Source organism: Bacillus cereus group sp. BfR-BA-01316 (assembly GCF_022664195.1).
In the GTDB taxonomy this organism is placed as follows: Bacteria; Bacillota; Bacilli; order Bacillales; family Bacillaceae_G; genus Bacillus_A.
Genome location: NZ_JAKUGX010000004.1, coordinates 115344 through 230686, shown reverse-complemented (window position 1 = coordinate 230686; position 115343 = coordinate 115344). Strand labels below are relative to the sequence as shown.

The window sequence follows — 115343 nt, the reverse complement described above, 5'->3', positions numbered from 1 at the left end:
ATACGCTGATTCTTTATGGCTTCACAATAGAAACTCATTATATAACAACCTCTTTCGCATACTCACAAACAAAAAAGACGTCCAAAAATCGAGCGTCCTTTCCATTCACTACTATTTGCTTTCATATATTCTATAAAATTAAAAATATAACAATTCCTTATGAAGTATCGTCTACAAAGATAACCACCATTATTTGAAAATTATATTGAACTTACCTTTTTTAAATTGTGCAGATAATTTGCAGATATATATAAGCATAAGTACTCTCCATTTGAACATATGATGAAGTGAATGATAGGACAGGGAGGTATCATGATGTTTGCTTATACATTAACTGCCTTAACACTTTGTTGTATCTCGATTATTATTACATCGCATATTTCTAAACGTAAGGGTACCCTAATGGAGTATATGGTATTTATTATGTCTTTTAGTATGAGTATCGGTTTAAGTATCGGTTTTTATTTAGGTATTCTCTTTAAAGGAGAGTTACTATATTCTACTTTACTTGCTATTTTGATTAGTGGTTTTATCGGTTTTTTAGTCGGTCTACGTTTTCACCTGTATACTGCCTTAGAAGGAATGTTCTCTGGATTAATGGCAAGTATGATGGGAGCTATGATTACAGAGATGTTAAACGCTCAACAAGCCCATAGTATACTGTTCATTAGCCTCTTGCTTACCATAACGATAACTATGTCATGTATGATTCAGCTTTTATCAGAAACCTTTTCTACTTATATACATCGTCGGTTTCTATTATTACTTTCCATTAGCGTAGTAATTGTTCTTGCTGTATTCGTGACATTCCCAGATCATACTCTCCCATCTTCATCCGGGCACGATCAACATATGCATTAACACTTGCAACCAAAATTAATAAAGCAGCTATCCAATAAGATAACTGCTTTATATCATAATAAACTACATGAATTTTATATTATTCTGGCTTATTTGGAATATTAGGGTTTGGAACATAATCAGATTTATAATCTGTATATTTCACTTCTGTTACCATCCCCGCTGAAGCATGGTGTAAATCATGACAGTGGAACATCCAGCAATTAAAGATATTACGGAGACTGTAACTGCTGTTAATACAAATCTCTTCATCGAAAATTCCTCCTTTTTCTTTTTCAAGCTTATTATAGAAGACAATTTCCAAGAAAATATGGAGATTTAAAATGAGCAAAATAAAAAGGCGCCCAAAATTTGAGCGCCTCTTCTAATTATTATTTCGTAACAACTTCATCTTCTTTTACATTTACATTATTGTTACTCATAAACTCTTCAATCTCTTCAACTGTTCTAATGATATCTTTTGACAAGTTTTCATACCCGTCCTTTGTGATAAGAATATCATCTTCAATACGAATCCCAATTGATTCTTCTTCAATATATAGACCTGGTTCAATCGTAATAACCATACCTTCTTCTAATACTCTCTCTTTGTATGTTCCTACATCGTGAGTATCTAAACCGAGAAAGTGACTGACACCATGATAATAATATTTAGATAGTTCCTCGTCTTCTTGAATTAAACCAATTGCTTTACACTCTTCTGCTAGTACTTTTTTTGTATGCTCATTTAATGCAGCAAACTTTAATCCTGGCTTAATAAGTTCGGTTGTTTCTTTTAATGCTTTTAACACGATATTATACATTTGTTTTTGGCGACTAGAGAATGTTCCACTAGCTGGGAATGTGTAACTAATATCAGCATTGTAGTAATCTTTTTGAGCACCTAAATCGAGCAGTACTAAATCACCTTGATCCACTTTTGCATCATTATCTTCATAATGCAACACAGTAGCATTTTTACCGCTCGCTAAAATTGTATTGAATGCATGATGTTTAATTCCAGAAGATTTCAGCGTAAAATCAAAATGAGCTTCTAATTCATATTCCATCATATCTGCTTTTGCATGCTTCAACACATTATAAATACCCTCTTTAGTAACCGCGATAGCTTCTTTAATGATTTCAATTTCTTCTTCTGTTTTAAACACTCGTAATTCACAAATGTTTGGGTATACATTCCCAATTGTTATGTGCGGGTACTGTTCTCTTACATGTTTAGCAAACGCTAATGTTTTCGTCTCAGTACCGTTCCACTCACGAAGTTCCAAGTCTAAATTCACATGTTTCACATTTTCCACAAAAAGCGTATTCGTCATCGTCTTTTCAAAGCTATCTAAATACACAACTTTCTTTATACCTGATAATTTCTCTGCTTCTTCTTTAGAAACTGTTTTTCCAACCCACTTTTCAAGAACTGGATCTGATTTTTCAATGAAAAGAGTCTCTTCTACACTATTCCCAAACTTTTTTAACATGAAAATAACATTCGGCTCATCGATTCCCGTTAAGTAGTAAAAATTACGATTCGGTACAAATTTATAATGTGCATCGGCTGACATATGCGGTGCTTGTCCAGCAAATAAAATAGTAATAGACTCATCTGGTAATGTTTTCGTTAGTCGCTCTCTATTTTGAGCAAAAACTGTTGATTTCATAATAATCCCCCTAGCGTTCTATGTATGCATTTAAAGCTAATTGTCCTCTGTTATTCATTTTATTATTGTTATAATTTTTCGTCAATTATTAGCCTTTTTTAGATGGTGTTGACATAATAAAAATTACGCGTTAAAATAACTATAAATTAGTAAGTAACTAATTTAATTAAATCTAACTAGAGGTGAAAACAAATGCAAAACATTTTATTCCGTATTAACGAATTAGCAAAAAAAGAAAGAACATCTGGATTAACAGTTGATGAAAAACAAGAACAACAAATGTTGCGTCAAAACTATACAAAAACATTTCGCGGAAGCCTAGATTCTATTTTATTAAACACAAAAATTGTTGATCCAACTGGTGTTAATGTTACACCAGTTGCATTACAAGATGCTAAAGAGCGTTTGAAATTTAGTAAATGAGTTCCGCGCATAAGACCACATTTCAAAAAACATAAAAAGAGCTGGATTTCCTATATAGAAATTCCAGCTCTTTTTATTGTCTTTTCTAATTTAACATACGAGCGATACATCGCAATTCTCCACGATACAATCATCGCAAATGCGAGTAAGAAAAACATTCCACTTAACTGCGCTAAATCAATCGATTGACTTAAATATGATTTTAATGCTACTCGTACAGCTAATAACCCAACTAAAATAAATATAAACGCTTTAGACGGTTTCATATATATCTGCTCATTTCTTATTTCAAACTTCGTTGTTTTAATAAGAAATATAGAGAAAATAAGTCCTATGGTAATTGCTTCTACTATCTCTAAAGATGTTAACCGAAACTCTGGTAAGAAGTACATCACAGCACCAGTACTCATAAAAAATGGTGGTAATATAATTTTCTTTTTCGTTACCGGTTTTTTCGCTGCTTTAAAGCGTAGAAACATTACTCCAACAGCCATACAAACTGCTACGATACTTGATAAAAGTGCTACATTCATATTCATATTCCCCACTCCTATCTATTTAAAAGACTTTTTAAGCAAAATCATAAACCAAACGAGCCCGATACTTATAATGACATGAGCTAATCCAGTCATATGGCTTAAACCGTTAAAGTCAGTTCCGTTTACTTGTAGAAGACCTCTAAATACCATTGTAGCAATAGTAAAAATTAGTCCTATATTATAAACAACAAACCATGCACGAAAACTTTTTGTTTCTTGCATTTGAAATACTTTAAATAAAGCGAAAGCGACCAAAAAGAATATGAATCCTAATACTAATACGTGCGTATGCACTAATTGCAACATAGTAGAGCCTTTAATTCCTTGTGCTTTCGTATACTCTCTTGCAAATACTCCTGATAATAAACCAATTATTAAGTAAATGTATGCTGCATTATATAATTTCTTCATTATATTCCTCCTGCTGTAAACTTTCCATATTCGATGCAATAATTTTACGCAAAGATTATGAACGGAGTATGAACAAAATATTACATTCTATTTTTGAAAATAAAAAAGCCATTCCACAATTATTAATTGCGAAATGACTTTTCATCTTATTTTAAATCTTCAATTGAGAAAGCACCCGGCAACAATTGTTCAACCGTCACTTCTTTTTCATCGCCTTTTACATTCGTTAGTAAAACTGGCATTTTCGGATCACAAAATTCAGCAATAACTTGTCTACATGCACCACATGGTGAAATTGGTCCATCAGTTTCGCCTGTAATGACTAGGTAACTAAAGTCACGCTCACCTTCTGATACTGCTTTAAAGATTGCTGTTCTTTCTGCACAGTTACATAAACCGTAAGAAGCATTTTCTATATTACAACCAGTATAGATTTTACCTTCTTTCGTAACTAATGCAGCACCAACGGGAAATTTCGAATACGGAATATATGCTTTTGATAACATCTTATTTGCTTCTTCAATATATTTTTTCTTATCCATATTATTTCCTCCTCAAAGTAAATGTAATGATGATTAGTCAGTAATAACTGTATGAACTAATTTAGGAGCCACTGCTGTTTCAGCGATAGAAATGTTCTCATAAATTTTTGCTTTTACATCTTCTACATTTTCGCGATTTGCATAAATCGTTACGAATGGCTCGCCTTCTTTTACTGCATCGCCAACTTTTTTACGTAACATTAAACCTACAGCTAAATCGATTTCATCTTCTTTCGTTGCACGGCCTGCACCAAGTAACATAGCTGCGATACCGATTTCATCTGCAACAATGTTTGAAATAACACCTGAAGTTTTTGCAGGTACATCAATTACATACTTCGCTTGTGGCATTTTTTCTGGATTGTCTACAATCGAGCTGTCTCCGCCTTGATTGCTTAAGAACTCTTTAAATTTCTCAGTTGCTTTTCCGTTTTTCATAACTTCAATTAGCATTTCACGAGCTTCTTCTAATGTATTTGCTTTTTTCGCAAGTACAACCATTTGGCTACCTAATACAAGTACTAATTCTGTTAAATCTTCTGGACCTTCGCCTTTTAAAGTATCAATTGCTTCCTTCACTTCTAAAGCGTTACCAATCGCAAAGCCAAGAGGTTGTGACATATCTGAAATTACTGCCATCGTTTGACGTCCAACATTATTTCCGATACGTACCATTGCATGAGCTAATTCTTTTGCGTCTTCTTCTGTTTTCATAAATGCACCAGCACCTGTTTTTACATCAAGTACGATCGCATCAGCACCCGCTGCAATTTTTTTACTCATAATTGAACTTGCAATTAGAGGAATCGAGTTTACTGTTCCTGTTACATCACGAAGTGCATAGATTTTTTTATCAGCAGGTGTTAAGTTTCCTGTTTGTCCGATAACAGCCACTTTATCACGGTTTACAATATCAATGAATTGCTCTTTCGTAATCTCAACGTGGAACCCTTCCACTGCTTCTAATTTATCAATTGTCCCGCCCGTATGTCCTAAACCACGGCCAGACATTTTTGCTACTGGTACATCTAAAGCGGCGACTAATGGTCCTAATACTAATGTTGTTGTATCACCAACACCACCAGTTGAATGTTTATCTACTTTAATGCCCTCAATTGCTGATAAGTCGATTGTTTCTCCAGATTCAACCATTGCCATTGTTAAGTCTGCACGTTCACGATCCGTCATATCTTGGAAGAAGATTGCCATTGCAAGTGCACTCGCTTGATAATCAGGAATACTTCCATCTGTATACCCTTTAATAAAGAAGTTAATTTCTTCAGTCGTTAATTCTTTTCCATCACGTTTTTTCGCAATAATATCTACCATTCTCATTGTAATCACCGTTCCTTTTTATATTATATGAATCTGTTAAAATAATAAGCCAACGATTGTTGCTGATAAGAAACTTACTAATGTTGCACCGAAAAGTAATTTCAAACCAAATCTTGCGACTACATTTCCTTGTTTTTCATTTAAGCTTTTCACTGCTCCTGCAATAATTCCAATTGAAGAGAAGTTTGCAAATGAAACTAAGAATACAGATATAATCGCTGTCGTTCTAGCTGAGAAATTAAAGTTTCCTTGCGCTAAATCTGTCATCGCTACAAATTCATTTGATACGAGTTTTGTCGCCATAATATTGCCGGCATTAACTGCTTCATGCCAAGGTACACCCATAATAAATGCAAATGGTGCAAATACATAACCTAGAATTTCTTGGAATGAGATACCGATTACACCTTTAAATACTGCATTAATGAATGCGATAAGAGCAACGAAACCAATTAACATAGCTGCTACTGTAATCGCAACTTTAAATCCATCTATAATATATTCCCCTAATACTTCAAAGAAGGTCTTTTTCTCTTCCTCTTGTACTTCTAACATATCTTCTTCTTCAGTAACTTCATAAGGGTTAATGATAGAAGCAATAATGAAGCCACCGAATAAGTTAAGCACTAAAGCGGTTACAACATATTGCGGTTTTAATAACACCATATATGATCCAACGATAGACATAGATACTGTAGACATTGCAGATGCACATAATGTATACATTCTTTTCTCTGGCAATAATCCCAGTTGTTTCTTAACTGAAATAAACACTTCAGATTGTCCTAAAATCGCAGAAGCTACCGCGTTATATGATTCGAGTTTACCCATCCCATTTACTTTACTTAATGCTAGACCGATAGATTTCACAATAATAGGTAATACTTTAATATGCTGTAAAATACCTATTAAAGCTGATATAAATACGATTGGCATTAATACACTTAAAAAGAATGAAAACTCTTTTTGATTTACTAATCCACCAAATACGAAATTCACACCATCAGCGGCATATTTTAATAACTCTCCAAAACCATCTGCTATTCCGCTAATTAATATATTCCCAATGCTCGTATTTAATAATAAGAATCCCAGTATAAATTGAAGTATAATCATCGTTATAATCGGACGATATTTTACTTTACTTCTATTATTACTAGCAAGCCAAGCGATACCTAAAATTAATACGAGGCCAAAAACACCGATTAAGTATTTCATAAGCCGTCTCCTCCCATTCGTATCCGCTTACATCTTTTTCAATTGTTAGAGCAATAGATACACTTTATTTTAAACGTGTATCTATTGCTTTTCACACTTTATTAATTAGTAGTTATCTGTAGCACCTTTTGCATCGTTTAATACGATTGCAACACTAGCACTTGCTCCAACGCGTGAAGCTCCAGCAGCTACCATTTTATCTGCATCTTCACGTGTACGAACGCCACCAGATGCTTTTACACCAACGTTTGGTCCAACTGTTTTACGCATTAACGCGATATCTTCAGCAGTTGCTCCGCCAGTTGAGAATCCAGTTGAAGTTTTTACGAAATCAGCGCCAGCTTTTACTGATAATTCACAAGCACGAACTTTTTCTTCGTCTGTTAGAAGGCAAGTTTCAATGATTACTTTTACAAGAGCTTTTCCTTTTGCTGCTTGTACTACTTCATAAATATCTTTTTCAACGAACTCATTGTCGCCATCTTTTAAAGCACCTACGTTGATTACCATATCAACTTCAGTTGCACCTTTTGCGATAGCATCTTTTGTTTCGAATGCTTTTGTTTCAGTAGTGCTTGCTCCTAATGGGAAACCGATTACAGTACAAACGTCTACATCATGTCCAGCTAATTCTTCAGCAGCTAGCTTTACCCATGTAGGATTAATACAAACTGAAGCAAATTTGTATTGCTTTGCCTCATCGATTACTTTCATAACATCTTCTTTAGTAGAATTTGGTTTTAAAATTGTATGGTCAATTAACTTTGCAATGTTCATTATCTTCACTCCTCATATCTTTTAACAACTTCATTCTAACCCTTAGTTGAACAAATGTAAATATACTTTTGAAATTTTGTTCATTCTTTTTTAGAAGGGAATTTCTTGTAATACATTGAAAGTAGTATAAGCTTGTAAATAAAGGATGTGAACCACTTGTTTAAGTCAAAATTCTTTATATTCACATTGCTAGTATGCACCTCACTATCCATATTTATTTTTTATAAAAAAGATGTTATTTTCCAAGAAGGAAACCCCATTCCATTTGCTTTAGCTATGTCTAAGATGGTTATTCAAGATAAAGAAATGGTGGAAGTAGAACCGATAGATAATCAATACCCCTACTTAGTAAAGCGCGGAAAAATGGAACCTTTTATCGATATGATGGAGCAAGATGAATGGACTTTTGTAGATAGAGATATTATGGCTAACTCACTAATTTTTGAAAAAGGAGATCAATCAAAGAGCGTTCCTTACAAATGCTTTACAAGGTACTACACCTTGATTTATTCATACTAAAATAGAAGGCCCTCTCAAAATAATACCGTTGAGAGAGCCTTCTATTTCTAACCTTTTTGATAATGTAACAATTCCTTCGCCGTATGCTGATCGATAATTAATACATTTGCATACCCGCCACGTAACGCACCATCAATTGCTTTTACTTTTCTATTACCACCTGCAACTAAAATAGAACGTTTCTTTAATTTAAGTTCCTCTAACTCAATTCCAATTGTACGCTTATTAATTTCTTCGCTACTAATATTTCCGTCTCCATCAAAGAAACGTGAACAAATGTCACCGACAGCTTGTTTTTTCAGAATGTTCGTTTCATCCTTATCTAAATATCCTAATCGGAATAATAACGCTTCATCACGCACTGTACCAACAGTAAAGATTGCAATATTTGCTTGTTTCCCCATTTCAATTATGTGATGAATATGTCTATCTTGCTCCACTAATTCTTTTGTCACCGCATTATCAAATATAACTGGAAGTGGTAGATTTCTTGGCGTCGTTTGAAAAGCATCTGCAAATAAAGCGATGGTTTCATTCGCATATGTATTTACACTTGAGTGACTAATGCCACCTTTTAATTGGACAACCTCTACTCCTTTTACATGTTGCGGCACGATTTTCCTAGCGATTTCATACATCGTCATTCCCCAGCTTACACCAACGATATCACCAGTTTTCACTGTCTTTTCCATATACTCAGCAGCATATTTACTAATGTACTCCGTAATCGTTGCATATTCCGGAACTGGAGAAAATACAACATGTGCTTCTAACAAATTATACTTTTCTTTAAGTAAATTCCCGACATTATCTAAATCAGCAAATGGATCAGCTATACTAATTTGAACAAACCCTTTTTCTTTCGCGTACTTTAATAATCTAGAAATCGTCGGTCTTGAAATATTTAATTTGTTAGCAATTTCTTGCTGACTATAATCTGATTGATAATATAATCTTGCAACTTCAACGCTTAATTGTTGTTTATCTTTTTCCATAGTAACTCATTACAAATCCTTTCCTGTATTTCCCTTTCGTTACAAGCATTATACAGCTTTATGCAAGAAATTTCGACTCCCTAAATTTCTCTGCCTAAACTTCTACTCCAATTAGTATATACAGTGAAGCTTTATTGTGTAGCTCCATAAACTCAATACAGATGATCTTGAATCAGATAAATCTCATATGCATTTCATTCTTTTTGTTCTTTCTGTAGTAACGATAACAAAGCCCTTCAATAACAAACATTAAATATCGTTTATGGAACTTCCTTAACGTACGGTAAAACCAAGTTTTTTAACATAGAAATTCCTTAGCGTACGCTAAGATTCTTTCAACATAAAGATTGTTGATAACTTGTACGTGTCAGAACAGCTGCAACATGAATACATTCCATATATAGGTCGTCAGCATTTGTATCTTTCACGCTAACTTTTATACTTGTATACTCAAAATCCCTTTGATTTGTTTTTGGATGGTAAAACATGTTTCTCTACTCTTTCATATAGAGTAAGCAATTGCTTGATAAAAGAAAATTTCGGTACTAACCAATACGAAAATAACGCTGAAACACATCCTATTAAAGCCCCTGTTGCAACATCAAAAGGATAATGAACCCCTACCCAAATACGAGAGATCGCTACACAAAATGCAAGTATAAGCCATAACCATCCAGTCTTTTTACGAACAAGCCAAAACGAAAAACAAATCGAAAAAAAGAGAATCGTATGGTCACTAGGAAATGAATTATCTACAGCATGGTCGACAAGTTTATTAACATCAGGCAATACTGCAAACGGTTGATAATTCAAATGAAATTTCCCTGCTATTTTTCCAATCACCTCAGCAATCACAAAAGCAACCATCGCTTGAATAACCATCATCCTACTTTTTCTGGACCCGGTAAACCAATAAGCTATAATAATTAAACCAAAAATATATACCATATATTCTGCCAAAAATACCATGGCTGAGTTTAGGAATGAATATTGTTTACCTAAATCATTAATTGCTCGAAAAATATCAATATTGAATTGAGAAAAAGACATTTTCAAATCCCTCCTTTATAGTAAGGTGTTTAACTGATTGCCATATACCTTCATTACATGAATAGTTTTGATTATTGTACTCATCTAAAAATACCAACCTTCTTGTACGCTTATAATTTTATTATGGGAAAAAAGGTTTAAATGGGACTTAACTACTTCTTAACTATGTGAATGTACTGTTTCTTCCTCTAACATGACGTTTTCACTTAAAAAACAAGCGGCATACGTACGTATATTTCGACTAACGTTTTTAAACGTGAGCTGAGAAAACGTCATCTTCCTTCCCCTCCCACGCTTTTTTTACTTTCATAAAAATAGGTATCACCATGAGTATGACATCTCCTTCTTCTTTCTTCTTTTTCACTATAATAAAAAAAGAAAAAGGAAAACATCGAACTTTCTTACAAACATTCGTGCATTCTTACAGTCTTGTCATTTTTCTCGCCATTTTGTAAATGTGTTCATCGCCTTGCCTTTCGCTATTTTCAAAAACTCTTGTAACTCTGGGTTTATATTCGTCTTTCGGTATGCAACGGCTAGTTCCGCAACAATTTTAGAATCACATATTTCTTTGTAGACAACTTCTGATTGATATAATTTATTTGCAGACACTTATCCGCTGTTAATTAAATAAGAAAAATTATATGTTTCTAATACATGTTTTTGATCGAGCTTTAATTTAAACCTACAAAGAATTAAGGAAAGTACCCAAAACTACCGTTTATGGGACTTTACTTATTTCTACCTAAATAGAGAAAAATACTATTCAAATTCAGTTTCAAAACTCATTACCAAAAATAAAAGCTCCTAACATATTAGTCATATATAATATGACTAATATGTTAGGAGCTTGATATTTTAAGTTTTTTTGTGGATTTAGGTCTTGATAACGTACGAAATTCGCGTTTTGATGGCGAGACCCCATCGCCATCAAGCTAAGATTTTGAAGTAACCCCTAATATAGGATTTTTTCTTATTAAGCAAACGGGATAGATTGTTAAGGACCTCATTTTTAAAGCCCATGTTAGATAGGTATATAAAATTAGTATGAAGGTGTGAAATCAATTGTAAAATGATAGTTTTAGAATAAGTGAATAAGAGAAATAACCACCATTGATTATTTCTCTTTTCATATACATATTTATTTTTGGAAAAATAGCCTGACTCCAAATACTAACAATACTGTGCCAGTAATACCCTCTATTGTACGGTTCACTTTTTCTTTTCTTAAAAAAGTTCTTAATTGACGTATTAGTGAGATATAAAGTAAATACCATATTGCTGTCAAAGTCGTAAATGTGAGTCCTAACAAAAGAAATTGGAAGAGATGACTTTGATTGCTCACAATAAATTGGGGTAGAAAACTAAGGAAAAATACAGCAGTTTTTGGATTTAAGATTGCCGTGGTAAATCCTTGTCTAAAACTTTTAATCGTTCCAATATCCTTAGAGTTCATTCCCACTAAACCTGACATATCTTCTTTTTTAGAAAAGGCACTTTTAATTGACTTTACAGCTAAGTAAATTAAATAAAAAGCCCCAGCATATTTTATTAATGTAAATAGCATAGCAAATTTCATTAGGATAGCAGAAAGTCCTAGTGTAGCCATTATTGTATGAATCATCATTCCAGATACCGTTCCTAAGACGGTCTTTATCCCACCATTTTTACCATGAGAGATAGTGTTTTTTGTAACTAAGGCAAAACCGGGACCAGGCATTATTATGATTAGGATTGCTGTAAGGATAAATAACAAATAATTTTCCATGTTCTAGTATTTCCTTTCCAAATTTTAGTTTTGCCTATAGTATAGCTTTTTTACTTAAAACATTAAATATAAAAAGCGTGATCAGGAGTTTATCGAGGTTATTAGTATCAATTTGACCAAACATTATCCCAAAGCTACATTGATAAAACACACGGCAAACTTATGGGTAAAATTACAAGCTCGGCTCTCACAAAAAACGGGATAAAAAAATAAACAGCGGAACTAGTCCACTGTTTATTTCGTCACACCCTCATGTAATTTTTCTGTATAATCCTTTACATCTTTCCAGCTATCTTTCGCTGTATTTAAATCTTCTTTTATAAACGTAAATTCTTCTGGACTGATTCCTTTTACGTTTTGTAGTAAATTATTATATTTTGCACCTACCGTATACCACTGATTTGATATGTTTTGCAGTGCTGTAATTGCTGCATCAATTGTTTCTGTCATGTTTGTTGTTTTATTTTTCACATCTGTCAAAATTGCCACTTCTGCCTGCGCTCCAGAAATTCTATCTTTTAAATTGGCTATTTCTCTTTCTGCATTTGCGATATCTTTTTTCGCAATCGCAATCATCGGGCCGCCAGCAAGACAAGTTATTAGTGCTACGCAAAGTACGCCACCAGCAATGACCATATCATTACTCTTTTTGATCGAATCGTTATATGTATTGATTTGTTGCTCTAGAGCTGGAATGCCAGCGTTCGTACTTGCCAAAATCGCTGTTAATTGATTTGTATCCTCTTTAAAACTATTTGTGTCTTTCGCCATTCTATCGCGAAAAGCTTTTAAATTCCCTAATAATACATCTACTTCATTTTGATTCTTTAAAATATCCGCATACAACTTTTCTAAATCCGCTTTTAATTTACCGCTATCTTTTTGATCAATCGCTACTAGCATGTCACTATAGTACGCTTGAAAAGTATTGTTGTACTCGATAATATTTTGATCCGTTTTCATAATTTGAGGCTTCATATTATTTAACCAATACGCCGCGTTAATTTTTGCATCTCTTTGGTGCTGAACCATATTTCCTTTAAACTCACCATTAATTGAACTTATTTTACTCAAATCAGTCTCTTGTTGATTTTGAATTAATTTTGCATATGAATCCATTGCGAATATGCTCGACGTCGTTTGCGCCATTACATCTTGGAATCCTGCTGGTCCTAGAGAATAATTTTTCGCATTTTCTTGTAACATTTTTACGTTTTGTTCTGCTGCGAAAGGATGTAAAGGAAACGCATTACTCGTTGCCACCCCAGCAATCATTATCGTTAAAAGACATTTTTTATAGAAATTATTACGCATACTTATCACCTATTCTCTTATGAGGATGTGAAACGTTAGAGGTAAAAAAGCTCCTGCTCATTACTGAACAGGAGCTCTCTGTTTTAAAATATTAATCATCTGTACATAATGTTGTAACAGTTTAATCGCTATTATGCTTTCTTCGTATCTACTACTTTAATATCTTCAGCATAAATTTTTTCTGCATAGTCTTTAATGTTTTTCCAGCTATCTTTCGCAATGTTTAAATCTTCTTTAATGAAAACAAGGTCGTTTGGACTAATTGAATCTACATTTTGAAGTAAAGAATTGTATTTTGATCCCATTGTATACCATTGGTTTGAAATGTTTTGCAACGCTGTAATTGCAGTATCAATTGTGTTTGTTAAATACTCAGTTTGCGTTTTAATGTTCGTTAGTCCTGCCACTTCTAATTGGGCAGTTGTAACTTGTCCTGTTATCTTTTGAATTTCTGCCTGTGCATTATCAAGCTCTTTCTTCGCTAATACGATTCCTGCTGTACCACCACCTACTGCTGCTGCACCACCTGCAATTAATGCGATTCCTAGCGGAGTTCCTGCTCCCGTAGCAATAACAACCGCACCACCTATAATTGCAATTGGTCCTAATGCTGTCGCAACGGATGAACCGATAATAATTGCATTATATTTACTAATTGCTTCATTATACGTCGTGATTTGATTTTGCAAGAGCGGAATTCCAGCATCTTGACTAGCTAAGATAGATGTAATTTGATTTGCATCTCCCTTGAAATTTTGAGTATCCGACGTCATTTTATTTCGGAATTTCTTCAAGTCTTCTACTAACTGATCTACTTGCGCTTTATTTTCATTAATACTACTTGATAATCTAGTTAAACCTTTCGTAAGTGTTGCTTTATCCTTTGCATCAACCGCAGCAACTAAAGTATCATAATAGTTTTGGAATTTCGTATTGTAATTAATGATATTTTGATTTGTTGAAATAAGCTGTGGCTTCAATACATCTAGCCATTGTTTTGCATTCCCTCTAGCTGTATCTTGATGCTGAATCACTTTTCCTTTTAAAGCGGCATCAACTGACGATACATTTCCAAAATTAACATTGCCTTGTTTAATAATTGTTAAAGCGTACAGATCCATTACTAAAGCGTTAGAACCTGTTCTTTCCATTGCATCTTTAAGGCCTTCTGGTCCTAATGAATATTCTTCATACTCATTATAAGCTTTTGCTACCGCATGAACTGGAGCTTGTTTCACTGTACTTTCAGCTGCATACGTATGAGCCGGTATAATATTCCCTGCTGCAAATACTGCCATAAGTGCTGATAGAGCCATTACTTTATAAGGTTTTTTTGTCATTTTTCTTCTCTCCCTATATCGCTAATTATTTTTCTGTTTAATGTACTTCAACGTTTGTAACGTAATCTTCAAATTGATTTGTTTGCTTATTCATTTCATCACTTACTTTTTTAAGTTGATTGAAATGTTTTTGAAGTAAACTACTATCTGTATACGTGCCTTCTTCAATATTTTTTTGAATTTGGATCATATTATTGTTTAAAACTTTCCAATCCGTTAATAACGTCTCTAAAGTTGTAATTTGACGATCAATTAGTTCTGTAAAGCTACTTACTTGATCTTCAACGAATGTAATTTGAGTCGCCTCTGATTCAGTTTGTGATAACTTTTGAATAAGTGGTAACAGCTCTTTTTGCTTTTGTTGAATACGAAGAGCTGCTTCCCTCGTTTGACTATCTGCAGCATTTACAATTTCATTACTTAAAGTACCGATAGATACAAAATCGATTGTTTTCGTTTGTGCAGTTTGATTTGTAATTGTAAATACTTGTTTACCGATATTAATAGAACCTTTAATAATTTCTTGAGGTCTATTCAAAATAGTAGTTAGTTCAGCTTGAATTTCCCCTTGAATTCTTTTAATATCTTCTCTTAATTTCACAATATCCCCATTTGATCCTTGCAATGTTTTTATTGCTTCATCAGCTTTAATCGATAAATTGTTACTATCTTTATCTAATACCGTTTTAAATCGATTTAGTTCTAATAAATCTTGCTCCATACTTTCCTGAATCGTTTGTACTTGCAATTGTAATTTTCCATATGCATTTGTAAAATCTGCTTTTGCCTGTTCATCTTCATTTACTTTTCCTGCTAGTTCATAGAGCTTACTATAATAGCTATTAAATCTAGTGCTGTATCTCATCATCTCTTGATTTAAGTCGATTAGCTTCGGATTATATTCATCAATCCACTCTCGTACATTCGCCTTTGCAAATTTTTGATGATTCGTCAAACTACTCATCGCATTTACCTTAATGTCTGGCTGTTGCAAAATAACTAATCCGTATGCTTGTATAAGCGGTGACTGTGATCCTAACATTCTAATTGAATTGGATAATGTATTTGGAGCAATTACATTTTGCACATATACTGTTTTCACTTCTGTTTGCCCCTCCTTAGCGTAAGCGCTTACAGGAATGAAGCAACTCGTAGATACTGCTGTAACCAATAACCCTGTAATTAAAGTCTTTTTCACTTTAACTCCTCCTATGTATTAGCAACTATTACTATCGCATTTTAGTATTCTATTTTCTTGCAAATAATTTGAGATGGTTCAAATAGAGAACATTCTCACCGTGATTCATGTACGAACCACCTCTCTCAAATTTTATTGCTACAGTACTTACTTATTGTTATAAAACGTTCCATAACTTTTCATATGTGCTTAGTATGAATAAGATTGTATAAATTTTCTATTTTATCGCAATTTCCACATTCACACAGCGAATATATTACATAAAAATATTATTCATTTTAAACTAATTAGCGTATGAAAGTATGAAATTTCGTTTTGTTTTCATGTAAGTTTTGTACTGTAAAGTCATTTAAACACAGCTATTTATCTAACGTAAAGAAGTATTTTCATTCCCTTTATTTTCAAGCTCTCATGTCCTTATTCCAAAATAAAATCCGATTCACTTCCCCGATTAAAATATCCATATATCACAACAGAAAACACTAATTACTCACAACGAACAAAATTATATCAATATACCTTTTCGCTGAATATGCAATTATGCATAGAGTATACACAAAAAGGATAGCTTCACTTTCGTGAAACTATCCTTAAAAAATCTTCTTACTTTTTCAAATGATACGGTACTGTCGTAATAACAACATTTCTTCGATACAGTAAATACGCACGAATTAATAAACTAGACTGATTATGAAGAATGTTATGCCAACCTTTTTTCGGAATAAACTGCGGTATAACGACCGTAACTCGGTAATTTGATTCACTCGCTTTATATTGCACTGTATCAATAAACTTTGTTAACGGTTGAATAATACTTCTATAATGAGAATGTAATGTAACAAGCCTTACTTCAGGTTGCCACTTCTTCCACTTCTCTTCAAATTTCTTTTCCTCTTCTCTGTCAAAAGAAACATATACAGCGATAACTTGATCTGGAGAAAGAGCTTTAGCATAGTTCAATGAATTTTCTACTACATGAGTCATACCAGCTACAGGAACAACAATTACATTCCCCTCAATCGGAATAAGCGGTTCACAAGTTTTTAAACTTAGTTGATCGCCCACTGCATCATAGTGCTTCTTAATTCGGTGGAACAAGAAGATAATAGCAGGTAAGAAAATAAGGATCGACCAAACTTGTGCGAATTTAGTTAAAAAGAACATGCTCATTACGATAAAACTAATGACTGCACCAATTAAATTAACCGTTAATCTCAAAGCCCATCCTTCAGGTTTTTCACGAAGCCATTTTAGTACCATTCCAGTTTGAGAAAGTGTAAATGGTATAAATACTCCTACCGCATATAGCGGAATTAAATGTTCTGTTTGTCCTTGGAAAGCTACAATTAAAATAATTGAAGAAATCCCAAGTATAATAATACCGTTTGAATAACCTAGTCGGTCTCCTCTAATCGTAAACATTCTTGGTATAAACTTATCTTTCGCAAGATTAACCGCTAATAAAGGAAATGCAGAATAACCTGTGTTAGCAGCAAGAATTAATATTAAAGCTGTTGTACCTTGTATGAAATAGTACATGAAATTACGTCCAAATGTTTGTTCAGCTATTTGTGAAACGACTGTTACTTCCTTACTCGGTGTAATTCCGTAATAATATGCTAAAAAGACAATTCCTGAAAATAAAACAGCAAGTAACGCCCCCATTGCAAGCAATGTTTTTGCTGCATTGTTTGGGGCAGGATCTTTAAAGTTCGGAATTGCGTTAGAAATTGCTTCAACACCTGTTAATGCAGAACTACCTGATGCAAATGCTCTTAACAGTAGAAATAAACTAATTCCCGCGACTGGTGTTCCAATTGGCGAATGCAGCGTGGGTGAAACTTGACCAGTTAAAATATTGTATACCCCTACACCAATTAATATAAATAAAGCTAGAACAAATAAATAAACCGGATATGCTAAAACGGAAGCTGATTCCGTTACGCCTCTTAAATTTAAGATGGTAATCAATATGACAAATATAATCGCAATGATTACATTATGTGCATGTAAGCTGGGAAAAGCAGATGTGAGCGCATCTGTACCCGCCGATACACTTACTGCAACGGTTAAAATGTAATCTACTAATAAAGATCCTCCTGCTATTAAGCCGGGATTCGTCCCTAAATTCTCTTTTGATACAACATATGCCCCGCCGCCATGAGGATAGGCAAAAATAATTTGTCGATAAGATAAAATAAGAGCTGTCAATAATACTAATACCCCAACAGCTATTGGAATTGAATACCAATAAGCTATTGCTCCAAGGCCGGCTAAAGCGATTAAAATTTGCTCTGGTCCGTATGCAACCGATGATAAAGCGTCAGAAGATAAAATTGCTAGCGCCTTCGTTTTATTAAGCTTTTGCTCTCCTAACTCAGTTGATTTTAACGGCCTTCCAATTAAAAACCTTTTGATAGATGAAACCAATGCTGTCCACTCTCCAATAATTTTGCACGAATTTTTCTGCTAATTACAGCGGATAAACTATTTCTTCAGAAAACAAAAAATGTCTACAAGCCATAACGAAATAGACTTGTAGACATTAATTTTTTTGTCGCACAAGCTCCACCTTCCTTCTCAATATAACGCTTACGAGGTTAGCTGTCGGATTCGGACCTATGAGTAGCCCTACCTTTTTCAAGGATTCACCCCATTGAATTATGCACTAATTCATTAAAACGGGTCCCCCGCACCATGCGGTTTCAGCGATTTAGAAAATTGAAACTGTGGATTATAATACTCCTTTATTTTTAAAAAGTAAATAAAAATTTTCATGAAATAACTCAAATTTTAAAAAGCTAAAAAAATTATGATGATTATGTATGATTCCAGAATAAATAATCATAATTAATAATATTACATCCATTTAGGAGGCTCATATGTCAAAGAAAAAGAAACCAATCTTATCAGATTCTTTTTTAGATGAAGTTAGAAAAGAAATCAACCATCTATACGGTAATATGGAAAAAGAACGAGATATTACACAAGAAAATAAAAGGAATCGATAATTGATTTGAACTAAGTTACAACATTAAAAAAGTCTGTTTTTACATAATGTAACTTAAAACAGACTTTTTTATTCTTAAACACCGATAAATCTATTGCGTATAAATTACAACAAGCATCCAAATGGCTAAAGCAGAAATAACTGCAAGTACTATACGAGTAGATAGTACACGTACTTCAAAATTTGTCTTTTTTGATGGTTCAGGATATGCAATAATATAGATCCCTTTTAAAAGTGATAACCACCCTATAAGTGTTACAAAGCCTTGCCAATTGAACTCCCATACATTATGCAAAATAACTGTGCTTACGCCTAAGAAAATTGATAAAAATCCATACATAATTCCAGAACCTCTATCTTCCACAACTAGCCTTTTCAATTCGCGTAACACGGATGGCCGTATAAAAAGAATTCCGGATACAATTAATATAATCCAGCCCCAAAACAAACCTAAAAAAGTAATTATAGTCATGCTCTCCTCTCCTTTCCATCATATTTATATTTCAATAAACACCATTTTTAGAACTCACTTCTTTATCTATGTATTAAGAGCAAACATCCAATTTCATCAAATGCTGTTTTTATCATTTTCCGATAGAAAACTCCCACCTCAAGGAATGGATAGGACATTGTCCAATGAGTAGGTAGGAGATGAATGGAGGTTAGGCAAAAGCCTAAAGGTTTTGCTTGCTGAAGAATCAGTATAAGGTATCAGTATTAGTTCGTTCCTATAGAAAGAAAATGCTGCATATCCGAAGCATCCTTACATCTACGGAATTGTTTCCATTGTAAAAGTTTCTTTCATTTGTATATTTTTTTTGAATGGGACAGAGGATTTTCGACAAAAAAAAGAAACAATACGTGAGAAGTATTGTTTTTGCTATATTCTGATATCGTTTCCATAAATATCATGAAAACGATTGTAAACAAGTAAAAATAGAAAGAAGTATAGAAGAAGCAATAATGCTTTCTCTATACTTCTTTCATTTCACTAATACAAATAAACTATACCAATTCTTTATTTAAAAACATTTCTTGATATAATTTTAAGTTTTGATATACTACTTCCAATAATGGAGTATCTATATGAAGTTGCTTTGCTAGTTCCAACAAGTATCCTTGCAAATGTTTCCCTTCAATGAACGAACCTTTTTCCATATCACGTTGCATAGATGACTTCATATCATAAGAAATTTTATCAATTGTTTTCATATGCTCTTCAACAATGTTCTCCTTAACTGGAGCCCCCAATGCCCTCATAATTTGCACAGATTCTTCAAATAAGTTTCGGATAAAATCACGTCCACCTTCACTTTCACGAATCGGACCTATTGGTGCACGCATTAATGTTGTCACACCTGACATTACAGTAATAAATAAATATTTATGCCACATATCTTGCATAATATTTTCACTTAAAACAAAACTAGCTTTCGTACCCGCAAATATTTTAGAAATACGTTGCATCCTCTCAGAATCTTGAGGCTTAGTTTCCCCGAATATAAGTCGGTTGGCAACACTAGTTTGCACAACATCACCTTCACTATTTAATGTCGTTTCGATAAAGCATAAACCGCCAATTACTTTTTCTTCACCGAATTCATTTTGTAATAGTGATAAATGAGCGATACCATTTAACAATGGAATTATGACTGTATTCTCACCTACAAATGGTTTCAAATCTGTTATTGCCTTGTTTAGGTGATACGCTTTTGTTGAGAATAATATTACATCAAACGGAGCAGTTATATCTTCTTTCGTTATTAATTTCGGTTGAAATGAAAAATCTCCATTAATACTTCGGATAACTAAACCTTTTTCCTCTATTTGTTGTTTCCGTCCACTACGAACGAGAAACGTAACATCTTCTCCCTTTTCGGCAAGTCGTCCACCAAAAAATCCTCCAACGCCTCCAGCTCCTAATACTAAAATACGCATAATACATCCCCCTTTTCAAAATACAATTATACTACTTTTAGTATACATAATATTATACATGTCCCCTAATAAATAAGCTGAATTTTTCATTCTTAATCATATGAAAATCCAGCGGTTATTTTTTAGTAGATTAGGGCATGTTGTTTCTATAGCTTACATTGAAAGGAAACAATATAAATGGAGGCAATACAAACGATCGAAGAAAAATATGTAACAACAGCTATTTTTCAATTTATTTTCCCATTTTCGTTCAAGAGCGGATATGAACAAAATATGTTCCCTTTCTTACAAAAAAATGATTTTCGGCCTTTTCGACTCGATCATCTCGAAGATGAAAATACATATTATGGGGAGTTTAAAGTTTTACATCAAAATATGGAAGCATACTATCTTTCATTTACGAATAAAATTCTCTTTCCTCCTTCAGAGCATCAAAAAGGATTACAACGCTATTCTAAAGATCTTAATTTAAACGGACATTTAACAACAAATCTTATCTCCGTCCCGTTCACAGTACACTCAATCGATGTAACACTTTGTCCTTATGAACTTGGGTTTCTAACAATCCGAACAGAAGTTAACATCTCTCCAAATATGACATTATCAGACGCAATAGAATTCGCTGCTCACTTTCGCGTACTTGAAACGCGAAATGAAAAGGACGAGAACATTTGTATAGAATGTAACGGAAAAAGATATTCACAAGTTGAAAAGTTCATTTTTGGTTATTTATTTAACGGCTTAACGGACTTCTTTGAAAAGAAAAGAGTAAGAAGTTCATACTTTCAAACCTTCCCTTTCTTCGAAGACCAAAGAATGTACGTTCAAACTTTATTATCTCTAAAAGAAAGTATGGAACTTAATGTAGTTGATGTTTACCGTACTTCCAGTCTTTCTGGATTAACAAGTGATGGTAAACCATATGTAAGTGCAAACAATCTCCCTTATATTCATGATTATTTAAAACAACACGCCTATCAAAGGTGGGCTCCTAATCGTTATTTCATAATGGAAGAACATATTTTTACATGTATTACGAACGAAGATGACGATAAAGTAGCTAAACTTGCTAGTCAAATGTATGGGGAGTTTTATTACGCTTTATTATTAAACCTATTTCATAAAATTGTTTTATTAAAAATGGCAAACGCTTACGCTGAACTAAATATTGAACAAGATACAAATGAAATAGAGAAGTTAATCTACTCTATCAATTCGTTTACAGCTAATTATTTTTCTTTAGAATTAGTATCTCAATCACAAAGTGAAGATATTTTCTTTCGTTTAAGAAAACTTTTCAACATTGAAATACTATATACGAACGCGAAACAAAATCTTGATAGTTTGTTTAAATATCAAGAAAATGTTGCTTCTAAAAAAGATAGCCTTTTATTATTAATTTTAACGCTCTACTCTGTAGTGGGCCAAATGTTAGGGTTTACGATAATTGACCTTTTAAAAAATACCGATTCAAATCATATATCTTCACCTCTTGAATACTTTGCTCTATTAATAGCTAGTAGTGGCATAGTCATTTCACTGATTTTAGGTGTACAAGGTTTATACCAATGGGCTATACAACATAAAAATCGAAAAGCATGGGTAAAACAAACTGTATTATCTGCTGTGAAAGAGAAAGAAGATACAAAGTAAATAAAAAAACAGATGGCAGCACGATGCTACCATCTGTTTTCTATTATGCTTACTTCCCTGCTTCGATTTTTTCTAATGCAGCAGCTACTTGCTCTTCTGTTAATTCACGTTGCACTATATAACGATTACGTGGGTGTACACGACATTCATGAGAACATGCACGTAAATGTTTTGCTTCACTTTCTTCAGAACATAAAATTTTCTTGTTACATTCTGGATTTGCACAATTTACATAGCGCTCACATGGCTCTCCTGTAAAATGATCTTTACCAACGATAACATGTTCTTTTTGGTTTACTGGTACAGCGATACGCTCATCAAATACGTAACATTGACCATCCCAAAGTTCACCCTGTACCTCTGGGTCTTTTCCGTACGTTACAATTCCGCCGTGAAGCTGACTTACATCTTCATGGCCTTCTCGAACTAACCAACCAGAGAATTTCTCACAGCGAATTCCACCTGTACAGTACGTTAAAATCTTTTTACCTTCAAGTGTTTCTTTGTTTTCTCTAATCCAATCTGGTAATTCACGGAATGATTCAATATCTGGTTTGATCGCACCTTTAAAGTGTCCTAAATCAAACTCATAATCATTTCGTGCATCAATGATAACTGTATTTTCTTGCTTCATTGCCTCATAGAATTCTGTTGGTTCTAAATATTTCCCAGTTATTTCTTTTGGATTAATGTCATCCTCTAAACGAAGTGTAACTAACTCTGGGCGAGGACGTACGTGCATTTTCTTAAATGCATGTTCATCTGCCTCATCAATTTTAAAAACGATTCCAGCAAAACGTGGGTCATTGTTCATTACTTCCATGTATTTCTCTGTTTGCTCAACAGTTCCAGAACAAGTTCCGTTAATTCCTTCTGTTGCTACAAGAATTCTTCCTTTTAACTCAAGTGAATTACAAAATTCTAAATGCTCTGCAGCAAATTCTTCTGGGTTTTCAATTGTTGTGTACATGTAATATAGTAATACTCTATATGGTTTTGTAGTTGCCAATGTATTTCTACCACCTATCTAAATTTTAAAATCATGTATAAGTTAACGTTCATATCAAAACATATATAATAAGAAAATATATACAAAATTGTACTTAGCCTATTTTCTTCTATTTACAATTTTTTCTACAAGTTAACAGAAATAAAAACAAGATTACAGAACAAAACACTACGGTTAGGTTGTAATCCCAATATATTATATATCATACAATTTCATTTCCATCAATTAATATGCTGTAATATAGGCTGTATGTTCACATAAATTTCAAAAACAACCCTATATTTTATTATCTTCTCCCTTATTCAGCAACCATAAACTCCCATTTTTTTTGCATCGTCACACCATTCATTGCGCACAGTCATATAATTTGCATTAAGGAAACTTTTATGTTCAAATGAAATTGTCACATAATATATCTAAATGTATTGAAATAATGAGTAAGAATAAAATGAAACTTTAATCAGTGGGGCTTTTACGAACAGTTGATCTCCCACCTAACTTCCTCGCATTCGCCGAAATTCGAGGGGGGAGTCTTACTGCCCGCAAATAGCAGGATAAATACAATAACTTCATCAAGTTAAGATTTCAAAGGGGAAAACTACTATGAATAAAGATATAACAAAAGATGAACAAGTCCCTTCTCAAAGTACAACAGTTCAATCAGCCCATTTAGCGTTAAGCGGACAAACAAAAGGCTTTAAAAGACTGTTACCATTCTTAGGGCCTGCTTTTATCGCATCAGTTGCTTATATTGATCCTGGGAACTTCGCTACAAATATCGCTGCCGGGTCACAATATGGGTATTTACTACTTTGGGTAATACTCGCTTCTAATTTAATGGCTGTATTAATTCAAACTTTATCAGCAAAATTAGGAATTGCTACTGGGAGAAATCTTCCTGAAGTTGCTTGCGAAAACTTCCCCAAACCAGTTTCCATCGGTTTATGGATACAAGGTGAACTCGTTATTATGGCTACAGATTTAGCTGAATTTATCGGGGCAGCACTCGGCTTATACTTACTATTTGGAATTCCGATGTTACCAGCTGCTTTAATTACAGCAGTTGGATCATTTATTATTCTTGAATTTCAACGCAGAGGCTTTCGTCCATTAGAAGCTATCATAACAGGAATGATTTTTATCGTTGTTATCGCTTTTGGTATCCAAGTCTTTTACGCAAAACCGGAATTAAGCCCTCTACTCTCAGGACTTTTCACTCCAAAATTCCAAGGTGTAGATAGCATCCTTTTAGCAGCTGGAATTTTAGGTGCGACAGTAATGCCGCACGCGATATATTTACATTCGGCCTTAACGCAGCGCCGTGTAGTCGGAACAAATGATGAACAAAAGAAAAAGATTTTCCGCTTCGAATTCATCGACATTATTATTGCAATGGTTATCGCTGGAGCTATTAACGCAAGTATGCTAATTGTTGCTGCTGCACTATTCTTTAAAAATGGTCTACACGTTGAAGATCTTGATGTTGCTTTTAACCAATTTAGCAACTTAGTCGGTCCTGCATCCGCTGCTTTATTTGGAATCGGACTTTTATCAGCGGGATTATCTAGCTCTTCTGTCGGTACAATGTCAGGTGATATTATTATGCAAGGATTCATTCGAATGCATATTCCGTTATACTTACGCCGATTTATAACAATGATTCCACCGCTGGTTATTATCGCTTTAGGTGTAAATCCAACTTACGCTCTCGTAATGAGCCAAGTCGTTTTATCATTCGGTATTGCTTTTGCATTAGTACCACTCATCATGTTCACAAGTAATAAAAAGATTATGGGCGCACTCGTTAACCATCGCATTACAACATTCACCGCATGGTTAATCGCCGCTCTCGTTATCATTTTAAATATTTTCTTACTGTATCAAACGTTTGTTGGTTAATGAAAAAGGGTATTCCAATTTTAATTTGGAATACCCTTTTTCAGCGAAATAAATTTCTTCTAATTACCACTTATGTATGCCCCTCTTTCAGGCATCATCGCTCCTTTTTCAGTTCGAAAGTATAGCGGTAATCCTTCCGTAAGAAACATACTCGTATTAGATGGATCCTGCCTCTGATGATGAATATGTAAATGTGGTTCACTGGAACTTCCCGAGTTACCAACTTGAGCAAGAACCTCCCCTTCATTTACGTGTTGTCCTTCTTTAACTTTAATTGACCCTTTCTTTAAGTGGGCGAGAAATAAAAATGTTCCTGTTTCATCTAGCTGTATATAAATGTGATTTCCTGCCATTGACTGAAAATCATCGGATCCCGGAACTAAATCTTTTTCATCATTATTAATTGATACAACTGTTCCAGAAGCCGGTGCCAGTACATCTGCGCCATATATTCCATAATCCTTTAACTTATTACTTTTCACTTCAGCAGGTGGAATGAGAATATCGTATGCCCATCGTTCATTTGGTTTTATCACATGATAATTCTTCTCCAATCGATCACCACCCCAACCTACTAACGCCCGTTTGTTCAATGGAAAGCGGACTACTACTTTAGGAGTCATAGACTCTATATCTACTGGATAAGCAAGTCCACCTATGTTAGCGAACCACCCCATGGGCCAAGCTCCAATGATAGAGAAAAGAACTATTAAGAGTAGCAATCTATCTATCCGCTTTCTAAAAATGCTTTTCCAAACAAACATTACTACTGATCCTATTAAGATAAAAATTGAAACTAAACTAAAAGCTTGTATAACCCACCAAATAAAAACTGATATTACACCATTAGCTAAAAAAACAACACTCCAACTTGTAATTAAAAAAACACATAAAATTGCGAGCAAATATTTCTTCCACATGTTGTATCCCTACTCTCATATCTTTATTCTCAATGATACAAAGTAAAATTTACGACATATGAAAGAAATACTTACGACTTTCTTACACTTATTTATACTGCGGTAAAATTACGATGAAAACTGTTTCTTTATCGTTACTACGCACAGTGATATCTCCTTTATGGAGCTCTGCTATACTTTTCGCAATTGTAAGCCCCATTCCTTTCCCACCCGTATGAGAGCTACGTGATTTTTCACCACGATAAAACTTTTCAAAAACGTAAGGAAGGTTCTCTTTCGGAATGCATTGTCCAAAATTTTTAATTTCTATTTCAACATTCAGTTCTCTTTTTGAAATTCGAATTAAAATTTCCTTTCCAGCTTTCCCATACATAATGCTATTACTAACTACATTTTCCAATAGTCTCACTATAAGTGCTACATCAACTTCTACATGTAGCTCCTCTTCACTATTAATATAAAAACTCATATTCGCATCATCTAATTGTGGTACAAAATCTATCATAATTTGCTCAATTAATGCTTTCATATTTATTACATCTTTATGTAATTCAATTTCTCTATAATTTATTTGACAGTATTCTAGCAAATCATCTACCTGACTTTTTAATTCATAGCTTTTTCGCTTTAATACACTTACATATTGGTCACATTCTTCTACATTTGAATGCAGCTTATTTCCTAATAGGTCAGCATAACCTATTAGAGATGTTACAGGCGTTCGTAAGTCATGAGAGATATTACTAATCATTTCATTTTTCATTTCCTGTGATTTTTTTTCATTCTCAATAGACACTTTTAAACTTTTAGCCATTCCATTAACATTCTTCGCTAGTTCACTAATCTCATCGCTTTTCGAAATAGGTATATGTATTTCCAAATTACCATTGCTTATTTCCTTCACACTTTGGTTAATCTCATTCAATCTTTTTATAGTTGTTTTTGTCAGTAATGCAAAATATATAGTCGTTAAAAGAAGAAAAGCTATAAAATAAAGAAATGAATATCTTTCCTCTAGCACAGCAACATTATTATATATATGTCCAAATAAAATTTGAACTAATATCATACTTACTGTAGCTAATAAAATACTACATATGAATGCGAAAAAGAATTTAGCTCTAATTCCTTGTAATGATTTAATCTTCAATTTTATATCCGACTCCCCAAACATTTTGTATAAACTTCGGCTCTTTTGGATTCTCCTCTATTTTATTTCTTAATCTCGCAATATGAACCATCACCGTATTATTACTTTCATAAGCCCGTTCATTCCAAACACTTTCATATATCTCTTCAATTGTGAAAATACGATTTCTTGCTACTGCCATTAAATGCAAAATGGCGTACTCAGTTTTCGTAAGATTAATTGCTTGTCCATATAGCATTACTGTTCTCGACACTTCATCTATTTCTAAACCTCTAATGTTTATCTTTTTTTCAATTACTTGGACATTATTTTGATTGAAATATGTATATCTTCTTAATTGAGCTTTCACTCTTGCAATAAATTCAATTGTACTAAACGGCTTTACGATATAATCATCTGCCCCAGTACTAAATCCAATCACTTTATCTACATCTGATGATTTAGCGCTTAAAAACATAATTGGCAAACTATATTTCTCCCTTATCCTTCTACACAATTCAATCCCATCCATTTGAGGCATCATAACATCAAGGATAGCAAGTTGAACATTATTATTATTCAATACCTCTAACGCCTCTTCTCCGTTGTCAGCACTAAAAACAGTAAAACCTTCTTGTTTTAAATTCACAGTAATAAATCGAATAATATCTCGATCATCATCTACAATTAAAATTGAGTTTTTCTCCATATCTAAACCTCTTTTGAAATATATTCCACAGTCAATTTTAACATAAATCAAAATCATCATTACACCTTGAATAATCTTTATTTTCAGATTAAATTATATATATAATAACAAATACATTCTAATTTCATATGAACAGGAGTGAAGGCATGTTTCCTATATTAAAAACTGAGCGACTTGTTTTAAGAGAACTTACCGAAGAAGATGCACCGAGTATACTACATTGCTTTTCTAATACCGATGTCCTGCGCCATTATGGCCAAAAACCATTACAAAATTTGGATCAAGTAAAACAAATCCTAAATAATTTTAAGTTGAGTTACAACACAAGAAGCGGCATTAAATGGGGTATCGAATTAAAAGACAAAAAAGGGCTCATTGGAACAATTGGTTTTCACGATTGGTCTTCTGAACATAAACGAGCAAATATAAGTTATGCCTTTTTCCCTGAACACTGGGGAAATGGCTATGCTACTGAGGCCGTTTCTGAAATTATATGTTACGGCTTCCATACGCTTCATTTAAAACGTATCGGGGCAATTGTATTTCTTGAAAATGAGGCTTCAAATAAAGTTCTATTAAAATTAGGTTTTGAAAAAGAAGGGGTTCTAAAAAACTATATGTATCAAGATGATATCCCATATGATACGAATTTTTATTCTTTATTAAAATCGGTTTAATAGAAGTTATATTCAAAAAAGAAGCCTCACTTTTAAAAGTAAGGTTTCTTTTTTAGAATTAATATTTTTTCTTATTATCGATATAAGCATTCTTATAAGTATAAACGCCACCAAATTGATGTTTTTCAATTCCTTTTACATAATCCTTTTGTACATACGCTGAGCCAATATGATAAAGCGGTGCTATCGCAGCGTCCTCTAATAAAATACGCTCAGCCTCTTGCAGAGCTTCCCATCTTTTCTTATGCTCTAGTACAAGTTCATTTTTGGCTTTTTTAATTCGTTCATCATAATGGGGATTGGAATAATTCATTTTATTATTTGGATTATTCGTCGTAAATAGCTCTAAATAACTAATTGGGTCTTTATAGTCAGGTCCCCAATTTACCATAGCTATATCGTACTCACCTGTTTGTTCTAATTGTAATTTTTGCTTAAATGGCTGTTGTTTAATTTGTATCGTTAATCCATGCAAATTCTTTTCTAAGTCACCTTTTATATATTCTGCCATACGTTTTGCGTTATCTTGTTCAAACGTTAAAAACTCGAGTTTTACTTGTTCTACTCCAAGTTCTTTTTTCGCTTCTTCCCAAATCTTTTTCGCATTTTGTAAATCATATGGAGAAATATCTCCGTTTTCTTTTCTAAAATCTTTACCAGTCTCTTCATTTATATGACCAACTGGTACAAGTCCACTTGCAGGTTTTGCCCCGTTATTAATAAAGTGAGTAACAAAATCATCTTTATTTAACGCTAGTGATATAGACTGACGCACTTTTTTATTTGCTAGTGCGCTATTTTTTTCGTTAAAACGGAGCATCGCAATTCCAGGATCGCTCGACATATGCAATTCCTTGTTCCCTTTATACTTGTCTACAACTTGTGAATTAATAGCTACTCGATCCAGATTACCAGCTTCATATAAATTTACTGCTGTCATTGTATCTTTCACAATTTGAAAGTTTATTTCGTCTAATTTCACTTTCTTTTGATCCCAATATGTAGCATTCTTCTTTAATTGGAACTCTTGTTCATGCTTCCATTTTTCTAATACAAATGGGCCGTTATATATGAGATTACTAGGTTCCAATCCATAATTCTTTCCTTGTTCTTTTAAAAATGATTCGTGCTGTGGTAAGTAAATTGGGAGCGCTAGTAATTGTAAGAAATACGGAATTGGCTGTTCTAGTTCAACTTCTAACTTATAGTCATCTAGTACTTTTACTCCAAGTTCATTAAGAGGCATTACTCCCTTATTTATTTCTTTCGCATTTTTTATATAAAACAGCATGTATGCATATTGCGACGCTGTTTCATGGCTTAACGCTCGTCTCCACGCAAACATAAAATCATTTGCTGTTACTAGGTCTCCATTTGACCACTTTGCATCTTTACGCAAATGAAATGTATATTTTTTACCATCTTCACTTCTTTCAAACGATTTTGCTATAGCAGGAGTTGGATTATCTTGATCATCTAGCACATACAACCCTTCAAATATGTTTTGCATAACGTGTGCTGATGTACCATCCATCGTTTTCGTAGTATCAAGAGAAGGAATTTCTTCTGATACTGTTACATTTAACACTTGTTTTTTAGCTTCTGCATCACTTTTATTAGCTTTATTATTACAAGCTGTTAAAAATAAAGATGTAACAAGTGCCATTACCATTAAACGGCTCTTTTTTCGCTTCATGAATTGTGCTCCTTAATATAAAATATTATAAAACGTTATATATTATAGCAGAAATACCAATAGAAAGATGCGACATTACATTGAATATTTATTCGTTCAAGAAAAAAGCTACCCTTTTTAAAAAAGGATAGCTTTTTCAACCGACATGTAATACCTATCTTTGTAAACCTCGTTTATAACGACCTGCTTCGAATATTATACGCTCTTCATCTAATGTTTTACATTCACCATTCCAAACGACACGTTTTCCGTTAATAATTACATCGCTTATATCTTTTCCACTAGCAGCATACACAAGATGTGATAACACTTCATCTGCTGGTTGTAAATGCGGTTTATTAGATGGATCAATTGTAACAAAATCGGCACACTTTCCAACCTCAAGTGATCCCGTTTGTTTCATCCCAATTACTTCAGCTGCTCCTTTTGTTGCAAGAGAAAGAGCTGTTTCAACTGGCAATGCTGTTGCATCTTGATGAATACCCTTTTGTAATAAAGTCGCAATACGCATTTCTTCAAACATATCTAAATTATTATTAGACGCAACACTATCCGTTGCAATTCCTACTTTAATTCCTACCTCTAGCATCGCTTTTACATTCGCTATACCCGAACCTAGTTTTAAATTACTATTCGGATTATGAGCTACTCGAACATCATGTTCTGCTAAAAATGCACGCTCATTTTCATTTAGAACAACACCATGTGCAATGACTGTTGGTCGTTTAAATAATCCGCAACTTGCCGCATATTCTACTGGACGTTTTCCGTATCTTTCCTCAATATCACGTACTTCACGCTCTGTTTCAGAAAGATGGATATGAACCATAGTTTGATTTTCCACGGCAATACGTGCACACTCTTCTAACATTTCTGTAGAACATGTATATGGACTATGCGGAGCAACCATCGTAGTTAACATGCCACTTTCTTTATAGTAGCGCTTCACGTATTTCTCAGCTTCTTCTATCGCTTTCTTTTCATCTTCTTTCGTTCCAAAGCTGAATAAAGTTCTTGAAACTGCAGCTCGCATTCCGCTTTTTGATACCGTTTCCATAATTGCATCTTGGTCTACTCCAATTGGGTTAAACATATCAGAGAATGTTGTTGTACCACTTTTCACCATTTCAAGCAATCCTAATTCCGTACTAGCAACCGCAAGTTCTGGAGTAAACTGACTTTCAAGTGGCCAAATTCTCGTCTCTAACCACGGCTGTAATAACATATCATCTCCGATACCTCTCAAAAGGCTCATAACAACATGTGTATGTGTATTGACAAGCCCTGGTAAAACCCACTTCCCTTGCATATCTATCACTTCATCCACTTCATAATGAGAAGGGATTTCTCCGCTATTCACTTCTATAATTTGATCATCTTCTACAATGATATATCCGTTTTCTAACACTTCATTTTGTTCATTCAACGTTACAATCGTAGCGCTTACATAAGCTGTTTTCAAAAGTATTTCCCCTTTCAACTCTATGAAATTCCCTTTAATTAGTTACCACCATTATAGTAACTTATCGGAGATTAAGAGTCAAAAGATAATTTTAATTCTTTAACTATCTTTTCCTTCAAAATGTCATATTATTTTTCATTTGTATCTGCAAATGCTTCTTCATGGCTCGACTTCATGTCCATATAGTTTAATGTTTCATGAAATTGGGTCCAAGTAAAATCATACCTTTTCCCATCTACTGTATTGTAAAAATGCCATACTTCACCTATCTTCGTCTTTATCACAATTCTTGGACAATAAGGGCCGTTACATCACATTATTCCTTTGCTGGGCTTTCTCTCGTCCACTTAGAAATCGTTTCTATTGACCAAGATTTTCTTAATGCTTCATATAGTTGTTTAATCTTTATGCTATCCATTTACAGCATCTCCTGACATTTGCAGTTTTACACATCAAATTGTAAAAGCGGTAAAAGGCGATTTTTAAAAATTATTACTATTTGTAACACCGTTCAATATATTGAACGGTGTTACAAATGATTTAATTCACCTTTGCTCCATAACATCTCGCAACTGCAATCGCCTGCGCTATATCCAATTTCACATTTTTTAAATCGAAACTTTTAAAATCAACTCTATCAACTACAGCTCCTCTTAAATCCGCCCCACTAAGTTTTACCTTACCTAATTGAGCACCCGTTAAATCTGCTTCACGTAAGTCTGCTTTTTCTAAATTACATTCATACAAGTCAGCTTCAACTAAGCGAATTCCCTTTAATACTTGCTTACTTAAGTTCGCAAACCTAATATTTGTATATGACCAATCGCCTGATATAATTGTTATTCCGTCTAAATTTGCCTCTTCGAAGTCAGAACCAGTCATTTTACATTCTTCAAACTTAGAGACAAATAAATTTGCACCAAAAAACTTACAATTAGCAAATGTAGTTCCTTGGTGGATAGAAGCATTAAAAAGAGTACCAGTAAAATCACATTCTATGAAATTACAATTTTTAGTAAAAACTTCTGATGCATCTATCCCTCTAAAACGGCATTTTATGAAGGTACAATTTTTCAATTCCTCTTCTTTAATCAAAACATCTTGAAAATCTATTTCTACATATTCTTTATTTACAAATTCACTCATAATCAATCCTCCAATTTCTCAAAAAGCCTCACTTCAGCATGAAGTGAGGTTTCTTCTTATACAATATGCTCATCTAACCATGAAATCAAATCTTGAAATACATCTTCTCTATTCACTTCATGGAACATTTCATGTCTACCATTTTCATATAATCGAAGTGTTACATCTTTCACACCGCATTTTTTATAGTTTTCGTATACTTCTTTTACACCTTTCCCCATATCTCCAACTGGATCACGATTTCCAGAAAAAATATGTATTGGAAGTTCTTTCGGTGTCTTCTCATATTCTTCTATTTTATTTACTTCTAATACCCCATGAAATAATTCTCGGTAAAAACTAGTCGTACAAATGAATCCACATAACGGATCGGCAATATATTTATCAACCTGATTTATATCTGAAGATAGCCAATCAAATTTTGTACGATTCGGCTTAAAGTGTGAGTTGAAGTTTCCGAAAGATAAAAAGTTCAGCATCGGACTTTTCTTTTTCTTTCCGCGAAGTTTCATCTCAATTGTCGCTACTTTATGACCAACGATGCCTAAAAACCCCGGATTTCCCCCAGTTCCCGAAATGAGAAATCCATCATATAATTCACCTCTAAGTTGTACAGCCCGTCTAGATAAAAACGAGCCCATACTATGTCCAAGTAAAAACAGTGGACAGTTCTGTTCTTTTTTTATAGTTTCCGATACAAAGATTACATCAGACACAGCCTGATTCCAACCAATATCCGGCTCAAAATGCCCATAGTCTTCTTCTCTTTTCACTGTTTTCCCATGTCCTTTATGATCATGAGCATAAATACCATATCCTGCTTCTAATAAAGCATCAATGCATTCGGTGTAAGCACCTGCATGTTCTGTCATGCCATGTGCGATTTGAACAATCCCCCGCGGATTGCCTTCTGGTAACCATTTACGCAAATAAATTTCCGATTCATCCAATGCCGTAACGAAATTTTCCTGTATGTTCATTTCGACAGCCTCCAAATCTATTATGTATCTCTTTAATAAAATGAATTTATATTCATTATTCTTATTATGTATTATATGCAATTGCTCTCATTATGACAAATGATCTATTGTTTCAATTACATATTAAACTATTCTCTTGACGAACCAAAAATAAATTATATAGTTACTTACATAAAGTAATCACTATATTTTTAGGAGGTTTCAATTATGATGCCATCACTATTTTTAGCACATGGTTCACCAATGCTTGCTATTCAAGATACAGACTATACACGTTTTTTAAAAACACTTGGAGAAACATATAAACCGAAAGCAATTGTTATTTTCACCGCTCACTGGGAAAGTGAAATATTAACGATTTCCTCTTCAGATAACGAATATGAAACAATTTATGATTTCGGCGGATTCCCTCCTGAATTATATGAAATAAAATATCGATCTAAAGGTTCTTCTAACATTGCAACTATGCTGGAAACAAAATTTAAAGACAAAGGAATTCTAGTCCATAAAAATACGACGAGAGGTTTAGATCACGGTTCATGGACACTCCTGCATCGTATGTATCCAGAAGCAAATATTCCTGTCGTACAAATATCAGTAAATCCTTTCCTTCCCGCAAAAGAGCAATATGAAATTGGAAAAGCACTAAAAGGACTTGGACAAGAAGATATTTTAGTAATCGGTAGCGGGGTTACTGTTCATAATTTACGAGCATTAAAATGGAATGAAACCGCTCCGGAACAATGGGCGATTGAATTTGATGATTGGATTATAAATCATATGCATACTAGCGATAAAGATGCATTGTTTAACTGGGAAAGAAATGCTCCTCATGCACAATTAGCAGTGCCAAGAGCAGAGCATTTTGTTCCTTTATTTATCGCAATGGGTAGTGGTGAACAGACAGGGAAAGTCATTCACCGTAGCTACGAGCTTGGTACATTAAGTTATCTTTGCCTTCAATTTTAATGAAAAAGGATGAAGCAAATATTGCTTCATCCTTTTTACTGTTCATTCACCTAATTAACTAACTTCCAAATGTTGTTTCTCTGATACCTCTGCATTTTTACTATGAAAATAAACCCAAATACATGCAATAAATAATAATGATGATGTAGAGAAGAAAACATATTGGAATCCCGCATGAGCTGCAATTTGTCCACCAAGTACTGGCCCAATCATATTTCCTAAAAACTGAAACGATTGATTATATCCAAATATTCGTCCCGTTACATGGGTTGGCGTATGTTGTTTTAGCAGAGTTTGTACGGAAGGTAATAGTCCTGCTTGTGCAATACCTAATAAAAAGCGAAGAATTAATAGTTGCCAAGCTGAGGTTACAAATGCTTGCGGAATAAAAATAATTCCTGCAGCAAACAACGCTACAACTAACGTTTTTTGAGGTCCAATATGATCTGATAATCTTCCTAGCTTAGGGGCTGCTAAAATAACTGCTAATCCTGTCGCAGACATGACTGCACCTGCAATCATTTCAATATGATCTGTTCCTGGTCCTGCCAAATGCTTTACGTACAACGTAATAATAGGTTGAATCGACATATTTGCAAGCTGAATAATAAACGTTGCTACAAATAAACTCATAATTAATTGTTTTGCTGGCACCATCGTCCATACTTTCTTCGGCTGTGCTTTTTTTTCTTTAGCAGAATGCTTCTCTTCATGTAAGAAGAAAAAGACGATGAGAAAGGAAAGAAATAAAAAAGCTCCTGTAACTAGAAAGACATGACGCATTCCGATTAACTCAGACAAATACCCTCCGAGCAATGGCCCAAGTAAAGAACCGCTCACGCCTCCAGTTGAGATTGTAGAAATTGCCCAACCTGAATGTTCTCGCGGAGTTTCTGCCGCAATAAATGTCATCGATGTAGAAAGGAAACCTGATACCGCTCCCATTAAAAAACGAAGTGCGACTAGTTGATACACATCTGTCACAAACCCCATAAGCGTCATAATAATCGCCATTCCAAGGCTCGCACGAATGAGCATCAATTTCCGTCCATGTATATCACCGAGCTTTCCCCATATCGGTGATACAATCGCACCCATTAAAAATGTTACACCAAATGCAAGTCCCGACCACTGTGCAATACTAGAAGTTCCGGTCACCCCTAATTCCTCAATATAAAAAGATAAAAAAGGAATTACTAAACTCATACCGGCGGCAGTGGTAAAACAACCTAGCCAACAAATGATTAAATTTCGTTTCCAGCTGGCCATTTTCACACCTTCTTTCATTCGATACCCATTCTACACCCTTTCCTGTAAAAAGTTTAGTAATTTGATTTATACGTAATATTAATTACAAATCCCGTTATTTTCAAACAAAATACAAATATTTCCAACAAAAATCAACATCCTGATTTATAAATACTCACTACATCGACATAATGGTTTCATAATAAAACCAACTCCACTGCAAATGGAGTTGGTTAATTATCCTCTATCGGTATTAAACGTGCATTACAACACCTCTCATAAAATTCAATCGGACCTGCTTGTCCAATAATTGCATATTCAAATCCGCTTTTCTTCATGTTATATAAACAATAATGCAATAACTCCTTCCCTATACCGTTCACACGATTATTTTTTGTTGTCCCCATCGGGCCAAACAATCCTTTCTTACCTCCCACAACATCGTAACAAGCGAAACCAATGATTACTCCTTCCTGCTCAGCAATAAAAATAGGCACCTCTTCTTTATATGTCCGAAATCCATAATCTAAAGATTTTAACCAACGCTCACCAAATTCACCCTTAACAAAACGTGCCAACTTTTCAAAATCAGAAGAGACAGCTCTTCTAATATCACAGCATAAATTATTATAAATAGGATTAAATCTTTTTAATGCAACCGTCAAGTCTCTTGGCTCAGATGTAATTTGCAATACATCTTTTTGCACATTTTTACTTATAACCTTTTCAATAAATGTATCCACTTGAAAAAGCGCATATAAAACATGCCCTTCATTTATTAATACTTGCTGAAAACGTTCCATCCGTTTCTTCGCTACTTGTAAAATTTCTATCGTCTTATAAGAATATTTGTATTGCCCAGCCTCTATATACTCTTTTTCGTTTAAATAGTATCGTTGAAATAACGATATTTCCTCTAAAAAATTCTTGCCCAGCTTGTGAAATAAATACATATGTAACTCCGCGCAAACTCCAGTACCCTCCTTATAAGCACCTATCAATAGATGCACAGGATGAATAATACCTTTATTACACTCAGCCTCTCGCGTTGCAATCTCCAATATTTTATGTGCACGTTTTGTGAATTGGAAATCCTCCATCTATATTCCTTCCTCCTAAAAACTCAATATTAAACCGTAACCATACATAATTGAAACAATCATTCCAACTACCAATATACCTGGAAGTAAATTTGCCACTTTAATTTTAATAAATCCAAGTAAGTTTAATCCAATTGCAAAAATCATAATCCCACCAGTTGCTGTCATTTCAACTATAAATTGATTCATTAACTTTTCTGGTACAAAACTATTAATTTGTGTTGCAAAAATTGCAATGGCACCTTCATATAAAATAACTGGAATCGCTGAAAATACCACTCCAATCCCAAGAGTTGTCGTTAATATAATAGAAATGAATCCATCAATAATCGCTTTTGTGAATAAAACATCGTGATTCCCTCTAATACCACTGTCTAATGCGCCAAGTATCCCCATCGCTCCAATTGCAAAAATTAGAGTAGCTGTTACAAAACCTTCTGATATACTTCCTTTACCTTTCGATCCAACTTTATTTTCTAGCCATTCTCCTAACTGTTTTAATCTTTCTTCTAATTGTAGCCATTCTCCAATTACCGCACCAATAACTAAACTTAAAATCACAACGAGAAAATTTTCACTCTTCAATGCCATTTGAAGTCCAAGTGCAGCAACCGTTAAACCAATTGCATGCATAATCGTTCCTTTCATACTTTCTGGAATATTACTAAATAATTTACCAAACAAAGTTCCAATTATAATGCAGACCCCATTTACAACTGCTCCTAATATAACCATATTACATTCTCCATCCTCTGAATTCTTTATTACTATATTCTGGATTACACATTGCTTTAAAGGTTACCTATATGTTAACTTAATACTGAGAATATTAACAAATGATTTCCATTACTAAAAACCCGCTTTTTTAGCATCTATGAATCTATTTATACGTTATTTTCACTACATTCATTGTGGAAGTTCACGATTACGGTATACAGGGAACCTTTAGTCAGTGATAGATTTTTATCAGTTGAACAAAGCGGGACAAAACCAAAAGGGACGGTAGCTATGAAAACTTTATTAAAACGACTTATTTTAATAGCCTTTTTCATTACACCAATTGTTTTATTAATCAATTACACTTACATTTCAAAAGCAAAAAATAAATCAGATTTACAAAACGCATCAACCAAAGCAAATTCAACGACCGAAAAGAAAAATGAAGACCCTGAAATTACACTCACCTTCTCTGGTGATACAATGTTCGATTGGCAATTACGTCCTGTAATCGAAAAAAATGGGGCAGATTACCCATTCCAACATGTAAAAGAAGAAATAACGAAAGCTGATATCTCCTTTATTAATTTAGAGTCTGCATTTACAACGAGAGAAAAAAAAGTACCTGGGCAACAATTTTGGATTAAAAGCGATCCATCCACACTACAAGCAATTAAAAATACTGGATACGATATTATCAATATTGGCAATAACCATACGCTTGATTATGGACAAGATGGACTACTAGACACCATTTCTCACGTCGAAAAATTAAAACTACCTTACACTGGAGCCGGAAAAAATGCTGAAGATGCTTATACCGCTCGTGAACTAACTGTAAAAGGAAAAAAGTTTAAATTTCTTTCCTTTGTACGCTTTATGCCTAACTTTAATTGGGTAGCTGGTGACAATAAACCTGGCGTTGCAAACGGATATGATCTAGATCTTGTAACAAAAACGATTCAAGAGCAAAAGAAAGATGCTGATTATGTAATCGTTTATATGCATTGGGGCATCGAAAAATCTAATCGCCCAATAGATTACCAGAAACAATATGTTCCGAAAATGGTAGATGCAGGTGCTGATGCAATCGTTGGAAGTCACCCGCATTGGTTACAAGGGTTTGAGTATTACAATAAAGTTCCTATCGCATACTCGTTAGGAAACTTTTTATTCCCAAGTTATGTGAATGGAAAAAGCGCCGAAACTGGCGTATTAACTTTAACCTTTAAAGGAAAGGATGTCCAAATGTCATTCAATCCTTACATCATTCGCAACAACCAAGTTTCCCCTGTAAATGAAGAAGAAAAGAAAAAAGTACTACAATATTTACAAACGGTTTCAACTGATGTAGAAATTGATGATACTGGAAAAATAATAAACAAACGCAACTAAACAGCATGAGATCCATTTCTCTGTGATATACATTACAAAAAGGTGATGAATATGCTGAAAAACTTGTTAGAAAATATAAGTCTGTTAGAAAACATCTATGAAATATCTATAGCGATCCTGCTTTTATGTTCCGTTTTTTCTGTTAGACTTCTAAGAAAAATAAAGCGAGAGAGAAAACTTTCCCCCTTTGAATTTGCAATGTACGTAATCATTCGTATTGCAATACTTTTTTGGTTAACTAGCTTTATCCTTCTTGAATATGGAACGTATTTCGTTTAACTTTCAAAGAATAAAAAAGATAGAACAAGCAGGATTGCCCTCCGCTTGTATCTATCTTTTTTATTTCAAGTAGAATTGTATGTTAACTCTTTTCTTTTATTAAATAAGTAAATCAAACAGCACAGGATTTTTATTAAGCTCCACAAATTGAATGTTATTTTCTTGAAAACGAGTAATTAAAGCTTCATAGTCTTCCCTATGTTTTAATTCTACCCCCACTAAAGCTGGACCATTTTCTTTATTATGTTTCTTAATATACTCAAAGCGAGTAATATCATCTTCCGGTCCTAATCCTTTATCCAGAAACTCTCGTAGTGCTCCTGAACGTTGAGGAAATTCAATGATGAAGTAATGCTTTAATCCTTCATGAATAAGGGATCGTTCTTTCATTTCTTGCATTCTATCAATATCATTATTCCCACCACTTAACGTACATACAACTGTTTTCCCCTTTATTTCATCTCTGTATAGATCAAGTGCCGCAATAGAAAGTGCACCAGCCGGCTCTGCTACAATCGCATTTTTCTTATACAGTTCTAAAATCGTCGTACAAACCTTTCCCTCTGGTACTAAAACTATGTCATCAATTACATCTTTACAAGTTTCAAAAGTTAACTTTCCTACCTTCTTAACAGCTGCACCATCAACGAAACTATCAATCTTATCTAATGCAACATTTTCATTTTGAAGAAAGGCCTCTTTCATAGATGCAGCTCCCATCGGTTCTACACCGATTACCTTTGTAGTAGGACTAACCCCCTTTACATATGTACCAATACCAGATGCTAATCCACCACCGCCAATTGCTGTAAATATATAATCAACTGGTTTCTCCATATCATGCATAATTTCAACAGCGACTGTTCCTTGACCAGCAACGACATACGGATCATCAAACGGATGTACAAATGTCATCCTATTTTCCACACAATAGCGCTGCGCCTCTTGGAAAGAACTATCAAATGTATCACCAACTAATACAATTTCTGCGAAATCACCACCAAAAAATTCAACTTGTGATACTTTTTGCTTAGGTGTCGTTGTTGGCATGAAAATTTTTGACGGAATCTTCAATAAATTACACGTGTAAGCAACTCCTTGTGCATGATTACCAGCACTTGCACAAACAACACCATTTTGTAACTTTTCTTTCGGTAAACTTTGAATTAAATTATACGCACCACGAATTTTGAAAGAACGAATAACTTGTAAATCTTCTCGCTTAACGTATACGTCACATTCATATTTCTCAGATAAAACTGAATCTCGTTGTAACGGTGTTTTAATAACGATATCTTTCATGCAATTATGGGCCATTAAGATATCTTCAATTTTCACTCTCTCCTTTACATTTTGCACCATTCCATATCATCCTTATCTCTTTTTATATTGGCTCAATCAAAATTTGGGATTTTCAGAACTGCACCTGTATTCGCCGATGTTACCATTTGTGCATAACGTCCAAGCCACCCAGTTTTCACTTTTGGTTCTGGTCTTTTCCATTCTTTTTTACGCTTCTCTAATTCCTCATCGCTAACTCTCACTTCTAACAAGCGTTCCTCAACATCAATACATACAATATCTCCTTGTTCAAGAAGTGCAATCGTTCCGCCTGCAGCTGCTTCTGGTGAAACGTGCCCTACTGAAATACCACGTGAAGCACCAGAGAAGCGACCATCAGTTAAAAGTGCAACATCAGCTCCTAATCCCATACCAGCAATTGCTGATGTTGGTGCTAACATTTCCGGCATACCAGGTCCGCCTCTTGGTCCTTCATAGCGAATAACAACTACATCTCCTTTCTTAACTTTCCCAAGCATAATGCCTGCAAGCGCCTCATCTTGTGAATTAAAAATAACGCAAGGTCCTTCAAATCGTTTTACTTCTGTTGCTCCGCTTTTAATAACCGCTCCGTCTTTCGCAAGGTTTCCTTTTAATATACGTAATCCTCCTTCTTCACTATGAGGGTTTTCGAGAGAATGAATCACTTCCTTATCTTGAATCTCTGCATGAGCGATATTTTCTCGTAACGTTTGCCCAGTAGCAGTTATACGATCAAGGTGAAGCACCCCTTCTTTTCGGCTCATCTCTTTCAAAATTGCACTAATCCCGCCTGCTCGATCGATATCTTCCATATGCCAATTAGAAGCTGGACTTACTTTACATAAATGCGGTACACGCCTTGAAACTGCATCAATGCGGTTCATATCGTAATCTAACCCCGCCTCTTGTGCGAGTGCTAACGTGTGTAATACTGTATTCGTTGATCCACCCATCGCCATATCAAGTGCAAACGCATCATCAATTGCTTCTTCTGTTACAATGTCGCGTGGTTTAATATCTCTTTCAATTAAAATTTTTAATTTTTCTGCTGCCTGTTTAATTAACTCCTCACGTCTTGGATCAATCGCTAAAATACTCCCGTTACCAGGAAGAGCTAAGCCTAACACTTCACATAAACAGTTCATAGAGTTCGCTGTAAACATACCGGAACAAGAACCACAAGATGGACAGCCATGATCTTCAATATCCTTTAATTCTTCTTCTGAAATTTTCCCAGATTGGTAGGCTCCTACCCCTTCAAAAACAGAACTTAAATCGACAACTTCCCCTTTAGATGTTTTCCCAGCTGCCATCGGGCCACCTGAAACAAAAACAGTTGGAATGTTTATGCGAAGTGCAGCCATCATCATACCTGGTGTAATTTTGTCACAGTTTGGAATACAAATCATTCCGTCAAACCAGTGTGCATTTACAACCGTTTCTACTGAATCTGCAATGATTTCACGACTCGGAAGCGAATAACGCATACCGATATGGCCCATCGCAATACCGTCATCTACTCCAATTGTATTAAATTCAAATGGAACCATGCCTGCTGCACGCACTGCTTCTTTTACAAGTTTCCCAAACTCATTTAAGTGCTTATGACCTGGAATAATTTCAATAAAAGAATTACAAATTGCTATGAATGGTTTATCAAAATCTTCATCTTTTAAACCAGTTGCTTTTAATAAACTACGATGCGGAGCTTTATCAAAACCTTTTTTAATCATGTCACTTCTCATCTTGTCAAATCCCTTCTTACACATTTTTTCTCTTACTTAATCTATTTTTTAAAATAAAAACTCTCACCTCAGCAATCAACTACTACTTAATAGTAGCTTTGATTGCTGAGGCGAGAGTTTCGCGTTACCACTCAGCTTCCTTACACTTCTCACGAAATATAAGCTTTGTAGGTCCAACCAGACCCCCGTCCTTTTACCGGAGACGATGCCGCCGCCCTCTACTCGGTTTCCCTTTCGCAAGCGATGCTCCGAGGTGATCTTCAATGATTCGATTGTTACTACTCTCACAGCCTTGAAGTAGCTCTCTGAAACGATCATAATCATCTACTTTCCTCTTCTTTGCATATACATAATATAAATTCCGAAAATTCATAATTGACTTTTATTTGTTAAACGTATTATAGGACTTTGTTCTTTTCATTGTCAATATATTTTTTGAAAATTTATTTTTTAATCTCAATTCATATACTAAAAAGTTATTTATTTTTCTCAAAACAAAATTGGAGTGCACTTCTTACACGTACTCATATATTACTTAAGTATGTTTGCTTTTCTACATAAAGAAAAACAACTTAAAACATATAAAAAAATTATGAGGAGATGAGAGAAATATGTTAAAAGGTAAAATAGCATTAGTTACTGGAGCAAGCCGAGGAATTGGACGTGCTATCGCAAAGCGTTTAGCAAACGACGGTGCATTAGTTGCTGTTCATTATGGTAACAGAAAAGAAGATGCTGAAGAAACTGTTCATGAAATTCAATCAAATGGCGGATCAGCTTTTTCTATCGGTGCAAATCTTGAATCTTTACACGGTGTAGAAAACCTATATAATTCTTTAGATACTGAATTGCAAAAGCGAACTGGTGGAACGGAATTTGATATTTTAATAAACAACGCTGGAATTGGACCTGGTGCTTTTATTGAAAAAACAACTGAACAATTTTTTGATAGAATCGTTTCAGTAAATGCAAAAGCACCATTCTTCATCATCCGACAAGCTCTACCGCGTTTACGTGACAATAGCCGGATTGTTAATATCTCATCAGCCGCAACTCGCATTTCTTTACCTGATTTCGTTGCATATAGTATGACGAAAGGTGCAATTAACACAATGACTTTCACGCTAGCAAAACAGCTCGGAGCACGAGGAATAACGGTGAATGCAATACTTCCAGGCTTTATCAAAACAGATATGAACGCGGAACTCTTGAGCGATCCAATGATGAAACAATACGCTACTAACATTTCCACTTTCAATCGATTAGGTGAAGTAGAAGACATTGCCGACACTGCTGCGTTTCTAGCTTCCCCTGATAGTCGCTGGATTACTGGACAATTGATTGATGTGAGCGGTGGGTCTTGTTTATAAAAAACATATATTTTCAAATCTTTTTTATTGCGCAATAAAACAATTTATATAATACTGTATAAAACATATATATTTAGGAGGATTACAGCAATGTCAGAAAAAACATACGAACTCGCAACCTTCGCAGGTGGTTGTTTTTGGTGCATGGTAAAACCATTTGATGAGCTCCCTGGTATCCAAAACGTACTTTCCGGCTATGCAGGTGGTCATGTAGAAAACCCAACATACGAACAAGTAAAGACCGGAACATCTGGACATTTAGAAGTTGTTCAAATTACATTCGACCCTTCTATTTTCCCATATCAAAAATTACTAGATTTGTACTGGCCACAAATCGATCCAACTGATGATGACGGACAGTTTTTCGATCGCGGTCCATCTTACCGAACTGCTATTTTTTATCATAATGAAACGCAAAAAGAGCTTGCAGTAAAATCGAAGCAAACTCTAGCAGAAAGCGGTATGTTTAAAGATCCTATCGTAACTGAAATTCGTCCAGCTGCACCTTTTTATGAGGCAGAGGAATACCACCAACATTTCTATAAAAAGAATCCAGAGAAATATGCTACCGAGCAAAAAGAATCTGGTCGTGAAGATTTTATTAAAGAAAATTGGCAAAAAAAATAATAAAAATGCATCGTGCTTTCTTTTCAAAGCGCGATGCGTTTTTATCTTTGAAAAAAGTACCATACAATTATAAGAACAACCGTTGTTAATGTCCAAAGTACTATCTCGTTTTTCACCTTATTCTTTTTATTACTCATTTCATTCCCTCCTTATAGCTATTAAACATATTCAAGATTTCCTTTGTTTGATTGTCCACTTGATGAATTTGAATAAATCCGTACATATTCTTATAGCAAGACCACCAATTATTCCGATTGCAATCGCGATTAATAACACCTGTCCAAAACTAAGAGAAGTTGTGTACGTTATGTAGAGAACGATACATACAAGTAAAAAATCTGGTAAGAAAGTAAAAACTTTTTAAATATTTCTTCACCTCTCCTATGCTTTAATTGTAAATTATATCTTCTACTGTAGCTTTGAAATAAAGTTTGTTCAAAAATGCCATGTAAACTCTCATTTTATGAAAAAGAATAAGAACCCCTTTTGAAAAAGGATTCTTATTCAGCGGATTTAAGTTTGATCATTTTCTACATATCTTGTTCCATAATTACTCCTGAAATAAAATAATATTACTGGCGATTTGTTGTAAATTAAATATTGTTATTCCTCATCAACAAATATTTAGACTGACAAAATGGTTGTATCGTCCATTCACTTCTCATTGCACGTTCGTAACTTATTAATTTTTCAAATGACTCTAAACTAATGCTGCCATCCTGAAAAAATCTTGTAATTAATAGATTGATGTTCAGATAAATGGACAAAGCGATACAAGCACCACTTAATTGAATAAACTTATTTCTAAAACAATACCCATTAGCTCGTTCAGTGATTCTCTGGCTTGTTGTTATTAAAAACTAATTGCCGGGCAGTCGGATACTGCGCCAGCTACCTACATCGCATTGGCCGTATTCATTATCACCTACCGCTACCACCGTACCGTCAGATTTAAGACCGACGGTATGGGTACAACCCGCCGCTATCGCTACAATATCACGCCAATCACTTACATCACATTGACCATGTTTATTATTACCCACAGCCGTCACCATGCCGTCAGATTTAAGACCAATTGTATGATTACTCCCTGCCGCTATCGCTACAATATCACGCCAATCGCTTACATCGCATTGACCATGTTTATTATTACCCACAGCCGTCACCGTGCCATCCGATTTAAGACCAATGGTACGCCGCCAACCCGCCGCCACTGCTACAATATTATTCCAGTCGTTTACATCGCATTGGTTATGCTTATTCCAACCCACAGCTGCCACAGTACTGTCAGTTGTAAAACCGATTGTATGAGCATTACCTGTGTTCGTCGCCATATGAACATTACCCACCGCGACCGCTTCAATATCACGCCAGCCGCTTACATTGCATTCACCTTCTTTATTTCGCCCCACTGCTACCGCCGTGCCATCCGATTTAAGACCAACGGTATGACTACGACCCGCCGCTATCGTATCTTTAGGCCACCGTTTCACCTTTAACACCTCTTCTTTCGGTGAAATATAATCCATGTTTTACCTCCTTAAAAATAAGCAACTGTATCGAAATAGATATTTTTATCAAACTTTATTTGTAATCTAAATCTACAAAGGAAACCTATTACTACTTCTTCAAAAAATAAAAACCTCCAGTTTAAGTACTAGAGGTCTTCTATTTATTTATTTCTTCAATCTCTCAATAAAATCCTGTAATTTATCAAGCGATTTCATGTTATGGTTACAAGCAACACCATCTTTGCAAATATAATTCCCCTTTTTAACAAACGTTCCTGGGATCTTTCCTTTTATTTCAACTAAAAACATCCCTAATTCTTCATGCCCATGACATAATGAACAAATACTTTTTTTATTTATGCTTTGGAACGTTCCTTGTAGACCAACGAACTTATTATTATTTTTTGCAATTATAAATTTCCTGCTTGTTCCTTTATCAATCCAGCTTAAATAAGACGTTTCTTTCATATTAATTTCTTCCATATCAGGAATTTTTAATTTTTTCGCCTTAGGAAATAGTTTTTTTAACGTTTGTGCTGTAACTTCCTGAAATGGAATTACATACGGATTTAACTTCAGTAAAAATGATTCTGCATCTTCTCTATTTTCAACTGTTAATACCATATCAATTAACTCTTTTTGTTCGGTAGCCAAATTCTCAAAAACATTTAGTACTTTTTCAATAGCAAGAGATTTCAGTGCCGCAATAACCCCTCGATCATTTGCTGTCGCATGTCCATTTGCTAAAATATAAGCTTGTGACTTTATAAAATTATATTGATCACTTCTAATAAAAGCTTCCATCTTTATCACTCCATACAAATTGTTGGTCTAGTTTTATTGTATACAATGATCATGTTTTTTGATATGTAAAAGACGATTTACAAAAGAACTTTACATAACAAAACCGCCTCTAAGTTTCCCATTAGAGGCGGTTTCCTTATTTAGAATACACGATTTTTTTAATCGTTTCTCCGGACAGAAAATACTTTTCAGCAAGTTGATGAATAGCAATTCCACTTTTAAAAGCGTCTTTAATCGCTTTATTTCGTTCATCCAATTGCTTTCTTCCTCCAGATTGTGTACCCCATTTATAATGTTCCGTTTCTTGTTTTGGAATGTAAATTGTTTCACCTTGTACATACTTTTGAATTTCAATAATTAAACTTTCTGGTAAAACAGTCGCAGCTTTTACGTATTTCATTTCTGCTCGCCCCTTATTTTTTATGGTTCATTTCAATAAGGTGCAAAGCCAAATATAAAAAATAATACGAGCTCATTTGGGCGATTGTATATTACTTGTCTACCTCACGCAAAGTATCGCCATTTCCATACTTGGCTTTGCATGAGACGTTGCAGTGTCTGGCAATTGAATTATAATCGCCATATAAACACCTCCTAATATACCTTTTGCATTTTATTATATGACAAATCCTCTCACCTTGCACTTTCCATGCTTTCTCAAAGAAAAAGCACTAGCCTTTCGTTAAAACGATAGACTAGCGCTTTAGATTAAATGATTCCTAATACATTTAGGAATACGATAATAATCGCAATTGGTGCAATATAGCGAAGTAAGAATAACCATAATACGAATAATTTATAGCCTTTATTTTTACTTACACCAAGCTCTTTCATTAATACATCTTTCTTCATTTTCAACGGAACAAAGATGGAAACTAATAAAACACCAAGTGGCATTAGTATGTTACTAACCGCATAATCTGCTAAATCAAAAATTGTTTTTCCAAATGGTTTCACATCGCTTAACAAACCGAATGATAATGCTGATGGTACCCCAACAACGAAGATTAATAATCCTACGATTAAGGCCATTTTTTCACGTTTCCCTTTACCTTTTGCAGTTAAAGATGCAACGCTAATTTCTAACATCGAAATTGCTGATGTAATAGTAGCAAAGAAGAATAGTAATAAGAAAACGATGAAGAATAATTTTCCGAACGCCATTTTACTAAAAATAGCTGGCAATACGATAAATAATAGTCCCGGTCCTTGAGATGGTTCCATCCCAAATGCGAACACAACTGGGAAAATTGCAAGTCCTGCAAGTAATGTAATAACAAGCGTCAAAGCTACAATAGAAAATGCTGAACGCGGTAAACTTTCTTCTTTCGGTAAGTATGAGCTATACGTTACCATAACGGCTACACCGACAGATAGCGAGAAGAACGATTGCCCCATTGCATATAAAATAATTTCTGACGTTACGTTTGAGAAATCAGGTTGTAAGAAGAAGCGAACTCCTTCTCCAGCACCGTCTAACGTAAGTGCACGAACAATTAATACAAAGAATAAAACGAATAATGCTGGCATGAAATATTTATTTACTTTTTCAACACCATTTTGTACACCTTTACTTACGATAAAAATAGTAATAAGGATGAATAATAGCTGTGATCCAACTGCTAAATACGGATTGGAAATGATTTCACCAAACATAGCTTCGTATGCCCCATTTCCTTCCCATAGTCTACCTGTAATTGCATTCCATAAATATAATATAATCCAACCTCCTACAACGCTGTAGAAAGAAAGTAATATGAAACATGTTACAATCCCCAACTTACCTAACCACGGCCATAACGTTTTAGGTGCAATTTCTCTGTACGCATCAACGGCCTCTTTTTGTGTACTTCTTCCAATAACGAATTCGGCTAATAATAGCGGTAAACCAATTAATAATGTGAATCCGATGAAAATAAGGAAGAACGCGCCGCCTCCTCCGATGCCGGCCATATACGGGAATTTCCAAATCGCCCCAAGACCAATTGCTGAACCTGCTGCAGCTAATATGAAGCCTAATTTCGATGTCCATTGCTGTGAATTCATTTATTTATCTCCTCTCTTTATCTTTTTTCTGTTTTACAATTCGGTATTTATATTGTTCTATCAATACTCTTTTCTAATACACTCACTTCCTCCCTAATAAAGTGAAACTTTAATCAGTGGGGGGTGTCCATCCCCCACTGATTATTAGCCCTCACCAATCGGGCATTTACGGGCAGTTATCTCCCACCTAACTTCCTCGCATTCGCCAAATTTTGAGGTGTGAGTCTTACTGCCCGTTAATGCGGGATAAAAAAACGCCCCTACGTAAACACGTAGGGACGACAAAAATATCGCGGTACCACCCTAGTTATGAAGATACAACAAAAGTAAGACCTAAATAAAAAACGTCCCTACGCAAATACGTAGGGACGATAAAATATCGCGGTACCACCCTAGTTATGAAGACACAACAAAGTTAAGACCTAAATAAAAAACGTCCCTACGTAAATACGTAGGGACGATATATATCGCGGTACCACCCTAGTTGTGAAAAAAATCTTCACCACTTTATTTGATAACGGTATGCACTACCGTCTTTCATTTCCTCACAATGTAAGATTTATGAAAGATGCTCCAGGACGAACTTCATGAATAATCTATATACTGATTCACACCAACCATCAGCTCTCTGAAATAGGGAGATTTTCACTACTATACCCTTTCATTGCCCAAATATTATTTTCCGAATTGATTACTATCATTTTTATCATACATTAAAAATAGTGTCAACTCATATTTTGAATTTTTATGTATTACATTCTATTTAAAAATTCAAAATATGACTTTTGTATGAATAGTATTAGAACATTTATGGTTTATACTGTATTAACTTCTCTAGCAGGTTTATAGTAGTATACGATGAATGCAAGACAGCACGAGTAGGAGGAAAGGATTTTGTCTACTTCAAAAGTTTTAAAAGGCACTGCTTTATTAAGCGGTGCAACAATGATTTCACGAATTTTAGGTTTTATATACTTTTTCCCCTTTCAATTATTAGTTGGAACACAAGGGGTCGCTTTATATGGCTACGCATACTCTTGGTACGGTATTTTATTAAGCTTTTCAACAGCTGGTATTCCTATTGCCGTCTCCAAATTTGTTGCAAAACATAATGCACTTGGTAATTACAGTACAAGTAAAAAATTATATAACTCTAGCGTAAAATTGATGCTATTTATGGGGTTTTTAGGATTTTTAATTTTATTTATTGGAGCACCATACATATCACAATTTATTATTCGTTCTAAAACACCTGATCCAAAATTTATCGCCGACGTAACACTTACGATGCGAGCATTAAGTTTCGCTCTTATTATCGTACCAGCTATGAGTGTTACACGTGGTTATTTCCAAGGTTTTCAACATATGAAACCAAGTGCTGTTTCTCAAGTCGTAGAACAAATTGCACGTGTCGTTTTCATTTTAGTTGGTAGTTTTATCGTCTCCAAATTATTAGGTGGTTCAGTAGCTTCTTCTGTTGCCGTTGCTACGTTTGGCGCTGTTATCGGGGCACTTGCCAGCGTCTCTATTTTAATGCTGTACTGGAAAAAGTATAACGGATTAAAGCCTCCTGAAGGTGAATTAAAGTCAAGGGCATCCGATATTCCATTAAAAAATATTTATATGGAATTACTTCGATATGCAATCCCAATTGTATTTGTTGGTATTGCAATTCCCCTCTATACGTTAGTAGATCAATATACCGTAGCTGATGTCCTTAGAGCGATGGGAGAGCCGTTAGAAACCGCGAATGCAGTTTTCGCTTATATAACGAACTATGCACAAAAGTTAATTATGATTCCAGCTTCACTTGCAACCGGATTCTCATTAACGATAATTCCAGCTATAACGAAATCATTTACAAGCGGGAAGCTAGATGAATTACAAGGACAAATTTCAAAGATATTTCAAGTATTATTATTCTTCACTATCCCAGCAGCATTCGGTTTAGCTAGTATCGCTTACGATGCATTCCGCATGGTTTATGTAAATCCTGAAATTGCACTTGGTGGATCACAATATTTAATTTCATTTGCACCTTCTGCTGTATTAAGTGCGATTTTCACAGTTTCAGCTGCTATATTACAAGGAATTGATTATCAAAGAAAAACAATGATTGCATTCTCAGTCGGTATTCTCGTTAAAATTGTGGTGAACACACCGCTCTTACATTTATTCGGTGGACATGGTGCTGTACTTGGAACAATTCTTGGATATCTCGTTTCAAATATTATTATGCTGTACTGCATCGTTAAGTTTGCGAAATTCAAAATTGGTGAAACAGCAAAAACAGTATTTCTAATTACGATTTACTCCGCAGCAATGTCTGCTGTTGTAATCGCATTAAGAGCATTTATAAGCTGGATTATTCCTGGACAATCTTATATAGAATCACTGATCATTGTGTTTATATGCGCCGCAGCAGGAGGACTTGTTTATCTTTTATTCGTATTAACGAGTGGACTTGCTTCGCATATTCTCGGTGATAGGATTCAACGATTACCCATACTAGGAAAATTAGTAAAATAAAAAAGGAAGAGATGTAACTCGTTGTTACATCTCTTCCTTTTTTACTTTGCATATTGAATACGTTTTTGTTGTTCAGCAATATTTAATTCTGGAGCATATTGTTCTACTAAATGTAATACCTCTTCGATTAACACTTCTAACTCCTGTACACTATACTCCGGTTCCCCTATCAACGTATTCGCCATACGCTCATATAGATTTTCTGGTTTAATACTCATTCGTTCCACATTATATGGCATCCATTTAAATGCAGGATGATGCACGTACATTCGGTTCATTCCAAACAAGACCCCAAATATATTTCTTTGTACTTCACAAATAACATCATAAAGCATAAGCCAATCTTTTCGTTTCAAAAGAGCCTCTCGATTATGCCAACGATTGCTTAACCAAAGGTTTTCTGAAATCATCCTTTTCGCCAGTTCTTCTGGATATGCTTCAACTCTATCTTTTAGAGCATGTACTTTCACTTCTCCATACAAATTCACACCATCATGAACCGATGATACAATACATTGTTTCTCATAATTTATATCATGCTGCTCTATAACTTCTGAAATAACCTTTTCTACGGTCACTGTTAAAAAATTACTAATCTCTAGTTTAATTCCTTCTTTCGTCAAATATGTTTCCGACCATTCTTCTTCCTCGTAAGGATGATACGACAAAATCGTTCCACCAATATTGTTAATAGGTCCTTGACGATCCTCATCCTCTGGCGGTGCTGACCATAAAATATGTAATTCAATATCAGAATGTTCATCTTCTAACTTTCTTGCTACAGAGCCTGCTAAAATAATAGCTTCGACTTTCGGGTTTTTCCTATAAATTTCCGACATTTCTATCGCTTTCTCTAGTAATCCCATTTCATTTCCCCCTAAAGCTGTAACATCCCTCTCTATTTATATATTTCAATACCACATCTTATAATCCCTTTACAACTTACACCTTTTCAAATCTCACTAATTCATATTTCTACCCAATAACGATGAACAATTTCACCAGTATGAGTAGAAATCACTTCATTTTCTAACACACCTCCAACCTTTTGAACTGTTTTAGCCGAACCAACATTCGCTTTATCACAAGTTATTAACACTTTCTTCAAACCTAACTTTTTCGCCTCAGCTAATGAAAGTTGAAGTTGTTTAGTAGCATATCCTTGGCGACGTTTATTAGGATGCACACTATAACCGATATGACCGCTTTCCAGCAATAATTCTGGATTTAATCGATGTCTAATATTCACAAAACCTATAAGTTCTCCTTTTTCAAAACTTAAAAATTGACTAGATGGTACTCGATTGAGTGGTAAGCTCTCTCCTATTTCTTGTATACTCACTTTTGCAAACCATTCATCAAGAGAATCAAAATTTTGTAAAGAACTACTACCGTGTGGTTGTTCCTCAGCATGTAAAAATGCCTCCCGATACTCCATGATCTCCCCACTATATTTATGTATTGGTTTTAATAGTTTCATTGTGCTTCTCCCCTCTTAATAACCTAAAACAAACACCTTAATAGCTCTATTTCACTATTAAGGTGTTTTCATCACTTTTATTCAAATAGCCCCATACTCAAATAACGTTCCCCTGTATCAGGTGCAATACATAAAACTTTTTTACCAGCACCTAGACGCTTCGCTATCATAATTGCGGCGTAAACAGAAGCTCCTGAAGATGGCCCTACTAGTAATCCTTCTTGCCTTGCTAAGTTCCTCATTGTAGTTAATGCCTCTTCATCCGCAATTTGAATAATTTCGTTATACACTTCTGTATTTAAGTTTTTTGGAATAAAACCAGGACTTGTTCCTACTAGTTTATGAGGGCCTGGAACACCACCAGATAACACTGGTGATCCTTTCGGTTCTACTACTGCAATATATAAGTTTGGTAGTTTTTCTTTTAATGTTTCACCGGTTCCTGTAATTGTCCCACCCGTTCCTGCCGTTGCTACAAATGCATCAAGCTCTCCATCCATTTGTTCATAAATTTCAAGTGCAGTCGTATAACGATGAATATTAGGGTTTGCTGGATTTTCAAATTGCTGTGGAATGAAACTATTTGGAATTTCTTTTTGTAACTCTACCGCCTTCGCAATTGCTCCTGGCATTCTTTGTTCTGCCGGTGTTAAGACCACTTCTGCACCGTATGCTTTCAATAAATTAATACGCTCTTTTGACATATTATCTGGCATAATTAAAATAGCTTTATATCCTTTAGCAGCCGCATTCATCGCTAAACCAATTCCTGTATTTCCACTTGTCGGTTCAATAATTGTATCACCAGGTTTAATGAGACCGTGCTCCTCAGCAATATGAATTAAATTATAAGCAGCACGATCTTTCACACTGCGTGACGGATTAAACATTTCCAGTTTTACATACACATCCGCTGCGTCTTCTGGAATAAATTTAGATAATCGGACGACAGGTGTATCTCCTATTAATTCTGTAACGTTTTCACATAATTTCATAGCGCATCCCCTATTCTATCGTTTTCTTATCATTTGGCAGTAACCATGAAGTAAGCCCAATTAATGGTAAACAACTACATAATAGCATAATAAACTGAAGACTATACATATCAGCCAATTTCCCAAGGACTACAGCACCTAATGCTCCAAGTCCAAACGCAAGGCCGACAATTAAACCAGATACCATTCCAACTTTCCCTGGAACAAGTTCTTGTGCATATACAACGATTACACTAAAACTACTAGAGCTAATAAATCCAATGCATAAAAATAACGGTACAACCCACATAAGAGAAACGTGAGGTAACAATAGTGCTAGCGGCGCTGAACCGAGCATCGAAAAGACAATGATCTTTTTCTTACCGAATCGATCTGCTAACGGACCACCAAAGAAAGTACCTAATACACCAGCAATCATAAAAGCGAAGACGAAATACTGTGCATTTTTTATCGATAAACCGTAATGCTCTATTAAATAAAATTGATAGAAATTCCCAATGCCAGCACCGTACCAAGAACGCACGAATGTTAGAAAAACAAGAAGTATAATAACAAATTTAATGTGCGTACTTACAATCGCATTTTCAGCCTCAAGTGCAGCCCTCTTTTTCCTTCTTACAGCGCCAGTTGCTAATTCGTTTTTATACCAATTTGAAACGAAAATTAACAATACAATCCCTACCGCTGCGAAAGCAGTAAAACCTAGAGAACCAATTTGACCTAGTGGAACGAAAATGAGCGCTGTAAAAATAGGTGCTAGCGAATTCCCTGTATTTCCTCCCACTTGATAAATCGCTTGTGCTAAACCACGTTTGGCACCTGCCGCCATATAAGCAACTCGGGCACCTTCTGGATGAAAGACTGCGGAACCTAATCCAATAAATAAAACAGAAATAATAACAATAAGAAAATTCGGGGCAAACGCGAGCCCAATCATCCCAAGCATGCTCGAAAACATACCGAGTGGTAATAAAAATGGTGACGGCTTCTTATCTGAATACATACCAAAAACCGGTTGCATAATCGATGACGTCATATTTAACGCGAACGCTATCCACCCTACTTGCATGTAGGATAAATTCATCGTTTTTTCCAAAATAGGAAACAACGCTGGCACAACTGCTTGCATCGAATCATTCAAAAAATGTCCGAAACTAATCGCAAATAATATTCGATATATCGTCGGTGTTTCCACTGCACCTTTTTGTGAAACTGCCTGCATATACGAATCTCTCCTTCCTGTATAAAATATATATTTATTACAGTAAGTGTAATAAATTCTGAGTTTTGAAACATTTCTATTCTATACTGGTTTCGTTTCTTTTTCCAGAAATTCAACTTCTAAAAAAATATATTTTTTCTATATGCTTTGTCGGATTTATTTATATGAACTCTCTGTGTTTTCTTTTATACTGGGACAGGACGAAAGGTAGGCTTGCAACTATGAAGAAAAAGACGACCCTAAAGCATATTAGGATCGCCTTTTTTATTAAATAGAAAAACGCTTATACTTCTCGTAATCACTCGTCTTACATTCTAGTGCCATTTTCGTACCTTCGTTTTCATAACTCGTAGATAAAACGTGTGCATGATTGTTGAAATACGAAACTACCTGTCCTTGATCATATGGAATTAACATTTCACACTTCGTATACTCTTTATAAATGTGTGAGCGAACCATTTCTACAAGCTCTTCAATTCCAACATGTTTCTTCGCAGATAGATAAACGCGATCTTCTTGCACTTTCGGAATTTCAACATCTACCATATCTGATTTGTTATATGCATAAATCGTCGGGATATTTTCCACGCCAATTTTCTTTAACGTTTCATTTGTAATATCAATTAATTGCTCATAATTGGGATTTGAGTAATCTACAACGTGAATAAGTAAATCTGCTTCCGCCACTTCCTCTAGCGTTGAACGGAATGCTTTCACAAGATGATGCGGTAGTTTACTTACAAATCCAACTGTATCCGTTAATAAAAATGATTTATTATCTGGCAAATCAATATTTCGTACAGATGTCTCTAACGTCGCAAATAACATATCTTTTTCAAATACTTGTTTCTCTACAGTACCATTAAAAATTTCAAGCATCGTATTCATTATCGTTGATTTACCTGCATTCGTATATCCTACTAATGACACAACTGGAATTTCATTTTTCTTACGTTGTTTACGCTGCGTTTGGCGTTGTGCAACAAGTGCTTCTAATTCTTTATTTAGAGCTGCAATTTGTTCTTCAATTTTACGACGATCTAATTCCAACTTCTTCTCACCGACACCTTTATTTTTCGTGCCAACTCCCCCGCTTTGTCTTCCTAAAGATTCACGAAGACCGATTAAACGAGGCATCATGTACTGAAGATGGGCCACTTCTACTTGTAACTGTGCTTCTTTCGTTTTCGCACGCTGCGCAAAAATATCTAAAATTAAAATGGTACGATCAATTACTTTACAATCTAAATCCTCTTCTAAATTTCGAATTTGTGAAGGAGATAATTCATCATTAAAGATGACCATATTTGCATCTGCTTCTTTCACATACGCTGCTACTTCTTCAATCTTCCCTTTTCCAATATAATGCGACGGATTTACTCGTTGTAAATTTTGCGTCACTTGACCGATTACTTCCACATCACAAGCTTCCGTAAGATTTGCTAACTCTTCCATCGAATATGCAAAATCAGCTTCATTACCTAAATTTACTCCAACTAATATTGCTCTTTGTAATAATTCTTCCATATATTTATTCCTCCATTTCGATTACGCAAAATAAAAAACACAGGTCACTGCCTGTGTTTTCGTAAACGGATAAGGGTTCACCAAAGAAATAGAAGAAAGCAGTGCTTTCGTCCTATAACATGGTCAAAAAGTCCCAAGATAGTATACGTATCCAACAAGTGTTCACCTATACTATCCCATTCTATTTATAAAGGCAAAACAAAAAGAGGGCGTATTCGTCCCTCCCTCTTTTTCACATATAAGCTTAATAAAGGGTTCCTTTAAAATAGGCAGACCAATCCCGTTCACTCTGCACACAGACAGAGCCTTTGAGCGCTATTCAATTATCGGCACAAAGTATTGAGACGTAATCTGATTAAGATCAAAGGAAGCCCCTCCGTTCATTTTAAGTTACATAAAGTGTAGCATAAGTAATTCGCTTTCACAAGATTAAACCACCTATAGAAACAGAAAGAAAATCTTTGTATTTTTACTTTAATCGTCATTTTTTGCGAGTTCTTCTCACAATAAAAATAACAAAAGCAATTATTAATAACACACCTATAGAAATGATAGCAACTTTCCACCAACTTAAACCGTTAGCCATATCCCCTTTTAAATTCACCTTCTTCGATGGAACAGACTCTTTTGCAATATGGCTTAAAGCATTTTTCTCAATCTCTGCCCCATCTAATCTCTTCGTTCTACTGCAGATAGATGTCTCTAACTTTTCTTCTCCTCTGTAAGAAGAAAAGACTAGGTACTCTCCTCCCTTTGCAAAAGGAAATGCACAGCTACTAACACCTGTATATATAATAATTTGCGAAGAACTTGTCCCTTTCCAAATGTTCTTCACTTCAAATAATACTTCAGTTCCAACTCCCTCTTTCCTTCCAATTTCAATTACTTTCCCCTCAAACACCACATCATTTTTTTGAAATGCATCCTCTGGAGATTTTTTAATACAGTCACAAGCATAAGATTTATCTGGAAAAACAATAAGAATAAAGCTACAAATAATGATAACAGGCAACATGTGCAAAATTCTTTTCAAGGAGCTCAACTCCCTTCATTATCAATTTTAGAAGCTTCTCGTATATTATTTTTACGCCACTCGCCAAATTCCTCCATAGTAAATTAAACATTATCGTTTCCATACAATAAAAGTCTTTATCGACATTTTTTATAACCTGGTATTAGTATCAGGTTATAAAAATATGTTAGGAGGTGTTCCTATGAATTCTAAATCTCGTATTACCGAAATTGGTACTTATGTTCCAAATCAAATATTGTCTAATAACGATTTAGAAAAGAAGGAAAATTAAATAATGGAGATACACTTTTACTGTACGGATTTGGCGGTGGACTTACGCATTTAGGGCTTATTGTGGAGTGGAGTTTAAACTGAAATTTTCTTTTATACAACTAACATTACGGTAAATGAAATTATATCAACGATTTTTCGAATATATCTATCACGAATTATAATATATCAACGATTCCAGTTAAACTATTAGTTAATCACAAAAAAGCGACATTCAAAGATTGATTATCTCCCTTTGAACGCCGCTTCTTTTATCTAAATTTTATTTACCTATCCGAGACCTTATCACAACAGGAATTAGCAATAATGCTAACACTCCTCCCGCTAATGATAATGCGGCATAACTGGAATTAGCTACTACCATTCCTGACATCGCTCCACCTGAAGCTCCGGCTAACGCAATAAAAACATCTATTTTCCCTTGCGTTTTAGCACGTGTAGAAGGAGTTGTGGAATCAACAATTTGTGCTGTACCACTAATCAATCCGAGATTCCATCCTAATCCAAGTAAAGAAAGAGCAACAATTAATAATATTAAAGAATCACTCGGTGCTACCGCAGCTATTACACCCGCTGCTAGTAAAATCACCCCACCAGCTATACTCATCGTAGTTCGGCCAATTTTATCAATTAACATTCCCGTAACGAGAGATGGAAGATACATTGCACCTACATGAAAACCAATCACAAGGCCTACTGCACTTAAACCATGACCGTGGTGTCCCATATGAATTGGAGTCATCGTCATAATCGCAACCATCACTATTTGAGTAAGTATCATAACGATTGCTCCAACAGTAACACCACGCTTATTTTCTATCATTTCTTCTGTTACTGGTTGCCCTTTATATGTATGTTCTTGTTTATATGTTTCTATTATGTTAGCAATAATTAACGGATCTGGACGAAGCATAACAAAAAGGACAAGACCCGCAAGTATAAATGCTGCTGCTGATAATATGAACGGACCTGCAAGGTTAGGAACTCCAATTGAATGGGCAAAATCTCCCATTACGCCTACTAAATTCGGCCCCGCTACCGCACCAAAAGTCGTCATAACCATAGTAATACTAACAGCAGTTGCTCGCTGCTTCTTATCTGCTAAATCGGTACCAGCATAACGAGCTTGTAGATTCGTAGCTGTACCCGCACCATAAACGAGCAAAGAAATAAGTAAAATCATAATACTATTTGTTACAGCTGCTATTACTACTCCAATAGCCCCAAGTCCACCTACTATAAATCCTGTTGCAAGTCCTACTCGGCGTCCATATCGTTGCGAAAGCTTTCCTACTATGAAAGCTGCTACCGCAGATCCCAATGTAAACATAGCAGCCGGCAATCCTGCAAATGCATCTGTTCCAAGCATTTGCTGCGCAAGAAGTGCACCTACTGTAATTCCAGCAGCTAATCCCGCTCCACCAAACATTTGTGAGATGCTTACGATTACTAATGTTCGTTTATATAACTTTTGTTGGTCTTCTCGTGTATACATATGATTACTTATTGAAGCATCTGCTGTATCTATCATTTCCTCACCCTCTCTATAAAACTAATATCTCTTGTTAATGTACTATAGAACAACAAAATCCCCAAATTTAAAATGCTGCAATTTATTTATCCATGTAAAGAACCCCACGGTTTATGTTTCGCCCATTACCGAGGAGTTCCCAAAATAACTATACTAATTTTTTGACAGCCAACGTTCCATCACTAGAACACAATTCATATTTAGCCTATTTCCCTTACAATTCCTCTACCACTCTTTTCCCCTCTTCTCTTACTTAAAGCTTTCCCTTCCCAAAAGAACAAACTTACTAAAGCACAAATTAAAATAACTGGAACACTTGCTTTATATAAATCTGTAAAACTCATAGCCATCTTATTTTGGGCATACTGACTTACATCTTTTGAAAATGCGAGTACTTCTTTCTTTATACTTTCCTCTTCCTTTTCAACTTCTTTTGTTACTTGATTCGTAATTTCTTCTCTTTTTATATCTCTATATTCTACTGGAACGCCACTTAATACTTTATCCACTTTTTGGTGAATTAGTTCGGCTTTTTTCTCTTTACTTAACCCCACCAATGTTTCATTTTGTTTCTTTTCCACATGTGCTTCTATACTTTGTTTCTCTATTTTTTCTTTTGTTACTTGTAATATCTCAGCTTGCTGAGCACTATCCACATGAATATTACGCACTTTTTCTTCTGCATAACGATATACATTCTCTTTATTTACAGATAAGTTGTGTGTTAAGTTAGATACAAATATCGCTACTGCTAATACAATACCTACTTGACGTAACATCGATACGACAGTTTGAGAAGCAGTTAATAATTCCCCTTCAAACGAAGATGCACTTAAAACTGTAATTGGCCCCACTACTAAACCATATCCAACACCTAATATCATACATGGAATAATAACTTCTATATTTGTTGAATTAACGTCAATCATTTGCAACCAATAGTAGGATAGGCCCATAACAAGAAACCCTGACAAAATAATAGTTACTTTTCCAAGTTTTTTAATTAAAGTTGCTGCAACAGGTGAGATGAAAAATATCATCGCTGAAATAGGTGTCACTAGAAAAGCAGCTTCAATTTCCGTTCGGTGCTGTATTTTTGTCAAAAAAGTTGGAAGCAATACAGTAACGCCAATTAAAAATAAATTACTTAATATAACAGCGATAGACGCTCCGACAAACATTCGATCTTTAAATAAATTTAAATTCACCATTGGATTATGAATCTTTCGTTCCACTAAAACAAATAGAATAAGAGAAATAGTGCTAATTACATAACAAGACAAAGCAATATTACTTTGCCATCCCCATGTATTACCTTTTACTAGTATGAGAGTAAAAGAGAAAATCGCTGAACTACTTAATATGAGCCCAATCCAATCAATTTTTGAGATAATGCGTTCTTCATTTTTTATTTGTAGCATGATACTGCATAAAATGATCCCAATAATACAAATTGGAACATTGACGAAGAACACCCATCTCCATCCTAAATTTTGCGTAATAATCCCGCCTATTACTGGACCAATTGCAGCTGACAACCCCTGTGTTACTCCTAAAATGCCAAGTGCAACATGCCTCTTTGCTAATGGCATAGCTGATACACCTATTACCATACTCGTTGGAAATAAAATTGCAGCACCAATACTTTGTATAAAACGAGAAAAAATAAGAAAATCGCCTGTATTAGCAAAAGCACAAAGCACTGATCCACCACCAAAAATAATTAAACCGAGAATATACACCTTTGCTTTCCCAAAAATATCAGCTATCCGTCCTAGCGGGATTGCGAGTACTGCAATCGTCATTGTATAAACATTTAATACCCAAGACATCTTCTCTAATGAAGTATTTACACTCGATTGTATTGCTGGTAAAGCTATATTCATAATCGTTGTATCAATCATACAAAGAAAAATACCTAAGCACATTAAAAAGACAATCTTAATACCCTTCGACTGCTCCATGTTAATCTACCCCTTTATTTATTGTGAACGTGTTTTTCATTCTTCTGTTTTATTGTTTTCTTTCGCTTCTAATTGCTGTAACTTCCTCTTCAACATCTCTACTTGTGCACTATATGATGCAATACCTACATCGAGTGAAATTTCTTCAACGAAAGTAATACCTTCTCTCCATTTTTCATATTTCAAACGAAGATCCGCAATGTACGCTTCTTTCCTTTCAATTTCGTCTTCAATCCATTTTTTTATCGCCTTATCATCACTATAATTACCAAAATACATCCTCATTAAAAAATCTGAACGTAAAACGTCTTTCTCTACATCCGTTTGCATGTATTGATAAAACTCTTCACGCCCTTCATCTGTAATAAAGTACATTTTCTTATTCGGTTTCCCTTCTTGCATGACAATTTCTTTTTTAATTTTCCCCTCCTTTTCCAATTGTCGTAACGTTGGATAAATCATTCCAAAGCTTCCATCAAAAAAGTAAGTAAATACATCCTCAAACACAATTTTAATATCATAACCAGACAATTCTTTTTCCATTAATAAACCTAAAACAACATCTCTTCCCTTCAAAATAAGACCCCCACATAGTATATAATCAATAATCATATTAACGTTGTTAATATGATTATTGATTATATACCTTATTCTGCAAATTGTAAAATGTTTCCAAATAAAAAACCATCCTATAATTCGGTTTCCCAAAGTTACAGCATGGTTCTTCTTTATATTTCATATATAAACTTTGTACTATTTTATAACTACATCTTGATTAGTTTCAACGTCCTCTGTCTTACCTTCTTTTATTTCATAATAATACGAAGGTAATTCTATATTATGCTCTAAGAAATAGTCCTCAATTAATGTAATAATTACTTTCAATGTTTTCAAACGAGCGTACAATTTATCATTACTCGCAATAATATTCCATTTAGCATTCGGCTTATCTGTTTCTTCAAACATGTCTTCCATTGCTTCGACATACTCATCCCATTTTTCACGATTACGCCAGTCTTCATCTGTAATTTTCCATCTTTTAAGAGGATTGTTCTCTCTTTCTTTAAATCGTTTCAACTGTTCTTCTTTACTAATGTGATAGAAAAACTTTCCTATTATGTAATGATCATCTGTTAATAGCTTCTCGAAATCATTAATTTCACCATATGCCCTCGTCCACTCTTCTTTTGTGGCGAACCCTTCAACACGTTCAACTAATACACGACCATACCATGAACGGTCGAATATAGTAATTTGCCCATATTGAGGAAGTTTCCGCCAAAAACGTTGTAAATAATGATACCGTTTTTCATGAGGAGCAGGCGCTCCGATTGGATTTACTTGGAATCCACGCGGATCAAGATGTTCAGTTACTCGCTTAATCGCTCCGCCTTTACCTGCTGCATCCCAACCTTCCATAACAAGCATAACAGCTATTTTCTCTTCTTTTAAAATTTGCTGTAGTGCTAATAAACGCATTTGATATTTTTCGAGTTTCTTATTGTACTTAGATTTCGAATCAATTCTTTTCGTTAAATCTACTTTAGCAAGATGCTCTTTTTCCATAAAACAAATCCCCCTTATTATATGACAATGTTATTTCAACATATTTATTGGAATTTTTTTCATATTCACATTCCTTTTGATTAATACTCGTACCTCTCCACCTGTATCTATCCTTTGTAAGTTGGACTCTTCTTTATATTGATAAATTAATCCTCCTGATATGCTTTTTAGTATCCATTAGCAAGCACTTATTATTAATCACAAAACAAGGAAACTATGCCGAAAAATCTCTACACAGTTTCCTTGTTTTGTTTTTATATGCGTGTGGCATACTTAGGAAGATTAATAACGAAAAAATAGGGGCTCTATCGAGTTACTTATACTACAAACGAATGACAGGCGGAATACCTCCTTCTGGTAAAAAGTAAGCAAACACTGTAAATCCAATAATTAATATTGAAAATAATGTTATTCCAATTCCACCTGGTAGTGTTAGAAAAATAGTATTCGATCTTCTCTTCATAGAGAAAACAATCGAGTATATTCCTAGAAGAAGACTTATTATAGCAATAGCCACATAAACCACTACCGCATACCATGGATTGAGCTCCAATAATACACCAGAAATAAATATATACAAAAATAACAGTTGTAAAAAAATGCCAATTCCCATATTTACTAGTTCTTTCAATATACCTTCCCCCTAAACTGTATGGTATATTATCTTAAAAAGAGAAGATAATAACAAATAAATCCATTAAAGAATGGGAGCTCTCAAAAATGAAACGAAAAATAATAACTCTCTTTACGCTTATATGTTTAGCACTACCAATGCAAGCTAGTGCCTACACATTTCAATCACTACCAATTGCGTCAAAGTCTAAACAGTGGTATATCGAAATTGACAAATCTCATAACTCAAACAAGCAAGCAGTGCAGCCAAAACAAGGTGTATATGATACGTATAGTTTATTCGTAAAAAACATCGGTAATGATGTATCAAATGTATCGGTGGAAATACTTGATAACACACCTACATCTAAAGCAACTTTTAGTCCTACTACATTAAATAACAACGTTTCAAAAAGTCATACAAGCTTTGACTACATGGTATTCCCATTAGACTTTAATAGCCATAATTTTAAAGTTGTCATTACTTGGGAAGAAAAGAATTTCTCTTACAACGGTCATCCAGTAAATGAGGGTAAAAAAATGAAGCAAACATTTGTGTTTAATGAAGAGTAAGTCCTAATTTGATTAGGGCTTACTCTTTATTTACAAAACCCGATTGAATTGCTTCTGTCACTTCTTTTGCAATATCTATTTTTGTAGCGTCTACACAAATTTTTTTGTCCCAAACATGTACGGAAGGCTCTTCATTAGACAAATGCTTAATTAAGATGAATCGATTATATGTCATTTTATTTTCTATAGGAGTAGCAATATACACCGTAAAATTCTTTGCTTCAAATACCTTTTCTTCCAAAACGTATTTACATCTCAACTCTGCTACTACTAAATCGTTTAGGTTTTCTATAGTCATATACCATATCCCCCTTTTAGCCTACATAATCAATCGAACCGCCGAATACTTGGTACAGACAATGCCATTCCAATTGTTATGAGTACTAAAATAGCTAGCATTATAATTGTTATCTTTCCACCTATTACAGTAGCTAACCAGCCTACAACCACATACCCTAATGGTAATAAAGCAAATGAGCCTAACATATCAAGGCTTGCCACTCTTCCAAAAGCTTCTTCTGGTACAAGCTCTTGTAAACTTGTTTCCCAAATGAGCCCAAATATCATAATACCGAATCCTTCAATTGCCATTAATCCAATTAAGGCGGGTGCCCAAGAAACGAAAGGCATAATTAATAACGCCATTCCACTAATTAAAACACCACCATACGCAAGTAATCCTCTCTTATGCCACTGCTGCTTCCCACCAAAAATTAGTGCAGCAATTACAGCTCCACCACCAGAACAAGCCATTCCCAAGCCATACACGTAAGCTTCAAAATGATGATGAACATTAAACAACCACGGAATTAATACAACTATAATGCCAGCATAACAAATATTAACGAAAGAAAAGACTAGAATTGTAATCCATAACCATGGATGACTTTTGAGAACGAGGAAACCTTCTAGAAAATCCTTTTTATAATTCACATTATTTTTTTCTAGTTTCTGTACTTTATTAAACTTTATTTCTTTTAAAAATAATAAACAAAAAAATGATAGCAAATATGTTACTGCATCCAATCCAAATCCTATTCCAGCCGATGCAACTGAAACGATTAATCCTCCCAGGGCTGGTCCAATTAGTCGTATACCTTGATTACTCATTTGCGTTAATGCGTTAGCTGCATTTCGAATTTCTGGTACAAATACTTTCGCTCTTACAGCTGAATACGCCGGCTGAAATATACCTTCCATAAGTCCATATAATGCAACGAGTACATATAATAGCGTAATCGTTAACAAATCCATAAATATAAGTGTTGCAAGTAATAGCATTAATATGCAGCGGATTATATCTGTAAATAACATTAATTTCACCCGGTCAATCCGATCCACGACTAATCCAGCAAACGGGAACGCAAGAATATTAGGAAGCATGTACATTGCCATAGTCATTCCCATTACAACTGTTGAGCCCGTTAATGAATAAACAACGATAGGAAGAATGACCATCGTTATTGAACTGCCTAAAGTTGAAAGTAATTGTCCGATCCATAAAAACTTAAAGTGTGGTGAAACTTTAACTGGTAATAATAATTTCCCTACATAACCTAACTTTTTCTCTGTTTGTATTTCTCCTTGCATAGCTCTCTCCTCTTTTCAAATTAAGTTAATACCCGAAATTAAATACAGAAAATTCAAACTCCAATAACTTAAATTATATATGAAACAATTAAATTATTGGTAAAAATATCAAAATATAAAAGAGAAAATCATAATGAGTCTATAAATATTACGTGTTGAATATAAATAAAAAAGGTGTTTTCATTTATGAAAACACCTTTTTTATTTATAATTTTAAGTTCTTCTTCAATGTCCAATATTTTTCTGGAGCATTTTCAAGTGAGAATTCTACCCATCCATTTGGATCTTCACGATATACATTTACTTTTTTACCATTTTCTAATTTTCCAACTTCATTTTGTGTAACATTTGGTACACTCTTAATTGGATTGTTAAACGGGAATGGAACTTGATAGTAAGATCCTACCGATTGAACGGTAGCTGTTGCATCTTTTGCATAATCTTTATACGGAATTGCTTCGCCTAATGCATTTACATTTAATGTATTAGGGTTTTTCGGTAATCGTTTTACATTTTGATAATCTTTCTTATTGAAAGGCTTAATACGCTCCATAATATTAGCAATTTTCCCAGCCCATTCTTTATCGGTTGCATACTTAACATTCATATCAGGTAATGTGTAACCATTGAAATGAGCAGCACCTTCTTCTAAGTAGTTCTTTCTTACATAATCAGCATTGTACGAAATACTTTGCCCGTAAGACGGTAAATATTTTGCATTTGCAAATGGATCCCAATCAAATGCCTTTAGCCCAAATAGATTGTGTTTACGATATGCAATTTCTGATTTCCCGTACCCAGATTCTAAGATAGCATGAGCTGCTAAATATAAAGCATTCACACCATACTCATTTTGTGCTTTAATAAAATCTTGTCCAGTCCCGACAAGTGGGCTGTCTGAATGATACTTTCCAATGAAATTATCAATCTCTTGCGCTGTTATATTAGATGGTAATGTTACATCTAAATTAATATACGATGCCATAGCGTTATATAAAAATTGTGCATATTCTTCACGTGTTACAATACCAGATGGATTAAATGCACCTGCTCCGTTACCTGCCGCAATGCCGTTAGATTCTAATGCACTGATTGCATTATTCGCCCAATGCTTGCTCGGTACGTCATTAAACGTATGTTGAGCCTTTACTTTCAATTTAAAAGCATTTTGTATAATTACTGCCATTTCAGCACGAGTTAAAAATTCTTTCGGTCTAAATGTTCCTTTACCATCCCCTACAAAAATCCCCATATCTGTTAAAGCTAAAATTTCATTTGGAAACATCGTTGTCTCTGCAGAAATATCAGAATATGGATTTGTATATTCACTCTTTAACTCTGGTTTAAGTACACGATACATTAATGCAGCTACTTGCTCACGAGTTACAACATCACCAAACCCAAACTTACCGTTATCATATCCAGCAATAATTTCTTTTGACGTTAAATTAGTAATTGCTTCAAATGACCAATGATCTTTCGGAACGTCCGGAAAATCCTTTTTAGCTGCAAATGCAGCTGCTGGAGCCATCACTACTTGAAGTGCGACTGTCGCTGCTAAAACATTAGAAATAACTTTTTTCATATTTTTTTAACACGTTATGTATATGCCTGTCCCGTGTTAACTTGCCTCCCTTTATACTAAACTTTTCCCTATTAAACTAACAAACTCTTAATTAAATTAATTAGTCAACAGTAAAAGTATACGTGATAAAAATGAACTAATCTACCATTATTTTATTTATAATCAGCATAATACGATATATCTTTTTATTTCGATACAAAATTATATAAACTCATATAAAAAGCCCATCTCTATATAAACGATGTGCTTAGCAAACAATGTTTTTTATTTAGCTAAACGATACTTTGAAACATTGAAACCTTTCCACTCATAATAATCTAAAATACCAGCATAAACTGCCTCTGCAGCAATTTGTCTTCCTGATTCAGTAGCTAATTTGCCATTATCTATATTATTATCTATAAAGGCAAGCTCTGTTAAAACTGCTGGTACTGTATTTTTATCTACTACATAAAATGAAGGACTTTCTTTTATATCTCTATCTTTTGTATGTAGTGCTTCTACTACTCGTTTTTGAATTTTTTGTGCTAATACTTTGCTATCCTTTTCAAGCTGTGTCTCTTCCCCAGACTTTGATTTTTTATAATAATATGTTTCCGTTCCGTGACCATCATGATTTTTAGAAGAGTTTGCATGAATGCTTACAAATATATCTCCATTGTTCTCTTGACCAAATTTCACTCGATTCACAAGAGATTCATCCTTATTACTTCCTGGATTTCCATTCTCTTCACGTGTTAACAAAGCTTTTAAAGGTGTATTTTTTTCTAGCAATTGCTGTAATCTTAAAGATGTATCAAATACAATTTCACTTTCCTTTACACCTTGCCCTGGATTCCCTGGATCAAATCCTCCATGACCAGGATCAATAATAACTACCTTTTCCACTAATGGATTTCCAACTTGAATTGAATCAGCCTTTGCAATAAATTGAGCTGCTTCTGCTTTAGTTAGAGTTTTTTCAGGCTCCCATTTGCCACCAGTACCAACAGAAATCCCCAGTTCAACTAGGATGTTAGCTTTTGCTTTCCCCCAGCTTTTTTCTAAATCACTGAATTTAGTTGCTGGAGTACCGTTTACTTTAGAATCTAATTTGTAAGCTTCTACAAGTAGAGATGCCATTGAAACGCGGTCGATTTTTCCGTCTGGATCGAATGTGCCGTTATCTTTACCTTTAACAACGCCAGCTTTTTCTACAGCTGCGATGATTGGAGTAGCCCAGTGTTTTTGAGCATCAGCGTAAGATGGTTTAGCATTTGAATCGATTGGTAAGTTTAAAATTTTAGCAATCATTGTAGCTGCTTCTGCACGCGTGATTTCTTTTCCAGGCTCGAACATTCCTGTATCATTACCTTTAATTGCACCTTTCTCTACTAAATAGTAAATAGAATCTTCTGCCCAGTGCTTCGCTGGGACATCTGGAAATGTTTTTGTTTGTGCGAGACTGCTAGATGAATAAGATAATATACTAGCTGCTAATACTCCTGCTGCGATTATTCTATTTTTCATAGAATATATTCCCCTCTCAATTACAAATAATTTTATATAACAGAATAATTATAGTTCTGAAAATTAGTAATAGTCAATCGTGATTTGTATATTTTTGTATTATTATTGTATTTTTTGGAACAAAAAACTATAGTTAAATTATTAAATACTTATTTTATAAGAGGGAGAGTTTCGTATGAGTACGAATTGGAAAAATATCGAACACCGTATTTATACAATGTGCATGATTCAACGTAATAACGAAGTATTACTAATTCAGCGCCCTGATCATCTAGGATTCCCTGGTTACATCGCTCCTGGCGGCAAAGTAGATTTTCCAGAAAGTATCGTTCAAGCTGCTATACGAGAAGTGAAAGAAGAAACTGGATTACTTGTTTCCAATTTAATTTTTAAAGGATTAGATGAATACGTAAATCCCAGGGGAAATGTTCGTTATATGGTATTCAATTATTGGACAAATTCATTTGAAGGTAACCTTCTTCTCCAGCCTCCAGAAGGAGAATTGGTGTGGGTTCCAATTGACTCCGCGTTACATCTTCCTATGCAAAACTGGTTTAAAGAAAGGTTCCCCTTATTTTTTGAAAAAAGCACTTTCGAAATCCAACGTGTTTGGGATCAAGACTTAGATAAACAAGTTGCTATGACAATTACCCATACGTAAGAAAAGCTTGGAATCTCTCCAAGCCTTTCTTACTTCTCCTCTATTTTCTTAATCTCATAATCAATTTCTAAAAACTTGACTCCGAATATCCACATTCTATGGTTAGCTGTTAACATTTGATCCGTTCCCTCTTTAATGATAAAAGTCTCTGCTAATGGTAAGCGTATTGTAAAGAAGCGAGTATGTAAGTATATCCCTTCATCTCCCTTACCACTATTTCTTCGCTTACTAGTAATAATTAAGCGGTTAGCTTCATTGTACAATTTCAAAATACCAGTCATATTTGCATATGGTAAAGGCAATGCGATATTCATATATGTCTCGTTCTTATATGTATGCCTTGAATATAGAGCTACAAAAATTGTATCTCCTACTTCATTTTTTCGCAGCCAGGCTCTTACGTTATCCCTTCCATCTCTTTCATCTTTTATCCCAATAATAGAGCCTTGCATCGCTTCCCACTTACCGCCCATCCCTAAATGAATTTGGGCTACACACTTACTCATTTTTTCATAAAAAAATGCAAATGGACGGAACCAACGTGACCAGTTAATATTCGCTTGCAACTGATAATCGCTCGTATTCTCATAAAAATAAATAATACTTAAAGGGAGCTTCACTTCATCAAATGTGTCACTATGAAAATCATTCATTTTATCAACTAGACCACTGTATTCCTTGCCATCTACTAAATTTCTACTATGTAAAAATGCCTCACCAATCGACACATTTCCTCTTAATTGACTCATTGGTTTCCCGTAATATTTATAATTCGGAACACTCTTTTCAATCATCCAGCCAACAAATGCTGGTAACGCTACTCCAATTCCATTTACAACACCGTGAATCCAAACCATTTGTGCAATTGTAATCGTCATTACTTGTTTGAAATTTCCGTATGAATATATGAGTGAAAACATTATTGTTACCATAAGTGTGCTAGAAGAAAGAACTAAAAGTACCTTCGCACTCATAGCATTGAATTTCGTTCTCCACACGTAAACTCCATATCCGTAAATGGCACATAAATATATGAACACTGCAAAAAATTCAAATACCCTCGAGTATGTAATTCCTATTGCAACTGTCATTGGAGAAATGACGATAATAAACATTATGGAGTCATAGAGTTTACTTCTCTTTTCTCTTTTCCTTCCAAGCAAACCAGCTGATAACGGCAATAGAAATGCCGAGTAATGAAAGTGTGCCGCTGTGAGCAAAACAATGTCAGAACTAAAGTGCATAATTGAAAGTTTTGCTACAGAAGCAAAAAACCAAAAACCACCTAGGAACAAATAAATAAACGCACTATCTATAGCTGCTTCTTCTAAAGGCTTCCATCCTCTTTCTAGCAATCTACTTATACCAAATAATGCAAGAATCCCAGTATACATAAACCAAAGAAGAGCAAAGACAAAATGATTTGTTACGAAAGCTAGCACCGCACTAACTGCTGCGATTGGATATAAAAACGATACAAATTTATAAAATAATAAATACGATCCATTCCTCGTTTCTTTGTCAATAATGCAAAATGACATTGGTATAAATAACAAAATAGATAATAATATAATTGCTTCAACAGGATTTACATTAGACCACTCAAACATAAGAAAAGTCGTATAGCAAGCAAGGCCAAATATTATATTTTTCATCTCGTTTATTTCCTTTCCACAAATGTTCCCTTATATGAAAATAATGAACCAATTAACGGATTTCGTACTTGTACATGAATCCGAAAACATTGTAGTGCATCATCATAGCTTTCAACAATTTTTGCCTCTCCGTATAAAAATTTAGGTAACGGTATTTTTCTTCCAAACATATAAAACCATTGCTTCTTTGAAGAAATATGCATTCCACCTTTTTCATCAATATAAAAATTCAATGTAGAAACGAGTAAATGTGGTTCACCAAAATAATCAACAATTTCATTTTCTTCTTCATCCAGCTTCATAACAGCGTTAAAATACCTTTTCTTATTATGAAAATAAAAAGTACGATTCCACCTTACAAATTCTTTCCCATGTGCATCTCGCTCAGCGGTATTATGTATCACAAACGGAACTTTTTCCCCACGCTCAGAGAAAAACATACGGAACTTCGATGCAATTTTTAAAATCAATTTAACGAAAAAAGATCCTCCGTAAATTTCATCCATCTCCCCTTCCCCAATAAAACTATTTTCCTTTGTAATCGCATATCGCTTCTGTAATTTTGGATGAAGTTTTTTATAGGATTCACCTAATAATTTTTCATAAATATTAACCATATCCTTATCCCTTTCTCGTCCTCTTGCAATTTTTTGCACTTGGTAAATTAGTGCTATTTATATAACCGACAATCGATAACCCTATTAGAAGAAAATTTAATGTAATCGGATTAAACGGTTGCATAAAACTTGTGATATTCGTAAGTCCTGCCACTATAGTTAAGCCTATTAACATAACAATATGCACTATAAACAACTTTCGTTTTTGAAGTGGCAATAGCCACATAACACCCCATATTATTTCTAAAAATCCAACTAGTTTAAGTATAAAAATACTACTTTCATTCGATCCAATTAACTCAAAAAGCATCTTCACTTCCTCTGGATGAGTAAAAATCACTTTCGGTACAATTCCTTGATATAACCATACGAAAGCAAATAAAAAGCAAATGAGCCAATAGGTCATCGTTCTTCTAATTAACATACTAGGATGAAGTCCCTTTTCTAACCATAATTTTAAAGCATCAAAACTCCATGCTGTCGCCCAACCTAATAAAGGCCGAAAAACATATGAATCTATCACATTCCCTATACGACCAAACCTTGTATCATAATCATATTGCGTTTCAAAATGAATATGTTCTCCATTCGGTGTATACTTCCAATAACCTCGTCCTATTTGTATAAGTGATAGCTTATTGTCTGTCCAAAATTTCAAAGAAGAAATGCGTTCCCCAGTGTCTTTTCTTATTTCACCTATCGATTCCCCTTCTCCGGCTATTTCAAGTCCAAATCCGATCTTTGTTTTATATAAAAACTTCTGTGGTTCTCCTTCTTTTTTCTCCAAATACGAAATTTCAGTAAAACGAACATCCCACTCTGTATGTATATCAGGCTCTTGTGTATATGCCCATAGTTTCTCCATTGTTGTGTTCATCTCTGTTGCTACATAAATAGGCTTTTTCTTCCCCATCCTTCCACCTCCCATGCGCTATATTTTCAATGTACATGCAATGAATTGATTTTGCTACATTTTTCACAAACTAATCTAAATAAAAGATAGAATTTTAAAAATATATACAAAACACTTGATTCCCTGAAAAATTTAAATTATTATAAAACAAATGTTACCAACAACTTCATAAATTATACACTCTCGCCTAAAACGTGAGATAGAGGTTGCAACGCTTATAAGTATTCTAAAGGAGACACAGAGATGTCTATGATCTTAGAGGAAAGGAAGTGTTGCCGAAATTGATAAATTTCTCTGTATTTATCAATTGGGGCTGTTTTCGAATAGAAACAGAACTGTCATATGTACAGACGTGTACGTATGAAGAGCTATCTACAAAAAAGAGATATCATTTTTATGATATTCCTTTTTTGGCGGTTTTTTTATTAGCTCCGTTTTCTGTTTCCCTTTTCCTGTAACAGCACCATCCTCACTTATTTGAGATGGTGTTTTTTATTTTTCTCTCTGGTAACTACAGGAATATTGGGATTTGTATATGTCCTAACCTATTCTTAAAAATGGACGAAAGAAGGAATTCGTAATGGAAACGATTGTACAAAAATTTGGCGGTACTTCTGTCGGAAGCGTCGAGCGCATTCAACATGTAGCAAATTTAATTATTGAAGAATATGAACGAGGACATAGTATTGTCTCTGTCGTTTCAGCAATGGGAAAAAGTACGGATAAACTTGTAGCACTTGCTAACGCTATTACTGAAAATCCAAGTAAACGTGAAATGGATATGCTCCTATCTACAGGAGAACAAGTAACCATTTCATTATTAACAATGACACTACAATCAAAAGGTTATAACGCAATTTCATTAACAGGATGGCAAGCTGGTATTACGACAGAATCTGTACATAGTAGTGCACGGATTACTGACATTAACACCAATCGTATTCAGTCTTATCTTACTGAAGGCACAATTGTTATCGTAGCTGGATTCCAAGGCATAAGTATAGAAAGTGAAATTACAACGCTTGGCCGCGGTGGCTCTGATACGACTGCTGTCGCATTAGCTGCGGCACTAAAAGCAAAAAAATGTGATATTTATACGGATGTGACTGGCGTATATACGACTGATCCACGAGTTGTACAAGATGCTTATAAATTAGATACAATTTCTTATGACGAAATGTTAGAGCTTGCCAATCTCGGTGCTGGCGTATTACACCCACGCGCTGTTGAATTTGCTAAAAATCATAATGTAGTTTTAGAAGTACGATCAAGCATGGAACAAGAAAACGGAACAATTGTAAAAGGAGAATGTAACATGGAACAACAATCAATCGTTAAAGGTATTGCATTTGAGGATAACATTACACGCGTCACAATTAAAGGATTAGAGCAAGGTGCACTTTCAACAGTTTTCTCTACATTAGCAGCAGCACATATTAATGTAGATATTATTATTCAAAGTATTACAAATGAAGGAACTGTTCATCTTTCCTTCTCTATCCATTCTAATGACTTACGAGAAACACTAGAAGTATTGGAACAGAATCAAGAAGCACTTCACTATGAATCTGTAGAGTATGAAAATCATTTAGCAAAAGTATCAATTGTAGGATCTGGTATGGTATCTAATCCAGGTGTTGCAGCGAATATGTTCACTACTTTAAAAGAAGAAGATATTCATATTAAAATGGTAAGTACATCAGAAATTAAAGTATCTGTCGTTATTGACCGCCTTCATTTAGTAACGGGTGTTGAAGCACTTCATCAATCATTTATGGCGAAAATTGAACCTTTAGTGCAAATGGGCTAATTTTATATTTATTATTCAGCAGTAAAGCTCACAAAAAATTTTACTAATCTATTTCTTTCCTATTTAAATAGAAAAAAGCTGTTCACATAGATTTCAATACTCTATGCAGACAGCTTTTTATTATGATTTCTATTCAACATTCTAGATAGAAGAATTAATTTGCTCACTATAGGCTTTTCCTAGGAAATATAACAGACTCTTCTCACTTTTTTCATATATATCCTTTCGCTCTTTCCCTTGAATTCCTTCATAATCGATAAAAGAAACTATTAATACAACTCACTGTAAACCACTCGTTTACACAACAAAAAAGGGAGGGTAGCTCTATTCCTGAGCTACTCTCCCTCATATTTCTATTAAAACAGATGAATGTTTTCTTTCTTGCAAGCTTCACGTAAATCGTCAGGCCATACAGAGGATTGAACTTCACCGATATGCGCTTTACGTAAGAAGTACATACACATTCTTGATTGGCCGATACCACCACCAATTGTTAATGGTAGTACGTCTTCTAAAATTCCTTTATGGAAATCATATTCACGTTTGAAATCGTCACCAGTTTTCGTTAACTGTTCGTCAAGTGATTTACTGTCAACACGAATTCCCATTGATGATAATTCGAATGAAGCTTGTAGTACTGGGTGCCAGAATAAAATGTCACCGTTTAATTTCCAATCGTCATAATCAGCTGCGCGCCCATCGTGTTTTTCACCTGAACGAAGTGCATCACCAATTCCCATAATAAAGACTGCACCGTGTTCTTTTGCAATTGCATGTTCACGATCTTTCGGTGTTAACTCTGGATATTTGTCTTCTAGTTCTTGGGAAGTAATGAAAACTACATCTTCTGGTAAATACTTTCCAAGAAACGGATATTTCTCAAACAAGTGATCTTCTAAATCTTTGAATATTCCATAAATTGTTCGTACTGTTTCTTGTAGGTAATCGACAGTACGCCATTCTTTTTGAACGATTTTTTCCCAATCCCATTGGTCAACGTAAATGGAATGTGTTGCATCAAGTTCTTCGTCACGACGAATCGCGTTCATGTTTGTATATAAACCTTCACCAGCTTCATATCCGTATTCATGTAATGCGGACCTTTTCCACTTCGCTAGTGAATGAACAATTTCTAATTCTTCTCCTGAATGTAACATATCAAATTCAATTGGACGTTCCACACCGTTTAAGTGATCGTTTAGTCCTGATTTTTTCGTTACGAATAATGGTGCAGATACGCGGAATAGTTCAAGGCGTTTCGCTAATTGATCCTCGAAAAATGTTTTAACTTCCTTAATTGCGATTTGAGTCTCTCTTACTGTCATTAATGATTGATACATGGTGGTTTCCCCCTAAAATGTTTGGATGTTGTGGAAAGAAGCCAACAAAAAAAGCCCTTCTTCCCCAAAAAACTGGGACGAAAGGCTTTGGTTCCGCGGTACCACCCAAATTAGCAACAGAGGTTGCTCACTTATACAGTACGGAGATTAAAAATCTCGATACTGTTCTTCTTGTAACGGCGAAGTTCCCGGCTAAGTCTACTTTCCTATAAAGGATTTCGGTTAGCGACTCCAGGAGGTTCTTCATAATAGGCTTCGTATCAGGCTCACACCGTCCCTGACTCGCTTTAACTACATCCTACTACTACTCGTCCTTTCATAGTCGTTTGTTATCACATCTCTGAAACATTTTATTAATGATTATTCTATACAAAAAAATGAGAAAGTCAACAAAAAAAATAAAATATTTTTCAATTCTTTATTTTACGCCTTTACGGACTGTTCATAATATAACATCTTTACTTTCTTTGTCTCTTCAATCCAAAAAACATTTCACTAACTGAAACTAACATATACACAACCAGTAATGTGATCGTTCGAAAAATAGAATCCGCAGTATTTCTTATTATTTTCATTTTATTTGTAATTCCTTTCAGTTTACTCGCCATTTCATGATATACTATAGCATTCAAGCAGTTTGTTTTTACTTAAAACAAACATAGTCATTTATCGAGAGTATTTTTCTAAAACATTGGCTATTATCAAATAAGATTTTTTATATAACGGAGTGATCATATGAGTAAAACGAAAGCGAAACCGAAAAAAGGTGTAGGACAAGGTACAGGAAGTAAGGGATGGAACCGTTGGCAATCTAGTGCAAAGAAAAAGAAAGCTGCAAAACCATACAAAAGTAAAGGCACAAAGAAGTAATCTAAAAAGCATTTGATTTCTTTACTTTGTACAAAACAAAATATAATTATTACAACAAAAAAGCTATGCTCTCATAAATTTGAAAGCATAGCTTTTTCCATATTAAATCATAAGAATATCTCGAATTTCTTCCTCAGTTATAGAGGATAATTTCTCTTCTCCTGGCTCAATTACTTCAGCAATTAAATTTTTCTTAGTTTCTTGTAGTTCATGCATTTTTTCTTCAATTGTTCCGTGGGCTACTAACTTAATAACTTGCACTGTATTTTTTTGTCCCATTCGATACGCTCTATCCGCTGCTTGTCGTTCAACAGCTGGATTCCACCATAAGTCGTACAATATAACTGTATCTGCACCCGTTAAATTTAACCCTGTGCCACCAGCCTTTAAAGAAATCAGGAATAACTCCCCTTCTCCTTCGTTAAACCGATTGCATAGCTCTACACGTTCTTGCGAAGGTGTACTCCCATCTAAATAAAAGTATGGAACTGCTTGACGATTTAATTCACGTCCGATTATCGAAAGCATCTTCGTAAATTGAGAAAATATAAGAATTCTCTTCCCTGTACTTCTGCATTCCTCCAAAATTTCTAGAAGTTGTTCAAATTTAGCTGAACTTCCTTTGTAATCATCAACAAACAAAGCAGGGTGACAACAAATTTGCCTTAGCCTCGTTAAACCAGCTAAAACCCGAATTTTATTTTTACGTAACGTATCTTTATCCAAATGTTTTAATGTTTCTTCTCTTAACTTCGCTAAGTAAGCCGCATAAAGCTTCTTCTGATCTGGTAATAACTCTGATGATTGTAAGTGTTCAATTTTTTCTGGTAGCTCCTGTAATACATCTTCCTTTAACCTTCTTAACACGAAAGGTTTTACCCGCTTCGCAATATCTTCACGCCTTAAATCACCGAACTCTTTTCTTCCTGGTAATAATTCCGGGAAGACGACATGAAAAATCGACCATAGTTCTTCTAATGAATTCTCTACAGGTGTTCCCGTTAATCCAAAACGGTACTCCGCTTGAATCGTTTTTACTGCCTTCGCAGTTTGCGTTGTATGATTTTTAAATGCTTGTGCTTCATCAAGAAATAATGTATGAAAAGGCTGTGCATACAATCTTATATCTCGTCTAAGTAAAGGATATGACGTAATCACTACATCAAATTTCGTTACATCTTTTAAAAATTTCCGGCGCTCTACTTGGTTTCCATCTGCAATAACCGCTCTTATATGTGGTGCGAATTTTTTCAACTCGCTAAGCCAGTTATACACGAGGGAAGACGGAGAAACAACTAATACAGGCAGTTTCTTCTCTCTAATTTCAGGCAAAACAGAATCTATAAAAGCAATGCTTTGCAGCGTTTTCCCAAGTCCCATATCATCTGCTAAAATACCACCAAAACGGTAATAAGCGAGTGTTTTCATCCACCCGAATCCATATACTTGATACTCTCTCATAACAGCATTTACAGTATTTGGCACAGCAAACTTTAATCTTTTCGGATTTTGAATGTTTTCTACTAACTCTTGAACAGACGCATCTAAACTTAAAACATTTCCTTCGTTAAGTCCGTTCATCCATTTCACACTCCGAATAAGCGGAACATTCACTTCTTCCCCATGTAAAAATTCTTTCCGAATACCCGATTCTTTTACAAACTGATTAATTTCATTAAACTCTTTGCTCTCCAGTGATAGTAAAGAACCGTTCGCTAATCGGTAATATTTACGTTTCTCTTCAAGAGCCACTAATACACCTTTAATTTCCGCTTCCGGTATTCCTTTTATATCAAAGCGAAATGACAACCAGTCTATTCTTTCTTTTCTTCTCACTCTAATAAGAGGAGCTGTATCCCCTTTATGAATTCGTAATTTGATTGCTGTCGTCGCATAAATATCAACTAAACCTTTTAACGTTGGAACGACGTGATATAAAAAATTGTACTCAGCTTCTTCATTATGTATAAAGTAACCGCCTTCCGTTTTCGCAAAGGCACTTTCAGTCATAATGTCTAAAATCTCTTTTTCCTTTTTCTCATCACGATTAAAAACAGACGGCTGTCCATCCTCTTCTAGCGGATTAATTACGACGTTTCCATAGTGAAATTCAAGACCTGCTAACAAACGATTTTTCACTCGATCTAAATACAACTTCGCTTTTAGCGAAAGCGTTTCAACACGATCTGATATAACTTCATCAATGCGTACAGTTCCGAGTTTCATTAACCCTGGTACAACTTTCGCTACGAAATGCTCCATCTTATTTTCTGGAATATAAAACTGATTGCTATTTGAACGATTCATCATCTTTTGTAGTTCAATAAGTCGCATACAATCTTCAATAGGTAGATGATATAATTTCCCATCGTAAAGAGCGTTGTTATACATATTCATAACTTGTACACGCTTTAGACCGTCTATATGAAGTGTAAACCCGCCATTATTCCCTTTCGTAAATTCAAAATGTAATGGCAATAAACCTTTTGAAACTTCCAGACCATGAAACAGCTGTTCATTTTGTTTCAGCTGCACATACTCAATTTTAGAAAGTAAAGAAAGCATATCACTCCATGAAGCTGGCGGTATTAATATCATACTTTCATCTTGTTTTGCATGTACTTCTAGCGCATCCTCATACATTTTTTCATTATGATAAATTTTAATAAACTGCTGAATAATCGCATCAGTTTCTTGTTTAAAACTATGTACATCTGGTGTATATGTAAATTCGTTGGAACAATGAAAAGACTCCCTTTTCTCCACTTTAGAAAGAAATTCTCTAATATGATTTATGAAATATGTTTTCGCCAGTTTCAATTGAATTCCAAGAAGAGCCCCACCATTTTTCGTAGCTACTGGTGTACATATAAACTCAACATAAAGTATTTCACGTGTATCAAAACGGTGTTGCTTACTTTTAGGTCTCAGTGGTTTCTCCGTAAATAACTGAAACATACCACTTGTTAAGTGTTCATTTTCGCTCATGTTTCCGCTACTAATAGGTAACATTCCACCGGTTTGCTGATTATAATTTATTTGTATAAGTACTGCTGCAACATGTTGACAGTACGTTTGAAAAGACGCTAACGAAGGACAACTACATCTCGCAACAACATTACCTTTTTTAGCTTTTTCTACTGTAACATAAAAATCTTCATTCCCTTTTACCGTAGCCTCACAAATTTCTTTATTTTCATCATAATGATTCACGATTACTTTATTTGCTTTATAATAAGCTTCGCCTCTTTTATATGAGGTTTCTCCGCATACTTCTTTAATAATTGATTTATTTAATGTAAAACTCATTGTTTTGACACTTCCTTAATGTAAAACCATTTCTCTTACTTAACATTTTACATGCTATAGGCAAAAATATAAAATGTAGATTTAACAAAAAAAGATGATTACTTATAAGCATCTCAGACTGTAGACAAATAGGGTTTCAGCGTGGAGATGTGTGTGCCAAATTTTGAGGTGGGAGTCTTACTGCCCATAAATAGCGAGATAACGTAGGTAATTTATATATTTACGTTGGTACCTTTATACAAAACTGCTATTGCGGTTGCTATAAGGATCATTCCCATAAAAGCGGGTGCGGCATGACCAAGTGATACATAAATTTGTCCTCCAATGATAGGACCAAGCATTCTTGCTAAGGCCTGAATAGATTGGCTACCTCCTTGAATCCTTCCTTGTTCACTAGAATCGACAGACTTTGAGAGCATCCCATTGAATGAAGGTCCAAAGATTGAATCACCAAAACCAAATATAAACATTCCAGCAATAAGAAACGGATAAAATGAGAACAAAGCCGATGCTGCAATAAGACTGTAACCTATAATCTCCGAAACCATTCCGAGAATTGCTATCTGTTTATCAGTAAGTTTTGTCAAAAGTTTTGGCATTATGAAACCTTGTGAAATGATATCTTGGAAGCCCATAATTGAAAACATAAGTCCGATTAACGCAGGCTTCCAACTGAAAGTATCCATTGTAAATTGTGAAAAAATTGCCTGTAAAGATCCGTTTGGTATCCAAAGTAAAAACGCTGAGACAAGTAGCCATTTTAAATTTTTCATGGAAAGTATGTTTGCAAGCTGTGTAAATGGATTCAATCTTACAAAGGTAATCTCTTTCAGTCTATTATTTTTGTCAAGGCTCTCAGGCATATATAAGATTCCATAAACAACATTTAATAAAGTTATTATTGCTCCAAAATACATAGGTACAGAATAACCAAACTTGGCAAGGTATCCGCCTATAGTTGGTCCAATGACAGTGCCTACACCTACAACCGCGCTTACCCATCCAAAGTATTTCGTTCTCTGTTCTGGAGGAATGATGTCTGCAAAATATGCAAAAATAGTACTTATGCTTCCGCCTGTTATACCTTCTATTATGCGCCCAGCAAATAGTACCCATAGAGCTCCTCCTATGCCAAAAACTAAGTAACCGATTGCAGAACCGAAAAGGCATACTAAGAGTAATGGACGACGACCATATTTATCGCTCAAAGCTCCAAGTACGGGGGCCGCAAAAAATACGCAAACTGCATAAACAGAGGTTAGCAGCGTAACAACTATAGCTTGTTCTCCCGAATTACTTGTATAAGGCTGCACTAAGAATGGAACGACAGGTATTATAATACTGAAGCCTATTCCGCAAAGAAACACAGAGATAAGTCCGAATATTAAAGCGTGTTTATCTATGGTTTGTTCCGTACTATGTTCATCATGTGATCTAAATTTGGACATTTAAATTCTCTCCCCAAAAGTTATTATTTTGTTTCCTTATCAACAAAACAATAACTCTTTTTTGTTTTCTTGGCAACAAAATTACAACAGTAAAAAGGCAGTCCATTCTTGGACTGCCTTTAGTGTCATTTTCATTATTCAAATTTATTACGACTTAATATGTACACCTTGTTTCTTTATTTCTGCATCCAAATGCCTACTATACTTTTCCACGAAGTTAAGTATACTATCAAATTCTTCCTCATTCACCTGCTCAAACACGGCTTTATCCCGCTCTTGAAACTCGTTGTGCAGGTCCTCATGGATTTTATAAATTACTTTCCCTTGTTCAGTAAGCCTAAAATAGATTTCTTTCTTGTTATCCGACTTCTGATAGCTTTTGATAAGGCCTTTTTTTATGAGCTTCTTAGTTATTCTACTTATTGCACCGCGAGTCATATAAAAGGACTCCGCAAGTTTTGTCACGTTGGAATCTACATTTTTTTCAATGTATTCGATGCAATGTACTTCAGAAGAATTATAACCCTTAAGACTCTCTTCCATCTTATCCTTATTAAGCCAAACTATCTTGTTATATAAGTCCCTGAAACCCACTATGACTTGTTCTTCTTTGTTCATGGCCTGTCCTCCTACCCGTTGGTGCATTAACAATATTATATTTATTTTTTGTTTCTATTCCAACAATATTAAAATAATTATTTTAGTAATTGAACTATACGTGAAAAAAGAGAACCAAAGGCGTTTAAACACCGCGTAACTAAACGCCAAGCCGGGCAAGTGTATTGACACTTGAACAAGACTTTGTCTACAGTCTGAGATACTTACTTATACGCACCCTTTTTCACTCTATCTCCATCAACCGTTTCGCTTCAAAATACAACACTTGAATAAACTTTTTCGTGTTAATCCGTGTATGGCCTGAAGCCGCGACTTCTTCCTTTGTCATTTCTGTCATCCGTTTTCTAACTACAGTGAAATCAAAAAATTTCGGAGCATAGCTTTCAAATTTCGGATTTGAAAAGTCCGTTAATCCTAAGGAAGCTAAATGATTTAACGATTGATAAATTGCTCTACGTACCCTTTGCTCAGATGCTTTTTTCTCTTTATCAATATCCGTATCTAAAGCTATAGCCCCTAATTTCCTTATCGTAATATGATGGAAAATATCTTTTAGCGCAGGAAATCCAAATTCAAACGTTTGCTCTTTTTCTTGGCCATATAAATATTCCAACATACTAAGTAAGTCTTTACTTCCATTCTCTCCCGCAATACCAAGTTCTGATAATAAATAGCGTCCTGAATCCGCTATTTTTTTCCCTTCTTGCATTGGCTCATTTCGAACTTGCGGCTGTTCCCACTTGAAAACGTTATTCAATGATTTTTGAATATCATGTATAGAGCGCTCTAAACGAATACGTTCCATTACTTTTCTTACAACAGATACAACCTCAATTTTATTTAATGGTTTTGTAATATAATATTCCACTCCAAGTGTATACGCCTCACCAATAAGCTGTTTCGATTCAACTTGAGAAATCATAATAATTTTCCCTGTAAAAGAGGACGCAATATGGCGAACTGTTTCAATCCCGTCTCGCATCGGCATTAATAAATCAATAAATAATATATCTACTTTTTTAAAATTTAGTTGATCTGCTTCAATAAAAGCTCCATCTTCCGATTCTCCAATTACTTCCCCAAGATCACCATCTTCAATAATTTGCGAAAGCATAGAGCGGAAAACTTCATCATCATCTACGATATAATAAAACAACTTTATTCCCCTTCCCGCTTTAAACTGCACTCCGGTAAACAAACTACAAACTTACACCCTCTGCCAATTTCTCGGTCTTCTAATCTTACTTCTCCTCCGAGTTCTGTTACCATTTCGTTTATGTAAGAAAGTCCAATTCCTGTTGATGGTGTTCCCGTTTGATCATACTTCGAAGTAAATCCAGGTTTAAATACTAATTTCTTATATTTTTGTACAATACCAGGTCCATCATCAATTACTTCAAAGAATATATGTTTTTCAATTTTATATAGCTTAATAATAATAACACCATTATCCTCAATTGCTTCAACTGCATTTGCAACTAAGTTGTTGAAAATTGATAAGACTGTATACACATGATATTCTGCATGTTCACCTTCTATATGCTTTAAAAAACGTATATCTTTTTCCAACATGTCAGCGTACTTCTCATTTATTCTCACAATCATTTCCGCAAGCTCATGACCTTCTACATACTCAGCCACATTTTTATCTAATAACAATTTAGATAATCCTGCAAAAATTCTTTGATTATCCTTTTTTATTTCATGCACTTCTCCCGCTATTTTCAATGCTGTTTTACTATAATTTTCTATACTACTCGAATCATCGTTCGCTTGTAAATTACGATATAATTGATACGCTTCTTGTGTAATTAACTCCGCATTTTGCAGCGTTTTTTTCAAATGAACTGATTCCACATATAAATTAGAAAGGTGCATCAACATTTTTTCATTTTCTTTTCGCACTTGTGATTCTTTTAATTTCGTTTCATACAAATTCATCATATTTAAAAAACCAAGCGCAAAGAAACTACGAAAAATAGCAATAATGATCAGTTTATTCACTTCAGAAACTGTTATCGTTGTACCAAGTACTAACATATGATAAAACGCAAGTTCTGACATACTTGCGATAATTTCAATTGTAATACCGAGGCACCCTATAATAATTGGCTTCTGATGGAATTTGTTCACCCTACAAAGCGAAAAAAGACTTCCATAAATAAAATAATAAAAGAACACAGGATAGCGCAAATAAAATGATTCTGTCATATGAAATGACCCTTGCAATACCCAATCAAGACATACGCGGAATAAGACTACAGATATACCGACAAGAATACCTGCAGCTGCTGCTGGTATTTTTCTTAAAAATAATAACAAAAAGAAGAAAAGCGGTGTCCCGAAGCTAACACGAAACGTATCGTTGAAAGGATGAAAATTCAGCTCTCCAGCAATCGGAACAACAATCATTAAAATAATTAAAAGAGATATGTCTTTCTTCCATAATTGATTCCAATTCAAAGCTGCCACTTCCTATGTATTTTTTCAAAAATGTACAAGTAAAGCCCGCTTATTATAATAAACGGGCTTTTTTTTCTATATTCTAACCTTTTCTACCGCTTTTATTTGACGATACTCAGGCTTCCACATTGCTTCTTTCACTGCAATCTTAATATCGTTATCACTTAAGTTTTCTCTAGCAACACCTTCTGCAACTGCAACTTTCGCTACTTCAATTGCAACCATTTCAGAGATATTACGTAATTCTTCAACTTCTGGTAAGATAGGTGCACCCGGCTGACTTGTATCTACCATACTTGCAACCGCTTCTGCTGCTGCCGCAAACATGCCATCTGTCATTACGCTTGCACGCACAACAATTGTACCAAGACCTAGCCCTGGGAAAATAAGTGCGTTATTTGATTGCCCGATAACATACGTTACACCATTGTATGTAACTGGATCAAACGGACTTCCTGTTGCAACTAACGCTCTTCCTTCTGTCCACTCGATTAAATCTACTGGCTTCGCTTCAGCAAGTGGCGTCGGATTCGACATTGGTAATATAATTGGTCTTTCTACGTGAGAAGCCATCTCTTTAATAATCTCTTCTTTAAATGCGCCAGCAACAGTTGATGTACCGATTAAAATTGTCGGTTTTACATGTTTCACAACTTCAGCAAGTCCGATCACATCATTTTGTTTCCACTCACTTACTTCAGCTTCTTTTCTTGCATATGGCATTTGGAAATCAAGAAGATCTTCCATATTATCTGTAATTAACCCGTTACGGTCAATACACCAGAAACGCTCATGTGCTTCTTGCTCTGATAATCCCACGCGAACCAGCGCATCTCTTACTTGATCTGCGATACCGATTCCCGCCGTACCAGCACCAAACACAACTACTCGGTGTTCATTTAAAGGTACACCAGAAGCTTTCACTGCCGATAATACTGCAGCAAGTGAAACTGCACCTGTACCTTGAATGTCATCATTAAACGTACATACGTCATGACGGTATTTGTCTAAAATTTTTCGTGCATTACGAGAACTGAAATCCTCCCAATGTAAAAGTGCTTTCGGGAACTTATTGCCTACAGCTTGTACAAATGTATCAATAAATTCATCATAAGCTTCACCAGTTACACGTGGATGGCGATTTCCAATATAAAACGGATTGTTTAATAGATCCTCACGGTTTGTACCTACATCTAAAATTACAGGTAATACGCGACTAGGATCGATTCCAACTGCGGCCGTATAAACAGCTAGCTTTCCAATCGCAATGTTAATACCACCAACACCCCAGTCACCAATTCCTAATATACCTTCTCCATCTGTTACAACGACTAAGTCAATATTTTCAGCTGTTGCACCGATATTTGTGAATGCTTCTTCAATACCCGAAGGATCGTTAACTGATAAATAAACACCACGTGGTTTACGATATTCATGGCTATATCTTTGAATTGCTACACCAACAGTAGGTGTATATACGACTGGTAACATTTCACGTAAATGCTCTGTTAAAATACGATAAAATAATACTTCATTTCGATCATGTAACGCTGTTAAGTATACATTCTTCAATAAATCATCCGGCTGAGAACAAAATTGCTCATACGCTCTACGCGCTTGTTCATCTAGCGTTAAAACTGCTGGCGGTAATAACCCTTTTAAACCTAATTCTTCTCTTTCTTCTTGCGTGAAAGCTACCCCTTTATTTAAAAGTGGTGTTGATAATACTTCTACTCCTCTTAATGTTGTTTCTAATGCACCATTAGAAGCCACTGTAAACTTACTCATAACATCCCTACCTCTATTCATATATAGCATTTCTATATTGTAAACAAAAAAGAGGGGATTGTCCCCCCTCTTCTTTTAATTTTTCTTTAAAAGAGTTGCTCCTGCAATCCCTGGATGTGTCATTTCAAATGGATCTAGAATTAACTCTAAGTCTTCTTGAGATAATACACCATTTTTCACACATAGTTCTCGAACGGATTGACCTGTTGCAATTGCTTCTTTTGCAACACGAGCTGCTGCTTCATAACCGATATGAGGGTTCACGGCTGTAATAATTCCTACACTCTTCTCAACATACTCTTTTAAGCGATCTTCATTCGCTTCAATTCCTTTTAAGCAATTATCTGTAAAGGCACGGAAACCATTATTCATAATGCTAATAGATTGAAGTAAGTTGAAAACAAGTACTGGTTCCATAACATTTAATTCTAATTGTCCTGCTTCTGAAGCAAGGCAAATTGTATGGTCGTTACCAATTACTTGGAACGCAATTTGGTTAATAACTTCTGGCATAACAGGGTTTACTTTCCCCGGCATAATAGATGAACCTGGTTGACGAGCTGGTAGCATAATTTCCGCTAATCCAACGCGTGGACCTGATGCCATTAGACGAAGGTCGTTCGCAATTTTAGACATATTCATCATACATACTTTAAGTGCTGCAGATACTTCAGTGTACGCATCCGTATTTTGGGTTGCATCTACTAAATCTTCTGCACCAACAAGTGGTAGTTCACTAATTGTAGCTAAATGTTTTACAACTGCTTCAATATATTCTGGATCTGCATTTAAGCCTGTACCTACTGCAGTTGCTCCCATGTTTACTTCATATAAATGTTGACGTGATTGCTGAATTCGTTTCATATCACGCTCAAGTACGCGAGAGTACGCTTTGAATTCTTGTCCAAGACGAATTGGCACAGCATCTTGTAAATGTGTACGACCCATTTTAATAACATGATCGAACTGTTCTGCTTTTAATTCAAATACATCATGCATATAACCCATCGTTTGTAATAAACCTTCTAATGCATTTAATGTTGCAATATGAATCGCTGTTGGGAATGCATCATTAGTTGATTGTGCCATATTAACATGACTGTTTGGACTAATATAATGATAGTCTCCCTTTTCCATTCCTAATAATTCAAGAGCGCGATTGGCAATGACTTCATTTGCGTTCATATTCATTGAAGTACCTGCACCGCCCTGAATTGGATCAACGATGAAATGATCATGCCATTTCCCATCAAGGATTTCTTGTGATGCTTCTGCGATAGCACCACCCTTTTTCAATTCCAATCTTCCTACATCTGTATTAGCAAGTGCTGCTGCTTTTTTTACAATTGCGAATGCTTTAATTAAGCCTTCATGAATTTTATACCCTGTAATTGGGAAGTTTTCTACTGCACGCATTGTCTGTACGCCATAGTACGCATAATTTGGCACTTCTTTTTCACCTAAAAAATCTTTTTCAATTCGTACTCCATTTTTAACTTCAGTTAATGTTGCCATGATTCTTCACTCCTTAACGATTTCTTATGCTGCTTTTGTTTGTTTGACTGTTTCTACATATTGTTTTGCTTTCTCATCATCGAATTCGCCTTCCCACTTCGACATAACAATGGCAGCTAATGCATTCCCTAATACATTGACAGCTGAGCGAATCATATCTAAAATGCGGTCAATTCCCGCAATCAATGCGATGCCTTCTAGCGGTAATCCCATTGATCCTAACGTTGCTAATACAACAACGAATGATGCACCCGGAACTCCCGCCATACCTTTGGATGTTAACATGAGAACGAATAATAGCGTTATTTGCTCCGTCAGTGACATGTGTATACCGTACATTTGTGCAACAAACAATGCCGCTAACGCTTGATAAATAGCTGATCCAGTCAAGTTAAATGTATAACCTGTCGGAATTACGAAAGAGGCAACTGCCTTTGGACAACCGAACTCTTCCATCTTTCTCATTATATTAGGTAAAACAGCTTCTGAACTTGCTGTCGTAAATGAAAGAATAAGTTCTTCTTTTAAAATTTTTATTAATGTAAAAATGTTTACTCCGACCATTCGTGCATTAATACCTAATACAATCACAACGAATAGTATAACAGTTACATATACAGCTAGCACTAGTTTTCCTAAAGGAAGTAGTGTGCCTACACCAAATTTTGCAACCGTAACAGCAATTAATGCGAATACACCAAATGGTGCAAATTTCATAACTTGATTTGTGACCCAAAACATCGCTTCGAGCACACCTTCAAAAAAGTTGAAGACAGGCTTTCCTTTTTCTCCAATTGCCGCAACTCCTAAACCGAATAGTACTGAGAAGAATATAATCGGTAATAAGTCACCTTGTGCGATAGATTCAAATATGTTTTTCGGTACAATATGAACAATCGTTTCAGCAAAACCTTTCTTCTCTGTTGCATCTGCTGTTTGTTTATAAGAAGAAATATCACTTTGCTGCAAATTATTCATATCAACGCCAGTACCTGGCTGGAATATATTCGCCGCAAGTAATCCCATTAAAATAGCAATCGTCGTAATAATTTCGAAATAAAGAATTGTCTTACCGCCCAGTTTCCCAAGCTTTTTCATATCACCTACACCAGCTACCGCAACAATTAATGCTGAAATAACAATCGGTACTACAATCATCTTAATTAAATGAATAAATATATCCCCAACTGGTGTGATATAAGAAATCGCCGTTTTATTACCATAAAAGATTGCCCCTACTACAACCCCTAAAACAAGTGCGACAAAAATTTGTGTTGCCAATCCGAATTTTTTCATTTATGTTCATCCCCTTCATGCGAACGCTTTCATTTCGTATTTATAAAAGCTTACTCACAAATGATATAAGCAAACCTACAAAATCATACAAAAACCTACAAGTTTGTCACAAAAAATTCGAATTTTTTTCTTATAATATTCATTGACACTTTTTATAAAAAAGAAATAAAATAACCTTGATAAAACATCAGATTATTTCGTATAATCTAAAAGATATACGTATTCAAAATAAATGGGGATGAAAAGGAGTGGATGTTATGAAAAATCACGTGAAGAAGTTCATCATATCTATTTCTTTTCTATTTCATTTTCTTACGAAGGAACAAAGGCATTCGCCTTTGTTCCTTTTTTATTGCAATCTATATAGGGGGAATTGTTATGAAGCCATATAAACGTGTCTTAATTAAATTAAGCGGCGGAGCACTTGCCGACCAATCGGGCAATAGCTTTAACTCCAAACGATTAGAACATATTGCAAATGAAATTTTATCGATTGTTGATTTAGGTATCGAGGTCTCCATCGTCATTGGCGGTGGCAATATTTTCAGAGGTCATCTAGCTGAGGAATGGGGAATTGATCGTGTAGAAGCTGATAATATCGGTACGTTAGGTACGATTATTAACAGCTTAATGCTTCGCGGCGTTCTAACAAGTAAAACAAATAAAGAAGTACGCGTAATGACTTCTATCCCTTTTAATGCGGTAGCTGAACCTTATATTCGCCTACGCGCAGTACATCATTTAGATAGCGGTTATGTTGTCATATTCGGTGGTGGTAACGGGCAACCATTCGTTACGACAGATTATCCAAGTGTACAGAGAGCAATTGAAATGAATAGTGACGCCATATTAGTCGCAAAACAAGGAGTAGATGGTGTCTTTACAAGTGATCCAAAACATAATAAATCAGCAAAAATGTATAGAAAACTGAACTATAATGATGTTGTTAGGCAAAACATTCAAGTAATGGATCAAGCGGCTTTATTGCTTGCTCGGGATTACAATTTACCGGCACACGTCTTTAACTTTGATGAGCCTGGAGTGATGAAGAAAATATGTTTAGGGGAGCATGTAGGGACGTTGATTAATGATGATGTTACTATGCTTGTGCATGAACAATAACTATTTCCTCTCAAAAAGGGTGTCTTTATAGACACCCTTTTTGATATTAATCATCACAAATAAAAATCAACCATTCCCGCTACTTTCTCCTTACAACGCTCCCAAAAAGATAACTTCTCAAAAAACTCTTTTGTCATCTCTTTCGAATCATGAAAATCTTGCGCTAACGCCTCATTTACTTGCGCTACGATCGGCCCACCATGAATATAAAAATTCATTTCATCATTTATATAGAAGCTACGTGCAGTAAAGTTTGTTGTACCGATAACAGTTAATTCATTATCAATCAGCATTAACTTTCCATGAAACATCCCTTTTTTATAACCGTATACCGTAATCCCGTTATTAACAGCTTGACGGATGTAAGGGTATGCAGCCTCTTTAATGAGGGGAATATCTGGTTTATATGACCAAAGTATTTTTACTGTAACACCACGTTTTTGCGCTCCAATTAAAGCATTCATTAGTTCTTTATTTTTCACTATAAAATAAGGTGTTGTAATTACAATCGAATGCTTCGCTTGTTTTATTAACTTTATATATTTTTCAGCGACGTGATGCCCATTATAACTAGCCATAGTATGTAATGTATTCCCTTTACTAGCTTTATTCGTACTTCTTTTTATATCCTCTTTCGTGTCTCGTTTCCAATCTAAAGCGAACTGTTCTTCTAAATCTTTTGCTCCTTCTCCTCTGAGTCGTACATGATAATCACGCCAGTATCCAAATTTCTTATCTTTCCCTAAATATTCATCTCCTATATTAAAACCACCCGTATAACCAATCTCTCCATCAATTGTCGTAATACGACGATGGTTACGATGATGAAGTGAATAAAATCCGAATGGCAATTCAGGTTTTCTACTATATGTAAAATGAACACCGCTTTGCTGCAATTCATTTTTCATCTTTCTTTCGAATGACAAATCATTAATTAAATCCACTGATAAATATACAGTTATTCCTTCTTTCGCTTTCTCTTTTAATAAATTTAAAAATGTATGGCTACTTTTATCATCCGACAAAATGAAAAAATAAGTATAAATGGAACTTTTCGCTTCTCTTATATCAGTAAATAACTGTTTATAAAACGACTTCCCTTCTACATATAATTGAAAGTCACTATAATGAGATGCATACTCTGTCGGCATATTTTTCCCGGCTTCCATTTTCCTGCCGAGGGTAACATCAATATGCATCCAAATTAAAATAAAAACGAAAATAGCAATAATAATAGAAGTAACTCGCAATATTTTTTTAATCATTTTGATTTCCTTCCACTTATTTTCTTTCCACCCTTCTATTTTGTCATTCAAATTTAGATTTCATGCTTCATGCAAAAAAGGATGTGACTAAACGTCACACCCTTTTCATTTTAAACAAAGTTCCTCGCATCATTATTTCTTCCAAACTTATAAATCGCAATTAAGAAGAATGCTATCGCGAAAGCGAATAAAATTAAAATGTTTAAATACAACTCAGAAAATGGTATCCCTTGCTGTAATTTTGAAATTGTGTCTAGTAACCAACGCTGCGGAAGAAAATCAGCTACCTTTTGTACTGCTTTCGGCATAATGTCATATGGAAAATAACATCCAGCAAGCAAACATGTTGGTACGATAACTATATTTTGCATTGCATTTGAAGCAGTTGAACTTTTCGAAAAAGACACAATGACTAATGACAAACCAATTGCGATTAAAGCAAATAGCATGAGTACACCAATCATCACTATGAAAGGCATATTTATATTTGTGTGAAAAACATTCGTCATAAATAATACTGCAATTACAATTTGCACTGTTAATATAATCATATTCACCGCGACATTAGATAATATAAATTTCTTCCCATCTATCGGCGTTGATAATAATCTAAAGTACGTTCTATTCTCTTTTTCTTTTAAGATAAATCCTGATAAGTTCACTGCTGAAAATAGCATAAACATGATAAGGTAACCCATAGTTTGATTTGTCATATCCTTATTTTTCGAAGTATCTTCAAGTGTCTCAGCCTTTACTTTAAATGAACTTTTTTGATACCCTGCATACATATTATCAAACGTACTTTGATCCGTCCCTGCCACTTTACTAATTGCGGCAATATTATCAACATAGTTATATAAATATGATTTTATAAACCCCGTTACTTGATCGCCTTTAATCGATGAAATCTCAATATGACTCGGTTTCCCTTCTCGAACACTTTCCGAAAAACCGGACTCTAATGTAATAACACCATCAAGTTTTTTTGAAGTAAGTTTATCTTCTACTTCAGACTCCTTAACTTTACTTACATTTACATGATTTAATCCTTCTAAAAATTTTACTGTATCATTTGCTATTGGCTGATTTTCTTTATTTATAACCCCGATATTTAACGTTCCTTGCCCTACATTTCCGTATATCGAAAAGGAGATGAGTGTTCCTATTATCGGCAAGCTAATAATAATGAGTAACCCTTTTTTATTTTTCAGAAGTACAGATAACGTTTTTTGTATGAGCCATAAAATATCTTTCATACTATAGCCCCTCCCGTCTACGTAATGCAATAATCGCAATTAATAAAAAGAGTGCTGAAATTCCTAGGTTTAAAGATATTACCGGAAGCGCCGCCCCTATGTCATTTGCATAAATAATTTTCATAATGGCTGTGTTGGCCCACGTTAATGGCGATAAATTCGTAACGACATTTTCTTCCACTACGAAATAAGCACCGCCAAAAATAGAAGCTAATTGCACAACAACCATAATAATTGCTCTAGATGCCTCACCTGTCTTTGTAATATATCCGATCCCTAAACCGAAGCTAATTGCTAGAAAGACTTCTGTTAGTAAAATAATAAATATGATTCCAAGATGGTCGCCCCAATTCGCTTGAAAAACAAATTTACTAAATAAAACAACGAGTAATAGACAAAGTGCATTTGCTACAAGACTACCGAGCACTTTCCCAATGAAAATTTCAGCCTTACTTATAGGTGCTGCAATTAAACGATCTCCTGTTTTACGTATTCGTTCTCCTCGAATTAAAAAACTCGCCCCCATTGCAGCATACAGTGCAATCATTGTCGTCATTACAACCGCATAGTAATCCATAGAACCTGGTTTTTTCGCAGCTTGTAAAGATGTTTCTTTAATATAATCATTATGATTTCCATTTGAAATAACTGCGCTAACCTTACTTGGATCTACTTTTGCAACTTCGGCCGCTACATTGTACTTATCAACAAATGTAGTAAGCATTCCTTCAACAATACTTCCTTCAATACTACTTCTGTCACTTCCGTAAAATTTCGCACCATCTTTATTTAATTCTACATAGGCAGCATATTTATTTTGCTTCACTTCCTCTTTCCCATCTATACCTTCGGAAGCTTTTTTAAAATGAATGCCCGCTTTATCGACTTCTTTCGTAAATGCTTCAAATGATTTAGAAAATGCGCTACTTGCTTCATCTTTGTAGAGCACTTGTATATCCTTAATCGATTGACTATCGCTATTAAAAGCGTTACTTAACGCTGTTCCTAACACAAGCATAAGCACAATCGGAAATGCTAACATAAAAACTAAAGTTCTTACGTCCCTGAAATCTCTTTTAATGTGCATCACTGCAATATTAAAGATGTTCAATTGATGAACCTCCCTTTACCTTTTCTTCATTTACCTTTTATTTATCTCGTAAGTTTCTTCCAGTCAACGTAAGGAATACAGTTTCTAAGTTCGGAGCCTGCTCCTCTAACGAACGAATTTCAATGTCATGATTAATAAAGTGTTGAATAATTTTATTTAAATTATTTAATCCTGCATCAGAATTCACTTTAATTACGCTCTCTTCAATTTGAACAGCTTTCACACCGTTTATCTCTTTTAATTTTTCTACGTCTAAATTTTCTACTGACTTCACTTCAATCCAAATATCTTTCGTATCTGTAATAATCGCTTTTAACTGTTCTTTCGTTCCTTCTGCAATCACTTTACCGTGATCTACAATTGCTATTTTCGTACAAATCTCTTCTACTTCTTCCATGTAGTGACTTGTATAAATGATTGTGCTTCCCATTTCATTTAATTTCCGGACAGACTGGAGAATATAGTTTCTTGACTGCGGATCAATTCCAACTGTCGGCTCATCCATAATAATTAATTTCGGTCTATGTGCAATTGCACAAGCTATATTCAATCTTCTTTTCATCCCGCCAGAAAAGTTTTTCGGATAACTTTTATGCTTATCACTAAGCCCTACAAATTGAAGTGCTTCCTCTACTCTCGCTTTTAGTTCAGCGCCTCTTAATCCGTACAATCCGGCAAAGAATTTCACATTTTCATAGGCAGTTAACTCTTCATAAATCGCAATATCTTGCGGAACGATACCGATATTCATCTTCGCAAATCGATTATGTTTCTTTATATTTTTTCCTAGTATGCTGATTTCACCTTCATTACTTCTTAACAACCCAGCAATCATATTTATCGTTGTACTCTTACCAGCACCATTCGATCCTAAAAATCCAAATATTTCTCCTTCTTTAATAGATAAAGACATATTATCTACCGCGATGAAATCACCAAATTTTTTCGTTAAATTTTTAATTTCTAATGTGTTCATCATTTCACCCCTATTTCGGTTTCTCTGCTGTTATCCCGCTATTTGCGGTCAGTAAGACTCCCACCTCAAAATTCAGCTGGAGCGAAGAAGTTAGGTGGGAGATCAACTGCCCGTAAACGCCCGATTGGTTCAACTAATAATCAGCGGGAATGCCCCCCTACTGATTAAAGTTTCACTTTATTATAAACAAAAAGAATGAACCTGCTCAGTGCAGAAGTTCATTCTTTTCACATGAGATTATTCACTTTTTTCATATGAGATGATTCATCCTCGTCCCATTCCCTTATATCGGCAACAACATTGTTACTGAAAAACCACTTGTCCCATCTACAATAATTTTACCGTTTACAGACGCTGTTCGCTCCTCCATCCCCATAATACCAAGACCTTTCTTAACAAGAGCTGCACCTTTACCATTATCCTTCACCTGTACTTTGATCATCTTATTAAGTACATGAATATCTATTGAAATGACTGTCGCATCAGCGTACTTCATCGCATTAGTCAACGCCTCCGTAACATTTTCACCGATAATCTTCCACTGAATTGGAGAGATCATATCTAAGTTCCCTTTATATACGAAAGGAATGTTTACATCATGCTTACCGGCAAATTCCTCTATGAATAATTTCATGCGATGAATGCCAATTTGCTCTGTTGGTGGCTTCATATTTTTTAATGTAATCCGAATGCTTTCAATTCCATCTTTCGAAATATGAATTGCATTTTGTAATAACTCCGCAGATTTTACTTTATCTATTTCCATCAATCTCTTCGCTGCTTCCATTTGAATAAGCGCACCCGTCATCGAGTGACCAATTTTATCATGAATTTCTTGTGATAACCGATTTCTCTCTTCTAACTTAAATGTGTATTCCGATTGCCTTATGTACTCTTTATTTTCATGTAAGCTTTTCGTAAGTCGTTGCATATCTTTTCGCATCTTATCATTTTGTGATTCAAGCTTTAATACACGAGCGATGTAGCGATTTGCCATAGTTAAAATGAGAAAAGAAAATGCAACAATTAATCCATATGTCATTTGAATACTTTCATTTGTAAAAGTAATAGGAAGCATCATAATGAAAAAGAGCTGCCATTTCCTCACGATATAATTTGATGTAATTTCGTATAAGTTCAAAGGCAAAAACAAAATAAAAAACAGATGCACCTTCCATGTAAATAAAATTACTAAACCAATTGACACGCAAATTAAAACCCTTTTATACGTATCGTTTTTTAATATAGAGATCATTACGTTTACAGAAAGATATATAAGTAGCGTAAATATAACCCATGGTAAGTTTGCAACATTTGAGTGAATGTAACTAAACACAATATATATAAATACAATTAATTTACTTACAATTAACCAAAATTCCATAACATTAATGTACTTTCCCTGTTAAGTAATAAATCGCAATTTGCGTGCGATGTTCTAGTCCAGTTTTCCCTAAAACTGATGTAATATAATTTGCTATCGTTCCTTCAGATATGAAAAGTTGCTTCGAAATTTCTTTATTAGAGAAACCTTTCGCAATTAATGCGATAATACTAAGCTCTCTTTCTGTAAAAAGACTCTTATCTATTTTAGATTCTTCCTCTTTGCTTTCCATTAAATTAGACTTAATTTTATCAAGCACTACATCTTGCATAACAGTTTGGCCGTTATATACGCCTTTTATTGCATCACGAATACGCTCTGGATCATTATTTTTTAATAAATAACCTTTCGCTCCGTTTTTTACTGCGTCCAAAATATATTCATCATCATCAAATGTCGTTAAAATGAGAGGCTTCGTTTTTGTCTCTTCACAAATTAACTTCGTCGCCTCTACCCCGTTCATGTTTGGCATACGAACATCTAAAAGAGCAATATCAACTTCATGCTTTTTACAATACGCTACAGCCTCTTTTCCATCATTTACAGTATCTAACACTTCGAACTCTTCGTATGTATTTAAAATAATTTTCATGCCTTCTCTAATAAAAGAATTATCATCGGCTATTAATATTTTAATTTTCATGTTTGTTAGTATGGCCCTTCCCCTACTAACATTCACATCCTTTCTCTGTGTAGCATTTCCTTCTTGCTCATTATATACTTCTCTTTACCATTTTTTCATACCTTTTTCATATAGCCCTCCTGCTAAAAATATATTATTCTTTTTTTATAACATGTGTAGGGTGACTTATCGTTTCTTACGTCTATATAATAGAATGCGTCAAAAAGGAGGGAGAAAGCGATTGAGGAAAAACAATTAATTGAAAAAGCACAGCAAGGAAGTGAGCATGCTTTTCGCATCCTTGTACAAACGTATCGTCATTATATTTTCCAAGTTATATTTTCTATTTTAAGACATGAAGAAGATGCTAAAGATGTGACACAAGAAGTATTCGTAAAAATCCACACCTCTCTCCCTAATTATCAATTTCGCGGATTAAAAACGTGGATGGCACGTATTGCTACCAATCACGCTATTGATTATAAGAGGAAGAACGCTAGAGAAAACGAAGAACTCTCCTTATGTAAAGAAACTGAAGAAAATATAAAGTCTTCTCATAATATCGAGGCTTTATTATTGACGAAAGAGCAAAAATTATTGATTGCTCAAAAACTAAGAGAACTTCCTGAGAATTACCGTGACGTCGTTCTCGCACATTACTTAGAGGAAAAAAGCTATCAAGAAATTGCATTGCAAGAAAACATCGAAGTGAAAACAGTCGAAATGAAACTGTATAGGGCAAGAAAATGGATTAAAAAACATTGGAAGGAGGAAGAGTTTCTATGATGCATTATTCAAAAGAAGATTGGCGCAATTATACACTAGATTTTATATCAAACAATAAACGTGAATCTATGGAAGAACATCTCTATGAATGTGATCATTGTTTAGCAATTTATATGGAAAGTATTGATGAACAAAATGAAAACCTTCCAATGATAAATGATGATTCATTTACAAACGAAGTTATGGCACAAATTAATTTTGAAACGCTACAATCTAATGAAACTATGAAATCAAACCAGCTAAAGCGCACAATCATTCATTACATAATTGCGACTGCGGCTACAATCATTTTTATGGTAAGTGGTTTATTTCATTATATTTTCACAGCGACATCAAATTTCGAAAAATCTTCGAGACATAATGAGACTTCCATCTCACAACAAATTGTAAACAAAACAGTGCACACATCAAAAAAGGACGGAGGTTTAAAGCATGAATAAAAACCCTTTTTTAGCGCTTGTGTTAGGGCTAATTCCTGGGCTTGGACATCTATATTTAAAGAAGATTGGACGTTTTATTCTATATAGCGGAGGATCTTTATTGCTATTTATCTTTGCAGCATTTTGTACAATAGCATTAGGAGAGCGTAATATTGCTTTTCTTTCTCTATTTTTACTAGCAATGTTATGGGTAATCAACTTAATGGATTTAATTTTCACTATTATAAATCAATCGAAAAAACAAGCAGCCGGACAATTTACAGAGTCCTCTAAAGAGAGCGAACGATTTTATATCATTCTCTTATCCATCATCCCTGGACTTGGCCATTTTCAATTAGGACTTATGCAACGTGGTCTTACATTTTTAGTAGCTTGTACAGGGATAGGAAGTATGATTATATTCGTTGCACTCTTAACATCTCAAGGAAGTTTCCTTATCTTCCTTCTTACGTTACCTGTTTTATGGATTTACAATTTCTTTGATGCTGTTCAACAACTCCAGAAAAAAGAACGTGGTGAGCAATTAGTTGATCGTACTATTTTTGAAGAATTTGAAGAGCACCGTGAACAAGGAAAGAAAAGTAAAACATTCGCTTCTATTTTAGCAATGTTCCCTGGAGCAGGACATATGTATTTAGGCTTACAACGCCGTGGCCTTCAGCTTATGGCAGCCTTTTTACTATCTATTTATTTACTAGATCTATTAAGGTTATCTGCCTTCTTATTTTTAGTACCAATCATTTGGTTTTATAGCTTTTTTGATACGTTACAACAAACTGCAAAATACGGAAAAGAACGCGTAAATGACGAACCTATCATCGATTATTTTATAAATCATCAAAGATGGATCGGCATTGGGTTAATTGCATTAGGTGGTTATTATTTACTGGATCAAACTCTTCTTCCTATTGTAGACAAGTATGTTTCTACTATATTTAATATTCATCTTACTGAGTTATATTATCGCTATTTCCAAACATCTATCGTTGCACTCCTCTTAATTGGTGGCGGCTTTAAATTATTACTTGGAAATAAAGAAAGCAAAGGTGGTACAAAAGAATGAGGACTTGGCGTGTTGGAACCATCTCAATGGGGATTTCCATTATTTTATTAGGTTGCTTTTTACTATTTTCAGTCGTAAAAGGCGTTCAAGCATTAGATACATTAACAGCCTGGTGGCCTGTTTTACTTATCATACTTGGCGCTGAAATTTTGCTATACCTTCTATTTTCTAAGAAGGAACAATCATTTATTAAATATGATATTTTCAGCATTTTCTTTATCGGAGTTTTAGGAAGCGTCGGAATTGCTTTTTACTGTTTATTATCAACTGGATTACTAGAAGAAGTTCGTCATTCTGTTAACACAACTAGGCAAACAAGTAATATTCCAGACGGACAACTTGATATACCTGAATCTATCAAAAAAATCGTAGTGGATGCAGGGCATCATCCTCTAACAATAGAGGGCAATAATACAAATCAAATTCATCTTCTTGGCACATATGAAATGACGACGAAAGCAAATGAAAAACTCAATTTAAAACGAGAGGATTTCCTTTCAGCTCAAACAGCTGGAGAAACGATGTATATAACTTTAAAATCATTACCGGTTCAGCATACGTTATTTAACTCAGCACCACAGGTGACACCGACACTTGTTCTTCCGCAAAATAAAAATGTAGAGATTCGCGCTTCAAATAACGAACTATCTCTTTATCCAGGTCAATTACAAAATAATTGGTTTGTACAAGAAAGTTCAAATGTATCTGTTCATTTAGCAAAAGAAAGTGATGTATCTTTAACCGCAGTAACAAACAAAAAAGAAGCTCACGGAAATACACCTTGGGAACAAGTAGAAGATTTAACGAAAAAAGAAAATAATTCTTCAGAAGAAAATCCAGAATTAAACGAGCAAGAACATTGGTATAAAAATTCGATTAAAACAGGAAATGGTACGTACAAATTAAATATTGAGAAAGCTTATAATTTAAACATGAGTATTATTGAAAAATAAGAAACCTTCCACAATTGTGGAAGGTTTTTCTCATATAATCGCTTTAATTCCTTCTAAAATTAATCCAATCATAAAGCCGCAAATGGCCCCGTTCACTCGGATCCACTGCAAATCTTTACCGACATTATTTTCAATCATTTCGATTAATGTTTTATCATCTAACCTATCAAGATTTTCTTGTACGAGCTTACCAATTTTCGAATGGTTATTTTCAACAAGATTCACAACTTGTTTTTGTAACCAATCTTCTATTTTTTGAACAGTCACTTCGTCTTCTTTTATTTTATTCATTTGTGTTTGTAAAAATGGAATAACATATTTATCAGCAAATTCTTCATTGTTTACAAAGGCAACCGCTCTTTGTTGTACTTGCTCAAGCATCTCTTTTATTTTGTCAGTAGCATTCCAATTCGCAACCCATTTTTCTTTCCAATTTTCTAATTCTTGTAGTAACGCTTCATTTTCTTTCACATTTATAATTTCTTGACGAATCTTCGCTAATATAAGTTGTCTCGTACTATTATCAGCATCTTGTAAGCTGTTAATATTGCTAATGATAAACTTCTGCAAAATGCCCCCAATTTTATCTTCATCTACAATATTCATAAATGATTTCAAAGTAAACTGTAAAAATCCATCTACTTTAATATTTTCCATCGCCTTCATACCTAAGCTTCCGAGCTGATAACGCGCTTCATCTTGAGCTGTCCAATCTTTCACTTTTACTAATATGTAATCAAGTGTTTTTTCATCATATTCTTGCACAACTAATTGATCAACAAGAACTTGTAATATGTTACTTGTGTTAATTGTATGCAAATATGTTTTTAATTCTTTTTCAATAATAACTGCAAATTTTTCCGTATCTATTTGAAGAATCGCTTTCTCAGCAATTGTTACAATTCCTTTTTTCACAGCATCAGACTGCAACTCTTTCTCAGCAATTTGAAGTACCATTTGTGCTAGCTGCATTTCTTTTACTTTACTTGTAATACTTTCTTTCGTCAGCCATTCATTTTCTAACGTAGAAACGAGCCCCTTTGTTACCCGCTTCCGATTTTTAGGTAATAATGCTGTATGTGGAATTGGAATTCCCAACGGATGACGGAATAAAGCTGTAACCGCGAACCAATCCGCTAGTCCACCAACTAACCCTGCTTCAAATCCACCTTGAATAATCTCCCCAGCTACCGTTCCTTGAAAAGGGATTGAAGCCGCAAAACCTACGCCCATAACCCCAAGCGAAATACCCGCTATATATTTTGTCTGTAATGACATCGTATACACACATCCTCTTATTATGTAAAATAAAGCTTTTTTATTATATTTATTTGATATTAGTTCTTTATATCTATACTATAATGAACTAATGCGAAAATAACAAAGAATTTATATTTAGAGGCTACCTTTGGCCAAGATTAGTTGTCTTATTAGGAAAGTTTTTGGGAACATTTCTTACTTGTGCATTTTTCGGAATTGCACATTCATTTATGCCGATTATTTTAGGAGACACTTCTCAAGTACTAGGAGACTGGGTAGGTGCTGGTCTTGCTAGACATTTGCTATACGCTTTTATTTACACTCGTAATAATAATTTATTCATCCCTATTTTCATCCATGCATTTTTAGATATACCATATAAATAAAAAATGAGGCTACAACTAGCCTCATTTTTCTTATATTGTTAATTCCAAACCTTTCTTATAATACCCAGTCATTACTTCTTCTGGAACCATACTCCCACCAGTTCCCCACACGATATGAGTACCTTTCTTCACGTTTTCCGTTAACTGATGATTTTCAGCTTTACATACATTCAACGGCCCTATCATACCCGCTAACGCAGAAGGTTCTAAATAAATGTTTTCCGTATCAACCAGTTCTTTTAACAATCTATATAACTCTTCATCGCTTACTGTATAATTCCCGCTCAAAAATGGTTCCATCGTTTTCCCAACAAACCCTGATGGTCTTCCTACCGCAAGTCCATCCGCATCTGTTACATTATCAATACCGATATCTTGAACAGCAATTTTATCGTGAAGTCCAGTCATTAAGCCGAGTAACATACATGGAGAGTGCGTAGGCTCAGCAAAGAAGCAATGAACGTTGTCTTTATACAATAACTTTAGGCCAAATGCTACCCCGCCAGGGCCCCCACCGACTCCACACGGAAGATAAACGAATAAAGGGTGTTCTTCATCCACAACAATTTCTAACTCTTCTAATTGTTTTTGCAAACGGGATGCCGCTACTGCGTATCCTAAAAATAAATCATGTGAATTTTCATCATCAACAAAATAACAGCTAGGATCAGCATCTGCTTGCCTTCGTCCTTCTTCTACCGCTTTACTATAATCAGCTTCATATTCAATAACGTTTACACCTTTACTTCTTAATAAATCTTTTTTCCATTGTTTTGCGTCTGCCGACATATGAACCGTCACATTGAAACCTAATTTTGCACTCATAATACCGATGCTAAGCCCTAAATTCCCTGTCGAACCTACCGCAATTGAATATTTCGCAAAAAATTCTTTAAATCTATCACTATCTAAAATTGAATAATCATCTTTCTCTGTTAACATTCCATGCTGCAATGCTAATTGCTCAGCATGTTTCAACACCTCATAAATGCCACCTCGTGCCTTTATTGATCCTGATATCGGAAGTTGACTATCACACTTTAATAATAGTTCTCCCAATATTGGCTGCCCGTAATTTTTCTCTAAAGATTGTTTCATAGAAGGTATTTTCACTAAAGGTGATTCTATAATACCGCTCGTTTCTTTTGTTTCAGGAAAAACTTTCGCAATATATGGTGCAAAGCGTTTTAATCTCTCTTCCGCGTCTTTTACATTTTCTTCATTAAGTGGTGAACCTTTTATTGCTGTTTCGTACTTTTCTATATTCGGATTTACCCAAAATACTTCTTCCGTTGCAATAAGGTTGTTTACTAATGGGAATCGTTCTTTTAATACCCCTATCTCCTTCATTCCTCTTCCTCCTCATATCCTTGTAGCTAGCCATACAATAAATTATAATTGAATTAATTTTAATACAGTTTAACATAAAATTTAGTTTTAGTTAATTTTAATTTAATTTATTTAAATATAATTTAATAATTATTAAGGAGAATCTTTTATGGAGAATATAGATATTGGTAAAAAAATTGAAAGACAACGAAAAGAAAAAGGATTAACTAGTAAGGAGCTAGCAAAGTTAGCTGAAATTACACCTTCTATGCTTAGTCAAATTGAACGTGGCTCTGCTAATCCTTCCATTCAAACATTAAAGGTGCTTGCAAAAGCTCTTGATGTTCCAACATTTAGTTTTTTACTTGAAGAGACAAATACAGATGATTTAATCGTACGCTCTAATAAACGTAAGAAAATGATTATCGATAATTTATCATATGAATTGTTATCACCTGATTTCACAGGAAATTTAGCAACAGCAATTATGACTGTACCTCCGAATACTGCTTCATCAGAAAACGTTCTAGAACATAAAGGAGAAGAATTAGCATTTGTATTAGACGGAAAAATCACATTGCACTTAAATGAAGAAGAATACACATTAGAAACTGGTGATAGTGTAAAAATACCAGCTTATTTAAAGCATAAATGGGTGAATCAATTCGAGAAAGATGCGATTGTTTTATTTTCTGTTACTCCGCCGATTTTTTAATTCATGTGATGATACAAAAATAGCCATGCATGGAGGATGCTCTCCGTACATGGCTATTTTTATTTTTTTGGTACTAACAAAATCCCTAAACTAATAACACAAAAACTGAGTACTTGCTGTATTGAAAGACCAAATAGAACTGAATTATGTTCACTAATAAGTGAAATAATGATATGAGCTATGCCCTCACAAATTAGAAAAAAGCTTACATTCTTTCCATTTCCTAATCTTTCATTTTTAATCCATAACGAGCCAATTATACAGAGTGCGAGTATAATCTCATACACGAAAATAGGATGATATAAAAATTTAGATTCATATATTTTCATCCCCCAAGGCAGCGTAGTTTGTACACCTACTGCTCGATGAAATAAAAAATAAAAGATAATACTTACACATATTCCAAAAGGTAATGTATCTAGTAAAATACGCAGCGAAAATTTCTCCTTTTTACTTTTCCATACAATGTATATACTAGCAATCATAAACCCTACTAAAATATGCTGAATACTTCCTACTACTAGTAATGCTTGCAGTGGTGACTCAACAGCCCATATCAGATTAAATATTGCCGGTGCAAATTTCCATACGAATACGACAATGAGAAAACCATTTGTTACTGCATCCATCATTTTTTCATATTGAATATTTTGCTGCTTCATCTTTAGTTTCATTAGCGTAAAGCCAAATAGACTCCCAATTATAAACGATACTGGTTGTAACCTCACCATCCACTCCATCACTATGAAATCCCCTCTTAATTCTCAATTAATTTCTTAAACTTCTCTTCTAATTGATCTGGAGGTAATACACCTCGTGCATGATCTACAATAATTCCATCTTTATTAACAAAAAATGTCGTTGGTAAAGAGAATACTTTATAATCTATTCCAGCTACTCCATCCATATCTAATAGAACAGGAAATTTAAATCCATGGCGATCTGCAAATGCACTCGCTTCTTGTACTGGATCCCCAATAGTTGCATTTACCGCAAAGATTTCAACATCCTTTTTATATTTATCATACAAACGAACTAAGTCAGGAGCCTCCATTTCACATGGGCCACACCATGATGCCCAAAAATTAATAATATATGGTTTTCCCTTTGCATCATTTAACGAATACAGCTTCCCGTCCAATCCTTTTAAGGTTATGTTTGGTGCTTTAAATCCCACTTGTGGCAATACTTCTTTCTCTTGTAACTCCGCTTGTTTCGCTTTTCTTTCTTTTTCTTCTTTTTTTGTATTATAAAAATTAACCCCTGCCCAGATTAGTGCCCCGGCCAGTATAATAGCAATTAGTTTCTTCACTTTTCTTCCTCCTCATTTCTAAACTCCTGTAAATCCACCAAATATACGAATAAAGAATGCTGTAATTTTCGTCATTTGATTTGTATATAATAACCCCCCTGTTAGTATCATCATTCCACCGCCAATTTTCATCATGACATTGGCATATGTAACAATCCATTTTACCTTTCCGATAAAAAATGCCATCACGAAAAACGGAACTGCAAATCCAAGGGTGTACGCTGTAATATACAGAAGCGCCCTTTCAGGATTGGTCGCACCGAGCATAAGCACTGCAGAAAATATCGGTCCAACACACGGTGTCCATCCTGCTGCATATGTCATGCCGACCAAAACTGAGCGAATATATCCTGTCGATTTACTTCTATATTGTACTTTTTTCTCTGCCATAAGCCACTTAGGCTGAATCAATCCAGTCATAAATAGCCCCATCACAATAATAAATATCCCACCAATTTGCTGAATCAGCCTTTGATTAGATGAAAAAGTGATTCCAATCCAGCTTACTGATAAACCTAACGCATAAAAAATAACCGAGAAACCGATCATAAAAAATACTGTATGTATAATCGCTGACTTTTGCATAATTCCACGATTTTCTTTTAAATCTTGAATAGAAACACCTGTAATATATGATAAATAAGATGGATATAGCGGTAAAGAACATGGTGATATAAATGAAAGTACCCGAGCCCCTACTACTAGCCAAATTGTTAAATCCGCCGCATTCATTTTATTCCTCCTAAACACACTACAAACCGTAGTGTTAACTATTAAAAAAAAAGAGGCTATATGCACTCTCCAACAATAAGTACAATCGACATACAAAACAGCCCTAACGTTACATATACTGAATTCGTATGTAATGGTATATTCAGCTTAATAACTTTCTCATTCAACACTTGCTCAATCCGTAAATTAATTGCAGTTTTCGCAAACGAAGCTGTAATACATTGATTTTCCATCGTCTTTATTTTAATTAATTTTAATAATGCACTACCTAGCTCAAATGAAGATTTCATTTTTTGCATCGCATATTTATCAGCTGATAGCTCCTGATACACATGATACCGCTGCAGCATTCCTTTTAATATAGGAATGTACATCATTCCTTCAGCTAACAATGTAAAGAAAAATAACTTTAATGGATCTCGATTTTTTTGATGATATTCCTCATGTAATACAATCGCATCAATTTCTTCCTCTGAAAACGCCTGAAACATTCCTTCTGAAATGACAATTTTCGATCGAAATAATCCAATTGTAAATGCCGTAATCTGTAACGTTGATAATACGTACACTTGCTTTCCTTTTCTAGTAATAGACACGAGATTTCTTTTCAACTTTTTACTATAAAAAAACTGCTTCCAAATTCTTTTACTTATAATGATTACAGTAAATAACAGTAATCCGGCTATCATTATACGAAGTATTGATAGTTCCCTCATATGTTTTTGTAATTCAAATAAACAAAATTGTGAAAGAAAAAATGCTTTATTTTGAAAAAGAAATGGGTATGTAACGTAGTATACTAACATACTTAAAAAAAGAACACTAATAGTCACTGCTAACAAAACGATTTTACGCATTTGCCACTTCACTTTATCGGTCCTCTTTTTTTAGCTGACTTAATTTCTCTTCTAATTTTTTTATTAAAGATGGATCAGCTTGTTCTAACTCATCTATCATATGGTTCACAACAAGATCTCCAAATTCACCCATTAATTCCTGTGTCATTTTCTTCGTTTGATTAGATAAAAATTCTTCTTTCATTTGTGTAGTACGATACATACCACTTCTTTTCACGATATGCTTTTCTAAATGTGCTTTCTCTACTAATCTGTTCATAACTGTCATTACAGTATTAAAATTCACCGGGGATTCTTCACTTAATTTCTGTTGCACATCTTTAATGGTAATACCTTGAGTAGCCCAAACAATTTCCATTATTTTCGCTTCAAGCGGTCCGAAAAAGTGATTTAACCCTTGCTCATTTAACTTGTAGTTTTGAGTAAACATCGTATGCCCCCTTTCACACTACAGATTGTAGTATAAAATATATAGAAGGTCAAACATGAATGATATTAACTGATACTTAAATGGATCCTAATCTCCACTAATTAGTTATCTGTACCGCGTTCGATTCATTGTAAGCCTAACTTCTCTCCAAATGTATCATAGAGATAATATTCTAATATTTGCACACTAAATTTCTCATTACGCCCGAGTGCAAATAATTCCCGATCTTTTGCTACGATAGTATCTAATGGAATAACCACATTATCCACTATTTTTGTAATTTCAATTATATTACTTTCTACGTTTACTTCTGTTTTAAATTCAATATTTTCTAATACTATATGTGAACGTCTTCCTGATGCAAAAAAAGTAAAGTTAGGATTTTTAAAAATTCCAATTTCACTCTCTAACGGATATAAATATTTAAAAATTATATCTCTGTGTCCATCTTTTATTATTTTTTCATCTTTTTCATCATCTAAATATTCTTTCACCTTCGCTGCAAACTCAAATCGAAAATCCACTCTTTCACGCTCCCTCATTTCATTCTAGGCTAATAAATATATTGATATAATTTTACCGTATTATAAAATAAGTTCCTATAAAAAGTAAAAACCACTTTTGTAAAACCTCTGGTATTCCCCGCACTTTTTAAATATAAACACTCTTTCAATATTAATTAGTACGTCGTTATATTCATTTAAACATATTGTTTCCATACTTTGAAACAATATTATCCAGTATTATATATCAATAAACTGCTTCTCATTCCTTTCTATCTACAGCTATCGATACCTCATTCTATTTCAATATATTGTTTGCTTTATTTCCCCTTATTCATTAAATCACAGAAGGAATGTAACTCCCCACTATCGAATTTTTACATAACAAATATTATTAGGTGGTGCTTTACTATGAAATTAGCTGTCATTGGTGGCGGTGATTTACAAGATCCAAATCACTTGCATATTAATGAACGACTTATAGAATTAACAAATAAACAATACCCAAAAGTATTATTCATTCCAACAGCTAGTCGTGATGATGAAGGATATATAAAGTTATTTTTAGAAACGTTTGAAAAGCAATTACATTGTGAGGTTCAAATTTTACGCTTTATAACCGAAACACCTACTAAATATGAAATAGATGAGATGATTCATTCTGCCGACTTAATTTATCTTGGCGGTGGGAATTACGTTCATATGCTTGAACAATGGAAAGAACATAAATTAGATGAAAAGTTACTATTTACTTTAAAACGTGGAACACTTATTGCAGGGTATAGTGCCGGTGCGATGTGCTGGTTCACATCTAGCATACGTTCAGATTATGAAGGTTCTGGTTATATAGAAAGTAGTGGCTGGAGTATTGTTAACAAAAGATTTTGCCCCCATTACAATCAATTAAATAGAATGAATGCCTTCCACACGTTTTTACAAACTCACCAAGGTAATATAGAAGGTATTGCATTAGAAGATAATTGCGCTTTATATATTACAGAAGGTTCATTTGAAATTATCGGTGAGCCAGATACAGCTTGGGAATTTTATATGGATAATGGAAAACTCATTAGACAACATTTTGACATAACTTTAAAAAGTTATTTATAAGCATTCATCAAAAAGATGTCCCTAAGTATAATGACTTAGGGACATCTTTTAACTCACTAATCGTGTAATTCGTTTCTTCTGCCATGAAAGCTTATAATATGCATACTGTAATATTAAGCTGACGATGAATGCCGCTGGATATCCAATCCATACTCCTTTTATACCAAGGCTCGTATGGTAAGAAAGATAATACGCTACAGGTACTTCAACAAGCCAGATTGATACAACACTAATCACAGTTGGCCAAAGTACTGTACCACTTGCTCGCATTGTCGCACTAATAATTTGTGCATGACCGAAAATTAAGTAACTCCATAATGTAATCATAACTAAGCTATGAGCAATTTCAATTGTAGTTTGACTTGTCAAAAATAGCGCTAAAATATCTCTTGAGAACAAGTAAATAAGCGATATTAATACACCACCAATGATATAATTCATGATAATTCCGGCCTTAACAACTTTCTGTAATCGATCAAATTGGTTCGCACCAATTGATTGCGCTGCAAAAATTGATACTGTAATGCCGAGGCTAACTGCTGGCATTTGTACATAACTTGCAACTTGGTTCACAACACCGTACGCCGCTGTTGCATCTGATCCATAGCGATTCACAAATGCGATTACCGCAATTTCTGATAATGAAACTAATATCATATTAATACTCGCTGGAATACCAAGTCGTAACAATAACTTTAATAACTCCCAGTCCATACGAAGATATTTTCTTACTGTAGCGTCTAATTGCAGTGGATGATTTTTCTTCTTTAAATACACTAGCATGACAATAAACGTAATAACTGTAGATATAACAGAAGCATAGGCTGCTCCGTAAACATCTAATTTCGGAGCTCCTAACCAGCCAAAAATAAGAATTGGTAATAAGATCATATTTAGCGCTGTACTTACGATTAAAAAGTAAAATGGCGTTTTAGAATCTCCTGTACCTCTCATAAATGTTGTGTATGCAAAATATAAAAATAATACTGGCATAGATATAAATAAAATTCTTGCGTAATGCACACTTATTTCAATAATATTTTCTGGTGTTCCCATAAGGCGCATAATATCCATCGCAAAAATACTACCTATTATCGCCAACACGACTCCGATAATAAAAGTAAACGTAAGCGTCGTACCAACGATAGCTTTTAAGCGCTCTTCATTTTTAGCACCAAATGCCTGACCAATTAAAATTGAACTACCAGAACCAATTCCAATTACAAATGAAACGAGCAGGAAAAATAATGGAAAGAATGCCGATATAGCTGCTAGATCATTTACGCCAAGCCATCTTCCTACTACTACCATTCCAAATAACTGTCCAACTGATTGTAATACATTACTTAAAAGTAACGGCACTAAAAATATGGACATCGATTTCCATATCGGCTTATGTTCCTTTTCTGACTTCTGTGACTCTACACCTTCTTTATTGTTATCTGTAGGTGGTTTCAAATTTCATTTCTCCTTTTATTTAAAATCTGCACGGTTAAATCCGTGCTCAAATAATTGTAATTACTCCAACCATTTCTATACTGTTTGCTCGTTAAAGTAATTGCTTCTTCCACTCACTATTTTCAAATTCATCATAGAACTTTAACATATTTTTCGTATCTGTGATCCTCTATCTCTTTGTATAGTTGTTTTTATTATGTGCTTCTATTCATTTTCTTTGCTTCATTCTTATAACTTCACCCAATATTGGCTTCCATCAGCTGTTCTATCTAAAAAACCATATTCGATTAAGTATCTTCTCAAAGTTACAAAATCCGGATATATATTTTCTAAAACTGTATTTACTTCTTTTTCAGTATACTTTTTATTACTATCGAATTTCCTCACTAAATGACGTAATATAATTAATTTACGCTTTTGCTTTTTCGGAAATTTAGAAAGCGGTCCATCCAAACCTTCTGTAAAATGCGCTGTTAAAACTTCAGCATTTTCTTCCTCTGTAATATTGTATCGATCATCCACCATCGTAGCTGTTCTATGAATCGGTACAAATTTAGTTTGAACTTTTGATTTTTCTTCTGACAATTCCATTAACGCTAAAAATACTTTCGCTTGCTTCATTTTCTCTCGCAATGTAAATCGATGATTGCGAATCGTCGACGTGCTCCCGCCATCCATTTCTTTTACAATCTCTTTATCGTTAAGTCCCATATGGAAAAACTGAACCATTTTCTTTTGCAAATCAGTTAAACCTGTAAACTTCTTATCAAGATTTAATAAATATTCAAACATAGATGTATGCTCATTTTGAATATGCAACTGTACAAACTTCTCTGCTTCATACAAAACTTGATTTTCTTGATAAATAACCCCTTTAATAAACGTTTCTCCACAAGCTAAACAAATATACTCCTCCGCTACCTCGTCAAATACATACCCTTTCTTCAATTCCTCTACCGACGCATCCCAAAACTTCTCTGAAATATCACTCATACTAAACACTCCTTCAAAATGTTTATTTTAAAAACAAACAAATTACAATAACGTTTATTATCACTTCATCATCTTAACACATCAAAAGCAAACGTTTCAATGTTTCGTTTACCTATTTTATAAACCTTTATAAAAATGTTTATCTAACTATGATAAATAGGACTTATCACACCGAAAAACGAATGTATTTTAACAAACTAATTATTATGGGATGCGAAACAAAATATGACTATTCTTCAAGACCCTTCCAACATTCAATTTTAACTACAAAAAAGGTGTTTCCATATACGGAAACACCTTTTACCTTTTATATATTTTATAAACAACCTCTACTAAAACTTTACTTGCTTGTACAAATACATGTTTTCGATTTCCATCCTCAACGAATCTATTTGAACAACCACTAATCATCATCATACAACTAATTATGACTATTACTTTAATGCTTTTTCTGCAAATCATTTTATGCAACTCCACTTTTGAAAAACTTCATTTAAATTTACCCCATCAAAAAAAGTTTACACGAATAATGAAACGTAAAAATATGTAATGTTGCATATTTTTACGCCTCATTACGATATTGTGATTTAATTATTTTAATGACTGGTATACCGAGGTGATTTACTTGAAATTTAAAGCGAAAAAAAATCCATTTCATATCATTTTAATCTCATTATTTTTATTTTTTTTTTTTCATTTCTCTATTCTTTCAAAATGAGAATTCTATTTTTTTCACTCTCATGATACTCTTAAATATCGTGAATCTCTCTTCTTTCTATTTTTCTCATTACAAAATAACGGAATCTGCCCCTGTTGTTAAACATGGTTTCATACTCCGTACTGAAATTCCATTTGAAGATATACGTCACATTAAATACTCTGGTAAAAAGCTTCGTTCAGAAAATTGGACAAGACAGCAAATAGAAATTCATTATAATTTATTCGACTCAGTAACATCTTTCGTACCACAAGAAGAGGAGAAATTTATTTCACTCTTAAAAGAAAACTGGCCAAATGTGAAAATAATCAATAGCACCTCAAATGAATAATTTTGTTTTTAGACAGTTCTATGCTATTAGGATAACTATATAAGAATTGAATATCCTCCCCAAGCAAAACCGCCGTTTACATATTTATTCTCCCCTCAGGCTAACTACCCAATAGTTAGTCTATTTTTTATTACATAAAGATACTCCCCCCTCCATCACAAACAAACGATACGAACATACACTATTTCTAGAAAAACAAACTACTACACAAAATGAATGAAAGGTGCTTATTATGTATGAGTTAAGTTATGAAGGATTAACAGGTGAAATTATTACAAGATATGATTGTGAGTACGAGGAAGCTAGACAAGAATGGAATCGGGCTATTCAAAAGTTTCCTTTAGCTATCATTTATTGTTTTACGAAATGGGATGTTAGTAATGCGATTATTTGAGCGATAAAAAAGCCAAGATTCTAAATTAAGAACCTTGGCCTCTTCTATTATTCTTTCGGAGCGATCATTTTTTTCGGATCTACAATCTCATCAAATTGCTCTTCTGTTAGTAGTCCAGATTGCAATGCTGCTTCTTTTAAAGTTAATCCATCTTTATGAGCATGCTTCGCAATTTTCGCGGCATTTTCATACCCGATATGTGGGTTTAGTGCGGTTACAAGCATTAATGAACGATTTACATTTTCAATAATTACTTCTTCATCTGCTTCAATACCAACTGCACATTTATCATTAAATGAAACTGTTGCATCAGCTAATAAGTGAGCAGATTGCAGGAAGTTGTAAGCAATAACTGGTTTGAATACGTTTAGCTCAAAATTACCTTGGCTCGCAGCAAATCCAATTGTTGTGTCATTCCCCATAACTTGTGCTACAACCATTGTTAGCGCTTCGCTTTGCGTTGGATTTACTTTACCTGGCATAATAGAGCTTCCTGGTTCATTAGCTGGAATAATAATTTCCCCAAGGCCGCTACGTGGACCACTTGCAAGCCAGCGCACATCGTTTGCAATCTTCATTAAATCAGCAGCTAATGCTTTTAATGCTCCGTGTGCAAATACAACTTCATCATGACTCGTTAGCGCATGGAACTTATTTGGTGCAGAGACAAATTGTTTACCTGTAAACAGACTAATTTCTTCTGCTACCATCTCGCCAAATTTAGGGTGTGCATTAATTCCTGTTCCAACCGCTGTACCACCAATTGCTAATTCTTTCATATATGTATTGCTATCTGCAATCATACGCTCTGTTTTTTCAAGCATACGGTGCCAACCGCTAATTTCTTGCCCTAACGTTAAAGGTGTTGCATCTTGTAAATGCGTACGACCGATTTTAATAATATGCTCAAATGCAGTTACTTTTTCTGCTAAGGTTTCTTTTAATTTCGTAATAGCCGGTAATACATGATTTTCTACCGCGATTACACACGCTACATGAAGCGCTGTTGGGAATGTATCGTTTGAACTTTGAGACATGTTCACGTCATCATTCGGATGAATATGTACGTCAGATCCCTTTTCTTTCAAAATTTGATTCCCACGGTTTGCAATTACTTCATTTACATTCATATTCGATTGTGTACCACTACCCGTTTGCCATACGACAAGGGGAAAATGTTCATTCCATTTCCCTGCAATAACTTCATCAGCAGCTTCCACAATTGCTTGCGTCTTCTCTTCTGATAGCTTTCCTAATTTTTGATTACTAAGTGCTGCACTCTTCTTTAAAATCGCAAATGCTTTTACAATTTCAAGTGGCATATGCTCTGTTCCAATTGGAAAGTTTTCCTTACTGCGCTGCGTTTGTGCTGCCCATAATTTATCAGCTGGAACTTTCATTTCTCCTAATGTATCTCTTTCAATTCTGTACTCCATTTTTTCATCCCCTTGAAAATAAAATACCTACATCTTTTATTTTAACAGACTTTCTATCAAATGATAAGAATTCTCATTGATACATATAAAAAAAATTACCTTCCGCCACCGCAGAAGGTAATTTTTTATGATGCTTGCTTTCCTTTATCCGCATCATCTACATACCAAATGAACTTGCCTGTATATCCATAAATAACTGCTAAAATGAGTGATACGAAGCTTAGCCACATAAATGGAACGTATGATAACGTTGATACACCTAAAATACCAGCCATAAAAATACCATTATCAGACCATGGAACCATACCAGAAGTCAAAGTTCCACCTACTTCTGAGTTACGTGCTAATACGCGGCGATCTATTTTTAATTTATCATAGCTTTCTTCCATAATTTTTGGCGTTAAAATAAGTGATACGTACATCGCACAACCAAATATGTTTGCTAAAAACGCAACGATTAATGTAGACAATGTTACATTCCCTGCAGAATTTAATTTTTTCTCAAATTTCGATACAATTACCTTTAGAACACCTAACTTTTCAAGTAAGCCACCAAAACCTAAGCCGAAAATAATAACAGCTACTGAACCAAGCATACCATTAATTCCACCACGGTTTAATAACTTATCGACAAACTCGACACCAGATTGAATTGAGAATCCGTTATATGCTGTTCCAATTGCCTCTCCAAAGTGCATTCCTTGGAAAAGAGTTGCCCAAATTGCACCAATTAAAGCTCCTATAGCAATTGTTGGCATAGATGGTTTCTTCATCGCCAATAGCACAATAACAATTACCGCTGGAA

107 protein-coding genes, 6 pseudogenes, 2 riboswitches and 2 other annotated features (1 of these 117 only partly in view) are annotated in these 115343 nt (G+C 34.5%); of the genes and pseudogenes, 29 read left to right on the top strand and 84 right to left on the bottom strand.

Translation table 11 applies throughout. The features are described from left to right. Positions 1-315: 315 nt before the first annotated feature. Entirely contained in the window at positions 316-861 is a 546-nt protein-coding gene (locus MR071_RS05745; RefSeq protein WP_105583785.1) for a hypothetical protein, read from the top strand. Positions 862-940: 79 nt separating this feature from the next. Here the strand turns inward: MR071_RS05745 and MR071_RS05740 are convergent. Next, positions 941-1060, bottom strand: a pseudogene (locus MR071_RS05740) (multicopper oxidase domain-containing protein); the annotation flags it as partial. Between the two features lie 172 nt (positions 1061-1232). Beyond that, entirely contained in the window at positions 1233-2516 is a 1284-nt protein-coding gene (locus tag MR071_RS05735) for an aminopeptidase P family protein (protein WP_242235354.1), read from the bottom strand. Between the two features lie 192 nt (positions 2517-2708). Here MR071_RS05735 and MR071_RS05730 point away from each other — a divergent pair, with 192 nt between their 5' ends. Then, positions 2709-2939 carry a DUF896 domain-containing protein gene (locus MR071_RS05730; RefSeq protein WP_105583788.1) on the top strand — a complete coding sequence of 77 codons (231 nt, stop codon included), beginning with the start codon at positions 2709-2711 and terminating at the stop codon, positions 2937-2939. A 50-nt stretch (positions 2940-2989) separates the two neighbouring features. Here MR071_RS05730 and MR071_RS05725 read toward each other — a convergent pair whose 3' ends face one another. The 6 genes from MR071_RS05725 to deoC form a co-directional block, all read right to left on the bottom strand. Next, complete coding sequence (locus MR071_RS05725; RefSeq protein WP_105584302.1) at positions 2990-3472, bottom strand: CcdC family protein; 483 nt, start codon at positions 3470-3472, stop codon at positions 2990-2992. A 21-nt stretch (positions 3473-3493) separates the two neighbouring features. Next, the gene (locus MR071_RS05720; RefSeq protein ID WP_105583789.1) at positions 3494-3889 is read right to left on the bottom strand and encodes a DUF2871 domain-containing protein; all 396 of its coding nucleotides are present in this window, start codon (positions 3887-3889) and stop codon (positions 3494-3496) included. A 146-nt stretch (positions 3890-4035) separates the two neighbouring features. After that, positions 4036-4431 (bottom strand): cytidine deaminase, encoded by a 396-nt coding sequence (locus MR071_RS05715; protein ID WP_000358532.1) that lies wholly within the window; start codon positions 4429-4431, stop codon positions 4036-4038. A 33-nt stretch (positions 4432-4464) separates the two neighbouring features. Then, positions 4465-5766, bottom strand: coding sequence for a pyrimidine-nucleoside phosphorylase (locus tag MR071_RS05710; RefSeq protein ID WP_105583790.1), 1302 nt, complete (start codon positions 5764-5766; stop codon positions 4465-4467). 36 nt (positions 5767-5802) lie between these two features. After that, complete coding sequence (locus MR071_RS05705) at positions 5803-6984, bottom strand: NupC/NupG family nucleoside CNT transporter (RefSeq protein ID WP_105583791.1); 1182 nt, start codon at positions 6982-6984, stop codon at positions 5803-5805. 105 nt (positions 6985-7089) lie between these two features. Further along, positions 7090-7761, bottom strand: coding sequence for a deoxyribose-phosphate aldolase (deoC, locus tag MR071_RS05700; protein ID WP_242235351.1), 672 nt, complete (start codon positions 7759-7761; stop codon positions 7090-7092). A gap of 156 nt (positions 7762-7917) precedes the next feature. Here deoC and MR071_RS05695 point away from each other — a divergent pair, with 156 nt between their 5' ends. Next, positions 7918-8280 (top strand): hypothetical protein, encoded by a 363-nt coding sequence (locus MR071_RS05695; RefSeq protein WP_242235348.1) that lies wholly within the window; start codon positions 7918-7920, stop codon positions 8278-8280. Positions 8281-8327: 47 nt separating this feature from the next. On the opposite strand, the gene MR071_RS05690 is transcribed toward MR071_RS05695, so the two are convergent. The 8 genes from MR071_RS05690 to MR071_RS05655 all read right to left on the bottom strand — a co-directional run bounded on the left by MR071_RS05690 (position 8328) and on the right by MR071_RS05655 (position 18375). Further along, on the bottom strand, positions 8328-9275 hold the full coding sequence (locus MR071_RS05690) for a sugar-binding transcriptional regulator (RefSeq protein ID WP_105583794.1): 948 nt from the start codon (positions 9273-9275) through the stop codon (positions 8328-8330). A 450-nt stretch (positions 9276-9725) separates the two neighbouring features. Beyond that, positions 9726-10325, bottom strand: a complete 600-nt coding sequence (locus MR071_RS05685; protein ID WP_105583795.1) for an undecaprenyl-diphosphatase — start codon at positions 10323-10325, stop codon at positions 9726-9728. 432 nt (positions 10326-10757) lie between these two features. Then, entirely contained in the window at positions 10758-10937 is a 180-nt protein-coding gene (locus MR071_RS05680; protein WP_105583796.1) for a type 2 periplasmic-binding domain-containing protein, read from the bottom strand. A gap of 529 nt (positions 10938-11466) precedes the next feature. After that, positions 11467-12093, bottom strand: a complete 627-nt coding sequence (locus tag MR071_RS05675; protein ID WP_242235346.1) for a LysE family translocator — start codon at positions 12091-12093, stop codon at positions 11467-11469. A gap of 234 nt (positions 12094-12327) precedes the next feature. Further along, the gene (nheC, locus tag MR071_RS05670) at positions 12328-13407 is read right to left on the bottom strand and encodes a non-hemolytic enterotoxin subunit C (protein ID WP_242235344.1); all 1080 of its coding nucleotides are present in this window, start codon (positions 13405-13407) and stop codon (positions 12328-12330) included. Positions 13408-13538: 131 nt separating this feature from the next. Continuing rightward, the gene (gene nheB, locus MR071_RS05665) at positions 13539-14747 is read right to left on the bottom strand and encodes a non-hemolytic enterotoxin NHE subunit B (RefSeq protein WP_105583799.1); all 1209 of its coding nucleotides are present in this window, start codon (positions 14745-14747) and stop codon (positions 13539-13541) included. A 37-nt stretch (positions 14748-14784) separates the two neighbouring features. Further along, positions 14785-15945, bottom strand: coding sequence for a non-hemolytic enterotoxin NHE subunit A (gene nheA / locus MR071_RS05660; protein ID WP_105583800.1), 1161 nt, complete (start codon positions 15943-15945; stop codon positions 14785-14787). Between the two features lie 603 nt (positions 15946-16548). Further along, on the bottom strand, positions 16549-18375 hold the full coding sequence (locus MR071_RS05655) for an APC family permease (protein ID WP_105583802.1): 1827 nt from the start codon (positions 18373-18375) through the stop codon (positions 16549-16551). A 144-nt stretch (positions 18376-18519) separates the two neighbouring features. Further along, positions 18520-18666: riboswitch (cyclic di-AMP (ydaO/yuaA leader) on the bottom strand. 161 nt (positions 18667-18827) lie between these two features. Between MR071_RS05655 and MR071_RS25465 the strand changes: the two genes are divergently transcribed. After that, on the top strand, positions 18828-18956 hold the full coding sequence (locus MR071_RS25465) for a hypothetical protein (RefSeq protein WP_255295617.1): 129 nt from the start codon (positions 18828-18830) through the stop codon (positions 18954-18956). A 90-nt stretch (positions 18957-19046) separates the two neighbouring features. Here the strand turns inward: MR071_RS25465 and MR071_RS05650 are convergent, their stop codons facing one another. Both MR071_RS05650 and panE read right to left on the bottom strand, forming a co-directional pair. Continuing rightward, positions 19047-19427: a hypothetical protein gene (locus MR071_RS05650; RefSeq protein ID WP_105583803.1), complete on the bottom strand. Its 381-nt coding sequence runs from the start codon at positions 19425-19427 to the stop codon at positions 19047-19049. A 533-nt stretch (positions 19428-19960) separates the two neighbouring features. Next, on the bottom strand, positions 19961-20893 hold the full coding sequence (gene panE / locus MR071_RS05645; protein ID WP_242235339.1) for a 2-dehydropantoate 2-reductase: 933 nt from the start codon (positions 20891-20893) through the stop codon (positions 19961-19963). A gap of 177 nt (positions 20894-21070) precedes the next feature. Here panE and MR071_RS05640 point away from each other — a divergent pair, with 177 nt between their 5' ends. Then, positions 21071-22546 carry a hypothetical protein gene (locus MR071_RS05640; RefSeq protein WP_242235337.1) on the top strand — a complete coding sequence of 492 codons (1476 nt, stop codon included), beginning with the start codon at positions 21071-21073 and terminating at the stop codon, positions 22544-22546. A gap of 49 nt (positions 22547-22595) precedes the next feature. Here the strand turns inward: MR071_RS05640 and trhO are convergent, their stop codons facing one another. Beyond that, entirely contained in the window at positions 22596-23555 is a 960-nt protein-coding gene (gene trhO, locus MR071_RS05635) for an oxygen-dependent tRNA uridine(34) hydroxylase TrhO (RefSeq protein ID WP_242235335.1), read from the bottom strand. A gap of 603 nt (positions 23556-24158) precedes the next feature. Between trhO and MR071_RS05630 the strand changes: the two genes are divergently transcribed. Then, positions 24159-25454, top strand: coding sequence for an Nramp family divalent metal transporter (locus MR071_RS05630; RefSeq protein WP_242235333.1), 1296 nt, complete (start codon positions 24159-24161; stop codon positions 25452-25454). Positions 25455-25513: 59 nt separating this feature from the next. On the opposite strand, the gene MR071_RS05625 is transcribed toward MR071_RS05630, so the two are convergent. The 3 genes from MR071_RS05625 to MR071_RS05615 form a co-directional block, all read right to left on the bottom strand. Next, positions 25514-26374 (bottom strand): M23 family metallopeptidase, encoded by an 861-nt coding sequence (locus MR071_RS05625; RefSeq protein WP_105583808.1) that lies wholly within the window; start codon positions 26372-26374, stop codon positions 25514-25516. Between the two features lie 88 nt (positions 26375-26462). Then, positions 26463-27524 (bottom strand): sensor histidine kinase, encoded by a 1062-nt coding sequence (locus tag MR071_RS05620; RefSeq protein WP_242235331.1) that lies wholly within the window; start codon positions 27522-27524, stop codon positions 26463-26465. After that, positions 27514-28212: a response regulator transcription factor gene (locus tag MR071_RS05615; RefSeq protein ID WP_105583809.1), complete on the bottom strand. Its 699-nt coding sequence runs from the start codon at positions 28210-28212 to the stop codon at positions 27514-27516. The genes MR071_RS05620 and MR071_RS05615 overlap by 11 nt, the downstream gene beginning before the upstream one ends. A gap of 146 nt (positions 28213-28358) precedes the next feature. On the opposite strand from MR071_RS05615, the gene MR071_RS05610 reads away from it, so the two are divergent. Next, complete coding sequence (locus MR071_RS05610; RefSeq protein WP_105583810.1) at positions 28359-28889, top strand: GNAT family N-acetyltransferase; 531 nt, start codon at positions 28359-28361, stop codon at positions 28887-28889. Between the two features lie 58 nt (positions 28890-28947). On the opposite strand, the gene MR071_RS05605 is transcribed toward MR071_RS05610, so the two are convergent. From MR071_RS05605 to MR071_RS05585, 5 genes and pseudogenes are all read right to left on the bottom strand, one after another. Beyond that, positions 28948-30585 carry a peptide ABC transporter substrate-binding protein gene (locus MR071_RS05605; RefSeq protein ID WP_105583811.1) on the bottom strand — a complete coding sequence of 546 codons (1638 nt, stop codon included), beginning with the start codon at positions 30583-30585 and terminating at the stop codon, positions 28948-28950. A 154-nt stretch (positions 30586-30739) separates the two neighbouring features. Continuing rightward, the gene (locus MR071_RS05600; protein WP_142395705.1) at positions 30740-32065 is read right to left on the bottom strand and encodes a bifunctional S-methyl-5'-thioadenosine deaminase/S-adenosylhomocysteine deaminase; all 1326 of its coding nucleotides are present in this window, start codon (positions 32063-32065) and stop codon (positions 30740-30742) included. A 110-nt stretch (positions 32066-32175) separates the two neighbouring features. Next, positions 32176-32465: pseudogene (locus MR071_RS05595) on the bottom strand (YunG family protein). Positions 32466-32587: 122 nt separating this feature from the next. Beyond that, positions 32588-33193, bottom strand: a complete 606-nt coding sequence (locus MR071_RS05590; RefSeq protein ID WP_242235329.1) for a pentapeptide repeat-containing protein — start codon at positions 33191-33193, stop codon at positions 32588-32590. Between the two features lie 56 nt (positions 33194-33249). After that, entirely contained in the window at positions 33250-34173 is a 924-nt protein-coding gene (locus tag MR071_RS05585) for an alpha/beta fold hydrolase (RefSeq protein ID WP_105583814.1), read from the bottom strand. 207 nt (positions 34174-34380) lie between these two features. On the opposite strand from MR071_RS05585, the gene MR071_RS05580 reads away from it, so the two are divergent. After that, positions 34381-35142, top strand: coding sequence for a DODA-type extradiol aromatic ring-opening family dioxygenase (locus tag MR071_RS05580; RefSeq protein WP_105583815.1), 762 nt, complete (start codon positions 34381-34383; stop codon positions 35140-35142). A 54-nt stretch (positions 35143-35196) separates the two neighbouring features. On the opposite strand, the gene MR071_RS05575 is transcribed toward MR071_RS05580, so the two are convergent. The 3 genes from MR071_RS05575 to MR071_RS05565 form a co-directional block, all read right to left on the bottom strand. Then, positions 35197-36411: a multidrug efflux MFS transporter gene (locus MR071_RS05575; protein ID WP_242235327.1), complete on the bottom strand. Its 1215-nt coding sequence runs from the start codon at positions 36409-36411 to the stop codon at positions 35197-35199. A gap of 212 nt (positions 36412-36623) precedes the next feature. Further along, a complete protein-coding gene (locus MR071_RS05570; RefSeq protein WP_242235325.1) occupies positions 36624-37490 on the bottom strand; it encodes a GNAT family N-acetyltransferase in 867 nt (288 codons plus the stop codon). 15 nt (positions 37491-37505) lie between these two features. Then, positions 37506-38225, bottom strand: a complete 720-nt coding sequence (locus MR071_RS05565; RefSeq protein ID WP_105583818.1) for a DUF554 domain-containing protein — start codon at positions 38223-38225, stop codon at positions 37506-37508. Between the two features lie 273 nt (positions 38226-38498). Between MR071_RS05565 and MR071_RS05560 the strand changes: the two genes are divergently transcribed. Both MR071_RS05560 and MR071_RS05555 read left to right on the top strand, forming a co-directional pair. Beyond that, positions 38499-39602, top strand: coding sequence for a CapA family protein (locus MR071_RS05560; RefSeq protein WP_242235322.1), 1104 nt, complete (start codon positions 38499-38501; stop codon positions 39600-39602). Between the two features lie 51 nt (positions 39603-39653). After that, positions 39654-39881, top strand: a complete 228-nt coding sequence (locus MR071_RS05555) for a hypothetical protein (protein ID WP_105583820.1) — start codon at positions 39654-39656, stop codon at positions 39879-39881. Between the two features lie 99 nt (positions 39882-39980). On the opposite strand, the gene ilvA is transcribed toward MR071_RS05555, so the two are convergent. The 3 genes from ilvA to MR071_RS25945 all read right to left on the bottom strand — a co-directional run bounded on the left by ilvA (position 39981) and on the right by MR071_RS25945 (position 43322). Further along, positions 39981-41243, bottom strand: coding sequence for a threonine ammonia-lyase IlvA (gene ilvA / locus MR071_RS05550; RefSeq protein WP_105583821.1), 1263 nt, complete (start codon positions 41241-41243; stop codon positions 39981-39983). A 32-nt stretch (positions 41244-41275) separates the two neighbouring features. Continuing rightward, the gene (ilvD, locus tag MR071_RS05545; RefSeq protein WP_105583822.1) at positions 41276-42949 is read right to left on the bottom strand and encodes a dihydroxy-acid dehydratase; all 1674 of its coding nucleotides are present in this window, start codon (positions 42947-42949) and stop codon (positions 41276-41278) included. Positions 42950-43142: 193 nt separating this feature from the next. Further along, the gene (locus MR071_RS25945; protein WP_472926927.1) at positions 43143-43322 is read right to left on the bottom strand and encodes a hypothetical protein; all 180 of its coding nucleotides are present in this window, start codon (positions 43320-43322) and stop codon (positions 43143-43145) included. 238 nt (positions 43323-43560) lie between these two features. Here MR071_RS25945 and MR071_RS05540 point away from each other — a divergent pair, with 238 nt between their 5' ends. Further along, positions 43561-44319 carry an SDR family oxidoreductase gene (locus tag MR071_RS05540; protein WP_242235320.1) on the top strand — a complete coding sequence of 253 codons (759 nt, stop codon included), beginning with the start codon at positions 43561-43563 and terminating at the stop codon, positions 44317-44319. A 90-nt stretch (positions 44320-44409) separates the two neighbouring features. After that, positions 44410-44946 (top strand): peptide-methionine (S)-S-oxide reductase MsrA, encoded by a 537-nt coding sequence (gene msrA / locus MR071_RS05535; RefSeq protein WP_105583825.1) that lies wholly within the window; start codon positions 44410-44412, stop codon positions 44944-44946. Positions 44947-45114: 168 nt separating this feature from the next. Here the strand turns inward: msrA and MR071_RS25750 are convergent. The 5 genes and pseudogenes from MR071_RS25750 to MR071_RS05515 all read right to left on the bottom strand — a co-directional run bounded on the left by MR071_RS25750 (position 45115) and on the right by MR071_RS05515 (position 49307). Beyond that, a pseudogene (locus MR071_RS25750) lies at positions 45115-45314 on the bottom strand (hypothetical protein). Between the two features lie 492 nt (positions 45315-45806). Beyond that, positions 45807-46475, bottom strand: a complete 669-nt coding sequence (locus tag MR071_RS05530; RefSeq protein ID WP_242235318.1) for an RCC1 domain-containing protein — start codon at positions 46473-46475, stop codon at positions 45807-45809. A gap of 147 nt (positions 46476-46622) precedes the next feature. Continuing rightward, on the bottom strand, positions 46623-47261 hold the full coding sequence (locus MR071_RS05525; RefSeq protein ID WP_105583829.1) for a FusB/FusC family EF-G-binding protein: 639 nt from the start codon (positions 47259-47261) through the stop codon (positions 46623-46625). 136 nt (positions 47262-47397) lie between these two features. Continuing rightward, positions 47398-47661, bottom strand: coding sequence for a CD3324 family protein (locus MR071_RS05520; RefSeq protein ID WP_002171359.1), 264 nt, complete (start codon positions 47659-47661; stop codon positions 47398-47400). A 308-nt stretch (positions 47662-47969) separates the two neighbouring features. Further along, a complete protein-coding gene (locus MR071_RS05515; RefSeq protein ID WP_105583830.1) occupies positions 47970-49307 on the bottom strand; it encodes a sodium-dependent transporter in 1338 nt (445 codons plus the stop codon). A gap of 450 nt (positions 49308-49757) precedes the next feature. After that, positions 49758-49981: a binding site (T-box leader), on the bottom strand. Positions 49982-50201: 220 nt separating this feature from the next. Between MR071_RS05515 and MR071_RS05510 the strand changes: the two genes are divergently transcribed. Beyond that, positions 50202-51836 (top strand): putative polysaccharide biosynthesis protein, encoded by a 1635-nt coding sequence (locus MR071_RS05510; RefSeq protein ID WP_105583831.1) that lies wholly within the window; start codon positions 50202-50204, stop codon positions 51834-51836. A 41-nt stretch (positions 51837-51877) separates the two neighbouring features. Here the strand turns inward: MR071_RS05510 and MR071_RS05505 are convergent, their stop codons facing one another. From MR071_RS05505 to MR071_RS05480, 6 genes are all read right to left on the bottom strand, one after another. After that, complete coding sequence (locus MR071_RS05505) at positions 51878-52702, bottom strand: DUF4037 domain-containing protein (protein ID WP_105583832.1); 825 nt, start codon at positions 52700-52702, stop codon at positions 51878-51880. A 101-nt stretch (positions 52703-52803) separates the two neighbouring features. After that, complete coding sequence (locus MR071_RS05500; RefSeq protein ID WP_242235316.1) at positions 52804-53316, bottom strand: GNAT family N-acetyltransferase; 513 nt, start codon at positions 53314-53316, stop codon at positions 52804-52806. 77 nt (positions 53317-53393) lie between these two features. Continuing rightward, positions 53394-54311, bottom strand: a complete 918-nt coding sequence (gene cysK / locus MR071_RS05495; RefSeq protein WP_105583834.1) for a cysteine synthase A — start codon at positions 54309-54311, stop codon at positions 53394-53396. Between the two features lie 10 nt (positions 54312-54321). After that, a complete protein-coding gene (locus MR071_RS05490) occupies positions 54322-55533 on the bottom strand; it encodes an MFS transporter (protein WP_105583835.1) in 1212 nt (403 codons plus the stop codon). A gap of 267 nt (positions 55534-55800) precedes the next feature. After that, positions 55801-57060: a GTPase HflX gene (hflX, locus tag MR071_RS05485; protein WP_242235314.1), complete on the bottom strand. Its 1260-nt coding sequence runs from the start codon at positions 57058-57060 to the stop codon at positions 55801-55803. A 481-nt stretch (positions 57061-57541) separates the two neighbouring features. Next, positions 57542-58093, bottom strand: coding sequence for a cobalamin biosynthesis protein CbiN (locus MR071_RS05480; protein ID WP_105583837.1), 552 nt, complete (start codon positions 58091-58093; stop codon positions 57542-57544). A 181-nt stretch (positions 58094-58274) separates the two neighbouring features. Between MR071_RS05480 and MR071_RS05475 the strand changes: the two genes are divergently transcribed. Together MR071_RS05475 and MR071_RS05470 are read left to right on the top strand one after the other, a co-directional pair. Further along, the gene (locus MR071_RS05475; protein WP_242235312.1) at positions 58275-58364 is read left to right on the top strand and encodes a 3-oxoacyl-ACP synthase; all 90 of its coding nucleotides are present in this window, start codon (positions 58275-58277) and stop codon (positions 58362-58364) included. Beyond that, positions 58346-58447 (top strand): annotated as a pseudogene (locus MR071_RS05470) (3-oxoacyl-[acyl-carrier-protein] synthase III C-terminal domain-containing protein); the annotation flags it as partial. The gene MR071_RS05475 and the pseudogene MR071_RS05470, both read left to right, overlap by 19 nt. 178 nt (positions 58448-58625) lie before the next feature. On the opposite strand, the gene MR071_RS05465 reads toward MR071_RS05470, so the two are convergent. The 5 genes from MR071_RS05465 to MR071_RS05445 form a co-directional block, all read right to left on the bottom strand. Beyond that, a complete protein-coding gene (locus MR071_RS05465; RefSeq protein ID WP_242235310.1) occupies positions 58626-59894 on the bottom strand; it encodes an MFS transporter in 1269 nt (422 codons plus the stop codon). Between the two features lie 200 nt (positions 59895-60094). Next, on the bottom strand, positions 60095-61858 hold the full coding sequence (locus tag MR071_RS05460; RefSeq protein ID WP_105583840.1) for an MFS transporter: 1764 nt from the start codon (positions 61856-61858) through the stop codon (positions 60095-60097). Positions 61859-61894: 36 nt separating this feature from the next. Further along, positions 61895-62434 carry a PadR family transcriptional regulator gene (locus MR071_RS05455; protein ID WP_105583841.1) on the bottom strand — a complete coding sequence of 180 codons (540 nt, stop codon included), beginning with the start codon at positions 62432-62434 and terminating at the stop codon, positions 61895-61897. Positions 62435-62611: 177 nt separating this feature from the next. Next, entirely contained in the window at positions 62612-63424 is an 813-nt protein-coding gene (locus tag MR071_RS05450; protein ID WP_105583842.1) for a polyphosphate kinase 2 family protein, read from the bottom strand. Between the two features lie 322 nt (positions 63425-63746). Continuing rightward, entirely contained in the window at positions 63747-64055 is a 309-nt protein-coding gene (locus MR071_RS05445) for an alpha/beta hydrolase (RefSeq protein ID WP_105583843.1), read from the bottom strand. Positions 64056-64144: 89 nt separating this feature from the next. Here MR071_RS05445 and MR071_RS05440 point away from each other — a divergent pair, with 89 nt between their 5' ends. Next, positions 64145-64609: a hypothetical protein gene (locus MR071_RS05440; protein ID WP_105583844.1), complete on the top strand. Its 465-nt coding sequence runs from the start codon at positions 64145-64147 to the stop codon at positions 64607-64609. A gap of 19 nt (positions 64610-64628) precedes the next feature. Here MR071_RS05440 and MR071_RS05435 read toward each other — a convergent pair whose 3' ends face one another. From MR071_RS05435 to MR071_RS05420, 4 genes are all read right to left on the bottom strand, one after another. After that, a complete protein-coding gene (locus MR071_RS05435) occupies positions 64629-64907 on the bottom strand; it encodes a hypothetical protein (RefSeq protein ID WP_105583845.1) in 279 nt (92 codons plus the stop codon). Between the two features lie 29 nt (positions 64908-64936). Continuing rightward, the gene (locus MR071_RS05430; protein ID WP_242235308.1) at positions 64937-66199 is read right to left on the bottom strand and encodes an MFS transporter; all 1263 of its coding nucleotides are present in this window, start codon (positions 66197-66199) and stop codon (positions 64937-64939) included. A gap of 205 nt (positions 66200-66404) precedes the next feature. Then, positions 66405-67784: an S-layer homology domain-containing protein gene (locus tag MR071_RS05425; RefSeq protein WP_105583847.1), complete on the bottom strand. Its 1380-nt coding sequence runs from the start codon at positions 67782-67784 to the stop codon at positions 66405-66407. A 264-nt stretch (positions 67785-68048) separates the two neighbouring features. Beyond that, positions 68049-69293, bottom strand: coding sequence for an N-acetylmuramoyl-L-alanine amidase (locus MR071_RS05420; RefSeq protein ID WP_242235306.1), 1245 nt, complete (start codon positions 69291-69293; stop codon positions 68049-68051). Positions 69294-69468: 175 nt separating this feature from the next. On the opposite strand from MR071_RS05420, the gene MR071_RS05415 reads away from it, so the two are divergent. After that, on the top strand, positions 69469-69954 hold the full coding sequence (locus tag MR071_RS05415; RefSeq protein WP_105583849.1) for an 8-oxo-dGTP diphosphatase: 486 nt from the start codon (positions 69469-69471) through the stop codon (positions 69952-69954). A 29-nt stretch (positions 69955-69983) separates the two neighbouring features. Here MR071_RS05415 and MR071_RS05410 read toward each other — a convergent pair whose 3' ends face one another. Genes MR071_RS05410 through MR071_RS05400 form a run of 3 tightly spaced genes read right to left on the bottom strand, consistent with a single transcriptional unit; the run spans position 69984 to position 73139 of the window. After that, positions 69984-71609, bottom strand: coding sequence for a YndJ family protein (locus MR071_RS05410; protein WP_242235304.1), 1626 nt, complete (start codon positions 71607-71609; stop codon positions 69984-69986). Positions 71610-71614: 5 nt separating this feature from the next. Further along, a complete protein-coding gene (locus MR071_RS05405; RefSeq protein WP_242235302.1) occupies positions 71615-72226 on the bottom strand; it encodes a DUF4166 domain-containing protein in 612 nt (203 codons plus the stop codon). Between the two features lie 4 nt (positions 72227-72230). After that, positions 72231-73139 carry a DoxX-like family protein gene (locus MR071_RS05400; RefSeq protein ID WP_105583852.1) on the bottom strand — a complete coding sequence of 303 codons (909 nt, stop codon included), beginning with the start codon at positions 73137-73139 and terminating at the stop codon, positions 72231-72233. A 192-nt stretch (positions 73140-73331) separates the two neighbouring features. Then, positions 73332-73518: riboswitch (Lysine riboswitch) on the top strand. 201 nt (positions 73519-73719) lie between these two features. On the opposite strand from MR071_RS05400, the gene MR071_RS05395 reads away from it, so the two are divergent. Further along, complete coding sequence (locus MR071_RS05395; protein WP_105583853.1) at positions 73720-74949, top strand: aspartate kinase; 1230 nt, start codon at positions 73720-73722, stop codon at positions 74947-74949. 356 nt (positions 74950-75305) lie between these two features. On the opposite strand, the gene asnA is transcribed toward MR071_RS05395, so the two are convergent. After that, entirely contained in the window at positions 75306-76289 is a 984-nt protein-coding gene (asnA, locus tag MR071_RS05390) for an aspartate--ammonia ligase (RefSeq protein ID WP_105583854.1), read from the bottom strand. A gap of 70 nt (positions 76290-76359) precedes the next feature. After that, positions 76360-76618: a binding site (T-box leader), on the bottom strand. A gap of 406 nt (positions 76619-77024) precedes the next feature. Between asnA and MR071_RS05385 the strand changes: the two genes are divergently transcribed. Beyond that, a complete protein-coding gene (locus tag MR071_RS05385) occupies positions 77025-77159 on the top strand; it encodes a DUF3934 domain-containing protein (RefSeq protein WP_000047591.1) in 135 nt (44 codons plus the stop codon). A 102-nt stretch (positions 77160-77261) separates the two neighbouring features. On the opposite strand, the gene MR071_RS05380 is transcribed toward MR071_RS05385, so the two are convergent. The 8 genes from MR071_RS05380 to MR071_RS05345 all read right to left on the bottom strand — a co-directional run bounded on the left by MR071_RS05380 (position 77262) and on the right by MR071_RS05345 (position 89596). Then, positions 77262-80468 carry an SNF2 helicase associated domain-containing protein gene (locus MR071_RS05380; protein ID WP_242235300.1) on the bottom strand — a complete coding sequence of 1069 codons (3207 nt, stop codon included), beginning with the start codon at positions 80466-80468 and terminating at the stop codon, positions 77262-77264. Positions 80469-80680: 212 nt separating this feature from the next. Further along, positions 80681-81916 carry an MFS transporter gene (locus MR071_RS05375; protein ID WP_105583857.1) on the bottom strand — a complete coding sequence of 412 codons (1236 nt, stop codon included), beginning with the start codon at positions 81914-81916 and terminating at the stop codon, positions 80681-80683. A 147-nt stretch (positions 81917-82063) separates the two neighbouring features. Next, positions 82064-82534 (bottom strand): MarR family transcriptional regulator, encoded by a 471-nt coding sequence (locus MR071_RS05370; protein WP_105583858.1) that lies wholly within the window; start codon positions 82532-82534, stop codon positions 82064-82066. 223 nt (positions 82535-82757) lie between these two features. Next, positions 82758-83690 (bottom strand): response regulator, encoded by a 933-nt coding sequence (locus tag MR071_RS05365; protein WP_242235298.1) that lies wholly within the window; start codon positions 83688-83690, stop codon positions 82758-82760. A gap of 2 nt (positions 83691-83692) precedes the next feature. Continuing rightward, positions 83693-85006 (bottom strand): ATP-binding protein, encoded by a 1314-nt coding sequence (locus MR071_RS05360; protein WP_105583860.1) that lies wholly within the window; start codon positions 85004-85006, stop codon positions 83693-83695. 66 nt (positions 85007-85072) lie between these two features. Next, positions 85073-86785, bottom strand: a complete 1713-nt coding sequence (malS, locus tag MR071_RS05355; protein ID WP_105584305.1) for an oxaloacetate-decarboxylating malate dehydrogenase — start codon at positions 86783-86785, stop codon at positions 85073-85075. A gap of 75 nt (positions 86786-86860) precedes the next feature. Continuing rightward, positions 86861-88300: an aspartate ammonia-lyase gene (aspA, locus tag MR071_RS05350; RefSeq protein ID WP_105583861.1), complete on the bottom strand. Its 1440-nt coding sequence runs from the start codon at positions 88298-88300 to the stop codon at positions 86861-86863. 24 nt (positions 88301-88324) lie between these two features. Next, the gene (locus MR071_RS05345) at positions 88325-89596 is read right to left on the bottom strand and encodes a cation:dicarboxylate symporter family transporter (protein WP_105583862.1); all 1272 of its coding nucleotides are present in this window, start codon (positions 89594-89596) and stop codon (positions 88325-88327) included. Between the two features lie 378 nt (positions 89597-89974). Between MR071_RS05345 and pyrH the strand changes: the two genes are divergently transcribed. After that, positions 89975-90718, top strand: a complete 744-nt coding sequence (pyrH, locus tag MR071_RS05340; protein ID WP_105583863.1) for a UMP kinase — start codon at positions 89975-89977, stop codon at positions 90716-90718. A 53-nt stretch (positions 90719-90771) separates the two neighbouring features. Here the strand turns inward: pyrH and cls are convergent, their stop codons facing one another. From cls to MR071_RS05310, 6 genes are all read right to left on the bottom strand, one after another. Continuing rightward, the gene (gene cls / locus MR071_RS05335) at positions 90772-91983 is read right to left on the bottom strand and encodes a cardiolipin synthase (RefSeq protein WP_242235296.1); all 1212 of its coding nucleotides are present in this window, start codon (positions 91981-91983) and stop codon (positions 90772-90774) included. A gap of 110 nt (positions 91984-92093) precedes the next feature. Further along, positions 92094-93239 carry an ABC transporter permease gene (locus MR071_RS05330; RefSeq protein ID WP_105583864.1) on the bottom strand — a complete coding sequence of 382 codons (1146 nt, stop codon included), beginning with the start codon at positions 93237-93239 and terminating at the stop codon, positions 92094-92096. A gap of 1 nt (position 93240) precedes the next feature. Then, complete coding sequence (locus tag MR071_RS05325) at positions 93241-94350, bottom strand: ABC transporter permease (protein WP_105583865.1); 1110 nt, start codon at positions 94348-94350, stop codon at positions 93241-93243. A 37-nt stretch (positions 94351-94387) separates the two neighbouring features. After that, positions 94388-95326: an ABC transporter ATP-binding protein gene (locus tag MR071_RS05320; protein WP_002158411.1), complete on the bottom strand. Its 939-nt coding sequence runs from the start codon at positions 95324-95326 to the stop codon at positions 94388-94390. 283 nt (positions 95327-95609) lie between these two features. After that, a complete protein-coding gene (locus tag MR071_RS05315; protein WP_105583866.1) occupies positions 95610-96710 on the bottom strand; it encodes a sensor histidine kinase in 1101 nt (366 codons plus the stop codon). 4 nt (positions 96711-96714) lie between these two features. Continuing rightward, positions 96715-97353 (bottom strand): response regulator transcription factor, encoded by a 639-nt coding sequence (locus MR071_RS05310; protein WP_242235294.1) that lies wholly within the window; start codon positions 97351-97353, stop codon positions 96715-96717. 219 nt (positions 97354-97572) lie between these two features. Between MR071_RS05310 and MR071_RS05305 the strand changes: the two genes are divergently transcribed. From MR071_RS05305 to exsE, 4 genes are read left to right on the top strand one after another with little or no spacing between them, the layout of a single operon-like run. Then, positions 97573-98118, top strand: a complete 546-nt coding sequence (locus MR071_RS05305; RefSeq protein ID WP_309243130.1) for an RNA polymerase sigma factor — start codon at positions 97573-97575, stop codon at positions 98116-98118. Further along, on the top strand, positions 98115-98558 hold the full coding sequence (locus MR071_RS05300; protein ID WP_105583869.1) for a hypothetical protein: 444 nt from the start codon (positions 98115-98117) through the stop codon (positions 98556-98558). Before MR071_RS05305 ends, MR071_RS05300 begins: the two co-directional genes overlap by 4 nt. Continuing rightward, complete coding sequence (locus tag MR071_RS05295) at positions 98551-99621, top strand: hypothetical protein (RefSeq protein WP_242235292.1); 1071 nt, start codon at positions 98551-98553, stop codon at positions 99619-99621. The genes MR071_RS05300 and MR071_RS05295 overlap by 8 nt, the downstream gene beginning before the upstream one ends. Next, complete coding sequence (exsE, locus tag MR071_RS05290) at positions 99618-100574, top strand: exosporium protein ExsE (RefSeq protein WP_105583871.1); 957 nt, start codon at positions 99618-99620, stop codon at positions 100572-100574. Before MR071_RS05295 ends, exsE begins: the two co-directional genes overlap by 4 nt. Positions 100575-100604: 30 nt before the next feature. Here the strand turns inward: exsE and MR071_RS05285 are convergent, their stop codons facing one another. Further along, entirely contained in the window at positions 100605-101852 is a 1248-nt protein-coding gene (locus MR071_RS05285) for a DUF445 domain-containing protein (RefSeq protein ID WP_242235290.1), read from the bottom strand. Between the two features lie 113 nt (positions 101853-101965). Between MR071_RS05285 and MR071_RS05280 the strand changes: the two genes are divergently transcribed. Then, entirely contained in the window at positions 101966-102220 is a 255-nt protein-coding gene (locus MR071_RS05280) for a CPBP family intramembrane glutamic endopeptidase (RefSeq protein ID WP_258166006.1), read from the top strand. A 30-nt stretch (positions 102221-102250) separates the two neighbouring features. On the opposite strand, the gene MR071_RS05275 is transcribed toward MR071_RS05280, so the two are convergent. Beyond that, a complete protein-coding gene (locus MR071_RS05275) occupies positions 102251-103570 on the bottom strand; it encodes a D-serine ammonia-lyase (protein ID WP_105583873.1) in 1320 nt (439 codons plus the stop codon). Positions 103571-103718: 148 nt separating this feature from the next. On the opposite strand from MR071_RS05275, the gene MR071_RS05270 reads away from it, so the two are divergent. After that, a complete protein-coding gene (locus tag MR071_RS05270; protein WP_105583874.1) occupies positions 103719-104264 on the top strand; it encodes a helix-turn-helix domain-containing protein in 546 nt (181 codons plus the stop codon). 59 nt (positions 104265-104323) lie between these two features. On the opposite strand, the gene MR071_RS05265 is transcribed toward MR071_RS05270, so the two are convergent. The 6 genes from MR071_RS05265 to MR071_RS05240 all read right to left on the bottom strand — a co-directional run bounded on the left by MR071_RS05265 (position 104324) and on the right by MR071_RS05240 (position 108119). Further along, positions 104324-105007, bottom strand: coding sequence for a prolipoprotein diacylglyceryl transferase family protein (locus tag MR071_RS05265; protein ID WP_242235286.1), 684 nt, complete (start codon positions 105005-105007; stop codon positions 104324-104326). 14 nt (positions 105008-105021) lie between these two features. After that, the gene (locus MR071_RS05260; RefSeq protein ID WP_105583876.1) at positions 105022-105576 is read right to left on the bottom strand and encodes a TlpA family protein disulfide reductase; all 555 of its coding nucleotides are present in this window, start codon (positions 105574-105576) and stop codon (positions 105022-105024) included. Between the two features lie 18 nt (positions 105577-105594). Continuing rightward, the gene (gene ccdA, locus MR071_RS05255; RefSeq protein ID WP_242235284.1) at positions 105595-106308 is read right to left on the bottom strand and encodes a cytochrome c biogenesis CcdA family protein; all 714 of its coding nucleotides are present in this window, start codon (positions 106306-106308) and stop codon (positions 105595-105597) included. A 56-nt stretch (positions 106309-106364) separates the two neighbouring features. Further along, complete coding sequence (locus MR071_RS05250) at positions 106365-107177, bottom strand: M56 family metallopeptidase (RefSeq protein ID WP_105583878.1); 813 nt, start codon at positions 107175-107177, stop codon at positions 106365-106367. A 1-nt stretch (position 107178) separates the two neighbouring features. After that, the gene (locus MR071_RS05245; protein ID WP_105583879.1) at positions 107179-107595 is read right to left on the bottom strand and encodes a BlaI/MecI/CopY family transcriptional regulator; all 417 of its coding nucleotides are present in this window, start codon (positions 107593-107595) and stop codon (positions 107179-107181) included. Positions 107596-107720: 125 nt separating this feature from the next. Continuing rightward, positions 107721-108119: a DUF3942 family protein gene (locus MR071_RS05240; RefSeq protein ID WP_098776945.1), complete on the bottom strand. Its 399-nt coding sequence runs from the start codon at positions 108117-108119 to the stop codon at positions 107721-107723. Between the two features lie 390 nt (positions 108120-108509). Here MR071_RS05240 and MR071_RS05235 point away from each other — a divergent pair, with 390 nt between their 5' ends. Continuing rightward, entirely contained in the window at positions 108510-109208 is a 699-nt protein-coding gene (locus MR071_RS05235) for a peptidase E (protein WP_105583881.1), read from the top strand. 48 nt (positions 109209-109256) lie between these two features. Here the strand turns inward: MR071_RS05235 and MR071_RS05230 are convergent, their stop codons facing one another. The 3 genes from MR071_RS05230 to MR071_RS05220 all read right to left on the bottom strand — a co-directional run bounded on the left by MR071_RS05230 (position 109257) and on the right by MR071_RS05220 (position 112121). Beyond that, positions 109257-110666: an MATE family efflux transporter gene (locus MR071_RS05230; protein WP_105583882.1), complete on the bottom strand. Its 1410-nt coding sequence runs from the start codon at positions 110664-110666 to the stop codon at positions 109257-109259. A gap of 228 nt (positions 110667-110894) precedes the next feature. Then, the gene (locus MR071_RS05225) at positions 110895-111659 is read right to left on the bottom strand and encodes a DUF2087 domain-containing protein (RefSeq protein WP_105583883.1); all 765 of its coding nucleotides are present in this window, start codon (positions 111657-111659) and stop codon (positions 110895-110897) included. 300 nt (positions 111660-111959) lie between these two features. Next, positions 111960-112121 carry a hypothetical protein gene (locus MR071_RS05220; RefSeq protein ID WP_002118090.1) on the bottom strand — a complete coding sequence of 54 codons (162 nt, stop codon included), beginning with the start codon at positions 112119-112121 and terminating at the stop codon, positions 111960-111962. Positions 112122-112284: 163 nt separating this feature from the next. Between MR071_RS05220 and MR071_RS05215 the strand changes: the two are divergent. Together MR071_RS05215 and MR071_RS05210 are read left to right on the top strand one after the other, a co-directional pair. After that, positions 112285-112708, top strand: a pseudogene (locus MR071_RS05215) (PH domain-containing protein). A gap of 232 nt (positions 112709-112940) precedes the next feature. Continuing rightward, positions 112941-113099: pseudogene (locus tag MR071_RS05210) on the top strand (FAD-linked oxidase); the annotation flags it as partial. A 50-nt stretch (positions 113100-113149) separates the two neighbouring features. Here MR071_RS05210 and fumC read toward each other — a convergent pair. Next, positions 113150-114538, bottom strand: coding sequence for a class II fumarate hydratase (gene fumC / locus MR071_RS05205; RefSeq protein WP_105583884.1), 1389 nt, complete (start codon positions 114536-114538; stop codon positions 113150-113152). 125 nt (positions 114539-114663) lie between these two features. Continuing rightward, positions 114664-115343, bottom strand: partial view of a Na+/H+ antiporter NhaC gene (nhaC, locus tag MR071_RS05200; protein ID WP_242235282.1) — the 3' portion only. Its footprint extends 724 nt past the window's final position; 680 of the gene's 1404 nt are visible here — the last part of the coding sequence; its start codon lies off the right edge, out of view; it ends in the stop codon at positions 114664-114666.

What these genes read in the sequence shown, in the direction of transcription:
- MR071_RS05625 (WP_105583808.1), bottom strand. Translation starts at nt 26,374, where the DNA reads ATGTGGAAGAAATATTTGCTCGCAATTTTATGTGTTTTTTTAATTACA.
- MR071_RS05275 (WP_105583873.1), bottom strand. Translation starts at nt 103,570, where the DNA reads ATGAAGGAGATAGGGGTATTAAAAGAACGATTCCCATTAGTAAACAAC.
- MR071_RS05415 (WP_105583849.1), top strand. Translation starts at nt 69,469, where the DNA reads ATGAGTACGAATTGGAAAAATATCGAACACCGTATTTATACAATGTGC.
- MR071_RS05375 (WP_105583857.1), bottom strand. Translation starts at nt 81,916, where the DNA reads ATGTCCAAATTTAGATCACATGATGAACATAGTACGGAACAAACCATA.
- MR071_RS05580 (WP_105583815.1), top strand. Translation starts at nt 34,381, where the DNA reads ATGATGCCATCACTATTTTTAGCACATGGTTCACCAATGCTTGCTATT.
- MR071_RS05540 (WP_242235320.1), top strand. Translation starts at nt 43,561, where the DNA reads ATGTTAAAAGGTAAAATAGCATTAGTTACTGGAGCAAGCCGAGGAATT.
- MR071_RS05225 (WP_105583883.1), bottom strand. Translation starts at nt 111,659, where the DNA reads ATGAGTGATATTTCAGAGAAGTTTTGGGATGCGTCGGTAGAGGAATTG.
- MR071_RS05650 (WP_105583803.1), bottom strand. Translation starts at nt 19,427, where the DNA reads ATGACTATAATTACTTTTTTAGGTTTGTTTTGGGGCTGGATTATATTA.
- MR071_RS05435 (WP_105583845.1), bottom strand. Translation starts at nt 64,907, where the DNA reads ATGACTATAGAAAACCTAAACGATTTAGTAGTAGCAGAGTTGAGATGT.
- MR071_RS05725 (WP_105584302.1), bottom strand. Translation starts at nt 3,472, where the DNA reads ATGAATGTAGCACTTTTATCAAGTATCGTAGCAGTTTGTATGGCTGTT.
- MR071_RS05555 (WP_105583820.1), top strand. Translation starts at nt 39,654, where the DNA reads ATGCTGAAAAACTTGTTAGAAAATATAAGTCTGTTAGAAAACATCTAT.
- MR071_RS05430 (WP_242235308.1), bottom strand. Translation starts at nt 66,199, where the DNA reads ATGCAAGGAGAAATACAAACAGAGAAAAAGTTAGGTTATGTAGGGAAA.
- pyrH (WP_105583863.1), top strand. Translation starts at nt 89,975, where the DNA reads ATGAAGCCATATAAACGTGTCTTAATTAAATTAAGCGGCGGAGCACTT.
- MR071_RS05330 (WP_105583864.1), bottom strand. Translation starts at nt 93,239, where the DNA reads ATGAAAGATATTTTATGGCTCATACAAAAAACGTTATCTGTACTTCTG.
- MR071_RS05585 (WP_105583814.1), bottom strand. Translation starts at nt 34,173, where the DNA reads ATGAACATACAGGAAAATTTCGTTACGGCATTGGATGAATCGGAAATT.
- MR071_RS05450 (WP_105583842.1), bottom strand. Translation starts at nt 63,424, where the DNA reads ATGGAAAAAGAGCATCTTGCTAAAGTAGATTTAACGAAAAGAATTGAT.
- MR071_RS05745 (WP_105583785.1), top strand. Translation starts at nt 316, where the DNA reads ATGTTTGCTTATACATTAACTGCCTTAACACTTTGTTGTATCTCGATT.
- MR071_RS05530 (WP_242235318.1), bottom strand. Translation starts at nt 46,475, where the DNA reads ATGGATTATATTTCACCGAAAGAAGAGGTGTTAAAGGTGAAACGGTGG.
- exsE (WP_105583871.1), top strand. Translation starts at nt 99,618, where the DNA reads ATGAGGACTTGGCGTGTTGGAACCATCTCAATGGGGATTTCCATTATT.
- MR071_RS05385 (WP_000047591.1), top strand. Translation starts at nt 77,025, where the DNA reads ATGAGTAAAACGAAAGCGAAACCGAAAAAAGGTGTAGGACAAGGTACA.
- fumC (WP_105583884.1), bottom strand. Translation starts at nt 114,538, where the DNA reads ATGGAGTACAGAATTGAAAGAGATACATTAGGAGAAATGAAAGTTCCA.
- MR071_RS05395 (WP_105583853.1), top strand. Translation starts at nt 73,720, where the DNA reads ATGGAAACGATTGTACAAAAATTTGGCGGTACTTCTGTCGGAAGCGTC.
- MR071_RS05220 (WP_002118090.1), bottom strand. Translation starts at nt 112,121, where the DNA reads ATGATTTGCAGAAAAAGCATTAAAGTAATAGTCATAATTAGTTGTATG.
- MR071_RS05505 (WP_105583832.1), bottom strand. Translation starts at nt 52,702, where the DNA reads ATGGGATTACTAGAGAAAGCGATAGAAATGTCGGAAATTTATAGGAAA.
- MR071_RS05300 (WP_105583869.1), top strand. Translation starts at nt 98,115, where the DNA reads ATGATGCATTATTCAAAAGAAGATTGGCGCAATTATACACTAGATTTT.
- MR071_RS05460 (WP_105583840.1), bottom strand. Translation starts at nt 61,858, where the DNA reads ATGGAGCAGTCGAAGGGTATTAAGATTGTCTTTTTAATGTGCTTAGGT.
- MR071_RS05245 (WP_105583879.1), bottom strand. Translation starts at nt 107,595, where the DNA reads ATGTTTACTCAAAACTACAAGTTAAATGAGCAAGGGTTAAATCACTTT.
- MR071_RS05685 (WP_105583795.1), bottom strand. Translation starts at nt 10,325, where the DNA reads ATGTCTTTTTCTCAATTCAATATTGATATTTTTCGAGCAATTAATGAT.
- MR071_RS05500 (WP_242235316.1), bottom strand. Translation starts at nt 53,316, where the DNA reads ATGAAACTATTAAAACCAATACATAAATATAGTGGGGAGATCATGGAG.
- MR071_RS05675 (WP_242235346.1), bottom strand. Translation starts at nt 12,093, where the DNA reads ATGGAAAATTATTTGTTATTTATCCTTACAGCAATCCTAATCATAATA.
- MR071_RS05705 (WP_105583791.1), bottom strand. Translation starts at nt 6,984, where the DNA reads ATGAAATACTTAATCGGTGTTTTTGGCCTCGTATTAATTTTAGGTATC.
- deoC (WP_242235351.1), bottom strand. Translation starts at nt 7,761, where the DNA reads ATGAACATTGCAAAGTTAATTGACCATACAATTTTAAAACCAAATTCT.
- MR071_RS05590 (WP_242235329.1), bottom strand. Translation starts at nt 33,193, where the DNA reads ATGAGTGAATTTGTAAATAAAGAATATGTAGAAATAGATTTTCAAGAT.
- cls (WP_242235296.1), bottom strand. Translation starts at nt 91,983, where the DNA reads ATGATTAAAAAAATATTGCGAGTTACTTCTATTATTATTGCTATTTTC.
- MR071_RS05605 (WP_105583811.1), bottom strand. Translation starts at nt 30,585, where the DNA reads ATGAAGCGAAAAAAGAGCCGTTTAATGGTAATGGCACTTGTTACATCT.
- MR071_RS05465 (WP_242235310.1), bottom strand. Translation starts at nt 59,894, where the DNA reads ATGATAGATACAGCAGATGCTTCAATAAGTAATCATATGTATACACGA.
- MR071_RS05735 (WP_242235354.1), bottom strand. Translation starts at nt 2,516, where the DNA reads ATGAAATCAACAGTTTTTGCTCAAAATAGAGAGCGACTAACGAAAACA.
- MR071_RS05720 (WP_105583789.1), bottom strand. Translation starts at nt 3,889, where the DNA reads ATGAAGAAATTATATAATGCAGCATACATTTACTTAATAATTGGTTTA.
- MR071_RS05410 (WP_242235304.1), bottom strand. Translation starts at nt 71,609, where the DNA reads ATGAAAAATATAATATTTGGCCTTGCTTGCTATACGACTTTTCTTATG.
- malS (WP_105584305.1), bottom strand. Translation starts at nt 86,785, where the DNA reads ATGAGTAAGTTTACAGTGGCTTCTAATGGTGCATTAGAAACAACATTA.
- MR071_RS05525 (WP_105583829.1), bottom strand. Translation starts at nt 47,261, where the DNA reads ATGGAAGCTTTTATTAGAAGTGATCAATATAATTTTATAAAGTCACAA.
- MR071_RS05320 (WP_002158411.1), bottom strand. Translation starts at nt 95,326, where the DNA reads ATGAACACATTAGAAATTAAAAATTTAACGAAAAAATTTGGTGATTTC.
- MR071_RS05710 (WP_105583790.1), bottom strand. Translation starts at nt 5,766, where the DNA reads ATGAGAATGGTAGATATTATTGCGAAAAAACGTGATGGAAAAGAATTA.
- asnA (WP_105583854.1), bottom strand. Translation starts at nt 76,289, where the DNA reads ATGTATCAATCATTAATGACAGTAAGAGAGACTCAAATCGCAATTAAG.
- MR071_RS05380 (WP_242235300.1), bottom strand. Translation starts at nt 80,468, where the DNA reads ATGAGTTTTACATTAAATAAATCAATTATTAAAGAAGTATGCGGAGAA.
- MR071_RS05370 (WP_105583858.1), bottom strand. Translation starts at nt 82,534, where the DNA reads ATGAACAAAGAAGAACAAGTCATAGTGGGTTTCAGGGACTTATATAAC.
- hflX (WP_242235314.1), bottom strand. Translation starts at nt 57,060, where the DNA reads ATGGAAGAATTATTACAAAGAGCAATATTAGTTGGAGTAAATTTAGGT.
- MR071_RS05575 (WP_242235327.1), bottom strand. Translation starts at nt 36,411, where the DNA reads ATGGCCAGCTGGAAACGAAATTTAATCATTTGTTGGCTAGGTTGTTTT.
- MR071_RS05310 (WP_242235294.1), bottom strand. Translation starts at nt 97,353, where the DNA reads ATGAAAATTAAAATATTAATAGCCGATGATAATTCTTTTATTAGAGAA.
- MR071_RS05690 (WP_105583794.1), bottom strand. Translation starts at nt 9,275, where the DNA reads ATGGAAAAAGATAAACAACAATTAAGCGTTGAAGTTGCAAGATTATAT.
- MR071_RS05610 (WP_105583810.1), top strand. Translation starts at nt 28,359, where the DNA reads ATGTTTCCTATATTAAAAACTGAGCGACTTGTTTTAAGAGAACTTACC.
- aspA (WP_105583861.1), bottom strand. Translation starts at nt 88,300, where the DNA reads ATGGCAACATTAACTGAAGTTAAAAATGGAGTACGAATTGAAAAAGAT.
- MR071_RS05520 (WP_002171359.1), bottom strand. Translation starts at nt 47,661, where the DNA reads ATGAAATACGTAAAAGCTGCGACTGTTTTACCAGAAAGTTTAATTATT.
- MR071_RS05345 (WP_105583862.1), bottom strand. Translation starts at nt 89,596, where the DNA reads ATGAAAAAATTCGGATTGGCAACACAAATTTTTGTCGCACTTGTTTTA.
- MR071_RS05285 (WP_242235290.1), bottom strand. Translation starts at nt 101,852, where the DNA reads ATGTCATTACAGACAAAATATATAGCGGGTATTTCGCTTGGGGTTATG.
- ccdA (WP_242235284.1), bottom strand. Translation starts at nt 106,308, where the DNA reads ATGAATGCGGCGGATTTAACAATTTGGCTAGTAGTAGGGGCTCGGGTA.
- MR071_RS05235 (WP_105583881.1), top strand. Translation starts at nt 108,510, where the DNA reads ATGAAATTAGCTGTCATTGGTGGCGGTGATTTACAAGATCCAAATCAC.
- MR071_RS05565 (WP_105583818.1), bottom strand. Translation starts at nt 38,225, where the DNA reads ATGGTTATATTAGGAGCAGTTGTAAATGGGGTCTGCATTATAATTGGA.
- MR071_RS05515 (WP_105583830.1), bottom strand. Translation starts at nt 49,307, where the DNA reads ATGAATTCACAGCAATGGACATCGAAATTAGGCTTCATATTAGCTGCA.
- MR071_RS05490 (WP_105583835.1), bottom strand. Translation starts at nt 55,533, where the DNA reads ATGCAGGCAGTTTCACAAAAAGGTGCAGTGGAAACACCGACGATATAT.
- MR071_RS05730 (WP_105583788.1), top strand. Translation starts at nt 2,709, where the DNA reads ATGCAAAACATTTTATTCCGTATTAACGAATTAGCAAAAAAAGAAAGA.
- MR071_RS05420 (WP_242235306.1), bottom strand. Translation starts at nt 69,293, where the DNA reads ATGAAAAATAGAATAATCGCAGCAGGAGTATTAGCAGCTAGTATATTA.
- MR071_RS05630 (WP_242235333.1), top strand. Translation starts at nt 24,159, where the DNA reads ATGAATAAAGATATAACAAAAGATGAACAAGTCCCTTCTCAAAGTACA.
- MR071_RS05560 (WP_242235322.1), top strand. Translation starts at nt 38,499, where the DNA reads ATGAAAACTTTATTAAAACGACTTATTTTAATAGCCTTTTTCATTACA.
- MR071_RS05270 (WP_105583874.1), top strand. Translation starts at nt 103,719, where the DNA reads ATGGAGAATATAGATATTGGTAAAAAAATTGAAAGACAACGAAAAGAA.
- MR071_RS25945 (WP_472926927.1), bottom strand. Translation starts at nt 43,322, where the DNA reads ATGAATTTTCGGAATTTATATTATGTATATGCAAAGAAGAGGAAAGTA.
- ilvA (WP_105583821.1), bottom strand. Translation starts at nt 41,243, where the DNA reads ATGGTGCAAAATGTAAAGGAGAGAGTGAAAATTGAAGATATCTTAATG.
- nheB (WP_105583799.1), bottom strand. Translation starts at nt 14,747, where the DNA reads ATGACAAAAAAACCTTATAAAGTAATGGCTCTATCAGCACTTATGGCA.
- MR071_RS05570 (WP_242235325.1), bottom strand. Translation starts at nt 37,490, where the DNA reads ATGGAGGATTTCCAATTCACAAAACGTGCACATAAAATATTGGAGATT.
- MR071_RS05475 (WP_242235312.1), top strand. Translation starts at nt 58,275, where the DNA reads ATGAATTCTAAATCTCGTATTACCGAAATTGGTACTTATGTTCCAAAT.
- MR071_RS05640 (WP_242235337.1), top strand. Translation starts at nt 21,071, where the DNA reads ATGGAGGCAATACAAACGATCGAAGAAAAATATGTAACAACAGCTATT.
- MR071_RS05295 (WP_242235292.1), top strand. Translation starts at nt 98,551, where the DNA reads ATGAATAAAAACCCTTTTTTAGCGCTTGTGTTAGGGCTAATTCCTGGG.
- MR071_RS25465 (WP_255295617.1), top strand. Translation starts at nt 18,828, where the DNA reads ATGTCAAAGAAAAAGAAACCAATCTTATCAGATTCTTTTTTAGATGAA.
- MR071_RS05405 (WP_242235302.1), bottom strand. Translation starts at nt 72,226, where the DNA reads ATGGTTAATATTTATGAAAAATTATTAGGTGAATCCTATAAAAAACTT.
- msrA (WP_105583825.1), top strand. Translation starts at nt 44,410, where the DNA reads ATGTCAGAAAAAACATACGAACTCGCAACCTTCGCAGGTGGTTGTTTT.
- MR071_RS05440 (WP_105583844.1), top strand. Translation starts at nt 64,145, where the DNA reads ATGAAACGAAAAATAATAACTCTCTTTACGCTTATATGTTTAGCACTA.
- MR071_RS05315 (WP_105583866.1), bottom strand. Translation starts at nt 96,710, where the DNA reads ATGGAATTTTGGTTAATTGTAAGTAAATTAATTGTATTTATATATATT.
- MR071_RS05715 (WP_000358532.1), bottom strand. Translation starts at nt 4,431, where the DNA reads ATGGATAAGAAAAAATATATTGAAGAAGCAAATAAGATGTTATCAAAA.
- nheC (WP_242235344.1), bottom strand. Translation starts at nt 13,407, where the DNA reads ATGCGTAATAATTTCTATAAAAAATGTCTTTTAACGATAATGATTGCT.
- panE (WP_242235339.1), bottom strand. Translation starts at nt 20,893, where the DNA reads ATGCGTATTTTAGTATTAGGAGCTGGAGGCGTTGGAGGATTTTTTGGT.
- MR071_RS05615 (WP_105583809.1), bottom strand. Translation starts at nt 28,212, where the DNA reads ATGGAGAAAAACTCAATTTTAATTGTAGATGATGATCGAGATATTATT.
- ilvD (WP_105583822.1), bottom strand. Translation starts at nt 42,949, where the DNA reads ATGAGAAGTGACATGATTAAAAAAGGTTTTGATAAAGCTCCGCATCGT.
- MR071_RS05425 (WP_105583847.1), bottom strand. Translation starts at nt 67,784, where the DNA reads ATGAAAAAAGTTATTTCTAATGTTTTAGCAGCGACAGTCGCACTTCAA.
- cysK (WP_105583834.1), bottom strand. Translation starts at nt 54,311, where the DNA reads ATGAAATTATGTGAAAACGTTACAGAATTAATAGGAGATACACCTGTC.
- MR071_RS05400 (WP_105583852.1), bottom strand. Translation starts at nt 73,139, where the DNA reads ATGGGGAAGAAAAAGCCTATTTATGTAGCAACAGAGATGAACACAACA.